Consider the following 113,426-nt stretch of genomic DNA (forward strand, 5'->3'; position numbering starts at 1 on the left):
GCATCGGCGGCGAGGCCTATGCGATCTCGGTGGCCGGCCCGCGCTACCGCATGGAAGCGCGCATCGACGACATCGCCGCGATGCTGCGCGCGGCCTGCCTCGCGATCGAACCCAAGACGGAGAACCCCCGATGACTGCAACCGCCACCGCAACCACTGCTGCGCGCTACTTCGTCCGCGAAGACGAGATCACCGGCTACCACCCGGCCAACCACACCGGCACGCTGAACAAGCGCCTCATCGGCCCCGAGACAGTGGGCGCCAAGCAGCTCGAGGTGCTGGTGGGTCACATCCAGAAGGGCAAGGGCGCGCTGCCGCATGCGCACCCGGGCATCGAACAGGTCTGCTACGTGCTTGAAGGCCGCGCGGTCGCCGAGGTGGGCGGTCAGCGGCAGGAGCTGCATCCTGGCGACAGCTGCTTTTTTCCGGCCGACGCGATGCACACCTTCACGGTGGTGAGCGACGAGCCGGTGCGCGTGCTGGTGATCTACAGCCCGCCGTACGAGGAATCGCCGGAGCGCGTGATCCGGCCCTGAACGACAACCCCCGGAGACACAACCATGCAGACGAAGAACGCGACAGAAACAGTCGCGGTGGAAAGCCGCCGCCGTTTCATTTCCATCGGCGCTGCCGCGGGCCTCGCGGGCACCGCGCCCTGGGCCTTTGCGCAGGACGGCGGCTACCCGAAGCAGCCGATCAAGCTGATCGTGCCCTTCGCCGCCGGCAGCGGCACCGACGCGGTGGCGCGCATCACCGCGCAGATGCTGGGCGAGGCGCTCAAGGGCTCGGTGATCGTCGACAACCGCGCCGGCGCCAGCGGCGTGATCGCCGCCGAGCTGGTGGCCAAGGCGCCGCCCGACGGCTACACGCTCTTCATGACGACCAACACCACGCACTCGGCCAACCCGAGCCTGATGAAGTCGCTGCCCTACGACCCGGTGAAAGACTTCGCGCCCGTGAGCCGCATGGGCAACCTGCCGTTCATGCTGGTGGTGAACAACGACCTGCCCGTGAAGAGCGTCGCCGAGCTGCTGGCCTGGGGCCGTGCGCATCCCGGCAAGCTGACCTATGCGAGCGGCAACAGCACCGGCATCGTGAGCGGCGCCACGCTGTCGCGCATGAGCGGCATCCCGATGCTGCACGTGCCCTACAAGAGCACACCGCCGGCCATCGCCGACCTCATCGGCGGTCAGGTGTCGATGATGGTGGTCGACCTCGCGGCGGGGCTCGCCACGGTCAAGGCCGGCAAGATGCGCGCGATTGCGGTCACCACGCAGGAGCGCACCAAGCTCTTTCCCGAACTGCCGCCGCTGGCCGACACGCCCGAGCTCAAGGGCTTCGACATCACCTCGTGGAACGGCGTGTTCGCGCCGGCCGGCACGCCGCGCGACGTCGTGCTGAAGCTCAACAAGGCGCTGTCGGAGATGGCGAACGGTGCGGTGTTTCGCGAGCGCGTGAGCAGGCTGGGCTTCGATGCGTTCGGCAGCACGCCGGAAGAGCTGGGTGCGTTCACCGTGTCGGAGCTGGCGAAGTGGAAGAAGCTGATTCAGGCTGCGGGCATTCAACCGGAATGACAGGCGTCCTGCATTTGCATTTCTCCCTCCCCTCTGGGGAGGGCAGGGTGGGGGCAAGCGGCGTACCCATCGCGCGCTCTGCCTGCCCCATCCCAACCTTCCCCAGAGGGGAAGGAGCAATGCGGGTGCATCAGCTGTCTTTCTCCCTCCCCCGCTGGGGGAGGGCAGGGGTGGGGGCAAGCGGCGTGTCCATCGGGCGCTCTGCCTGCCCCCATCCCAGCCTTCCCCCAGAGGGGGAAGGAGCCAACACCAAGTCATGAACACCACCGGACCACTTCAGGGCATCCGCATCCTCGACCTCACGGCCGTGGTGATGGGCCCGTACGCCACGCAGACGCTCGGCGACCTCGGCGCCGACATCATCAAGGTCGAGCCGCCCTCCGGCGACAACCTGCGCGCCGTCGGCCCGATGCGCCATGCCGGCATGGGCGCGATGGCGATGCACCTGAACCGCAACAAGCGCTCCATCGTGCTCGACCTCAAGCAGCCCGAAGGCCGCGAGGCCTGCCTGCGGCTCGCGGCGGGTTGCGATGCGCTCATCTACAACACGCGCCCGCAGGCGATGGCGCGGCTGGGGCTCGGCTACGAGGCCGTCGCCGCGGTCAATCCGAAGATCGTCTACCTCGGCGCGTTCGGCTACGGCGAAGAAGGTCCGTATGCCGGCAAGCCCGCCTACGACGACCTGATCCAGGGCGCGGCCGGTGTCGCCTCGCTCTTCGCGCAGCAAAGCGGCGGTGCGCCGCGCTACGCGCCCGTCACGCTCGCCGACCGCGCCGTGGGCCTGCAGGCGGCCATCGCGCTGCTGGCTGCGGTGCTCAGCGCGCAGCGCACCGGCCAGGGCCAGGCGGTGGAAGTGCCGATGTTCGAGGCGCTCTCGCAGTTCGTCATGGGCGACCACCTCGGTGGCCACAGCTTCGAGCCGCCGCTCGGGCCCACCGGCTATGCGCGCCTGCTCGCGGAGCACCGCAAGCCCTACGCCACGGCCGACGGTTATCTTGGCGTGCTCATCTACAACGACAAGCACTGGCAAGCCTTCTTCGACGTGATCGGCCGGCCCGAGCTGCGCGCCTCGCCGATGTTCGGCACGCACACGGCGCGCGCCGCGAACATCGGTGCGGTCTATGCGTTCGTGGCCGAGGTGATGGCCACGCGCGGCAGCGACGAATGGATGGCGCTGTTGGAGGCGGCCGACATTCCGGTCGCGCGCCTGCACACGACCGAGAGCCTGCTCGACGACCCGCACCTGCGCGCCGTCGACTTTTTTCCCGAGTTCGACCATCCGACCGAAGGCCGCATCCGCACGCTCGCGCCCGTCGGCCGCTACAGCGCCACACCAGCAGCCATCCGCCGGCCCGCGCCGCGCATCGGCGAGCAGAGCGTCGAGCTGCTGCGCGAAGCGGGCTACGCGGACGAAGCTATCGACCGCATGCTCGCGCTCGGTGTCACGCTGCAGGCGGACCCCATGAAAGACGACAGCCCATGAATTTCTCCCTGAACGAAGACCAGCGCTCGCTCGTCGCGGCCATCGAGCGCCTGTGCGAAGACTTCCCCATCGACTACTGGCGCGACCACGACGACCGCGCCGTGTTCCCGCATGAATTCCACCGCGCCGTCGCCGAGAGCGGCTGGCTCGGCATCGCGATGCCCGAAGCGCAGGGCGGCGCGGGGCTCGGCATCACCGAGGCGGCGCTGATGATGCGTGCCATCAGCGCGTCGGGCGCGGGCATGTCGGGCGCGTCGTCGGTGCACATGAACATCTTCGGCCTCAACCCGGTGGTGGTGTTCGGCACCGAGGCGCAGCGCCAGCGCTTTTTGCCGCCGCTCATCGCGGGCACCGAGAAAGCCTGCTTCGCCGTGACCGAGCCCGACGCGGGGCTCGACACCACGAGCCTCAAGACGCAGGCGGTGCGCCAGCCGAACGGCAGCTACCTGCTGCACGGCCGCAAGATCTGGATCTCGACCGCGCAGGTGGCCGACCGCATGCTGATCCTCACGCGCACCACGCCCATCGACCAGGTGAAGAAGCCCACGCAGGGCCTCACGCTGTTCTACACGGCGCTGGACCGCAGCAAGGTCGAGGTGCGAGAGATCCACAAGCTGGGCCGTGCGGCGGTCGACTCCAACATGCTCTTCATCGACGGCCTCGAGGTGCCCGAAGAAGACCGCATCGGCGAGGAGGGCCGCGGCTTCGAATACATCCTGCACGGGCTGAACCCCGAGCGCATATTGATTGCGGCCGAAGCCATCGGCATCGGCCGCGCCGCGTTGCGCATCGCGGCGCAGTACGCGCAGGAGCGCGTGGTGTTCGGCCGGCCCATCGGCCAGAACCAGGGCGTGGCGCATCCGCTCGCGCGCGCCTGGGCGAACCTGGAAGCGGCCGACCTGATGGTCTTCAAGGCCGCCACGCTGTACGACGCGAACGAGCCCTGCGGCATCGAGGCCAACGCCGCCAAGTACCTCGCGGCCGAGGCGGCGCACGACGCCTGCCAGAACGCCGTGCTCACGCTCGGCGGCATGGGTTATGCGAAGGAATACCATGTCGAACGCCTGCTGCGCGAGAGCTACATTCCGCGCATCGCGCCGGTCAGCCCGCAGATGATCCTGAACTTCATCGCCGAAAAAGCACTGGGGCTGCCGAAGTCGTACTGACCACTGCTCATGAACGCCAACACCATCGTCACCCGCCATCTCGTCGTCCACGGCCTCGTGCAGGGCGTGGGCTACCGCTGGTCGATGGTGCAGGCGGCGCAGCGGCTCGGCGTGCGCGGCTGGGTGCGCAACCGGCGCGATGGCAACGTGGAAGCGCTCGTGGCCGGCGCCGCCGATGGGGTCGAAGCGCTGGTGCACTGGGCGCGCCAGGGGCCTGCCGGTGCGCGCGTGGATGCGGTCGATGTGAACGAGGCCGACGCCGCGGACGATCTGCCCGACGGCTTCGCGCAACGCGAAACCGTCTAGATCCGGCGTTTTTTCGTGCAGCCACCCGGTTGGCACCATTTGCAACCCCACAGGCGCGCATTGCTACCTTCTGCGACTTGTGTACCAAGCAGCGCAAGCCCATGTGTCAGACAATCGAAGCCGGTTTTTCAGCATCCTCCCGCGACAGCGACACCAGAGACATCCCATGAAACTCCCCACCCAGGTCAAGCTCGTCGACGTCGGTCCGCGCGACGGCCTCCAGAACGAAAAGCAACCCGTGTCCGCCGAGGTCAAGATCGGCCTCGTGCACCGCCTGCAGGACGCGGGCCTGAAGGAGATCGAGGTCACCAGCTTCGTCTCGCCCAAGTGGGTGCCGCAGATGGCCGACAACGCCGAGGTGATGCACGGCATCACGCGCAAGCCGGGCGTTCTCTACTCGGTGCTCACGCCCAACATGAAGGGCTTCGAGGCCGCCATTGCTGCGCCGCGCGAAGAATGGCCCGACGAGATCGTGGTGTTCGGCGCCGCGAGCGAGGCCTTCAGCCAGAAGAACATCAACTGCTCGATCGCCGAGAGCATCGAGCGCTTCGCGCCCGTGGTGGCAGCGGCGCTCGACAAGGGCATCCGAGTGCGTGGCGCGATGTCGTGCACCGTGGGCTGCCCCTACGAAGGCGAGATCGATCCGTCCAAGGTCGGCTACCTCGCGCAACTGATGAAGGGCATCGGCGTGCAGCGCGTGGACGTGGCAGACACCATCGGCGTGGGCACGCCGCGCAAGGTGCAAGCGGCGATGGAGGCCACGCTGGCGCACTTCGATGTCGATGCCATCTCCGGCCACTTCCACGACACCTACGGGCAGGCGCTGGTCAACACGCTGGCGGCGCTCGAACTGGGTGTGTGGAACTTCCAGTCGTCGTCGGCGGGCCTGGGCGGTTGCCCCTATGCCAAGGGCGCGACGGGCAACGTCGCGACCGAAGACGTGGTCTACATGCTGCACGGCATGGGCATCGCCACCGGCATCGACCTGGACAAGCTCATCGACGCGGGCGTGTACATCAGCGAAGCGCTGGGCCGCGAACCGAACTCGCGCGCCTCGAAGGCGATCCGCACCAAGCGCGCGGGCTGAGAGTAAGTGACGACGGATTGAGCTGGATAGGCAAGCCGGCTGTGAAATCCGGCCGGATCGGATGTGTGCGACCGAGATGGTTTCGAGCGACCTAATCCTGAGGAGAGCCCAAGTCTGAAAAGATTGATCTTTTCCTCGCGCGCCCCGACGATCCGACATCTATGCCAGAGAAACCTCATCCAACACTGCTTGATCGAAGCGAGGCCCGAGCACAAATTGCGGCTAATTTTGGCTCACAGATGGAAACTCTACGTGATGTTGCCAACTACGGGTCGAACTTGATCGTTCGTGCTTTCGTATCCAGCCCACGAGATATGACTGCCATCGTGACCTGCTACGTTTTTCTCAAGCAGATAGTCGCGATGGTTGATGCTGTGCACGTTTTACTTTCAGAGGGGGCGGGCTATGCCAGTCATCTTCCTGCGCGCAGCGCATTTGAGGCGTCCCTGTACCTCCACTATGTGATTGAAAACGACAGCGAGCGGCGAGCGAGGCGCTACTACGTTGCGGACATTCGAGAGCAGCAGGGTTGGGCCCGCAAACTGATCGCTGGCACGCCAGAGGCTGAGGGACTGGAAGAGCTGCGTAAATCGATCAACCTGGAATCGTTTTTGGGTAACCCCGAAAACACTGCGGTGGCAAATGCGATGCTACAAGACGCGGCCCGTGTACTGGGCCAGCCGGAGTTCCTTGCAATAGACGCCGAATTCGATGCGATAAGACGGCGACGCAAGAGGGACGTCGCTTGGTACGCGCTCGATGGCATCTCGAACATCCGACAGTTGGCGAAACATCTAGGGAGCTTTGCGGAATATGAGACCTTCTATTCCAGAGGTTCGCAAGCGATGCATAGCGGGACATACAAGGACCACATTCGAATCATCGATAACCAACTCCATGCGATCCCTATCCGTCACATCATGGATTTCAATCACCTCATTCAGAGTGTGCTGATCGTGGCTGTTAGCTCTATGCGCCGTGTCGTGGAACGCTACCGCAGTGGTGAGATCAATGATCTGAATCGGCGATACCTCACTGAGTGGAGGGCGGCCATGATGCATACCCCGACCGTGAATTACGAATTCAATGCCACTGGCGTGATCTAGTTAGCGTCCGAAGGCGCGCAACCCCAGCAGCACGACCACCGCCGCGGCCAGCAGCACGGTGGTGCACTGCCAGAAGAGCACGGGGCGGCGCTCGATCAGCGGCGGCATCCGCGCGCTCAGAAACTCCGGGCCCGGCGTGCGCAGGTCGTGCACGAACTCCGACACCGCCTGCTGCCGCTTCGCAGCCTGCGGATGCAGCGCCTTATGCAGCACAGCGTCGACCCACGCGGGCAGCTCGGGCCGCAGGTGGCGCACCGGCACGTAGCGCAGCCGGCCCACGTCGGCCGGCGTGCGGACGCGCGACACCTGCAGGCCGTAAGGCAGCTGGCCGCACAGCATCTGGTAGACGATCGCGGCCAGCGAGAACAGGTCGGAGCGCGCGGTGCCGCCGTGGCCGGTGAAGTACTCGGGCGCGGTGTACTGCAGCGTGCCTTCGATGGCGAGCGCGCGGGCTTCGCCGCTGCCGTCGGCCAGGCCGGCCACGTGGGTCGAGGCCAGGTCGATGATCTTCACGGTGCCGGTGCGGTCGATCATCACGTTCTCGGGCCGCAGGTCCTGGTGCAGCATCTCCTTGCCGTGCAGCGCCTGCAGCCCGCGCGCGAGCTGCGCAACGATGCCGCGCACGCTGTCCAGGTCGGGGCGGGGGTGGTCGACCATCCATTGCGCGAGCGTGTGGCCGTCGACGTACTCCATGGCCACGTACAGGTGCGCGCGCGGGCGCTCGACGGCGCTGGCCTTGAGCACGTGCGGGCTGTCGATGCGCCGCGCCACCCACTCCTCGAGCACGAAGCGGTCGAGGTAGTCGGGGTCGTCGCGCAGGTCGACCGACGGCAGCTTCAGCACGGTGGGCTGGCCGGTGGCGTCGTCGGTGGCCAGGTAGACGTGGCTGCGCGAGCTCATGTGGATCTCACGCACGAGGCTGAAGCCCTCGAAACGGGCGCGCGGCGCCAGCGCCGGTGGCATTGCCAGGCCTTCGCGCTGCAGTTGCGCGGGTGGCGCGGCGGCATCGGGCAGTTCGTCGATGCGCAGCAGCTGCACGGTGATGTCGTCGGTGCTGCCTTTGGTGCGCGCAGCCTCCGCGAGCCAGCGCGCTGCGTCGTCGAAGTTGTCGGCGTGCAGCGCCAAGGCTTCGTGCACGGCGGCGGCGTCCAGGCGCGTGTAGGCGCCGTCGGTGGCCAGCAGGTAGACCTCGCCGACCTCGGCCTCCCAGCAGCGGTGGTCGATCTCGACATGGGCGCCCGCACCCAGCGCGCGCCCGAGGTACGACTCGACCGACGACACGCGCACGCGGTGGTCTTCGGTGAGCTGTTCGAGCGCGCCGGCGTGCAGCCGGTGGATGCGCGCGTCGCCCACGTGCAGCAGGTGCGCGTCGCGGCCCTTGAGGATCAGCGCGCTGAAGGTGCAGACGTAGCCGCTGTCCTTGTCGAAGCGCGCGTCGCTGCGCTGGGTCTGCGCATGCAGCCAGGCGTTGGTGGCGCCAAGCACGCGTTGCGCGGCGCGTTGCACCGACCAGGTGTCGGAGGTGGCGTAGTAGTCGTCGAGAAAGCCGCGCACGGCCGCCGCGCTCGCCACCTGGCTCACGCGGCTGGAGCCGATGCCGTCGGCCAGCGCCACGGCGATGCCCTTGGACGCGCGCAGCGTGCCCTCGGGCAGCATGGCGCCGTGGAAGTCCTGGTTGACCGGCGCGTGGCTCCCCGCCAGCGAGTGCTGGCCGAGCGTCACGCGCAGCTGCTTGCGCGGCGGCGCGGACATGCGAACGGTGATGTTGCTGATGCTGTTGCGGCGGTTCAGCCGATCACGCGCTTGGCGGCCGTCTTGTAGTGCGTGGCGTACAGCGTGAGGCCCACGAAGGTCAGGCCGCCGACGAGGTTGCCGACCACGGTGGGCAGTTCGTTCCAGATCAGGTAGTCCATGAAGGTGAACTTGCCGCCGAGCATCAGGCCGGCGGGGAACAGGAACATGTTGACGATGGAATGCTCGAAGCCCATGTAGAAGAAGATCATCACGGGCATCCACATGCCGATGGCCTTGCCCGACACGGTGGTCGACATCATGGCCGCGACCACGCCGGTCGAGACCATCCAGTTGCACATCACGCCGCGAATGAACAGCGTGAGCATGCCGGCGGCGCCGTGTGCGGAGTAGCCCAGCGTGCGGCCTTCGCCGATGTGGCCGAGCTTTTCGCCGATGGCGTTGGGCGCCTCGCTGAAGCCGAAGGTGAAGATGATCGCCATGAACACCGCCACCGTCAGCGCGCCGGCGAAGTTGCCCACGAACACCAGGCTCCAGTTGCGCATCACGCCGCCCCAGGTGGCGCCGGGGCGCTTGTCGAGCACGGCCAGCGGCGCCAGCGTGAACACGCCGGTGAGCAGGTCGAAGCCCAGCAGGTACAGCATGATGAAACCGACCGGAAACAGCATCGCGCCCACCAGCGCATTGCCGGTGTTCACGGTGATGCTCACGGCGAAGGCCGCGGCCAGCGCGAGGATGGCGCCGGCCATGTACGAGCGGATCAGCGTGTCGCGCGTGGACATCAGCAGCTTGGATTCACCGGCGTCGACCATCTTGGTCACGAATTCGGCAGGAGCGAGGTAGGCCATTCGGAGTCCTTGGAGAGAGGCTGAAAAAAGAGAAGAGGGGGAGGGGCGTCAGGCGAGCGCGACGAGCACGCGGCCGTTTTCGACGCGCACCGCATGTGCGCGCACCGAGTGCTCGGGCGCCTCGAGGCATTCGCCGCTGCGCAGGTCGAAGTGGTTCTTGTAGAGCGGCGAGGCCACGACGATGCGGTCGCCCAGGCTGCCGACCAGCCCGCGCGAGAGCACGCTGGCGCCGGCCTTCGGGTCGACGTTGTCGATGGCGAAGAGCGACGGCTCCTGGCCGACGCGGAAGATCGCCACGTGCACGCCATCGACCAGCGCGCACACGCCGGTGTCGGGGAGGATGTCGCCGGCGGCGCACACGGCGGTCCAGTTCAGGGTGTCTGTGGTCATGGTGGGTTGTCCTTTTTTGTTCGCTCAGGCGGCGCTGGTTTCGCGGCGCTCTTCGGGGCGCGCGGGGCGGTTCTGGCCGCGTTCCTGCACGAAGACGATGTGCTCGTCGGGCTTCTCGCTGTTGACGAAGGAGCGGAAGCGCTGGCGCGTGGCGGGGTCGGTCACGGCGGTCTTCCATTCGCACTGGTAGGTGTCGACCACGTGCTGCATCTGCGTCTCGAGCTCGGCGCCCAGGCCCAGCGTGTCCTGCAGCAGCACGCCCTTGAGGTAGTCGAGGCCGCCTTCGAGGTTCTCGCGCCAGGTGCTGGTGCGCTGCAGGCGGTCGGCCGTGCGCACGTAGAACATCAGGAAGCGGTCGATCATGCGGATGAGGTCGGCCTTGGTCAGGTCGCTCGCCAGCAGCTCGGCGTGGCGCGGCTTCATGCCGCCGTTGCCGCACACGTAGAGGTTCCAGCCCTTGTCGGTGGCGATGATGCCGACGTCCTTGCCCTGCGCCTCGGCGCATTCGCGGGTGCAGCCCGACACGCCGAACTTGATCTTGTGCGGCGCGCGCAGGCCCTTGTAGCGGTTCTCCAGTTCCACGGCCAGGCCCACGCTGTCGTCCACGCCGTAGCGGCACCACGTGGAGCCCACGCAGCTCTTCACCGTGCGCAGCGACTTGCCGTAGGCATGGCCCGACTCGAAGCCGGCGGCGATGAGTTCTTCCCAGATGGACGGCAGCTGCTCGACGCGCGCGCCGAACATGTCCACGCGCGCACCGCCGGTGATCTTGGTGTACAGGCCGTACTTCTTGGCCACATGGCCCACGGCGATCAACCCGTCGGGCGTGACCTCGCCGCCGGGCATGCGCGGCACGACGGAGTAGGTGCCGTCCTTCTGGATGTTGCCCAGGAAGTAGTCGTTGCTGTCCTGCAGGCCGGCCAGGTCTTTCTTGAGCACGAACTCGTTCCAGCACGAGGCGAAGATGCTCGCGGCGGTCGGCTTGCAGATGTCGCAGCCCAGGCCCTTGCCGTGCTTCGTGAGCAGGTCGGCGAAGCTGCGGATCTCGCCCACGCGGATGAGGTGGTACAGCTCCTGGCGCGAGTAGGGGAAGTGCTCGCACAGGTGGTTGTTCACGGCCATGCCGCGCTTGGCCATTTCCATCTTCATGACCTGCGTGACCAGCGGCACGCAGCCGCCGCAGGTGGCGCCGGCCTGGGTGCAGGCCTTCATCTCGGCGGGCGTGCACACGCCCTGGCCCACGGCCTCGCAGATCTGGCCCTTGGTGACGCTGTTGCACGAACAGATCTGCGCGCTGTCGGGCAGCGCATCGACGCCCAGGCCCGGCCTGGCCTTGCCGTCGCTGGACGGCAGGATCAAAAACTCGGGCTCGTCGGGCAGCGCGATGCCGTTGAGCGCCAGCTGCAGCAGCGTGCCGTACTCGGTGGCGTCGCCGACCAGCACCGCGCCCAGCAGCTGCTTGCCGTCTTCGCTCACCACGATCTTCTTGTAGACCTGCTTGCGCTCGTCGATGTACTGGTAGGCGCGCGACTTCGGCGTCTTGCCGTGCGCGTCGCCGATGCTGGCGACGTCCACGCCCATCAGCTTGAGCTTGGTGCTCAGGTCGGCGCCGGTGAAGGCCGCGTCGTCCTGGCCGGCGATGTGGCGGGCGGCCACGCGCGCCATGTCGTAGCCCGGCGCGACGAGGCCGAAGGTCTGTTCGTTCCACGACGCGCATTCGCCGATGGCGTAGACGTTGCGGTCGCTGGTGCGGCAGTGGCTGTCGATCGCCACGCCGCCGCGCGGACCCACGGCCAGCAGGCTCTGGCGTGCGAGCTCGTCGCGCGGGCGGATGCCGGCAGAGAACACGATCATGTCGGTCTCCAGGTGCGTGCCGTCGGCGAACACCATGCGGTGCCGCGCGCTCGCGCCGTCGGTGATTTCTACCGTGTTGCGGCCGGTGTGCACGTGCAGGCCCAGCGCCTCGATGCTGCCGCGCAATGCACGGCCGCCGCCTTCGTCGACCTGCACGGCCATGAGGCGCGGCGCGAACTCGACCACGTGCGTTTCCAGGCCCATGTCGCGCAGCGCCTTGGCGCATTCCAGGCCCAGCAGGCCGCCGCCCACCACCACGCCGCTGCGCGACTTGGCGCCGCAGGCCTTCATGGCGTCCAGGTCCTCGATGGTGCGGTAGACAAAGCAGTTCGGCCGGTCGCGGCCCGGCACGGCCGGCACGAAGGGGTTGGAGCCGGTGGCCAGCACCAGCTTGTCGTAGGCGATCACCTCGCCGTTGGCCGTGGTGACGGTGTTGTTGCGCCGCTCGATGGCCGCCGCGCGGGCCGCCAGGCGCAGCGTGAAGCCGCTGCGCTCGAAGAAGCCCGGCTCGACCAGCGACAGGTCGTCGGCCGTCTTGCCGGAGAAATATTCGGACAGGTGCACCCGGTCGTAGGCCGGGCGCGGTTCTTCGCACAGCACGGTGACCTGTGCGCCGGGAAGGCCGAGCGTGTGGAGTTGCTCGAGGAATTTGTGGCCGACCATGCCGTGGCCGATGACTGCGATCTTCATTGGGGGTCCTGCACGCAACCGGCCCTGGAAGGCGCCCCCGCGGCCGCTGTCGAACAGACAGCGTCGTTGGGGCCCCCGCGACGGAACGGATGCGAAATGGGTTGGAGCAGACGAACCGGCGGCGGGCGGCCACCGGTGCGCTTGAACCCCGCCGTCGTTAGCGGAGGCACTGCGAACCCGCCGCAGAGGCCGGTGGGTCGCCACCGTGTTCAGCAATAAGCGTGCCGCGCGCCAAAGCCCGTGCAGCGGGCCTCATCGGCCGGTGGCGCACCGAAATCGGACCGGGACGGCCGCGGCGCGCACGGGCGTCGTGCGCCGGCGCTCTCCGCATTGGTGCGCCGGGCTTGAAGGGTGAGCGGAGGCGGTGGCGTCGGTGCGCGGGGCTTTTCCGTATGCTCGGGGCCTTGCAACGCAGGGCGAACGCCCCCACGAACCTCGAAGAACTTGCCATGTGCGGCTCCGAACTCCATTCCCTCCCTGAAGGTGTCCAGCGCGTCTCCCGCGTGCTGCAGGACGCCGGCCACCCCCATGCGCCCCGCATGCTCGACGACGCCTGCCGCACCGCGCAGCAGGCTGCCGACGCGCTCGGCATCTCGGTCGGCCAGATCGCCAAGAGCATCATCTTCCGCCGCAAGAGCGACGAAGCGGCGGTGCTGGTCATCACCTCGGGCGACAAGCGCGTCGACGAGAAGAAGGTCGATGCCATCGTCGGCAAGACCGGCCGCGCCGACGCCGACTTCGTGAAGGCGCGCACCGGCTTCACCATCGGCGGCGTCTCGCCGGTGGGCCATGTGACGAAGCCCGTGGTGCTCATCGACCGCGAGCTGTTCCGCTTCGAGGAAATCTGGGCCGCCGCGGGCCACCCGCACGCCGTGTTCCAGTTGCACCCGAACGATTTAGAGAAGCTCACCGGCGCGCCGGTGGCCGACGTGGTGTGAACTTCGACGAAGCGCACGCGCTCGCCGACCGCGCCACTGCCGTGCAGCGCATGGCCGGCGACGTGCCGTCGCCGTGCTCGTCGGTGTGCCGCATGGACCGCCTGAGCGGCTTCTGCGAAGGCTGCCTGCGCACCATCCCCGAGATTGCCGGCTGGAGCAAGATGGAAGACGACACACGCCGCCAGGTGTGGCGCGCGATCGAACTGCGCGCCCAGGCGGGCATCTGGCGCGTGCCCGAAACCACCCCCGGAGACACCGACGCATGAAGCACATCGACTTTTATCTCGACTTCATTTCGCCTTACGCGCACCTCGCGTTCGAGCACCTGCCCGAGGCGCTCGAAGGCCTGAGCGTGAGCGTGGCCTACAAGCCCGTGCTGCTGGGTGCGCTGCTCAAGCACCACGGCCAGCTCGGCCCGGCCGAGATTCCTTCCAAGCGCAGCTGGACCTACCGCCACGTGCTGTGGCTGGGCCATGCGCACGGCATCCCGATCGAGATGCCGGCCTCGCACCCTTACAACCCGCTGCCGCACCTGCGCCTGGCCGTGGCCACGGGCGACGACGGCAGCATCAATCGCCTGGCGGCTGAAACCCTCTTTCGCCATGTGTGGCGCGGCGGCGAAGAAGCGGGCGACGCCACGCGGCTGGCCGCGCTCACGGCGCAGTTGCAACCGAAGCGCGATGTGAACGGCGACGAGAACAAGGCCCTGCTCAAGCGCAACACCGACGAGGCCGTGGCGCAGGGCGTGTTCGGCGTGCCGTGCTATGTGGTCGACGGGCGCCTGTTCTGGGGCTTCGACGGCCTCGCGATGCTGCGCGCCTACCTGCAGGGCGACGCCTGGTTCGACGGTCCGCAATGGACCGGCGCCGACCAGCGGCCCTCGTTGCTGCGCAGCAGCAAGGGCTGAAAAACCCGGATGAGGACAAACCCGCGCAGGGTCTTTGTTTCTTACAAGCTGAAACGTGCAGCGCGGGTTTCACCCTAAACCGTAAGCGCCCGTTCAGTTTCGCGAAAGCCTCGGGTCAGTCGCGCCTCCAAGAATGCCTCACGGTCCCGAATGCCGGGCACCGATGAACGCATACATACACACCAGGAGACGACGATGGCAGCCACGCTAGATTCAAGGGGAATGCCGCATCCGGCCCCCCGGCCCATGTCCGCGGAGGAGAAGAAGGTCATCTTCGCCTCCTCGCTCGGCACCGTGTTCGAGTGGTACGACTTCTATCTGTACGGTTCGCTCGCCGCGATCATCGCGAAGCAGTTCTTCAGCGGCCTGGATGCGGGCGCGGCCTTCATCTTCGCGCTGCTGGCGTTTGCCGCCGGCTTCCTGGTGCGTCCGTTCGGCGCCATCGTGTTCGGCCGCCTGGGCGACATGATCGGCCGCAAGTACACCTTCCTGGTGACGATCCTGATCATGGGCCTGTCGACGTTCATCGTCGGCCTCTTGCCCAGCTACGCGACCATCGGCGTCGCGGCGCCGGTGATCCTGATCGCGCTGCGCATGCTGCAGGGCCTGGCGCTCGGCGGCGAGTACGGCGGTGCTGCCACCTACGTGGCCGAGCACTCGCCGCACGGCAAGCGCGGTGCCTACACCTCGTGGATCCAGACCACGGCCACGCTCGGCCTGTTCCTGAGCCTGATCGTCATTCTGGGCGTGCGCACCTGGCTCGGTGAGCAGGCATTCGGCGACTGGGGTTGGCGCATTCCGTTCCTGGTGTCGATCCTGCTGCTGGGCGTCTCGGTGTGGATCCGCCTGTCGCTGAGCGAATCGCCGGCCTTCCAGAAAATGAAGGCCGAGGGCAAGACCTCGAAGGCGCCGCTGTCCGAATCGTTCGGCGAGTGGAAGAACCTGAAGATCGTGATCCTGGCGCTGGTGGGCCTCACCGCCGGCCAGGCCGTGGTCTGGTACTCGGGCCAGTTCTATGCGCTGTTCTTCCTGACGCAGCAGCTCAAGGTCGATGCGACCACGGCCAACCTGATGATCGCCGCCGCGCTGCTGCTGGGCACGCCCTTCTTCGTGGTGTTCGGCACGCTGTCCGACAAGATCGGCCGCAAGCCGATCATCATGGCCGGCTGCCTGCTGGCCGTGGTCACGTACTTCCCGGTCTTCAAGATGCTGACCGAAGCCGCCAACCCTGATCTGGCCCGTGCACAAGCCACGGCCGGCGTCACCGTGACGGCCGATCCGAAGACCTGCTCGTTCCAGGGCAACCCGGTGGCCCGCGAGATCGACTTCAAGAGCTCGTGCGACATCGCCAAGCGCTACCTCGTGCAGAACTCGGTGAGCTACGAGAACGTGGCCGGCGCGCCGGGCTCTGCGGCCGTCGTGAAGATCGGCAGCAAGACCATCGAGGCGCCCACCGGCGTGGTCGCGAACTCCAAGTTCGACGAGACCAGCGTCAAGGCCATCGCCGCCTTCAAGAAGGGCGTGGCCGAAGACCTGAAGGTCGCCGGCTACCCGTCCAAGGCCGACCCCGCCAAGATCAACAAGGTGCTGACCATCGTGTTGCTGTTCTGGCTGGTGCTGCTGGTGACCATGGTCTATGGCCCGATCGCCGCGATGCTGGTCGAGATGTTCCCCACGCGCATCCGCTACACCTCGATGAGCCTGCCGTACCACATCGGCAACGGCTGGTTCGGCGGCCTGCTGCCGACCACCGCCTTCGCCATCGTGGCCTCGACCGGCAACATGTACAACGGCCTGTGGTACCCGATCATCATCGCGGGCATCACGCTGGTGATCGGCACGCTGTTCATCCGCGAGACCAAGGACGTGGACATCTACGCCAACGACTGATCGTTGGCACCTGGAGGAAGCCGCGCGGCGGCTGCCCTCCGTTCAACAAAGAGGCTTCATGCCCACGGCATGAGGCCTTTTTCTTGAACGTTCTCTTCCCCTTTTTCTCACCTTCTCAGGAGACAGTCCCCATGTGGAAAATCGTTGTCGGCTTCGTCATCTTCGCTGCCATTGCCCTGTATGTGATTTCGATGGGCGGCGACAAGATCGACATGTCCGGCGAGAAGCACGGCGGCGACACAACGCACGCGCCGGCAGCCCCTGCTGCTGCAGGAGCTTCGGCACCGGCTGCCGCGGCTTCCGCCGCGAAGTAACGCTACGCGGTTCGCGTCAGCGCTTGAAGCGGCCTTCGCTGATGATGGCCAGGTCCGCGAAGTCGATGCCGCTGTGGTCCTGCGGCGAGTAGCTCACTTCGAGCCCGCCGCCCAGGTCGTAGCCCTTGAGGCTTTCGAGTGCCGCGAGCACCTTGGCGCGCGTGGGCTTGGGGCCGGCGCGGCGCAAGGCTTCCACCAGCACCTTGGCCGAGGCGAAGCCCTCGAGCGCGGCCGGTGACAGCTCGCCCTGGCCCTTGGCGCGGGCGAGCGTCAGCGCCTCCTTCACCATCGGCTGGCCCATCGAGCGTTCGTTGGGGAACACCTGCGTCACGATGACGCCGCGGCTGGCGTCGCCCAACTGCTTGATGAAGCCCGACGAGGCGTTGTTCGACAGCGTGACCACCTGCGCCGCCGAGCCCGCGGCGCGCAGCGCCTTGATGCCGTCGACCACCGCCACGCCCGAGCCGATCCACACCACCGCCTGCGCGTCGGCCTTCAGGATGGCGGGCACGATGGTCTGGTAGTCGGGCTTCTCGCGGTCAGCCGGCACGGTGGCGATCGGCTGGGCCTTGCCCTTGGTGAAGCCGTTCATCGCGCCCTGCAGCGCATCGGCGCCGAACGAGTCGGTCACGTGGACCACGGCGATGCGCGTGAGGCCGATGGTCAGCAGGTGCTGCACCGCCTTCTCGGCCTCGCGCTGGTAGGTGGCGCGCACGTTGAACACGTGCTTTTGCAGCGGCTTGTGCAGCACCATCGCGCCGGTCGAGGGGCCGATGAGCGCCACCTCGTTCTTGTCCAGGTACGGAATGATGGCCTGCGAGTGCGGCGTGCCGCGGCTCATGAAGAGCGCGAGCACCTTCTTGTCTTCGATGAGTGCGCGTGCGTTGTCGCCCGCGCGTTTCACGTCGAAGGCGTCGTCCATGCGGATCACCTCGATCTTCTCGCCGTGGATGCCGCCCTGGGCATTGGCCGCGTCGATCACCAGCTGCGCGCCGCCGATGGTCTCGTTCACGCTGGCGGCCACCGAGCCGGTCATGCCGGCGGTCTGGCCGATCACGATCTGGGCCGAGGCACCCATGGCGCACAGCGCCAGCAGGACGGCCACGCTGAGCGCGTGCCGTGAACCTGCCACTTTCTTCTTCGTCATGGAAACCTTTCGGAGTCGTCTGCAGACTCGCCGGACAATTGTGAAAACAAATGTCGCATTTGTTTCACAAAGTGTCTCAAGGCGAATCCGGACAAACCCCTGCGCGGGCGCCGCCCATGTGGCGGGGTGGGCGGAAGCGTCACGATGCGCTCCCTAGAATGTTTGCCCCACCCCTCAAGGCACTCATGACACAGGGCTCCATCCGGATTCGCGGCGCGCGCCAGCACAACCTCCAGAACCTCGACCTCGACATCCGCACCGGCGAGATGACCGTGGTCACCGGGCCGAGCGGCTCGGGCAAGTCGAGCCTGGTGTTCGACACCCTCTACGCCGAAGGCCAGCGCCGCTACGTGGAGACCTTTTCCGCCTACGCGCGCCAGTTCCTGGACCGCATGGACAAGCCCGCCGTCGACAAGGTGGAGGGCGTGCCGCCCGCCATCGCCATCGACCAGACCAACCCGGTGCGCTCCTCGCGCTCCACGGTCGGCACGATGACCGAGCTCAACGACCACCTGAAGCTGCTCTACGCGCGCGCAGCCCAGCTGTTCGACCGCGAGACCGCGCTGCCGGTGCGCCACGACTCGCCCGACAGCATCTATGCGCAGATCGCCGAGCGGGCGGCTGCCGCGGGCGATCCGCGCATCGTCATCACTTTTCCGGTCGAGCTGCCGGCCGGCACCTCGGCCGAAGAAGTGACGCAGTGGCTGTCGGCCAGCGGCTTCACGCGCGTGCAGGCCGAGCGCGAGGTGGCCACGCCCACCGGCCCGCGCAAGGTGCTCGACGTGGTGGCCGACCGCTTCCGCATCTCGAGCGCCGAGCGCGCGCGCGTGGTCGAGGCGATCGAGGTGGCGCTCAAGCGCGGCAGCGGCCGGGTCACCGTGCACGCCACGGGCGCCGATGAAAACGCACCCACCGACGTGTGGAAGTTCTCCACCGGCCTGCATTGCCCCGAAAGCGACATCCGCTACACCGACCCGATCCCGTCGATGTTCTCGTTCAACTCGGCCGTCGGCGCCTGCGACACCTGCCGCGGCTTCGGCCGCGTGATCGGCGTCGATCTGGGGCTCGTGATCCCGAACGACAAGCTCACGCTGCGCGCCGGCGCCATCAAGACCATCCAGACGCCCGCGTGGAAAGAGGCGCAGGACGACCTCATGCGCCACGCCGAGGCGGCCGGCATTCCGCGCGACACGCCGTGGAACAAGCTCACCGAGGAGCAGAAGCACTGGGTGATCGAGGGCACGCCCAACTACAAGGACGGCAACTGGAACAAGCAGTGGTACGGCGTGCGCCGCTTCTTCGGTTACCTGGAGAGCAAGGCCTACAAGATGCACATCCGCGTGCTCTTGTCGAAGTACCGCAGCTACACGCCGTGCCCCGTCTGCAGCGGCGCGCGCCTGAAGCTCGACAGCCTGATCTGGCGCATCGGCAGCAAGGAAGACGCGGATGCGGTGCTGCCGCCCGAGAAGCGGTTCATGCCGACGGGGGTGAAGTGGACGCGGGCGCAGCTGGAGGCGCTGCCGGGGTTGTGCCTGCATGACCTGATGCTGTTGCCGATCGAGCGGCTGCGGCGGTTCTTTGACCGCATGGGTCTGGCTCCCTCCCCGCTGGGGAGGGCAGGGTGGGGGCACGCGGCCTCTGCAAAGGCTGTGGCGGTGGTGGAGGCCGAGAGCCCCCATCCCAACCTTCCCCCAGCGGGGGAAGGCGCAAGACAGGGCGAAGCCCAGGCCCTCAAGCTCCTCCACGAAGAAATCACCACCCGCCTGCGCTACCTGCACGACGTCGGCATCGGCTACCTCACGCTCGACCGCCAGAGCCGCACGCTCAGCGGCGGCGAGGTGCAACGCATCAACCTCACGACCGCGCTCGGCACCTCGCTGGTGAACACGCTGTTCGTGCTCGACGAGCCCAGCATCGGCCTGCACCCGCGCGACATGAACCGCATCACCGAGGCCATGCTGCGCCTGCGCGATGCGGGCAACACGCTGGTGGTGGTCGAGCACGACCCGGCCGTGATGCTCGCCGCCGACCGCGTGATCGACATGGGCCCCGGCCCCGGCGTGCGCGGCGGGCAGATCGTGTTCGACGGCACCACCGACATGCTGCGCGATGCCGACACGCTCACCGGCCAGTACCTGGGCGGGCGCAAGAAGATCGGCATGGGCTTCAAGCGGCTCGTGAGCGAGAACACGCACCGGCTCATTCTCGAAGGCGTGCGCGAGCACAACCTGAAGAACATCACGGTCGACTTTCCGCTCGCGCGCCTCGTGTGCGTGACCGGCGTGAGCGGCTCGGGCAAGTCGACGCTGATCCAGGACGTGCTGGCGCCCGCGCTCATGCGCCACTTCGGCAAGGCCACCGAAACGCCGGGCGCGCACGACCGCATGCTCGGCGCCGATCATCTGGGCGACGTGGTGTTCGTCGACCAGTCGCCCATCGGCAAGACCGCGCGCTCCAACCCCGCGAGCTACGTGGGCGCGTGGGACGCCATCCGCGAGATCTTCGCCACCGCGGCGCTGTCGCGCCAGCGCGGCTACACCGCGAGCAAGTTCAGCTTCAACTCGGGCGACGGTCGCTGCCCGACCTGCGGCGGCTCGGGCTTCGAGCACGTCGAGATGCAGTTCCTGTCGGACGTGTACCTGCGCTGCCCCGACTGCGACGGCAAGCGCTACCGGCCCGAGATTCTCGAAGTGAAGATCGAGCGCAAGGGCCGTGGCTACAACGTGGCCGATATTTTGGAACTCACCGTGGCCGAGGCCGCGGCGCTGTTCGACACCGACCGCGACGTGCTGCGCGTGCTGCAACCCATCGTCGACGTGGGCCTGGACTACGTGAAGCTCGGCCAGCCCGTGCCCACGCTGTCGGGCGGCGAGGCGCAGCGCCTGAAGCTTGCGGGCTTCCTGGCCGAGGCCGCCAAGAGCGCGACCGCGAGCCGCCAGATGGTGGCGCGCAAGGGCACGCTGTTCCTGTTCGACGAGCCGACCACCGGCCTGCACTTCGACGACATCGCGCGGCTCATGCGCGCGCTGCGCAAGCTGCTCGACGCGGGCCATTCGCTCATCGTCATCGAGCACAACCTCGACGTGATCCGCGCCAGCGACTGGCTCATCGACCTCGGCCCCGAAGGCGGCGAGGGCGGCGGCGAGGTGGTGGCCGAGGGCACGCCCGAGCAGCTGCGCGAGAACCGCGCCTCGCTCACCGGCGCGGCGCTGGCCGACTACGAACTCGCCGTCGGCCCCGGCGCCTACAAGGTGGCCGAACGCGCCGCACGGCGCTACATCGCCAACGCGAAGACAGCGCCGGGCAGCAACGCCATCGAGATCGTCAACGCGCGCGAGCACAACCTGAAGAACCTCAGCGTCGACATTCCGCGCGGCAAGTTCAGCGTGGTGACGGGCGTGAGCGGCTCGGGCAAGTCGACGCTCGCGTTCGACATTCTTTTCAACGAAGGCCAGCGCCGGTATCTCGAATCGCTCAACGCCTATGCGCGCAGCATCGTGCAGCCCGCGGGCCGGCCCGAGGTCGATGCCGTGTACGGCATTCCGCCGACCGTGGCCATCGAGCAGCGCCTGTCGCGCGGCGGTCGCAAGAGCACGGTGGGCACCACCACCGAGGTGTGGCACTTTTTGCGCCTGCTGTACGTGAAGCTGGGCATCCAGCACTGCGTGCACGACGGCGCGGCCGTGCAGCCGCAGACGCCCGACAGCATCGCCGCGCAGCTCATGCGCAACTTCAAGGGCCAGCACATCGGCCTGCTCGCGCCGCTGGTGAGCAACCGCAAGGGCGTGTACACCGAGCTGGCCGACTGGGCGCGCCCGCGCGGCTTCACGCACCTGCGCGTGGACGGCGACTTTCTGCCGACCACGGGCTTTCCGCGCATCGACCGCTTCAAGGAACACAGCATCGAACTGCCCGTGGCCAGCCTCGACGTGCTGCCCTCGCAGGAGAACGAGCTGCGCGCGGCGCTCACCCGCGCGCTCGAGCATGGCAAGGGCGTCGTGCATGTGCTGAGCGAACTCGACGGCCTGCGCGCCGCGATGATGGCCGGCGTGTCCGCCGCGGGCATCGGCCGCGTGCACGTGTTCTCCACGCTGCGCGCCTGCCCGGTGTGCAGCACCAGCTATGCCGAACTCGATCCGCGCCTGTTCAGCTACAACAGCAAGCACGGCTGGTGCCCCGACTGCGTGGGCACGGGCGTGAAGCTCAGCAAGGACCAGCGCAAGGTCTTCGACGATTCGATCCGCGACGACGACAACAAGGGCCGCGAACAGACCTTCGCCGAGCCCGAGGTGGAAGACCTCGCCGACGTGGCGTGCCCGACCTGCGAAGGCACGCGCCTGAACGCCACCGCGCGCGCCGTGGGCTTCGGCACCGCGGCCGACGGCTCGGGCGGCATCGGCATCACGCAGCTGGCGCGCATGAGCGTGACCGAGGTGCGCCAGTGGTTCGAAGGGCTGGTGCTCAACGGCCGCGAAGCCGAGATCGCGCGCGACCTCGTGCCCGAGATCAAGAGCCGCCTCGAATTCCTCGAAGAGGTGGGCCTGGGTTACCTCACGCTCGACCGGGGCGCGCCCACGCTCTCGGGCGGCGAGGCGCAGCGCATCCGCCTCGCGGCGCAGCTGGGCAGCAACCTGCAAGGCGTGTGCTACGTGCTCGACGAGCCGACCATCGGCCTGCATGCGCGCGACAACCAGATCTTGCTGAACGCGCTGCACAAGCTCGGCGAAAAGGGCAACACGCTGGTGGTGGTGGAGCACGACGAAGACACCATCCGCCGCGCCGACCACATCATCGACATCGGCCCCAGCGCCGGCAAGCGCGGCGGCCGCCTCGTGGCCGAAGGCACGGTGGCCGACATCGAGAAGGCGGGCGATTCGCAGACCGGCCGCTACCTGCGCGATGCCATCAAGCACCCGCTGCAGGCGCGCCGCCTGATTCCCTCGCCCGATCCGAAGGCGGAAGACAGCGGCAACTGGCTCACCGTGCACGGCGCCGACCTGCACAACCTGCAGGACGTGACCGCCACGCTGCCGCTGCACCGCCTCGTGGTGGTCACCGGTGTCAGCGGCTCGGGCAAATCGACGCTCGCGCGCGACGTGCTGCTGGCCAGCGTGCAGGGCATCGTCGTGCAGCGCATGACCAAGGCCGGCCGCGACGCCGATGCCGCGGGCAAGCGCCCGGCGTGGGTCGGCTGCCGGGGCGTCGACGGCTACGCGGTCATCGACCGTGTGCTCGAGGTCGACCAGACGCCCATCGGCAAGACGCCGCGCAGCTGCCCCGCCACCTACATCGGCTTCTGGGACACCATCCGCAAGCTCTTTGCCGACACGCTCGAAGCCAGGGCGCGCGGCTACGGCCCGGCGCGCTTCAGCTTCAACACCGGCGAAGGCCGTTGCCCGGGCTGCGACGGCGCCGGCGTGCGCACCATCGAGATGAGCTTCCTGCCCGACGTGAAGGTGCCCTGCGAGGTCTGCCACGGCGCGCGCTTCAACCCCGAGACGCTGGCCGTGAGCTGGCGCGGCAAGAGCATCGGCGACGTGCTGAAGATGGAGGTCGACGAGGCGGTCGAGTTCTTCGCCAGCATGCCCAACATCGCGCATCCGCTGCAGTTGCTGAAGGACGTGGGCCTGGGCTACCTCACGCTGGGGCAGCCGTCGCCCACGCTGTCGGGCGGCGAGGCGCAGCGCATCAAGCTGGTGACCGAACTCAGCAAGGTGCGCGACGACATCACTCGCCGCGGCCAGAAACCGCCGCACACGCTGTACGTGCTCGACGAGCCGACCGTGGGCCTGCACATGGCCGACGTCGAGAAGCTGATCCACGTGCTGCACCGGCTGGTGAACGGCGGCCACAGCGTGGTGGTGATCGAGCACGACCTCGACGTGATCGCCGAAGCCGACTGGATCATCGACCTCGGTCCCGAGGGCGGAAACGCCGGCGGGCGCATCGTCGCGGCGGCGCCGCCGGAGGAGGTGGTGCGATTGGGTACGCACACTGGCGTAGCTCTTAAGGCTGTGTTGGCACGTTGACGTGCGCAGGCGCACAATGGCTTGAACCCTTGGCGCAGGCGCATCCTGAATCAGCCATGGTGGAGACCGTGTGAATGGATGAAGCGCCGTACTGGGGGCTACGCAAGGAGCCGCGCCATGACCCGCTTCATCGATGTTCACAGCCTGGTTCGCCTGGTGGATGAGACCGGCGTCCCGCAATTCCTCGTCACCCTGGCCGACGCGCTGCGCGACGATTTTCTGCGCTGGCGCGAGTTCGACAAGAAGGCGCGCGTGGCCAGCCATTCGCACCTGGGCGTGATCGAACTCATGCCCGTGGCCGACGACGGCGCCTACGCTTTCAAGTACGTCAACGGCCATCCGCACAACACGCAGGTCGGCCTGCCCACGGTCATGGCCTTCGGGGTGCTGGCCGAGGTCGACACGGGCTACCCCGTGCTGCTGTCCGAACTCACGCTCACCACCGCGCTGCGCACGGCCGCCACCTCGGCCATGGCCGCCAAGGCGCTGGCGCGGCCCGACGCGCGCAGCCTGGCCATCATCGGCAACGGCTCGCAGAGCGAGTTCCAGGCGCTGGCCTTCCATGCGCTGCTGGGCATCGGGCAGGTGCGCGTGTTCGACACCGACCCGCACGCCACCGACAAGCTGGTGCGCCACCTCGCGGCCTGCACGCCGATGGAGATCGTGCGCGCCGGCTCCACCGCCGAGGCGGTGCGCGGCGCCGACATCGTGACCACCATCACCGCCTACCAGGGCCACGCGACGGTGCTCACGCCCGAGATGATCGAGCCCGGCATGCACATCAACGCCGTGGGCGGCGATTCGCCCGGCAAGACCGAGCTGCACCCCGATGTGCTGCGCGGCGCGCGCGTGTTCGTCGAGTACGAGCCGCAGACCCGCATCGAGGGGGAGATCCAGCAGCTGCCGCCCGACTTCCCGGTGCACGAGCTGTGGCGCGTGCTGCTGGGCGAAGTGCCGGGGCGCGAGCGGCCCGAGCAGGTGACGGTGTTCGACTCGGTCGGCTTCGCGCTGGAGGACTACACGGCGCTGCGCTGCATCCAGCAGCTGGCGCTGGAGCGCGGCGTGGGCCGGCAGATCGCGCTGGTGCCCGAGCTCGACGACCCGAAGGACCTGTTCGGTCTCACCGCCTCGGGTCGGCGCCGGGCGGTGCTGCGGCGTGCGGCATGATGGCAGCCCCTGTCGTCACGCTTCTTGCTGCTTCATGCTCACCATCTACAACGACCAGCACGCGCTGCACCAAGGCAAAGTCGAAATGTTCCGGGGCGAGCTGGTGCCCTGCTTCGAGGTGCCCGCGCGCGTCGACCATGTGAGGCACGAACTGGAACGGCGCGGCCTCGGCCTGTTGCAGTCGCCCGACGCGCTCGACGATGCCCTGCTGGCGAAGGTGCATGCGCCGCGCTACCTGGACTTCATCGCCGGCGCGTGGGACGAATGGGTGGCGCTCGATCCGGCCAATGCCTCGCGCGATGCCTTGCCTTCTTACTGGCCCACGCGCGGCATGCGCACCGACGTGCTGCCGCAGAGTTTTCCGGCGCGCCTGGGCCTCTTCTCGTTCGATGCGGGGACACCGCTCACGGCCGGCAGCTGGGCCGCGGCGCGACAGGGCGCCGCCTGCGCGTGGACCGCGGCGCAGCGCGTCATCGGCGGCGAGCGCAGCGCCTTCGCGCTCACGCGCCCGCCGGGCCACCATGCGGGCGCCGATTTCTTCGGCGGCTACTGCTTCGTCAACAACGCCGCCGTCGCCGCGCAGGCACTGCGCGATGCGGGTGTCGAGCGCGTGGCGGTGCTCGACGTCGACTACCACCACGGCAACGGCACGCAGGCGATCTTCTACGAGCGCAGCGACGTGCACTTCGCCAGCCTGCATGGCGATCCGCTCACCGACTACCCGTATTACCTCGGCCACGCCGACGAGCGCGGCGCGGGGGCGGGCGAGGGCTTCAACCACAACCTTCCGCTGCCGCGCGGCACCGACTTTGCGGCCTGGCGCGCGGCGCTCAAGACGGCGATCGACGGCATCGCGAAGGTCAAGGCCGGCGCGCTCGTGGTGTCGCTGGGCGTCGACACCTTCGAGGGCGACCCGATCTCGGGCTTCAGGCTGAAGAGCGACGACTACCTGCGCATGGGCGAAGACCTCGCGCGCCTGGGGTTGCCGACGGTGTTCGTGTTCGAAGGCGGTTATGCGGTGGCCGAAGTGGGTGTGAACACGGTGAACGTGCTCGAAGGCTTCGCGCAGAAGTAAGTAACCGAAGCAGCGGGAGCCCCCTCGGGCGCCGCGGCTGACGCGCAGGCGACTGCGCGGCCTGAATAGGCCCTGGTTTCCCCGGGAAATCAGGGGAGCCCCGATTGCCTTCGACCACCGGGCCGGGCCCAATCGGCGCTTTCCCAAGTTTCAGGAACCCGTCAGCCATGCTCCGCCGATCTTCGCTCCTCTGTGCCGCCACGCTTGCCGCGTGCGGCCTCGTCTCCCCGCTGGCGGCCTTTGCGCAGCAGGCCTTTCCCGCCAAGCCCATCAAGCTGGTCATCGCCTTTCCTGCCGGCGGCCCGACCGACATCACCATGCGCCAGCTGGCCGACAACGCCAGCAAGATCCTGGGCCAGCCCGTGATCGTCGACAACAAGCCCGGCGCCGGCGGCACGCTGCCCGCGCAGGCGCTGCAGACCGCGCAGCCCGACGGCTACACCGTCGCGCAGATTCCGCTGGGCGTGTTCCGCCTGGGCTACACCACCAAGATCAACTGGGACCCGCTCAAGGACATCACGTACGTGCTGAACGTCACCGGCTATGCCTTCGGCATCGTCGTGCCGGCCGACAGCCCCTTCAAGACCTGGGCCGACTTCGTCGCCTATGCCAAGGCCAACCCCGGCAAGCTCACCTACGGCTCGACCGGCAACCTGACCAGCCCGCACCTCACGACCGAGATCATTGCGCAGAAGGCCGGCATCACGCTGCAGCACGTGCCCTACAAGGGCAGCGCCGACCTGATGCTGGCCGTGGTCAGCGGCCAGCTCATGGCCGCGGCCGACAGCACCGGCTTCGCGCCGCAGGTCGAGGCCGGCAAGCTGCGCGTGCTCAACACCTGGGGCGACAAGCGCCTGGCCAAGTTCCCCGACGCGCCCACGCTCAAAGAGCTGGGCTACGACGTGGTGCAGAACTCGCCCTTCGGCATCGGCGCGCCCAAGGGCACGCCGCCCGAGGTCGTGAAGAAGCTGCACGACGCCTTCAAGCAGGCGATGGAAGAACCGAGCTACGTCGCGTCGCTCGGCCGCTACGACATGCTGCCCAACTACATGAGCTCGGCCACGTACACCAAGTTCGCGCAGGACACGGTAGTGCGCGAGAAGGTGATCATCGACAAGCTGGGGTTGGCGAAGGAGAAGTGAGGCGGAGGGAACACGACAGCCGCGGCCACGGTCGCTGCTGAACATGGATTCCGCCGGTTTCTATGCACGTCGTCGACGACGTGTATAGAAATTCGATTTTTCTATGCACGTTTCGGCCTGCGCCATGCAGCGCCTACCCCGATCCCCGATCGGTGTCCCGAACTCACCCCCTAAAACCCTCTGCAATTTAGGCGTTAACCCTATGTAATCCCTTTGTCTTCCAGCGAAGGAAAACTCGGACCCAGTCTCGCGGCGGCATCGCCCGGACGTCCCACTGTCGCGCCCGATGTCGGTGCAGCGACTTTCCCATCCCTGGAGTGACACGAATGAAAAAATCCCTGCTTGTTCTGGCTGCCATCGCAGCCTGCGGCGCCGCGTCGGCGCAATCGACCGTGACCCTGTTCGGCGTGGTCGATGCCGCCTACCGCAACGTAGCGAACAAGAGCGTTTCGACCAACCCCTTCGGCCCCGCCTACAGCGTGAAGGCCAGCCGCACCGAGCTGGCAAATTCGGGCCTGAGCTCGAGCCGTCTCGGCTTCCGCGGCGTGGAAGACCTGGGCGGCGGCCTGTCGGCCAGCTTCTGGCTCGAAGCCCCGATCACCAACGACGACGGCGCCACCGGCGTGTCGAGCTTCACCCGCCGTTCGACGGTGAGCCTGGCAGGCAGCTTCGGCGAACTGCGCCTGGGCCGCGACAAGACCGCGACGGTGATGAACGAAGAACAGTTCGATCCGTTCGGCGACACCGGCATCGGCGGCTCGCTGATCATCGACGCCAACGAAGCCAGCCTGTCGGGCAGCGGCTACGGCAGCAACAGCACCTACAAGCGCGCCAGCAACATGGTGCAGTACTTCCTGCCGCGCCTGGGCGGCCTGTACGGCAACGTGGCCTACGGCCTGGCCGAGCAGACGCGCCTGTCGCCCGACACCGCCGCCAGCACCAACACCGGCCGCCACATCGGCGGGCGCCTGGGCTACACGACGGGTCCGTTCGACATCGCCGCCAGCTACGCGCAGAACGACACCAGTTTCACGACCGGCAGCGGCGCCGCCGCGGTGGCACGTCCGGGCAAGATCAAGACCTTCAACCTCGGCGCGACCTACGACTTCGGCGTGGCCAAGCTGTTCGGTGAAGTCTCGCGTTCGAAGGACGAGCGCAACGCGCTGAACATCTTCTCCACCGGCCAGGACGTGGACCTCACGGGCTACCTGCTGGGCGTGACCGTGCCGATCGGCCCGGGCGTGATCCGCGCGTCGTACTCGCACGTCAAGTACGACTTCAACCGCGTGCCCGTGTTCGGCGTGAACAACGCCGACCCGAAGGCCAGCAAGCTCGCGCTGGGCTACGTGCACAACCTGTCCAAGCGCACCGCGCTGTACGGCACGGTCGCGCGCGTCAGCAACAAGAACGGCGCCGGCCTCACGGTGGGTGCAGGCCCGTCGTACGCCACCACGTTCAACCGCACGGCGCTGCAGGCCAAGAGCTCGATGGGCTACGAGTTCGGCATCCGCCACACGTTCTGATGGTCTGTGCGGTCGCGCAGCGCGCGACCGCACCCCTGCAAGTTTCTCCAAGGGTCGTTCAACCGGTCCATTCGGCCCGCCTCGTGCGGGCCTTTTTTTCGTCTGCGACCTTGGAAAAAGGCGCGGCTCAGCGCGCCGACAGCACCGCGTGCGCAGCCTCGGCAAACCCCGCGCCGCGCTCGCCCTGCGTCACGTAGCGCGGCAGGTGCTCCAGCTGCGGCACGAAGCGCGCGACGTTCGCCACGCCGATGCTGTGCGCGAAGCTGCGGAACATCAGCTGGTCGTTGGTGGAGTCGCCCACGTAGGCCCAGCGGTCCCTCTCGTCGTCGAGCGTGCGGCCCCAGAGTTCGCGCACGATCCAGCGCGCGCCTTCGAGCTTGTCGTTGTCGCCGTACCAGCCGTTGATGTGGATGCTGCTCACGGTGGCGTGCATGCCTTCGCCGCGCATCAGCGCGACGACGCGCGCGATGGTGTCGTCGTCGAGCGTCACGAACTCGCTGTGGTCGATCGCGATGTCGGTCTCGCGCCCGGGCGAGTCGGTGGCGCGGCCGGCGCCGGGAATCTCGCGCTCGATGCGTGCCAGCACGGCCTGCATGCGCGCGAAGTTGGCGGCGCGCGTGGCGGCGTCCTGCTGGTAGCGCTTCTCGACACTGCCGCCCGTGGCGGGCCGCAGCGCCACCGCGCCGTTCTCGGCCACGATCGCATCGACCGGCCAGCTGTTCACGAACGGCAGGCTCCAGCCCACGGGCCGGCCGGTGATCGCAACCACCGCGAGGCCCGCGGCCTTGAGGTCGGCCAGCGCCTTCAATGCGTCGGGCGTGATCGCGCCGTCGGTGGTGAGCGTGTCGTCGATGTCGGTGAACACGCCGGTGAGCGCCGCGCGCGCGTCGGCGGGCCAGCGCGCGAGCGGCAACAGGTGGTGGGGCGAAGCGGGCAGGGGAGGCGAAGGCATCGAAGGCATGGGGCGGAATTCTCGGGAGGGCCCGTGATCGTACCGGCGCTTTCGTGTAGCATCCCGCCCCCGCCGCGCTTTCAGGGCCGGCGCGGCGCTCTCGCTCTGTTCCTCTCACCATGCCTCACATCCTCGTCGACCACCTCCGCAAGACCTACAAGGTGTCCGAGCGCGACCCCGGTCTGCGCGGGGCGCTGCGCGGCTTGCTGCAGCGCCGCCACCGCACGGTGGAGGCGCTGTCGGACGTGTCGTTCGCGCTCGAGCGCGGCGAGCTGCTGGGCTTCATCGGGCCGAACGGTGCGGGCAAGTCGACCACCATCAAGATCCTGTCGGGCATCCTGCGGCCCGATGGCGGGCGCGTGGAAGTCGACGGCCGCGACCCCTTTGCCGACCGCGAGCGGCATGTGGCGCGCATCGGCGTGGTCTTCGGCCAGCGCACGCAGCTGTGGTGGGACCTGCCCGTGGGCGACGGCTTCGATCTGCTGCGCGACATCTACCGCGTCGATCCGCAGCGCTACCGCCGAACGCGCGACGAGCTGGTCGCGCTGCTGCACCTGGAGCGCGTGCTCGACCAACCCGTGCGCCAGCTCTCGCTGGGCCAGCGCATGCGCGCCGAGATTGCGGCGGCGCTGCTGCACGAGCCCGACCTCCTGTTCCTCGACGAGCCGACCATCGGCCTCGACGCGCCCTCGAAGCTCGCCGTGCGCGACTTCGTGCGGCGCGCCAACCGCGAGCGCGGCACCACCGTGCTGCTGACCACGCACGACATGCACGACATCGAAGCGTTGGCCCAGCGCGTGATCGTCATCGGCCACGGCCGCGTGCTGGCCGACAGCCCGGTCGAGGCGCTGCGCGCGCAGGTGCTGGCCGAGCGCCGGCTGGTGGTCGACTTTGCGCAAGATGCCACGCTGCCCGCGCACGTCGATGGCGCCACGGTGCATTCGCGCGACGGCCAGACGCTGGTGCTCGACTTCGACCCCAAGCAGACCCCCGCCCCCGCGCTCATCGCCCGCATCGCCGGCGCGCACGCCGTGGAAGACATCCGCCTTGAAGGCCTCGCGATCGAAGCCGTGATCGCGCGCTTCTACGCCATGCACGGAGCGGGCGAGGCGTGAGGCCCGCCATGGGCCCGCGCGACCTCGCCCGGCCGTATGTCGCGGCGTTCGTCTCGCGCTTTCTGCAGATGCTGCAGTACCGCACGGCGGCGCTCGCAGGCTTTGCCACGCAGTGCTGGTGGGGCGGCATCAAGGTGATGGTGTTCGCCGCGTTCTACAGCGGCAGCGCCATCGCGGGCGCGGCCTCGTCGATGTCGCTGGCCCAGGCCATCACCTACACCTGGCTCGCGCAAGGTTTGCTGGTGCTGATGCCCTGGCTCGGCGACCCCGAAGTGGCGCAGGCCGCGCGCACCGGCGCGGTCGCCTACGACCGGCTCCGCCCGGTGGATGCGTACGCGCTGTGGTTCGCGCGCACGGCGGGTTGGATCGCAGCGCGCCTGTTGCCGCGCGTGGCGCTGATGGCGGCCTTCGCGGCGGTCGCGCTGCCGCTGGTGGGGCTGGGCGACTGGGCCTGGCAGCTGCCCGTGAATGCCGTGGCCGGCGCGGCATTCCTGCTGTCGGTGGTGCTCGGCCTCCTGCTCTCGACCGCGATGGTGATGCTGCTCAACGTGGCGACCACGGCCGCGCTCAACGAGCGCGGCATCCAGGCGGTGGCGACGCCCGTGGTCATCGTGTTCTCCGGCAACCTGCTGCCGCTGGCGCTGCTGCCCGACGCCTGGCAGACCGCGCTGCTGGTGCAGCCGCTGGCCGGGCTGATCGACATTCCGGCGCGACTGTACTTCGGGCAGTTGAGCGGCTGGCATGCGCTGGGTGGCCTGGGCCTGCAGTGCTTCTGGATCGTCGCGCTGGTGGCGTTCGGGAAGGTGACGATGGGGCGCACGATGCGCAGTCTGCAGGTGCAGGGTGGTTAAGGTGCAGCGCTGTTCAGGGCGCACTCACGCCGACGGGGAGCCTTGCTCCGCGAATGTCCTCCGCCCTTCGGGCTCCCCCTTAATTGCGCTGCGCAAGGCACCCCATCGACGTGAGCGGTGGACAGTGCGGTCGTTGATCGACCCGCACAACGACCGCGCTCAGCGGGCGCAGGACACTGGGTGCTTCCCGCAGCGAAATCAAGGAGGAGGGCGAAGCCCGGGGGACATTCGCGGAGGGAAGTACCCGGTGGCCTGTGCACGCGCCCTGAACAGCGGCAAACCAAGCCAAGAGAGCCACTGAAGATGGGCGCGCTTCCCCTTTTCTTCCGCCTCATGGCCGCGTCCATCAGCGGCCAGGCGCGATACCCCGCATCAGCTTTGCTGCTCACCATCGGCCAGTTCCTCGGCACAGGCATCGAGGTGGTCGCCGTCTGGGCCCTGTTCCATCGCTTCGGCGAGGTGCAGGGCTGGGGCATCGGCGAGGTCGCGCTGTTCTATGGGCTGGTGAACTGCATGTTCGCCCTTGCCGACGCGCTGGGTCGCGGCTTCGACGTGCTGGGCACCGAGTTCCTGCGCACCGGCACTTTTGATCGATTGCTGCTGCGCCCACGTCCGCTCGCGTTGCAGCTCATGGGCCACGACGTGCGCATCAGCCGATTGGGCCGCCTGCTGCAGGGCCTGCTGGTGCTGGCCTTCGCGACCGTGCAGGCCGACATCGCGTGGACGCCAAGCGCCGTGGCCGTCGCGCTGTTCGCCATGGCCGGCGGCATCGCGCTGTTCCTCGGCATCCTCGTGCTGCAGGGCACGCTGTCGTTCTGGACCGTCGAGAGCCTGGAGATTGCCAACGTGCTCACCTATGGCGGTGTGCAGGCGGCGCAGTACCCGCTGGCGCTCTATGCGCAGTGGTTCCGCCGTGTGCTGACGTTCATCGTGCCGCTGGCCTGCGTGGCGTACTACCCGGTGCTGGCGATTCTGGGCAAGCCCGACCCGCTGGGCGCGCCGGCCTGGGTGGGGTGGGTGTCGCCGCTCGCGGGCTTCGTGTTCCTCGCGGCGGCGTTCGGTGCGTGGCGCATCGGGCTGCGCCACTACACCTCGTCGGGCAGCTGATCAGCCTGCGCTTTGCAGCGCCAGCCCCGCGTGCTCGCGCAGCGGATGGAAGTGGATCTTCGGAAAACGCTCCTGCGCCAATCGCACGTCGTACGGCGAGGTGCACAAAAAGGCCAGCGTGTCGGCCGCGTCCTTGGCCATGCGCACCGGGTACGCATGGACGAACTCGCGCAGCTCGGCCGGGGTGTCGGCCGTGATCCAGCGCGCGCCCGTGTACTGGCAACCTTCGAGCCGCACGTCGGCGTCGTACTCGGCCTTCAGGCGGTGCTGCACCACTTCGAACTGCAGCTGGCCGACGGCGCCCAGCAGCATCGGGCCGCCGACCTCGGGGCGGAAGACCTGGATCGCGCCTTCCTCGCCGAGCTGGGCCAGCCCCTGCTGCAGCTGCTTGGTGCGCAGCGGGTTCTTCAGGATGACGGTCATGAACAGCTCGGGCGCGAAGAAGGGCAGTCCGGTGAACTGCAGGTTCGCGCCGTCGGTGATGGTGTCGCCCAGCTGCACGCCGCCGTGCGTGGTGAAGCCCACGATGTCGCCGGCGTAGGCCTCTTCGACCGCCTCGCGGCGCTGGCTCATGAAGGTCACGACGCTGGTGGGGCGCAGCTCCTTCGACGTGCGCTGCACCTTGAGCTTCATGCCCGGCGTGTACTTGCCCGAGGCCATGCGCACGAAGGCGATGCGGTCGCGGTGGTTGGCGTCCATGTTGGCCTGCACCTTGAAGACCACGCCCGCGAAGTCCTTGTCCTCGGGCTGGATCTCTTTCACCACCGGCTGGCGGTTGACCAGCGTGGTGCTGGTGCGCGACTGCGGTTGCGGCGCCAGGTCGACCAGCGCGTCGAGCACTTCCATCACGCCGAAGTTGTTCACGCCGGAGCCGAAGAACACGGGCGTCTGCTTGCCGGCCAGGAAGGCCTCGCGGTCCCAGGTGGGGGAGGCGCCGGTGGCGAGTTCCATGCTTTCCATGGCGTGCTCGAAGTCGGCGCCGAAGCGCTTCGTGAGCGTGTCGCGCTCGCTCAGCGGGATGGTCTCGAAGTCGTGCGGCAGCCGCTCGCTGCCCGACTCGAACACCGTCATCGCCTGCGTGCGCAGGTTCATGATGCCGCGGAAGCTCTTGCCCTGGCCCACGGGCCAGGTCATGGGCACGCAGGGCATGCCGAGTTCGCGCTCCACCTCGTCGAGGATGTCCAGCGGCTCGCGCACTTCGCGGTCCATCTTGTTGACGAAGGTGATGATGGGCGTGTCGCGCTGGCGGCAGACCTCGATCAGCCGGCGCGTCTGCGCTTCCACGCCGTTGGCCGCGTCGATCACCATCAGCGCCGAGTCGACGGCGGTGAGCACGCGGTAGGTGTCTTCCGAGAAGTCCTTGTGGCCGGGGGTGTCGAGCAGGTTGATCACGTGCTCGCGGTACACCATCTGCATCACCGACGAGGCCACCGAGATGCCGCGCTGCTTCTCGATTTCCATCCAGTCGGAGGTGGCGTGGCGCGAGGCCTTGCGAGCCTTCACCGAGCCGGCGATCTGGATCGCGCCCGAGAACAGCAGCAGTTTTTCGGTCAGCGTGGTCTTGCCGGCGTCAGGGTGGGAAATGATCGCGAAGGTGCGACGGCGGCGGGTTTCGGCGAGAAAAGACAAGGTGGGCAATCTGCAGGGGAATCCCCCGATTTTAGGAGGCCGCCCCGCAATCCTCCTCAATCCCCTGCCGATGGGCCTAAAACGCCTCCGTCACCCCGTACGCCCGCATCTGCGCCTCGACCTGCGCCGCGTCCTGGCTCAGCACCACGAGGTCGTGCGCCTTGCCCTCGCGGTCCTTCACGTGGCGGGTCAGCAGGGCCTCGGGCCGGAAGCCCAGGGCCTGGAAGACGGCGATGGCGCCGCGCTGGTCGACGGTCATCTGGGCGACGATCTTTTCGTGCCCGTGCGCGAAGGCCAGCGCGCAGCCTTCTTGCGCGAGCTGCTGGCCCAGGCCGCCGCCGCGCAGCGTGGGCGAGACCAGCACGCGCAGCTCGGCCACGTGGCCCGACCACGAGTGCGGGTCGCGGATGACGGCGGCGCAGCCCAGCACGGCGCCATTGCGCACGGCGAGCACGCTGTCGATGTCGCCGCGCTCGATGGCGCGGACCCAGGCGGCCATCACCTTGGGCTCGGTGATGTCGCGCGGCAGAAAGAGCAGGTCGTGCGCCGGCAGCGCCTGCGCGAAGGCGAGCACGGCGGGGGCGTCGGCGCCGGTCATGAGGCGCAGGGCGATGTCGCCGTCCGCGTGGGCGACGGTGCGCGGGTAGGTGCGGGAAGAAGAGGCGGTCATGGGCATGAGGTGAGGGTTGTGTTCGTCAGATGGAGCGCACGCCCAGCCATTCGTCGAGCTTGGGCCACAGCCGCCGCACGGCGTTGGTGCCGGCCGCCAGGCTGACGTGGCCGCCCTTGAGCACCACCTCTTCCTTGTCGGTGGAGCCGATGCCGGCGATCAGCGGCTGCCCCGCCTCGTAGGGCACGATGTGGTCGTGCTGCGCGAGCGCGTGCAGCACCGGCACGGTGATGTTCTTCAGCAGCACCTTGCGCCCGCCGAGCACCAGCGCGCCCTTGTGCAGCTTGTTGTCCCACATGAGCTCCTTCACGGTCTGGCGGAAGTACTCGCCGGCCAGCGGCAGCATCTCGGCGCCCCAGCGGTCGAACATGCGGTACGACTTGACGAACTCGTCGTTGGCCATGTTGTCCCACAGCTGCACCAGCCCGGCGCCGCGCCCGGCGGGGCGCAGCATGTCGAAGGAGGCGAACAACATCTCGGGCGGCACGTTGCCGACGGTGTCGATGAGGCGGTCGACGTCGAAATAGCGCCGATCGGACCACGCATGGAACAGCGTCATGCGGCTGAAGTCGATCGGCGTGGTGAAGAGCGCCAGGTTCTTCATCGGCCCGTCGGGGTGCAGTGCGGCGTACAGCGTGGAGAGCACGCCGCCCATGCAGTAGCCGGCGAGGGTCACGTCTTCTTCGCCCGAGTCTTCCTGCACGCGGCGGATCGAATCGGGAATGAAGTCGAGCACGTAATCTTCGATGCGCAGGCGCTTCTCGTCGGGGCGCGGCGCGTTCCAGTCCATCACGTAGACGTCGTAGCCCTTGAGCAGCAGGTACTCGACCATGCTCTGGCCCGGCGCGAGGTCGAAGATGTAGGCGCGGTTGGTGGTGGCCATCACCATGAGCACCGGCACGCGGTAGATCTCGTCGACCATCGGGCGGTAGTGGTACAGGCTCAGCGTGCCGCGCCGGTAGATCTCGTCCTTGGGCGTGAGGCCGACGGCGGGTGCGGTCGAGGTGAGGAAGTCGAGCCCCTTGATGTTGCGCTGGATGGTGCGCTCGATCTCGCCGCGGATGTCGGGCAGCGCGCTCATGGGCGGTGCTTTCCGGTGGGGCGTTTCTTTGGGGCGGCGGCTTTGACAGGTGGGATCGGCGCCGCCGCGGGCGGCTGCCTGGTGCGACGTGGCCGGGGCGACGCGGTGGCGGCATCGGCGGTCCGCGCTGTCCGCGCAGCAGGTCCGGCCCCGCCTTCCAGCGCGCGGCGAATGCCCGCCAGGTGGTCGTCGATGCGGTGCAGCTGTTCGCCCAGCGCCTGCAGGTCGCCGCGCGTCGGCAGGTTCAGCAGCGTGAGGTAGCGCGCCATCAGGTCGCCCAGCGCCTTCTGCGCGGTGAGCGAGGCGTTCATGCCGCCATGCATGCCTTGTCGGAACGGGTCCGACGCCATGGTTTCGTTGGCGAATTCGTTGGTGCTTTTTTCCCACTGGGCCGTGAGCTCGCGCCACATGGCCATGGGATCGAGGGACGGAAACTGGCTCATCGAAACACCTCCGTCTGGGTTGGTCGTTGTCTCTTTTTTTCTTCAGTGATCGTCGCGCCGCGCTGCTCGTGCGGTGTGCGCGGCAATGGCCTCGGTGATCTGCGGCCACATCGCGATCGGCAGTGCGTGACCCATGCGCGGAATGCGCAGCAGCTTCGCACCGGGAATGGCCTCGGCCACGTCGATGCCGCAGGCCACGGGCACCAGCGGATCGACGTCGCCGTGGATCACCAGCGTGGGCACCTGCACCGCACGCAGCGCCGGCTTGCGGTTGCCCGACGCGAACACCGCCGCCAGCTGCCGCGCCACGCCGCCCGGGTTGAGGCCGCGCAAGAAAGCGAGCTGCGCGCGCCCGGCATCGCGTGCCTCGTCGAGCGGAAAGGCGTCGGGCCCGCGCAGCACGCGCCACACCTTCGCGTGGTGCGGAAGATAGGCCTCGAAGCTCGTCGGCGGGGGCGCGAACAGCACCGCCAGCGCCTCGGGCGTGGGCGGCGGCAGGGCCGGGTCGCCGGTGCTCGACATGATGCTGGTGAGCGAGCGCATCCGCTCCGGGTGATGGATGGCCATCTCCTGCCCGATGGCGCCGCCCATCGACGCCCCGACGATGTGGGCGCGCGCGATGCCCAGCGCGTCGAGCAGGCCGACGCAATCGTCGGCCATGTCGCGCAGCGTGTAGGGCACCTGCAGCGGCCGGCCCGCCATGGCCTGCAGCATCAGGCCCTGGATGTCGGGCACGCCGGCGTGCGACAGGTGGGTGGAGTGGCCGATGTCGCGGTTGTCGAAGCGGATCACGTGGTGCCCGCCGGCCTGCGCCAGGCCGGCGCAGAACGCGTCGTCCCAGGCGACCATCTGGGCGCCGAGGCCCATGACCAGCAGCAGCGGCGGCGCCTCGGGGTCGCCGAAGCTGTCCCAGGCCAGGTCGATGCCGTTGGCGCGGGTGCGCCGTTCGGTGCGGGGTGGGACAGCGGTCATGCGGGCTGCTGTCTTACTTGCGCTGCAGCAGCTTCGTGACCTCGTCCACGTTGGACTGGATGCGCTGGCGCACCACGTCGAAGGCATCGGCCTGCGACTTGGCGGCCAGGGTGGCCAGCTCCTTGATGTCGTCGACGGCGCGCTGGAACGACTGGCGGCCCAGCTCGTCGAGCTTGGCCAGGTTTTCCTTCGGGTCCTTGCCGGGCATCGCCTTGGCGGCGGTCTGCCATTCGGCGATGGCGCTCTTGATCATCTCGGTCTGTCGCTGCACCACGGACTGCAGGCCCTGGTAGGACTTCTCGTTGGCTTGCATCAGCGCCTGCAGGTCCTTGCGGCCGCTGTCGAGCAGCTTGCCGGCGCTGCCGGTCAGGTCCAGGTTCTGCAGGCGCTCGGCCATGCCCTTGAGGTTCTTCATCGGGTCGAGCATGTCCGCGGCGGACGGCGCCGCCTGCTTCGCGCCGGCGCTGCTGGCGGTGGTTTTTTTCGCGGCGGCTTTCTTGGCAGTGGCCATGGTGCGGAATCTCCTGTGTCGGGTGATGAAAACAATCGAACGGGTGGATGCAGGCAGCGGCCGGGCGGCCGGGGCCCGCCGCCACGATACGCCGCGTCGGCGCGGCCGAGGGCGGTCGAAGCGCGGATTTGCCTGCGGAGTTTCCCGAGGTGGCCCGTGCGACGCCGCGGCGCCCGCGCTTTCCGTGATGTGGGATGCCCCGGTCGATTGGCGGGTGCGGCGGCCGCGACTACAATCCGGCGCTCCGAGGAGCGTTGCAGCGCCGTCAGGCGTGAGGCTCGGACCACATCGCAACCACGCTCACCCGCTGTTCTCGCGGTGAGTTTTTCTTCCCCGTACGCAGTGGCATCTTTCAAACCAGTTTTGGAGTTCTCATGAGCGCTGTACTCAAGCCCACCCCCGTCTCGACCGCCGACCAGGCGATTGCCGATCTGTCCCTTGCCGCCTGGGGCCGCAAGGAAATCCGCATCGCCGAAACCGAGATGCCCGGCCTCATGGCCATCCGTGAAGAGTTCGCCAAGGGCCAGGCCCTCAAGGGCGCGCGCATCACGGGCTCGCTGCACATGACCATCCAGACGGCCGTGCTCATCGAGACGCTGCAAGCCCTGGGCGCCGAAGTGCGCTGGGCCTCGTGCAACATCTTCTCGACGCAGGACCACGCCGCCGCCGCCATCGCCGCCGCCGGCACGCCGGTGTTCGCCATCAAGGGCGAGTCGCTGAAGGACTACTGGGACTACACCCACGCCATCTTCGACTTCGGCCCCAAGGGCTCGAAGGGCGAAGGCCCGAACATGATCCTGGACGACGGCGGCGACGCCACGCTGCTCATGCACCTGGGCCAGCGCGCCGAGAAAGACCTGGGCGTGCTCGCCAACCCGACCAGCGAAGAAGAACGCATTCTTTACGCCGCCATCAAGGCCAAGCTGGCCGTCGACGACACCTGGTACACCCGCAAGTCCGCTGAAATCATCGGCGTGACCGAAGAGACCACCACGGGCGTGCACCGCCTGAACGAGATGAGCGCCAAGGGCACGCTGCTGTTCCGCGCCATCAACGTGAACGACTCGGTCACCAAGAGCAAGTTCGACAACCTGTACGGCTGCCGCGAATCGCTGGTCGACGGCATCAAGCGCGCGACCGACGTCATGATCGCCGGCAAGGTGGCTTGCGTGGCCGGCTACGGCGACGTGGGCAAGGGCTCGGCCCAGGCCCTGCGTGCGCTGTCGGCGCAGGTGTGGGTGACTGAAATCGACCCGATCAACGCCCTGCAGGCCGCGATGGAAGGCTACAAGGTCGTGACGATGGAGTACGCCGCCGACAAGGCCGACATCTTCGTGACCACCACGGGCAACAAGGACGTCATCACGCACGACACCATGGTCAAGATGAAGGACCAGGCCATCGTCTGCAACATCGGCCACTTCGACAACGAGATCGACGTCGCGTCGATCGAGAAGTACGAGTGGGAAGAAATCAAGCCGCAGGTGGACCACATCACCTTCCCGGACGGCAAGAAGATCATCCTGCTGGCCAAGGGCCGCCTCGTGAACCTGGGCTGCGGCACGGGCCACCCGAGCTTCGTGATGTCGTCGTCGTTCGCCAACCAGACCATCGCCCAGATCGAGCTCTTCACCAAGCCCGACGCCTACCAGGTGGGCAAGGTCTACGTGCTGCCCAAGCACCTGGACGAGAAGGTTGCGCGCCTGCACCTGAAGAAGGTCGGCGCCATGCTCACCGAGCTGACCGACGCCCAGGCCGCCTACATCGGCGTGAGCAAGAACGGCCCGTACAAGCCGGACACGTACCGCTACTAAGCGTCCATGCGCGCTGATCAACTGTTGGTAGAACGCGGCATGGCCGCGTCGCGTTCGCAAGCCGTCCGGCTCATCGCCGGCGGCATGCGCTGGCGTGACGCGGGCACGAGCGACGCGTGGCGCACTGTCGTCAAGAACAAGGACGAAGTGCCCGAGTCGGCCGAGCTCGAGCTCGCCGACGCCGCCGAGGCACGCTACGTGTCGCGCGGCGGCCTCAAGCTCGAAGGCGCGCTGAAGGCCAGCGGCGTGGACCCGACGGGCAGGCTCTGCCTGGACGTCGGCCAGTCGACTGGCGGCTTCACCGACTGCCTGCTGCAGCACGGCGCCGCCAAGGTGGTGGGCATCGATGTGGGCCACGGGCAGCTCCATCCGCGCATGCGCGAGGACGAACGCGTGGTCGCCATCGAAGGCGTCAATGCGCGGGCGTTGTCGCCGGCCGATCTGCAGGTGGACGAGGGCGATGACGAAGACGCTGAAGTGGGCGAGGTCGCCGAAGTGGTCGAAGCCCCGCCCGAGCCGCGCTTCGACCTCATCGTCGGCGACCTGTCGTTCATCTCGCTCACGCTGGTGCTGCCGGCCGTGGTGCAGTTCCTGGCCGACGACGGCCAGTTGCTGATGCTGGTCAAGCCGCAGTTCGAACTGCAGCCCGGCCAGGTCGGCAAGGGTGGCATCGTGCGCGACGAGGCGATGTACGCGGTGGTCGAGAAGCGCCTGCACGACGCTTGCGCGGCGCTCGAGCTGAAGGTGCTGCGCTGGTTCGAGAGCCCGATCGCCGGGGGCGACGGCAATCGCGAGTTTTTCATTCACGCCGTTCGTGCTGCCAAGGCCGGCGACGGTTCCTAAGGAGACGCAGGTGCGCCTTCCGCTGAGTTTTGAATTCTTCCCGACCAAGACGCCCGAAGGCGCGGTCAAGCTGCGCGCCGTGCGCCAGCAGCTGTATGTGCGCAAGCCGCAGTTCTGCTCGGTCACCTACGGCGCGGGCGGCTCCACGCACCAGGGCACTTTCGGTGCGGTGCAGGAGATCCTGGCCGAGGGCGTGGACGCTGCCAGCCACTTCTCGTGCATCGGCGCCACGCGCGCCACTGTGCGCGAGCAGCTGGCCGAACTGAAGGCCATGGGCGTGAAGCGCCTCGTCGCATTGCGCGGCGACCTGCCCAGTGGCTACGGCATCGGCGGCGAGTTCCAGTACGCGAGCGACCTGGTCGCCTTCATTCGCGAAGAGACCGGCCGCGACTTCCACATCGAGGTGGCGTGCTACCCCGAAATCCATCCGCAGGCGCGCTCGCCCGAGGCCGACCTGCAGGCCTTCGCGGCCAAGGTGAAGGCCGGCGCCGACTCGGCCATCACGCAGTATTTCTTCAGCCCCGAGGCCTACTTCCGCTTCGTCGACGACGCGCGCAAGCTGGGCCTCGACACGCCGATCGTGCCGGGCATCATGCCCATCACGAGCTCGACGCAGCTCATGCGTTTTTCGGACGCCTGCGGCGCCGAGATTCCGCGCTGGATCCGCCTGCGGCTGCAGGGCTTCGGCGACGACACGGCGTCCATCAAGGCCTTCGGCCTGGACGTGGTGACCGACCTGTGCGCGTGCCTGCAAGAGGGCGGTGCACCCGCGATCCACTTCTACACGATGAACCAGTCGGCGGCCACGCTGGCCATCCTGGAGCGCCTGGATTGAGAGGGCTGCGCGCGGTCGCCGTCGCGGTCTCCTGTGTGCTCGCAGGTTGCACCATGCCGCCTGCCACGCAGGACAACAAGGATGCGGACACCGCCGCCACGCCGGCGGCGTCCGACAAGCGGCTGCTGCCGCTGGGACGCGGCCTGGCCGTGCCGCCCGGTGCGGCGCCGCGCTCGGCCGTGCCGTCGGTGCGCTACGACCTCGCGGTGTCGGGCACCGGCGAGGCGCTGGACGACGGCGTGCCCGGCGATGAGCCGCGCGAGATCTTCGAGCGCGGCGGGGCCTCGTGGTACGGCATCCAGTTCCACCAGCGCAAGACCGCCAACGGCGAGCGCTTCGACATGGGCGCCATGACGGCGGCCCACAAGACGCTGCCCTTCAACACGCGCTTGTGCGTGCGCAGCCTGGTCAATGGCAGCGAGGTGCTGGTGCGCGTCAACGACCGCGGGCCCTTCACGCCGGGCCGCATCATCGACCTGAGCCGCGCCGCGGCCGACCGCATCGGCCTCACGAGCATGGGCATCAAGCAGGTGGCGCTGTCGGTCATCGACCGCGAGGGCATGCGCTGCGGCGGCGAAGCCGTGGCGGCAGGCGATCTGCAGCCCGCGCTGTTGCCCGAGGCGCCGACGTCGCGCGTGCGTGCGCCGGCACCTGCGCGCAAGCGGGCGGCCGTGCCGCCGCGCAAGCGCCGCTGAGCGGCCGGCCTCAGCCGCCGCTCTCGAGCGAGTAGGCGGCGTTGCGGTCTTGTGCCAGGCGTTCGGCCAGCTGGGGCAGCGCCTCGGCCAGTTGCGCCTTCAGCGTGTAGGGCGGGTTGATCAGGAACATCCCGCTCGCCGGCAGGCCCGGGCGCTGCGTTTCGCCCGATGCGGCGTCCTTCGTGATCTTGCTCGACTTGACGGTCAGCGTGGCGTGCAGCCACGACTTGCCGGCCTTGGTCGCCATCGTCTTCAGGCGGCGCGGCAGGTCGTGCGCCTCGGGGCGCGGAATGATCGGGTACCAGACGGCGTAGGTGCCGGTGGCGAAGCGCTTGAGCGCCTCGGCCGCGAAGTCGAGCACGCGGCCGTAGTCGGTCTTCATTTCGTAGCTCGGGTCCATCAGCACCAGCGCGCGGCGCGAGGGCGGCGGCAGGAACTTGGTGGCGCTGCCGAAGCCGTCTTCGGTCAGCACGGCGATCTGCCGGCCGGCTTCGAGCTGCGCGATGTTGGCGCCGAGCGTGCGCGAATCGGTCGGGTGCAATTCGAACAGCTTGAGCTTGTCGTGGTCGCGCAGCAGGTGCTGCACGATGAACGGCGAGCCGGGGTAGACGCGGGCGCCGCCCTTGGGGTTGAAGTCGTGGATCACGCTCAGGTAGCGGGCGATGGCTTCGGCGACCGGCTTGTCTTCGGCGGGCACCGCCGCTTTCTTGCCCGCCGATTTCGCGGCCGGGGCGCCGGGCGCAGGCGTTTCAGCCGCTTTTGACGACTCCGCGAAGAAGCGCAGCACGCCGTCGGCCGCTTCGCCGCTGGTGCCGGCGTAGTCGCCATCGAGCCGATACAGGCCGGCGCCGGCGTGGGTGTCGACGACGGTCAGCGCGGCTTCTTTTTCAAGCAGGTGGTCGAGCGTGGCAATCAGGACCGTGTGCTTGAGCACGTCGGCGTGGTTGCCGGCATGGAACGCGTGGCGGTAACTGAACATGGAATGAGGCCTGAAAAAGTGAAAAGGGGAGCGCTAGACTCGCGCGGCGCTACATTGATTTACAAAACACAACGAGGGGCAGCAATGCGAGGAGCCGGATGGCGATTTTGGGGCCTGTGCGTCGGCGCGGGTGTTTTGTCTATTTTGACGGGCTGCGCTTCCGTGACCCACGGGACCACGCAGAACGTGAAGATCGAGACTCTGTCGCCCGCCGGCAAGGTCGTCGACGGGGCCCGCTGCCGGGTCTCCAACGACCGCAATGATGCCGTGGTGCGCTCCGGCCTGACCTTGCCGGTGCGGCGATCGGGCGAGAACCTGAGCATCGAATGCACCCAGGCCGGCCTGCCGCCGGCCCGCGGCCAGGCGATTTCGCGCGTCAACGCGGGCCTGGTCGGCAACGTGATGATCGGCGGCCTGGTCGGCGTGGCGATCGACACCGGCACCGGGGCGGGCTTCAACTACCCGAGCTGGATCCAGCTGATCTTCGGCGAGGTGCGCAGCTTTGACCGCAGCGCGCAAACCGGCGACGAGGCGACGACCGGCATGAAGATCGGCACGACCGAGATGGCGGCCCCGCCGGCGCCGAAGACGGCCGCAGCGCCTGTGCCCGCGCCAGCGCCCGTCGTGCTGCTGCCTGCGCTTCCTCCTTCTCCTCCCGTGGCCGTCGCTCCAGTGCGCCCCGCACCCGCCGCGGCGCCCGATGCCCGCGTCTCGATGGACGACCTGCGCGGCCTGCTGCCTCCCAAGCCGTGAAGCCGACCTGGATGAACCCCGCACGGTGGCTGTGCACTGGCGCCTTGCTGGCCACCGGCCACGCTGCCGCGCTGGAGCCGGACGCCCTGTTCGCCAAGCTGACGGGCAGCGTCTGGGCCGTGCGCACCTTCGACGCGCAGGAGCGCCCGCTGCGCGCCGGCAGCGCTGTGGTGATCGCGCCCGGCCGCCTCGTCACCACCTGCCACGTGCTCGCCAAGGCCAGCAATTTCGTGGTCAAGCGCGACAACGTCACCTACGGCGCGACGCTCGAGTACCCGGACCCGGGGCGCGACCTGTGCCAGATCAAGGTCGCCAACTTCACGGCCACCCCGGTGGCGCTGGCGCCCGCCGGCGGTGCGCGGGTGGGGCAGCGCGTGTACGCCATCGGCAATCCGCGCGGGCTGGAAAACACGCTGAGCGAAGGCCTGCTGTCGGGCCTGCGCGGCGGCGACGGCGAGGCGCGGCTGCTGCAGACCACGGCCGCCATCGCCCCGGGATCGAGCGGCGGCGGGCTGTTCGACAGCGACGGCCGCCTGCTGGGCATCACCACTTTTGCCGCCCGCGACGGCGGCAACCTGAATTTCGCGATGCCGGCCGAGTTCCTGGCGGAATTGCCGGCCCGCGCCCAGGCGCAGCTGGCGGCACGGGCCAACGAACCCGAAGGCGCCGCCCGCCGTCGCGTCGGCGTGGCGCTGGCGGAGCCGCTGCGCGCCGGTGACGCGCTCGAATACGTGCGCACCGACCGGTTGACGGGCAACCGCACGCCGGTGATCTACCGAGTGGACCGGGTCAACGGCGACGAGCTGTCGTTCAACGCCGGCAGCCGGGTCGAGAAGGCCAATGGGCAGGTGGTGACTCTCACCTCATCCGCCGGCGGCCTGTTCGACAGCGCATCGCCGCCGGGCGGCTGGGCGCCGAAGGACGACCTCCAGCCGGGCATGCGCTGGCACCTCGACTACGTGGCGACCACCGGCGACCGGCTGCGGCACGAACTCACCGCCTCGGTGGGCAGCGAGCACACGATGCGCGTGGACGGCATGGAGTTGAACGTGATGCGCATCGGTTATGAGGGTTGGATCTTTGCCTCCAGCACCACCAGCCTGCCGCTGACCGGTGCCAGTACGCGCTTTCGGGGCGCCGCCTGGTACAGCCCCGAACTGGGTCGGATCGTCCGTTTCGAGGGCGAATACCAGCGTGGAGTCTCCTCGGGGGCCAACGAGAGCCTGGAACTCGTCCGCATCCAGCGCTGAGGCCCCCTCAAGCCCGGAAATTGGCCGTTTGGCCATTTCTTCATATAATCGCGGGCTTCGCAGCGTTTTTGTAGCCCCGCGGCGAAGGCATGTTCACCTGCTCATCACTGGGCGAGCAGGCATGAAAACCCACCTAAGAGATTCCCAGCAGAGGAACGCCGACCGTGGAAAAGGGCTCGCCAAACCCTCTTTCAAGAGAAAAACTCATGACCAAAACGTTCAGCGCCAAGCCCGCTGACGTGACGCACGAGTGGTTTGTGATTGACGCGACCGACAAGGTCCTCGGACGAGTAGCCAGCGAAGTTGCTCTCCGTTTGCGCGGCAAACACAAGGCCATTTACACGCCTCACGTCGATACCGGTGACTACATCGTCATCATCAACGCCGCGCAACTGCGCGTCACCGGCGCCAAGTCGATCGACAAGGTGTACTACCGTCACTCGGGCTACCCGGGCGGTATCACGGCGACGAACTTCCGCGACATGCAGAACAAGTTCCCGGGCCGTGCCCTGGAAAAGGCTGTCAAGGGCATGCTGCCCAAGGGCCCGCTTGGTTACGCGATGATCAAGAAACTCAAGGTGTACGGTGGCGCTGAGCACCCGCATACCGCCCAACAGCCCAAAGTGCTGGAACTGTAAGGAGCCTTGAGAATGATTGGTGAATGGAACAATGGCACCGGCCGTCGCAAATCCAGCGTCGCCCGTGTGTTTCTGAAAAAAGGCACCGGCAAGATCACGGTCAACGGCAAGGACATCCAAGCGTTCTTCGGCCGTGAAACCTCGATCATGATCGCCAAGCAGCCCCTGGCGCTGACCAACAACCTCGAAGCTTTCGACGTGATGGTCAACGTGAACGGCGGCGGCGAATCGGGTCAAGCCGGCGCTACGCGCCACGGCATCACCCGTGCCCTGATCGACTACGACGCAACGCTCAAGCCCGTCCTGAGCCAAGCCGGCTTCGTGACGCGTGACGCGCGTGAAGTCGAACGTAAGAAGGTCGGTCTGCACTCCGCCCGTCGCCGCAAGCAGTTCAGCAAGCGCTGATCCCCTGCTCGTTGCGAGACAAGAAGCCGCCCTCGGGCGGCTTTTTCGTGGCCGCGTTCCCCAGGTGCCCTTGGCGGATGCGGCGTTCGACCCCACTTGCGATGGGTGCTCGCGCAAGCTGCCTGCCGAAAATGCGGCATTGCAGTAGCATTCGTCCCATTGGCCGCCCAAGCGGCCCCCCAAGGAGTTTCACCCCATGAGCGCTGTTGCCGAAAACATCCAGACCCAGATGCCCGAGCCGATCGTCTTCACGGACAGCGCGGCCGCCAAGGTCGCCGACCTGATCGCCGAAGAGGGCAATCCCGACCTGAAGCTGCGCGTGTTCGTGCAGGGCGGCGGGTGCTCGGGCTTCCAGTACGGTTTCACCTTCGACGAGATCACCAACGAAGACGACACCACCATGACCAAGAACGGTGTGTCGCTGCTGATCGACGCCATGAGCTACCAGTACCTGCTCGGCGCCGAGATCGACTACAAGGAAGATCTGCAGGGCGCCCAGTTCGTGATCAAGAACCCGAACGCCACCAGCACCTGCGGCTGCGGCTCCAGCTTCTCGGCCTGATGCCTGGATGCAGCTGACCAGCCCCCTCGAAAAAGCCGCCTCCGGGCGGCTTTTTGCTGCCTGTCGGTTTTTCGTCTGAATCCGCGCCTTCCCGATGAGCCCCGAAACCGCCGTCCCCGTCGATCCGTCCCGCAAGAGCCTGCTGTGGCTCGTGGCCGTCGGCTTCTTCATGCAGACGCTCGACGCGACCATCATCAACACGGCGCTGCCCGCGATGGCCGCCAGCCTGGGTGAGAGCCCGCTGCGCATGCAGTCGGTGGTGGTGGCCTACGCGCTCACGATGGCGATGCTGATCCCGGCCTCGGGCTGGATCGCCGACCGCTTCGGCACGCGGCGCATCTTTTTCTGCGCCATCGTGCTGTTCGCCGCCGGCTCGGTGCTGTGCGCGCTCTCGCAGGGGCTGGGGCAGCTCGTGGCGGCGCGGGTGGTGCAGGGCCTGGGCGGGGCGTTGCTGCTCCCTGTGGGGCGTCTGGCGCTGCTGCGCACGGTGCCGCGCGGCGAGTTCCTGCAGGCGATGAGCTTCGTGGCCATTCCGGGACTCATCGGGCCGCTGCTGGGGCCCACGCTGGGCGGCTGGCTGGTGCAGTACGCCTCCTGGCACTGGATCTTCCTGATCAACGTGCCGGTGGGCTTGGCGGGCTGCATCGCCACGCTGCGCTACATGCCGGACCTGCGCGGCGCCATCCAGAAGCGCTTCGACAGCGTCGGCTACGCGCTGCTGGCCTTCGGCATGGTGGCGATCTCGCTGGCGGTCGACGGCGTGTCGGGGCTCGGGCTGCGCCAGGGCGGGGTGATGGCGGTGCTGCTCTTTGGTTTCGCCGCCGTGGTCGCCTACTGGCTGCGCGCGGCGCGCACGCCCGAGCCGCTGTTCTCGCCCGCGCTGTTCGGCATTCCGACGCTGAGCATCGGCCTGCTCGGCAACCTGTTCTCGCGCCTGGGCAGCAGCTGCATGCCCTTCCTGGTGCCGCTGCTGCTGCAGGTGTCGATGGGCTATTCGCCGGTGCGCGCCGGGCTGATGATGCTGCCGGTCGCGCTGGCCGGCATGGCGATGAAGCGGTTTGCCACGCCGCTGATCACGCGCCACGGCTACCGCCGCGTGCTGGTGGCCAACACGGTGCTGGTCGGCTGCACCATGGCCAGCTTCGCCCTCACAGCGCCGGGGCAGCCGCTGGCGCTGCACCTGCTGCAGCTGCTGGTGTTCGGCGCGGTCAACTCGCTGCAGTTCACGGCCATGAACACCATCACCCTGAAGGACCTCGACGGCGGCATGGCCAGCAGCGGCAACAGCCTGCTGTCGATGGTGCAGATGCTGGCGATGAGCCTCGGCGTGGCTGCGGCCGGCGCGGTGCTGGCGGGCTACAACGGCGTGTTCGGCACGGCAACGCCGGTGCAGACGCTCGATGCGTTCCAGGCCACGTTCGCGACCATGGGGCTCATCACGGTGGCTTCGGCGCTGATCTTCTGGCATTTGCCCGCAGAAGTGCGAGCGGCGCAGCCTGCGCAGCCGGAAGTTTCCGGCCAGGGCTGACGGGTTTCAGGCGGGGTAGATCGCGCCGAGCACCCGCGCCCCGCGTGCGCCGGTCACGCTCGCGAGGTTGCCGGGTTCGCCCCGCACGGTGCGCCGGGCCAGCCACGCGAAGGCGGCCGCTTCGACCTGCTGGGGCGGCAGGCCGTGTTCCGACGACGCCTGCACCCGCACGCCGGGCAGCAGGGCACGCAGGCGAGCCATGAGGTGGTCGTTGAGCGCGCCGCCGCCACAGACGATCAGCAATTCGCTCTCTTTTTGATAGCTATTCAGGGCCGCCGCACAGGTGCTCGCGGTCAGTTCGGCCAGCGTGGCCTGCACGTCGGCCGGCGCCCACGTGGCCGTGCCCAAGTGGCCAGCCAGCCAGTCCGGATGGAATAAATCGCGCCCCGTGCTCTTCGGCGGCGCCTTGGCGAAATACGGTTCGGCCTGCAGCCGCGCGAGCAACTCGGGCAGGACGTGCCCGCTGGCCGCCCATTGGCCGCCCCGGTCGAAGGGCTGGCCGAGGTGGCGCTGGCACCAGTGGTCCATCAGCGCATTGGCGGGGCCGCAATCGAAGCCCAACAGGGGCGCAGTGTCCGCCGGTGCGTTCGTGGCGGGCAGCAAGCTCAGGTTGGAGATGCCGCCGAGGTTCAGCACGGCGACGGGCGCGTCGGGCCAGGCGAACAGCGCCTGGTGAAAGGCCGGCACCAGCGGGGCGCCCTGGCCGCCGGCTGCGAGGTCGCGGCTGCGGAAGTCGGCCACCACGTCGATGCCGCTCAGCTCGGCCAGCAGCGAGGGGTTGTTGATCTGCAGCGTGTAGCCCGTGCCGTCGAACTCGAGGGGCCGGTGGCGCACGGTCTGGCCGTGGGCGCCGATGGCGGTGACGGCGCTTGGTGCCGTGCCGGTGCGGGCCAGCAGCTGCGCGACCACGTCGGCATACACGCGTGCCAGGCCGTTGCCGGCCAGGGCCGCGCGGTGCAGTTCGTTGTCGCCGGGGGTGTTGAGCGCCATCAGCTCGGCGCGCAGCAGGGCGGGAAAATCGGCGCTGGCGTGGCCGATGACCGCCAGGCGGCCGTCGGAAAAGTCGGCGATCACGCCGTCGACCCCGTCGAGCGAGGTGCCCGACATCAGGCCGATGAAGCGTTGCGGCTGCAGCGCGGCGGCCATGCCGGGACGAGCGCCGAGGCTCAGTCGGCGCTGGCCTGGATCACCGAGAAGGCGGCAGCCAGCTCGGTGCGGGCGCCCACGGCGATGCGTTCGAAGGCCGGACGCAGGGCGGCGGTGATCGGTGCGCCGCCTTCTTGCGCGATCGTGGTCGGGTCCTGGTAGGCCCCGCCGACGCGGTATTCGAAGTGCAGGTGCGGGCCCGTGGCCCAGCCGGTCGAGCCGACGGCGCCGATGGTCTGGCCCTGGCTCACGCTGTCGCCGGCCTTTACGTTGATGCGGCTCAGGTGCGCGTAGGCCGTTTGCTGGTTGTTGCGGTGGTTGATGATGACGATGTTGCCGTAGCCGCTTTGCGTGCCGGCGAAGTCGACCGTGCCGTCACCGACCGTGCGCACCGCGGTGCCCGTGGGCGCCGCGTAGTCGACGCCGTTGTGCTGGCGCCAGCTGTTCAGGATCGGGTGCATGCGCATCGCGAAACCGCTGGACACGCGCGAGAACTCGACCGGCGTGGCCAGGTAGGCCTTGCGCAGGCTGTCGCCGTTCGGGCGGTAGTAGCTGCCCTTCTGGCCCGCGCCCGGAGGCTGGAACCAGACGGCCTGGTGGACCTTGCCGTTGTTCTCGAACTCGGCCGAGAGCACGCGGCCGCTGCGCAGCGCCTGGCCATCGGCTTCGAAGGTCTCGTAGACCACGGCGAAGCGGTCGCCCTTGCGCAGCGAGCGCACGTCGACGTCGCCCGCGAAGATGTCGGCCAGCTGGCTCGCCACGGCATCGGGAATGCGCGAATCGTCGGTGGCGGCGAACAGCGAGCTGCGGATCGTACCGCTGGCCAGGCGCGTGCCCGGCGTCAGCATGTCGCGCTCGGTGCGGGCCACGAAGCCCGTGGGCGTGCGCTCGATGACGAAGCGCTTGAAGCCGCCGTCGGCGTCGGGAATCCAGCGGGCGCTGAGCTTTTCGAGCTGGTTTTCCTGCGTGGCTTCGGCCGTCACGGTGCGGCCCACGCGCGCGAACAGCGCCATGCGCGCCTCGGCGTTGCCGCGCACGAAGGCGGTGGCGGCGGGGTCGGAAATGCCCAGGCGCTTCATCAGCCCCTCGGCCGTGTCGCTCGAACGCGAGACGTCGGTGCGGAACAGCGTGAAGCTGAAGTTCTCGAGCGACGTCGACTGGTCGGCGAAAGACACCGGCGCGGTGGCTTCGAGCACTTGCTGCACGGGGAGGTCGGACGCGTCGGGACCGAGCGAGGCGACCGCGAGGGTGCCGGCGCTGAGCAGCATCGCAGCGATCGCCGCGGTGATCTGCTTGGGGTACGTCCGGAATGTATAGGCCACGCGAGAAGCGAGAAGCTCCTCGGCGGCAAGAATGCCGTTGATCAAACTGTGGATTCCAACTCAGGTTCTGCCGGTCCGTGCTGCAAGGCCCAGTGCGTTCAGGGCGGCAGGAGACGGTGCGGAAAAAAGCGCCGCTTAGAATCCGGCGCTTGAAAGTCGGGCTGAGTATAGCTTCGGCCACCGGAAAAACCGCCAAAAAAGCCCATGAACGCCGAATCTGTTACATCCACCAGCCTCTCGGATGGTGTAAGACAAGCCCTCGAAATATCCCTCCGCGGCGCTGACGAGCTGCTGCCGCAGGACGAGTGGGTGAAGAAGCTACAGAAGGCCGAAGCCTCCGGCAAGCCGCTGCGAATCAAGCTGGGCCTGGACCCGACCGCACCGGATATTCATATCGGACACACGGTGGTGCTCAACAAGATGCGCCAGCTCCAGGACCTGGGGCACCGCGTGATCTTCCTGATCGGCGACTTCACCTCCTTGATCGGCGACCCCTCGGGCCGCAACAGCACCCGCCCGCCGCTCACGGCCGAACAGATCCGCGCCAACGCCGAAACCTACTTCGCCCAGGCCAAGCTGGTGCTGGACGAGTCGAAGACCGAGATCCGCTACAACTCCGAATGGAGCGACCCCCTGGGTGCACGCGGCATGATCCAGCTGGCGGCCAAGTACACGGTGGCGCGCATGATGGAGCGCGACGACTTCAACAAGCGCTTCAAGGCCGGCCAGTCGATCTCGGTGCACGAGTTCCTGTACCCGCTGATGCAGGGCTACGACTCGGTGGCGCTCGAAAGCGACCTCGAGCTGGGCGGCACCGACCAGAAGTTCAACCTGCTCGTCGGTCGTCATCTTCAGCAGGAATACGGCCAGGAGCCGCAGTGCATACTCACTATGCCGCTGCTCGAAGGGCTCGATGGCGTCGAGAAGATGTCCAAGAGCAAGGGCAACTACATCGGCATCAGCGAAGACGCCAATAGCATGTTCGCCAAGGTGCTGTCGATCTCCGACACGCTGATGTGGCGCTGGTACACGCTGCTGAGCTTCCAGTCGGTGGCGCAGATCGAGGCGCTCAAAGCCGAGATCGCGGCCGGCCGCAACCCGAAGGACGCCAAGGTCGCGCTGGCCAAGGAAATCACCGCACGTTTCCACAGCGCGGCCGCGGCCGATGCGGCGGAGCAGGACTTCATCAACCGCAGCAAGGGCGGCGTGCCCGACGAAATTCCCGAAGTGGCGCTGAGCGGCGCCCCGCTGGGCATCGGCCAGTTGCTCAAGCAGGCCAACCTGGCGTCTTCGTCCGGGGAAGGCAACCGCCTGATCGACGGCGGCGGCGTGCGGGTCGATTCGGTCGTGGTGTCCGACAAGGGCCTGAAACTGCCCGCGGGCAGCTACGTGGTGCAGGTCGGCAAGCGCAAGTTCGCGCGGGTGACCCTGAGCTGATCGACAAAAAAGGCCCTTCCGGGCCTTTTTCAATGGCGGGGTCAGTCAGCGCGGAATCAGCGGACCTCGATGGTCACGCGCCGGTTGCGCGGCTCGTCCACCTCGTCGGCGGTCGGCACGGCCAGGTCGCGTTCGCCGCGGCCCACGGCCTCGATGCGAGCCGCCGGGAACTGGCGCTCCACGAACAGCTGGGCCACTTCCTGGGCGCGGCGGCGCGACAGCTGGTCGTTCTGCTCGCCGGCACCCTTGGTGTCGGTGTGGCCGGTCACCACGATGTCGCCGCCGCTGCGGGCCAGCGCGGCGGTCAGGGCCTCCGTCATGATCTGCTGCGATGCCGCCGTGAGCGTGGCCGTGCCCACCTCGAAGAACACCGTGTAGCGCTGCGGAGGCGGCGGGCGCATGTCGAACAGGGGCTTGTTCTCGGCCTGGACCTTGGCCGCGTCGGCCTGGTCGACCACCGGTGCACCGCTCTTGCCCACTGCGGCCGTGGCGCGCTGGTAGGGCTTGGAAAGCACTTCTTCGCCGTCCTTGGCGCGCACCACCACGGCGGAGGGCGTGCCGTCGGCCTGGGGCAGCAACACCACGCGCGTGCCCGGCGTGGAACAGGCGGCTAAAAAGAGGGCGACCGTGGTCGCAAGAAGAAGGGAGGAGCGGCGTAACAGGGTCTGCATCTGGTCAGGGTTGGCCGTCGGTCTGCACGATGAAGTCCGTGCCCCGAATGCCGATGGTGGCGGTCTGGGTTTCGACGCGCACGGCGTCGGGGTTGGTCTTGCCGATGAGGCCCGTGATCATGCGCATCGAGCCGCGCAGCAGCGACACCAGCATGCCGCCGTCGCGGGTGGTGCCGTCGAAGTGGAATTCCTTGAGGTCCATGCGCGAGGACGGGCCGACCATCAGCGTGGTGTTGTCGCGCAGCACGACGGCCGCCGACGAATCCGGGCCGGTCACGATGCGATCGACCGCGCCCAGTGCGTCGCCGGGGGCTGCGTTGCGCGTGGCACCGGCGCCGTCGAGCAGCTGGACGCTGCCGCGCACCGACTTCACGAACCCGGCCTGCTGGGGTGCTGCGGCCGCGGGCGCCGCAGCGGCGGGTGCCTGGGCCTGGGCCAGGGTGGCTGCGCCGACGATGGCGAGCCCGAGGGCTGCGGTCAAAAAGTTCTTCATCATTTGCCTCTCTGTGACTGATTGCTTCGCAATGAGCGCAAATATTAAGGCGGAGGCGTTACATATGGTCACGCGGCTGATAATTCAGCCGATTCCTGCGACGTAATGCCCGCCCGCACAGGCCCTTTTTACCTGATCTTGTTCTTTCTGCATGACGTTGACCCCTAAAACGCTGCTTCGCGTCTCCGTCGCCGTGGCCCTGCTCACCATCCTCCTGAAGGGCTGGGCGGGCTACCTGACGAACTCGATGGGCCTCATCTCGGACGCCATGGAGTCGTGCGTCAACCTCGCGAGCGCCATGTTCGCGCTGGCCATGGTGACCATCGCCGAGCGCCCGGCCGACGAGGACCATCCCTACGGCCACCACAAGGCCGAGTACTTCTCGTCCGGCTTCGAGGGCCTGCTGATCGTGGCCGCCGCGGGCGCCATCCTCTGGGTGTCGGTGCTGCGGCTGATGGCGCCGCAGCCGCTCGAGCAGCTGGGCTGGGGCCTGGCGCTGTCGGTAATCAGCTCCGGGTTCAACGCGGCCCTGGCGTTCATGCTGTTCCGCGCGGCGCGCGCGCACCGCTCCATTGCCCTGGAGGCCGACGGGCGCCACCTGATGACCGACGTCTGGACCTCGGTCGGCGTGCTGGTCGGCATCGTGGCCGTGCACTTCAGCGGCTGGCTCTGGCTCGACCCGCTGATCGCCATCGGCGTGGCGCTCAACATCGTGCGCGAGGGCTTCAAGCTCGTGTGGCGCTCCTCTCAGGGCCTGATGGACGAAGCGCTCGACGCCGAGACCATCGCCACCGTGCGCGCCACGCTCGACGCCTTCGCCGCAAACCATGCCGAAGGCGACCGGCTGCGCTTCGACGACATGGTGACGCGCGGCGCCGGCCAGCGCCGCTTTGCCGACCTGCACATGCACGTGCCCGGCGACTGGACCCTGCAGCGCGCCGCCAACCTGCGCGACGAACTGGAGCAGGCCCTCATGGACGCCGTGCCCGGCCTGCGCGTGACCATTCAACTGCTGCCGCTCACCATGGAAGCGCGCGCCACCCGACTCGAGGACCACCATTCATGAAAGCCGTGCTCCAGCGCGTGGCGCACGCACGCGTCGACATCGCAGGCCAGACTGTCGGCGCCATCGAGACCGGCCTGCTGGTGCTGCTGTGCGCCGAACGCGGCGACACCGACAGCGTGGCCGACCGCCTGCTCGCCAAGATCCTCAAGCTGCGCATCTTCTCGGACGAGGCCGGCAAGATGAACCGCAGCGTGCAGGACATCGGCGGCGGCCTGCTGGTCGTGAGCCAGTTCACGCTGGCCGCCGACGTGAGCGGCGGCAACCGCCCCAGCTTCACGCTCGCGGCACCGCCCGACGAAGGCCGGCGGCTCTACGACTACTTCGTGGCGCAGGCGCGCGGCGCACATCCCGTGGTGGCGACCGGCGAGTTCGGCGCCGACATGCAGGTGCACCTGCTGAACGACGGGCCGGTCACGATCCCGCTGCAGATGACGGCGTAGGCCGGAGCACGGCCTCCCACGCCACCTTGGGTTCGTCGTAGCGCAGCACCCGCACCTCTTCGAGGTGCTGCAGCTGCCAGCCCTCGGCAAACAGCCGCTTGACCGCGGCGCGGTCGAAGAAGCGCTTGTGGATGCCGTCCACCTCGTAGAAGACATCCTCATCGTGGCCGCTCGCCGACGGGCCGCGTGCGCCGTGGTGCAGGTCGTTGACCGAGTTGAGGCGGCACAGCAGCATGCCACTTGGCCGCAGCACGCGATGGATGCGCCGCACCAGCGCCAGTGTCTCGTCCCACGCGAAGTAGTGCAGCGACAGGCTCGCGAGCACGGCGCCGACCGTGGTGCCCTCCGCCAGCGGCCACGCCTCGCGGAAATCGCCGCAGTGGAATTCCGCGCCCGTCGGCACGCGTTGCCGCGCCTGCGCCAAGGCCTCGGACGACAGCTCGACCGCCACCACCCGCAACCCGGCTTCGACCAGCGTGGCGGTATCGCGACCGGCTGCGCACCCCAGTTCGAGCACCGGCCCCTCGCCGGCGCATTCACGCAGCAGCGGCAGCCAGCGCGGCAACCAGGGATCGGTGTCGGACACTGCTGCGGCCTCCGGTCAGCGCCCGTACGGGCTGCGAATGCCCAGGCCCGCGAGGATCTCGATTTCGTACGCTTCCATCTCGTCCGCGTCGGCGTCGCTCGTCTCGTGGTCCCACCCTTGCGCGTGCAGCGTGCCATGCACCAGCAGGTGCGCGTAGTGCGCGGCGAGCGTCTTGCGGTTTTCTTTGGCCTCGCGTGCCACCACGGGCGCGCACAGCACCAGGTCGGCCATCACGACCGGGCCCTGCGCGTAGTCGAAGGTGAGCACGTTGGTGGCGTAGTCCTTGCCGCGGAACTCGCGGTTCAGGCGCTGGCCTTCTTCGGCATCGACGATGCGCACGGTGATCTCGCCGTCGATGTCCAGCGCGTGGCGAATCCAGCGGTTCACGCTGTGGCGCGGCAGCGCGGCGCGGTGGCGCTCCACGCCCTTGAAACGCCCGAACTGCAGCGACAGCGACAGCGCAGGAAGCAGCGAAGCCGCCATCTCAGTGGCCTCCCGCGCGCTTGCGCTGGCCGTCGTAGGCATCAACGATCTTCGCCACCAGCGGGTGACGCACCACGTCGGCACTCGTGAAGTGCGTGGTCGCGATGCCGGCCACGCGCTTGAGCACGCGCTCGGCGTCGATCAGGCCGCTGAGCTGGTGCTTGGGCAGGTCGATCTGGCTCACGTCGCCCGTCACCACCGCCTTGGCGCCGAAGCCGATGCGCGTGAGGAACATCTTCATCTGTTCCACCGAGGTGTTCTGCGCCTCGTCGAGGATCACGAAGGCGTTGTTCAGCGTGCGCCCGCGCATGAAGGCCAGCGGCGCAATCTCGAGCGCGTTGCGCTCGAAGGCCTTCTGCACCTTCTCGTAGCCCATGAGGTCGTACAGCGCGTCGTACAGCGGGCGCAGGTAGGGGTCGACCTTCTGCGTCAGGTCGCCCGGCAGAAAGCCCAGGCGCTCGCCCGCTTCCACGGCCGGGCGCGTGAGCACGATGCGCTGCACCGCCGCCCGCTCCAGCGCATCGACCGCGCAGGCCACCGCCAGGTAGGTCTTGCCGGTGCCGGCCGGGCCGATGCCGAAGGTGATGTCGTGCTTGGCGATGTTGTCCAGGTACAGCGCCTGCGTGGGCGTGCGGGCGCGCAGGTCGGCGCGGCGCGTGACCAGCATGGCCGCGTCCTCGTCGCTCATCGAGCCGTCGCCGGCCAGCGTGAGCTGCACCACGGCCGGGTCGATGGCGCGCTGGGCGATCTCGTACAACGCCTGCAGCACCTCCATGGCGCGCTGCGCGGTGGCCTTGGGGCCGTCGACCTTGAACTGCTCGTGGCGGTGCGCGATCTTCACGCCCAGGGCCTCCTCGATGCGGCGCAGGTGCGCATCCAGTGGGCCGCACAGGTGGCCGAGGCGCGAATTGTTCAGGGGGGTAAAGGTGTGTCGCAGAATCACGCCGGACATTTCAAGGAAAAAGGGCACCCATGATAGGCAAACTGACCGGCACGCTGGCAGAGCGGAATCCCCCGCAGGTGGTGGTGGACTGCAACGGCGTCGGCTACGAGGTCGACGTGCCGATGAGCACGTTCTACAACCTGCCGAACGTCGGCGCGAAGGTGTCGCTGCTCACGCACTTCGTCGTGCGCGAGGACGCGCAGATTCTCTACGGCTTCGGCACCGCCGAGGAGCGGGCGGCCTTCCGCCAGCTCATCAAGATCACCGGCGTGGGCCCGCGCACCGCGCTGGGCCTGCTCTCGGGCATGAGCGTGGGCGAACTGGCGCAGGCCATCACCACGCAGGAGCTGGGCCGGCTCGTGAAGATCCCGGGCATCGGCAAGAAGACCGCCGAGCGGCTGCTGCTCGAGCTCAAGGGCAAGCTGGGCGCCGACATCGGCCTGCCGGCGCATGCTGCGTCCGATGCGCAGGCCGACATCCTGCAGGCGCTGGTGGCGCTGGGCTACAGCGACAAGGAAGCCGCGCTCGCGCTGAAGGCGCTGCCGAAAGATGCGAGCGTGAGCGATGGCATCAAGATGGCGCTGAAGGCCCTGGCGAAGTGAGTTGGCGCGAGGCGTGGTCGCGCGCGCAGGCGCTGCGCCACGAGTCGACCGAGACCGACGCGGTGCTGATGCACACGGCGATGGTCCTCTCGGTGCCGATCATCTGGCTCTACGGTTTCGCGGGCGTGGCCTACGGCCAGTTGCCGATGCTGACGCCGGCCGGCTTCGTCGACATGCCGGGCGTCTGCGCATGGCTCACGGCGGTCATGGCTTTCGCGGTCGGCATCGTGTTCATCGACTGGCTGGTGCGCGGCGACGTGGCGCCGCCGCCGGTGCCGGCGTCGATCGTCGTGCGGCACTGGCAGTCGGGCTGGCCCCGGTCACCGGCGTTGCCGCCGCAGCCGTCGCCCGGCTTCCTGCAGGGCAGCGCGTCTGCGTTTCGCAACGTGTGCCTGAGCGTCGCGGCCATCGCCTGCCTGTCGGCGCTGGTGTTCAGCGGCCTCGACACGCTGGGCTGGTCGGTCGTCGCACGGCCGGGCGGCCTCGCACCGCGCGCCGAGTGGCCGCTGTACCCGCTGCCGTGGATCTGGCCCTGGCTGCTGCCGCTCGCGCGACAGCCCTTCATGCTCGGCACCGTCGTGATCGGTGCCGTGCTGTTCGTTGCGGCGATCCTGATGCGCTGGCGCCGGGTGCGCGGCGCGTGGTTTCCGTTTTTCGCGGCGCTGCCGATCCTCGTGGCGCCGAACTTCCTGGGCACTGCCGGCTTCGACTACGCCGCCGCGCGCGGGCTCGGCGGCCTGAACGAACCCGCACTGGCGAGTGCGCTCGCGCAGCATCCGGGGCGCTACAACGTCTACACTTTCCTGAGCCTGTGGTGCGGCATCGGTACCGGCACGGTCGGCCTCGTGCTCGGCTTCTGGTTCGGCCGCTCGCGGGTCATGGACGAGGACTGAGCGCTGGCCCGGCGCCCTGCAAGGAGACACCCTCTGTGAGCGCTTCTTTCTTCGACTCGCCCGCGCGCATGACCGGCGGCCCCCTCACGCCGCTGATGCGCGCCGAGATGCCGTTCGAGCTCGTCGCCCCGCGCCTGCAGGCCGTGTGCGGCAACTTCACCCCCGTGCCCATGCCGCGCCAGCAGACCGTGTCGGGCGGCATCGAGGTGCGGCGCGCCGGCGGGGTCGACGTGGCGCTCATCGGCCAGAACCTGCAGCGCGTGCACCGCGATGCGCAGGCCATCCGGCGCGACGACCGCGAACATTTCTTCCTCGTGTTCCAGGACCACGGCGGCGCGCTCATGTGCCATGGTGCGCAGCAGATCGCGGTGCAGGCCGGCGACATCGTGCTGATCGATTCGGCGCGGCCCTCGGAGTTCGTCTACGACGGCGCCAGCTCGCAGCAGGTGTCGGTGCACCTGCCGCGCGCCGACATGCTGGCGCGCTTCGGCCCCACGTTGCAGGGCGGCGTGTGCGTGCGGCGCGGCGATGCGCTGGGCTTTGCGATGCGCGCCATCCTCGCGCGCATGCTCGACAGCGGGCAGTCCGACGACGACCACCTCGTGGAGGCCTTTCTCGGCGTGTTCGGCTCGGTGCTGGTCGAGCGCGCGCGACAGTCGCCCGCGCTGCGGTCGCGCAACGCCGGCGAAGGTGTGCTGCGCCGCGCGATGGACCATGTGGCGCTGCAGTTCCACGACCCGGCCTTCCATGCGGGCGAACTGGCGCGGCACCTGGGCGTGTCGCCGCGGCTGCTGCAGCGGGCCTTCGAGGCAGTGGGCGTGTCGCCGAGCCGCCACATCCTCGACACGCGGCTGGCGGCGGCGCGCGACGCACTCGATGCGGCCGTCCGCCGCGGCGGCCCCGCGCCGGCCATCGCACAGGTCGCCTACGACTGCGGCTTCAACGACCTGTCGTTCTTCTACCGCGAGTTCCGCAAGCGCTACGGCGTGCCGCCGGGACGCCTGGCGCTTGGACCCCTGACGCACTGACGCCTGAGTCCATTCGCTGACGCTTGGCTCCAAGACGCCGGCCCCTGCTTTTCCTACATTGATCGGGCGCGCCCGCCCTGCGGCGGCGCGTTCCAGCGTCAACCTACAAGGACAAAGCAATGCAAGAGACAAGAATGACGATCGGTGGTCGCGCGGTGCCAGGCACGGCTTCCTTCGAAGTGCGCAACCCCGCCAACGGCCAGGTGATCGGCACGGCGCCGAACGGTTCGCGCGACGACCTCGCCGCCGCCGTGGCCGCCGCGCAGAAGGCCTTCACGAGCTGGTCGCGCAAGTCCGACGACGAACTGGCTGCCGCCTGCCGCGCCGTGACCGAGAAGATCGGCGCGCACGCCGAAGAGCTGGCGCGCCTGCTCACGCTGGAGCAGGGCAAGCCGCTCAACGGCCTCGGCTCGCGCTGGGAGCTGGGCGGCGCCGCGGCGTGGGCCGGCGCCACCGCGGCGCTGTCGCTGCCGCCGCGCGTGCTGCAGGACAACGCGCAGGGCCACGTCGAGATCTTCCGCAAGCCCGTGGGCGTGGTCGGCTCGATCACGCCGTGGAACTTTCCCGTGCTGATCGCCGTGTGGCACGTGCTGCCGGCGCTGCGCACGGGCAACACGGTCGTCATCAAGCCCTCGCCGTACACGCCGCTGGCCACGCTGCGCTTCGTGGAGCTGCTCAACGAGGTGCTGCCCGAAGGCGTGGTCAACAGCGTGAGCTGCGACGACCGCACGTCGAACCTCGGCGCCGACATGGCGAGCGACCCCGTCATCCGCAAGATCGTGTTCACCGGCTCCTGCGCCACCGGCAAGAAGGTGATGCAGTCGGCCGCCAGCACCATGAAGCGGCTCACGCTCGAGCTCGGCGGCAACGACGCCGGCATCGTGCTGCCCGACGCCGACCCCAAGGCCATCGCCGAAGGTCTGTTCTGGGGCGCGTTCCTCAACAACGGCCAGACCTGCGCGGCCATGAAGCGCCTGTACGTGCACGCGAGCATTCACGACGACGTGTGCGAGCACCTCGCGGCCTTTGCCAAGCAGGTGCCGATGGGCGACGGCATGGACGAGAAGAACGTGCTCGGCCCGGTGCAGAACCGCATGCAGTTCGACAAGGTCGCGCGGCTCGTGGCCGATGCGAAGACCAAGGGCCAGCTGCTCACCGGCGGTGCGCCGGGCGAGGGCCTGTTCTTCCCCGCGACGATCATTGCGGGCCTGAAGAACGGCGATGCGCTGGTCGACGAAGAACAGTTCGGTCCCGCGTTGCCCATCATCCGCTACACCGATGTCGAAGAGGCCATCCGCGCCGCCAACGACAGCGAGAACGGCCTCGGCGGTTCCGTGTGGTCAAAGGACATCGAGCATGCCAAGCGCATCGCGTCGCGCCTGGAGTGCGGCTCGGTGTGGATCAACAAGCACGGCGCCATCCAGCCCAACGCGCCCTTCGGCGGCGTGAAGGCCTCGGGGCTCGGCGTGGAGTTCGCGGAAGAAGGGCTGAAGGAGTACACCGACGCGCAGGTGATCTTCTCCTGAGTGAAGCTCAGAGCGTGGCGGGTGCCGCGCTCTGCCTACGTCCGCAGCGCGGCAGTCAGTGCGCCGAGCAGCGCAAGGGTTTCGACCAAACTCGGCGTGTGCAGCGGTGCCGGCCACGTGCTGTGGATCGCGACCACGAGCCGTTCTTTCGGATGGATGTAGATCTGCTGGCCGAAGATGCCGAGCGCGGCGAACAGGCCGCCGTCGAGCTCGGGCAGTGCCTTCGCGCCGGTCGGGAAGGTCCACCACTGGTAGCCATACCCCATCGGTTCGAAGCCCGCGAGCGTGCCGGGCGCGAGGTGGCTGGCTGCATCGACGCGCGTGGCATCGGCCACCCAGCCGTCGGGCAGCACCTGCTGGCCGCCGGCCACGCCGCCGCCGAGCACGAACAGGCCGAAGCGCCCGAAGTCGCGCAGCGTGGCGTTCACGCCGCTGCCGGTGAACTCCTGGCCATCGACCGCATCGAGCTGCCAGTAGGCATCGGCCTCCATGCCGAAGGGCGCCCAGATCTTTTGTGAGAGGTAGTCGCTGATCGGCCGGCGGATCGCGCTGGCCAGGATCTCACCGACGAGGCAGGTCTCGCCGGTGCTGTAGTTGAAGCGCGTGCCCGCCGGCGCCACGCGCGGGCGCTTCGCCATGAACTTCAGCACCGCGCCTTTTTCCTGCGTGAGCTGCACGCGCAGCAGCTGGCGCCGGTCGGAGTCGGCGTCGAGGTAGTCCTCGTTCCAGGCCACGCCCGAGCTCATCTGCAGCACCTGCTTCACTGTCACGTCGTCGTAGGCCGAGCCGCGCAGCGCGGGCAGGTAATGCACCACCGGGTCGTCGAGGCTGTCGATGTGGCCGTCTTTCACAGCCGCACCGACCAGCGTGGAGGTCAGCGATTTCGCGACCGAGAACGACAGCCACTTCGTCGCCGCGTCGTTGCCCATGGCGTAGCGCTCAAGCACGACGTGGCCGTCCTTGAGCACCAGCAGCCCGGCCGTGTGGTTGCGCGCCATGAAGGCGTCGATGCCGAAACGCTGTGCATCGATGGGTGCGCCCTCGGGCAGCGGATGCACGTGCGTGCCGCGCCGGATCGCGCGCGTCGCGTAGAGCCGGTCCATGTGGCGGTAGGTCGGCGCCTGCAGCGCGGGCGGCAGCGTCATCAGGTCTTCGTAGCGGCCGATGGCCGCGTCGGGCGCGCTCATTTCGCGGGAGGCCGGTTCAGCCCCAGCGTCGGCGTCTCGTCGAAGAAGTTCCACGGCTTGAGCAGCGCATGCACCCACTCGGTCGGCATGATCGGCCACTCCTCGGCGCGCGCGACGTGCGTGGTGCCGGTCGTGAGCCACACCACGTTGTCGGTGTTCACGATCTCCTGGTTGTCGGCCGTGAACTGGCCCAGCCCCGTGTCCTTGTTGGAGCGGTTCGGGTACTTGCCTTCGGGGAACAGCTCCTCGGGGTCGTAGCGCGTCACCCAGAGCTGGCGGTCCATGAAGCTCAGGCGGTGGTTGATCCACTCGTCCTTCGCGAAGTTGGCGCCCTTGGCAATCGGGTGCGTGCCGCCCGCGTACGGCACCAGCTGGTACGACACCGGGTTGCCGACCTTGTTGTTGCGCGACGGATTGCTCAGCAGGCGGATGGTCGAGGGGTCGAACTTCTGCGCTGCCTGCTGCTCGGTGCGCACCGTGCGCTGCACCGTCTGCATGGTGCTGGTGCGCGGGCCGCCGCGCGTGTTGGGCAGCACCACGGGGTCGACCTCGGTGAGCGTGTTCTGCTCGCCGTCCACATCGAGGTCGAGGCGGAAGTTGTAGATGTGCTGGTGCGTGGTGCCGACGATGTGGTGGTCCAGCAGCGTGCCGTAGCGCGTGTCTTCGGCGGCCGTCGGGTCCTGCATGGTGCGCGCCTTCACGCCCTTCACGGCCTCGATGCCAGTGGCGCCCGCATGGATGCCGATGGTGCCGTTCTCGGCGAACACCCAGTCGAACAGGTAGTCGTAGTTGCCCACCGTGCTGATCCAGCGCACCACCAGTTCGCGCCGCTCGGTGCTGATGTTGGGCTTGCCCATTTCCTGGTGCTTGAACTCGGGGTCGGCATAGCGCTCGAAGACCGCGATGGCGCGCGGCACCTTGGTGGGCGCGCCGGTGTAGTCGGCCAGCGTGGCATCGAGCAGCACGGCGTTCTGCGGCGCGTCCTTGTTCGGTTCGATGGGCGAGGTGAGCGTGCCCATGCCGTACTCGCCCGAGTCGAGGTAGGCCTTGAAGTACCAGCCGGTGTCGGGGTCGCCGTAGGGCACGATCATCCCGCCCAGCGAGCCCTCGTACATCACCTTGCGTTTCGTGCCCTTGTCGTTGTACGTGACGGTGGAGAGCACCAGGCCCACGCGCGCGTCGAGCCGCACGTGGAAGTCCCAGTTGCGCCAGTGCATCGTGTGGCCGGTGATCGTGTAGTTCTTGCCCTCGGGCTCGGTGATCTCCAGCGGCTTGGGCGCGGGCGTGGCCGCGCGGTCGCGCCCGTCGTAGGGCGTGGGCTTGAGCGGCACGGGCACGAGGCCGCCGTCCTCGATCTTGATGACCTTCTTCTGCTCCAGGTCGACCACTGCCACCAGCCCCTCGATGGGGTGCGCCCAGTAGTTGCCGTCGCCCACGTCCAGGTAGCTCACCACCTTCAGCAGGCGGTCTTCCTGGCGCAGCGAATCCTTGCCGTCGAAGTAGCCCACGGTGAGCGGCGTGGCGACCACCTTCTTCACGTCATTTATGCCGCGCGTGGCGAGCGCCCTGGCGTAGTCGGCGCTGGCCTCGATGGCGGTCTGCACGGTGGCGAAGTCGTCCAGCAGCACCATGCCGTGCGCGCCCTCGATGGGCTTCCATGCGGTGAGCGTGCGCGCCGCCAGATCGACCGTGCCTTCGATGACCTTCTTGCCGTCGAGCGCCACGAAGGCCGCCTGGCGCGGCGCGCGCACGGGCTGGCCGGTGAGCGCGAAGTTCCAGACCTCGTCCTTGGGCGGGCGCTTCACGCTGATCTCGGTGAAGCGCAGGCCGGCCTTGTAGCGCCCCGAGGCCTTCAGCACCTCGAGTGCGGTCTTGATCTCGGCCTCGGTGAGCGGGTTCAGCGGGTTGGGCACGCGCTCGACCACGAAGGTGGTGTCCAGGCTCGACTGGAACACCTGGTTCACGAAATCGTGCGGCACGTAGGCCGCGCCCTTGCGCATCGTCACGGGCACGTCGAGCTGCATCGGCTGGCCGTTGACCAGCGCCGTCTTCGAGCCGGGCTTCAGGCGCACCAGCGTGCCGTTGCGCGCCACGGTGAACACGTTGGCAAAGCTGTCCCAGCGCAGCGTGCCGCCGAAGTCTTCCACCGTTTTCTTGAGCGGCACCATGTGCGCCGCGCCGCCGTGGGCCCGGGCCGGCTCAGGGCTCAGTGTGCCGAGGGCGAACGCCAAAGCGGTGGCCAGGGCGGTGCCCAGGAGACGCCGCGCGGCCCCGCGGACCGGCGTTCGGTGGAAACTGCTGCGCATGGCTGCATCCTTCTTCGCATGTTGTGTGGGACAACCGCGAAGTTAAGAGCGCCGCCGGCGCAGGCGTTATCAAGATTTGGCAAACCACCGCGCGCGCGTGGCGGACGGCAGTTCGCCGAACAGGCGTGTGTAGTCGATGGCAAAGCGCGACAGGTGCCAGAAGCCCCAGCGCGCGGCGATGTCGCCGATGGTGTCGTCGCGGCAGGCCTGCATCTCGCAGCGCACGCGGTTCAGGCGCATCACGCGCAGGTAGGTGACGGGGCTCAGGTGCAGCACGTCCTCGAAGGCGTACTGCAGCGAGCGCCGCGACACGCCCGTGGCCGCGCACAGGTCGGGCACGCTGATGGGCTCGTCGGCGTGCGCCTGCATGTACTCGCGCGCCTTCGCCACGATGTGGCGGCGCGCCGCCGAGCTGGCGGGCAGCCGGGCCTCGAAGGCGTCGGAGCCCATGCACTGCAGCACCGCGTCGGCCAGCGACAGCGACAGCATGTGGCGCGCGGCCGGCTGCTCCAGCTGCGCGAGGTTGTCGCGCGCCAGCGACAGGGCGGCGCCGAGCAGGCGGGTGAACGCGGTCTCGTCAAAGCCCGAACGTTCGACTGGCGCGGGCACCGGCATGCGCAGCGCGAAGTCGGGCCCGAACAGCGTGGCGGCCAAGTCGGCCAGCGGTTCGGTGTCGACGCACACGGCCATGAGGTCCATGCCGGCGCCGGCCAGCAGCTCGAACTCGCGCTGCGGCGACAGCGCGATGAGCCGCCGCCCGTCGAGGTCATGGCCGCAGTACCAGCTGCCCGGGGCCGTGACGTCGATCACGGCCAGGCACAGCGCGCCCGGACGGCCGAGGCCGTGCTGCAGCACCGTCTGGTTGGCGTGTTCGTGGAACACCTGCACGAAGTCGAGGTGCAGGTCTTCGGACAGCCCCTCGAAGCGGCCGTTCGAGAGCTGCTCGTAGTGCTGTTTCCAGGTGCCCACGCCCGAGGCCTGGGCCTGGGCTTCGGTGGTGAGTTGTCGGCTGAAATGAAGGAGCTCGGTCATGGTGCGCGCCGGCGCAGTTGCCATCGCTCCACCGATGAGCAGAAACCGTGCCTGTCAGCGCGCAGTGTGTGGGAAGCGCCGCCGGCCGACCACGTTGCTTACCCTTGGTCAGGCCGGCCCGGGGCGCCTACTCAAGCGTCAGGCCGATGTCCTTCACCAGCGCGCCCCAGTCCCGCAGGTCGTTTCGGATCGTGGTGGCGAACTGCTCGGGCGTGTTCTGCGGCAGGTCGTTGAAGTTCAGCTCGTACATGCGGCGCACCACCGCGGGGTCGCGCAGCACCTGGTTCACGGCCTCGTTGAGCTTCTTCACGATCGCCGGCGGCGTCTTGGCCGGCGCCATCAGGCCGTACCAGGCGTAGGTGGTGAAGGGGTAGCCGCTCTCGGTCATGGTCGGCACGTCGGGCAGCATCGGGATGCGCGAGGGGCCGCTGTTGGCCAGCGCCCGGATGCGGCCGGCGCGCACGATCTCCACGGTCGACGAGATGTCGGCGAAGGCCGCATCGACCTGGCCGCCCACGAGGTCCTGCACGCAGGGGCCGCTGCCCTTGTAGGGCACGTGCGTCATCACGAGGCCGGCCTGCTTCTTGAGGCTTTCCATCGCCAGGTGGCCGCCCGAGCCGGCGCCCCACGAGCAGTAGCTGAGCTTGTCGGGCCGCGCCTTGGCGTAGGCGACGAACTCCTGGATCGTCTTCACCGGCAGGTCCTTGCGCACCAGCAGCAGGTTGCCGCCGCGCCCGACCTGCGCGATCGGCACGAAGTCTTTCTGCGGGTCGTAGGGCAGCTTCTTGTAGAGGCTGGGGTTCACCACCATCGTCGCGGCGTAGGTGAACAGCAGCCGGTAGCCGTCGGGCGTGGCGCGCGCCACCGCCTCGCTGCCGAGGATGCCGTTGGCGCCCGGGCGGTTGTCGACCACGAAGGGCTGCTTCAGGATCTTGCCGAGGCCGTCGCCGATGAGCCGCGCCATGGTGTCGGTGCCGCCGGCCGGCGCGGTGGGCACCACCAGCGTCACGGGCTTGTCGGGGTAGTTGTCGGCCTGTTGTGCGTGGCTGGCCGTTGCCAGTGCGGCCAGGGAGCAGGCGGCCAGCAGCGTGCGCAGGCCGAAGCGGAAGTGTTGTTCTGTGTTTGTCATGGTGCGTGTCTCCGATGGAAAGGCCTCAGCGGATGCCGAAGCGCGCCTGCGTGCCTTGTTCGATCATGTCCGCGCCGACGCGGTACAGGTTGCGCGAGACGTAACTGGGCACTTCGCGCGCCCGCTCGCGCAGCCATTCGGCCTTGAGCGAGCGCGCCTCGGCGATCTCGGGCGCGTCGCCCCCGGCGGTGGCCAGCAGGTCGATCACATGCAGCGCGAGCTGCCACTGCTTGCCGGCAGCCAGCGTGCGTGCCTGGTCGATCACGCCGCGCTTGTCGGTGATGGCGTCGGCCACCGCGCGGCCGATGGCCTCGGGCGCGGCCGGATGCAGCGAGGTCGGGTTGCGGTCCCACCAGCCGTTCTCGGAGCGGTAGATGTCGCGCACGATGTAGCCGGGGTCGCCGTAGGTCGGCTTCATCCAGTCGACCGCGAACAGCTCGTCGGGAAAGCGGATGCGCGCCAGGATGTCGCGCTCGTTGAGCCCCTCGTTCATGAGCCGCACCACCTCGGCGCGCAGCCAGCGCAGCGCGCGCGCCGTGTGCAGGAGCACGTGCTGCACCTGGTCTTCGCCTTCGAGCGTGGCGCCGAATTCGCGCACCGCCTTGCGTGGGTTCAATGCCGCGAGCGCCTCCAGCGTGTCGGCCCAGCGCACCGTGTCGCGCATCGTGCGAAAGGGCGTGCCGATGTTGGGAATCGAATCGATCAGCGCCGCGCCGCCGTACAGCACGCGCTGCGCCGGGCTCCACAGCGCGATCGCGTCGTCGGTTTCCGAGGGCGCCCAGCGCAACTCGATGCGGCGCTCGCCGCTGCCGATCTGCAGCACGTCGTCGAAGGTCTCGGTGGGCGGGTGCGTCACCAGCCGGTGGTCGAAGAAGCCCGCGGGGCGGTTGAATTGGATCTCGGCCATGCGGTGCTGCAGGGCCATCGTCTCGCCGTAGCGCGCCAGGCGGCGCGGCACGTTGCGGTGCGCAATGATCCGCGGCGGTGCATCGCCGCGCGCGGCGGCATGGGCCAGCCACATCGGCACGCCGGCGTTGTAGCCGATGTGGCCGTGGCTGAAGCACAGCGCATGCACCGGCGCGTCGCTGAGCTGGCGCAGCGCATCGATCATGCCCTGCGTCACCGAGCCGCCCGGGCCGGCGTCGATCACGACCAGGCCCGCGTCGGTCTCGGCCACGAACGACTGGCCCTGTCCGCGCAGGATGTGCAGGCCCGGCGCGACGGTCTCGGTGCCGGAGCCGACGATGAGGAAGGGCTTTTCTTTTTCTTCTGCTGCTGCTTGGGGTTTTTCAACGGTGGCGCTCATGCGGAATCCTTGGTGACGGTGAGGGGCGGCAGCACATAGCGGCCGTCGAGCAGTTCGGCGCGCGGCACGTAGGCGCGCAGGCAGAGATAGAAGCTGCCTTCAGGCGCCGGCAGCCAGTTGGCGAGTGCGGCATCGCCAGCACCCTGGACCTCAGGTCGCGCATGCTGGATGTGCAGCGTGAGCCCGCCGTCCGCATCGCGCCGCAGCCCCGGCGTGCGGTCGCCGATGGCGTAGCGGTCGATCGGGTTGTCGACCAGCATGTAGTCGCGCGTGTCGTACATCGTGAGCGACCAGAAGGCGTCGACCGGCGGCAGCGCGTCGGGGGCGAAGCGCAGCGTGTAGCGGCGCTGGCCGGTGAGCGGCTCGCCTGCGGCGTCGTGCCAGGCCATCGGGTAGGTGGCCTCGCGGCTTTCGAGCATGCCGATGTACTTGAGCGCGACCAGCGCGCGCGCGAGGTGATCGTCGCCAAAGGAGCCTTCGACCAGCGGCATCTGCACCCAGCCCGAGGCCGTGGTGCGGCCCGACTGCGCCTCGCGCAGCCGCGGCAGCACGGTGTCGAGCGCGGCCTGCAGCGCGGCGCGCTGGCCGTCGTCGAGCGCGCCTGCGCCAGCGCCGATTCCGAGCGCCGCATAGCGCGCAAGCCGCGCCGCATCGCCCGCCGGCGGTGCGTTGTCGCGCAGCGCCGCGTTCACCTGCGCGGCGAAGTGCTCGGCCGTGAGCGGCGCCTTCGGATCGCAGGCCGGGTCGAATGCGCGCGGCACCGAAGCGCGGCCGGCCTGCCAGTCGGCCAGCGGGCGCACGAGAAAACCGTCTTGCAGCGCGTTGACGGCCGGCACGTCCTGCGGGCCGTCGACCAGCAGGCGCCCGATGATCCACAGCCAGCGCGTGGGCGCCTCGATGCGCGCGGCCGGTGCGTCGAAGGCGGCGGGCAGCGTGCCGCGCCATCCCGGCGGCGTGACCACGAAGGAACGCGCTGCTGTGCCCGTGAGGCGCTGCCCGAGGTGGGCAAAGGGGTTGGTGAAGAAGTCGAGCAGGCCCAGCACGTAGTAGCGGCCGGCGGTGTCGGGCACGTCGATCACCAGCGGGCCGTCGCCCAGGTCGAGCCAGGCGTTGGTGTAGAGCGTGTCGTTGTTCGGCGTGACGACGCGGCTCTTGCCCGCGCGCAGCAGCTGGCGCGCGTGCGTGAACACGTTGCACCAGCGCTGCGGGCGCGGCGCCTCGCCGGCGGCGTCGGTGCGCTGTGGCGAGGTGGCCGCGCGCATGCGGCACATCTCGTAGAGCGGGTAGGCGTAGACCACGGCCTCTTCGGCCACGGCGTGCAGGGTGTCGGTGTGCGGCTGCATCGTGCTCAGTCCTGCTGGGCCTGCAGCGCGGGGATGCGCCAGCTCTGCACGCCCTCGCGCGGGTAGTACATGCGCAGGATCAGGTAGAAGCGCCCGGCCGGCGCGGGCAGCCAGTTGGCGGCATCGGCGGGGCGCGCGTGGCTCACCACGAGTTCGAGGCTGCCGTCGGTGTTGCGCTTCAGGCCCGGTGTGCGGTCGCCGATGGCGTGGCGGCGGATCTCGTTGGGGTAGAGAAAGCGGTCGGTGTCGTACAGCGTGACCGACCAGAACGCGTCCGCGGGCGGCAGGTCGCCGGCCTCGAAGCGCATTGCATAGCGGTGCTGGCCGTCCAGCGGCTCCTGCTTCGCATCGTAGTGCGCGGCGGCGTACACCGCCTCGCTGGTGGCCAGCGCGCCCAGGCCCAGGTAGGCGGTGCGCGCGCGGCCGAGGAACTCGTTGCCGTAGCGGCCGGTGGCCGGCGTCATCGACCAGGGCTTGGGCCGGCGGTTGCGGCCCACCGCGCCGACCAGCTGCACGCCCTCGGCGAAGCCTTCGATGAGGCCTTCGCGCAGCGGTGCTTCGAGCGCGTCCCACGAGAACGCGGCGTTCGCCAGCAGCCCGCCCTGGCCGAACCACGCCACGAGGCCGCGGTCTTCCACGCGGCCCGGCGCTTCGGCCAGCGCGTGGCACACGTTGGTGAAGAAGCGCGGCGCCACTTCGGCGGCCGGCTCGCCATGCTCGAAGGCAGCGGCCATGGCGTCTTCGTGCGGGCCGGCCCACTGTTCGATGGCAGCCGGGCGGCCCTGCAGCACGGTGCCGGGTGCGGGCGCGAGCAGGATCTCCGACTGCAGCGCGCGCGCGGCCGGCCAGTCGCTTTCATCACCCACGAGGATGCGGCCGATGAGCCAGACCAGATTGGTCGGGCAGCGCACCACGCGGTGGGCGGCGAGCGATTCCGGCACCGTGCCGCCGGGGCCCACGAGCACCACGGTCTCGCCGTCGGGGTTGCAGTTGCGCGGGCCGAGGTTCTCGAAGTTCTCGGTGTAGGCGTCGTACAGCGGCAGCACGAAGTAGCGCCCCGGATGGCGCGACGACGCGGGCACCGTGAGCAGCATCGGCCCGTCGGCCAGGTGCAGCCAGGCCATGGTGTAGAGCAGGTCGTTGGCGGGCGTGACCACGTCGCGGTCCTGGTCGGTGGAGGGGCGCGGCGCGTGGTGCAGCGTGTTCATCGGCGCGCGCACATCGGAGCCGGGCGAGGCGCCGCTGCGGCGTTCGGCGCGCGGCGCCGTCTGCATCGCGCAGGTGCGGTAGGTCTCGGTGAGCGGATAGCCGTAGACGAAGGCGGCCAGGCCGATGGAGCGGGCGAGCGCCTTGCGGGCGACGGCGATGTCGGGAGCGGAGACGGGAGCGTTCATGAGAAAGACCTCGGAGCTGGGGTTCGGAAAGAGAGTGCGGAGAGACGGTTCAATCGAGCTTCACGCCCGTGGCCTGCGTGAGCTTCAGCGTCACGGGCAGGAGGGCCTTGTAGGCCGCGGTGGCTTCGGGCGGCAGGTTGCCCACGGGCTCGGCGCCGAGTTCCTCGATGCGCCGGCTCACCTCGGGCTGGCGCACCACCGCGCTGACCTCGCGGCCCAGGCGCTCGATGACGGCATCGGGCGTCTTCGCGGGCGCCATCAGCGAGGTCGGTCCGGTCATCGCATAGACCTCGTCGGGGTAGCCCTGCTCGGCGAAGGTCGGCACGTCGGGCAGCGCGCGGGCGCGCCGCGTGCCGGCCACGGCCAGCGGGCGCAGCTTGCCGGCCTTGATGTACGGCTGCAGCGTGGTGATCGAGCCCACGGTCATCTGGATCACGCCGCCGATCAGGTCGATCGCCATCGGGCTTTCGCCCTTGTAGGGCACGTGCATCGTCTGCAGGCCGTAGGCCTTGTCCATGTACACCTGCACCTGGTGCGGCTGCGTGCCCGGGCCCCACGAGCCCATCGAATACTTGCCGGGCGTGGCCTTCACGGTGGCGATCAGGCTCTTGAAGTCTGTGGCCTGAACCGAAGGGTGCACCGCCAGCACGGTGCGCGTGGTGGCGATGTCCGACACCATGCGCAGGTCGGTGCGCGGGTCGTAGGGCAGCTTGCTGTAGAGCACCAGGTTCGCCGTGACGGGGCCCGGCACCGTGAGCAGCAGCGTGTAGCCGTCGGGCGGGCTCTTGGCGACGTAGTCGGTGCCGATGATCCCGCCCGCGCCGCTGCGGTTCTCGACCACCACCGGCTGGTCCAGCCGCTTGGACAGCCCCTCCGCCACGAGCCGCGCGAGGATGTCGGTCGAGCCGCCCGCCTGGTACTGCACGATGATGCGCACGGGCTTGGAGGGGAAGGGCGCCTCCGTCGCTGCCGCTGCCATGCCTGCCGCGAGGGCCAGCGCCACTCCCATGCCGAGTGCGCGCGAAAGGCCGTTCTTCGATGTCGTCGTCATGCGATGTCTCCGGTGGTTGTTGTGATCGTTCGTCAGGGTGCGCGGCCGACGACCAGCGCGTCGACCGCCACGCAGCCGCCCTCGGCCTGCGGGCGTGCGATCAGCGGGTTGATCTCGGCGCTGTCGAGCGAGTCGCCCGCGCGCTGTGCAAAGTCGGCGAGCGCGCACAGCGCATCGGCGATCGAATCGAGGTCCGCCGGCGGCCGGCCGCGTGCGCCGTTCAGGATCGCGAAGGCGCGCAGCTCGCGCACCATCGCCAGTGCGTCGTCGCGCGTGATGGGCAGCGCGCGCAACGACACGTCGCGCAGCGTCTCGACGTGGATGCCGCCCAAGCCGAACATCAGCACCGGCCCGAACACCGGGTCGCGGTGCACGCCCGCGATGCACTCGACGCCGCCGGTCAGCATGCGCGCCACCAGCGCGCCGTCGAGCCGTGCGTCGGGCCGCGCCGTGAGCGCGTGGTCGCGTGTGCGTTCGAAGGCAGCGCGCGCCTGCGCCGCGCCGCGCAGGCCGAGCGCCACGCCGCCGACGTCCGACTTGTGCGGGATGTCGGCGCTGACGATCTTCACCACCACCGCATCGCCGAGCACGTCGGCGGCGGCAGCCGCTTCGTCGGCGCTGCGCACCACGCGGTGCGCGACCACGGGCACGCCGGCGTCGGCGAGCAGTGCGAGCGCGTCGGGTTCGGACATCGTGCCGGGGGCGAGCGTCAACGACGCCTTGATGGATGCGGGCGCCGCAGCCACTTCCGCCGCAGGCTTCAGCCCCGCCAGCGCAGCGATCGTGCGGATGCCGTCCGACGGATCGGCAAACACCAGGCAGCGCATCGCCTCGAGCTCGGCGCGACGTTCGGGCGACAGCAGCGTGCTCACCGCCAGCAGCGTGTCGGGATAAGCCTCGCGCAGCGAAGTCACGAGCGAGCGCAGCACCGGCCAGAACGCGTCCGACGCACCGGCGGCGGCGAGAAAGCCCATCCACGAGGCGAAGCCGCGGTCGTCGAGCATCACGCGCGCCGTGCGCTCGATGAGCGTCATGTCGTTGGTCACCTGCCCCGTGATGTCGACCGGGTTGCGCGGCGCCGCGAAGGGCACCCAGCTGCGCAGCGTGTCCTGCGCGGCATCGCCCAGCGGCTGGACGTCGAGGCCCTGCGCCGAGGCCTCGTCGGCCATCAGCGCGCCGACGCCGCCCGAGAGCGTGAACAGGCCGATCGAGCGGTCGCGCGGGCGGCCCGCCACGGCCGCGCTGTGGGCCAGGTCGAAGAACTCCGTGAGGTTGCGCGCGCGCAGCACGCCGTACTGGCGGAACACGGCGTCGTACACCGCGTCGTCGCCCGCCAGCGCGGCGGTGTGCGAGGCGGCGGCCTCGGCACCCAGCGCGGTGCGCCCGACCTTGACCATCACCACCGGCTTGCCGTTGGCCTGCGCCAGGGCCAGCGCCGCACGCAGGCGGGGGCCGTCGCGGCAGCCTTCCATGTAGGCCATGATCACGTCGGTGTCGGGGTCCTGTGCGAGCCAGGCCAGGCAGTCGGCGACCTGCACGTCGGCCTCGTTGCCGGTGGTGGCCCACAGCGACAGGCCGACGCCGCGCGCCCGCGCCATCGCGTACGCATAGGCGCCGAACGCGCCCGACTGGCTCACCAGCCCAATGCGCCCCGGCATCACGCGGCCCACGCCGGGCGCGGGCGAGAAGGTCGCGTACACATGGCGCGCCACGTTCATGAAGCCCAGGCAATTGGGGCCGACCAGCCGCACGCCGGCGGCACGCGCCTTGTCGCCGAGCCGCGCCTGCGCCGCCGCGCCCTCGGCGCCGACTTCGGCGAAGCCCGAGGAGAACAGCACCACGCCCTTCACGCCCGCCGCGATGGCGTCGTCGAGCGCACCGTCGACCAGCGCCGACGGCACCGCGAGGATCGCCAGGTCCACCGGCTGGCCGATGGCGCGCAGGCTCGGGAAGGCCGGCAGGTCCTGGATGCGGTCGGCGTTCGGGTTGACCGGGTAGAGCGCGCCCTCGAAGCCGAAGCGGCGCTGGTAGTCAACGGGAATGCCGCCGATCTTCAGCGCGTTGGACGAGGCGCCGACCACCGCGATGGAACGCGGCGCGAACAGCGCCGACAGGGATGCGGCTTGCGAGGAGAAGAAGTCGATGGGCATGTCGGAGGTGTCGGAAGTCAGAAGTTGTGGCGGATGCCGGTGGCGAGCACGCGCACGTCGTTGCCGCTGTGGGCGATCACCGGAATGGTCCCGAGCGAGGCCGAGGCGCCGTGCCGGTTCAGCAGGCGCAGCCAGCGCGCATAGACCACGGTGCGCTTGCTCAGGTAGTAGTCGTAGCCCAGCGTCCACGCCAGCTGCGAGCGTTCGCTCTCGGCGACCTTGCGCTGCGTGGCACCGAAGATCAGGTTCGAGGTGGGAGTCACGTTGTAGGTGGCGCCCAGGTTCACGAGCTTCGCGGTCGGCACATTCGGCAGGCTCGACGCATTGCGCACGTAGCTCGCATACAGCTGCAGGCCGATCGACGGCAGCTCGTACGAGCCGGTCAGCGCCTGGTAGGTCGTGGTGGCGGGCGAGGCCACGGGCGCCGCCGCCGAGCCCGAGCGTGCGCGCTGGAAGGCGTAGGCGATGTAGTAGGGCTTGCGGGCCCAGCCGACGTTGCCGCCGTAGACGTTGCCGCTCTGGTGGCTCAGCGCGCTCGATTCGCCGGGTGCGTAGGCGAGGTCGGCAAAGAACTCCATGCTGGCCGGCGTGCGGTAGCGCACCATGTTGCTGGCGCGCGCCGCAAAGGGCGTGATGCCTGTCTGCGCATCGGTGGCGGCCACGAGGTTGATCGGCGAGAACACCGAGTTCAGGCCATAGGGGTCGGCCTTGAAAAGCGCATAGAACATCGGCGTGTACATGCGGCCCGCGTCGATCTGGCCCCACGGCGCCGAGAAGCCGACGAACGACTGTCGGCTGAACGACATCGCGGGGCCGGGCAGCGTGCCGTTGCCGGTGTCGGGCGCAAAGCCGCTCTCCAGCGTGAAGTGCGCGCCCAGGCCGCCGCCGAGGTCTTCGGTGCCGCGAAAGCCGATGCGCGAGGCGGTCTGGCCGCCGTCTTCGAGGCGCGTCGACGATGCGGCGCCCGACTTGGCGTGCGCCACGTAGAGGTCGACCGTGCCGTAGACGGTGACGGTGCTCTGCGCGAGTGCAAGGGTGGAGGCCGCGAGCGCGAGGCCGGCGGTGGCTGTCTTCTTCATGGGGTGTTGTCTCCGGGTGTGGCGTGCCGCCTGCGGGTGCAGGTCGGTGCCGCTTGTGTGCTTGTCGATGTCCGGGGCTTACGATAGAAATGAAGACCCGCCAAATCTGTCAACGCTTTGACAGATTCGTGAACATCAAGGCAGGGAGAACCCGCTGGCCCGATCGACTGTTTCCACCCCCAAAGACGCGCTGAACGCCGAAGAGAGCGCCGATCTGCTCGAGCGCGCGCTGCGCTGGAACGAGCTCTTCTCGCACTGGCCCGACACGCTGCGCGCCGAACTCATGAAGTCGGCGCGCCTGGTGCGCTACCGCCGCCGCACGCAGGTGCTGGCGAGCGACCGCCGCAAGCGCGAGCTGCTGGCGGTGGTGTCAGGCTGCCTCGAAATCAGCAACATGAACCCGCAGGGGCGCAAGTACGTCAACGCGCTGCTCGGCCCCGGTCAGGTGGCGCCGCTGGTGCGCCTGCTGGCCGACGTGCCGCTGCCCTACGACTACCACGCGCACGAAGACTCGGTGATCGTCCACCTGCCGAGCGATGCCGTGATCGCGTTGCTCGACGCCGAGCCCGTGCTGTGGCGCGACGTGGCCAAGCTGGCCCTGCAGCGCCAGCGGCTGAGCGTGATGCTGCTGCAGGGCCAGATGCTGAACTCCGTGCGTGCGCGGGTGGCCGCCACGCTGACGAGCGTGATCCATTTCTACGGCATGCAGGTGAAGGCGGCGGCGAGCCTGCCCGTGCGCCTGTCGCAGAACGACCTCGCGGCGATGCTCGGGCTGTCGCGCCAGACCATCAACAAGGAGCTGGGGCGGCTGGTCGCCGAAGGCGTGATCGACATGAGCTACAAGCGCATCCGCATCGTGGACCCGGAGCGGCTCATGCTGATCGCGGCCGGCGCCGAGCCGCAATGAGCGGCGTTGCGTCAGCTCAGGGGTGGATCTTCTCGCCCTTGGCGAGCATCTCGACGAACTGCGCGATGCGACGGGCGCGTGTCTCGGGCTTCTTTGCGCCCTGCGTGCGGAACAGCACCGCATAGCGGTTGCGCGCATCCAGCGTGGCGAAGAAGGCCTTCGCGGTGCGGTTGGCGTCGAGCGCGGCCTGCAGGTCGGGCGGCACGGTCGCCACGCTGGCGGCGTCGTAGGCCGCGTCCCAGCGGCCGTCGGCGCGGGCACGTTCCACCTCGGCCAGGCCACCCGGCTGCATGCGGCCGTCGTCGATGAGCTTCAGCACCTTGTCGCGGTTGATCTTCGACCAGATGCTGCGCGCGGTGCGCGGCGTGAAGCGCTGCAAAAAGAACTGCGCGTCCTGGCTCTTGCGCTGGCCGTCGATCCAGCCGAAGCACAGCGCAATCTCCAGTGCCTCGGGGTGGTCGACGGAGGCGATGCCGCTGGCTTTCTTCGCGATGCGCAGCCAGACGCCGGCGTGCGTGGCGTGGTGCTTCTGGTACCAACGCAGCAGCGCTGCGGCGTCGGTGCATTCCAGCGGCGTGTCGTCGACGATGCGGTCCGTCTTGACCGCTGTCTTCTTCGCCGCCGGGCTCACGGCACCCACCAGTAGCGCAGTGCGTGGAAGTAGATCGGGGCCGCGAAGATCACCGAGTCGAGCCGGTCGAGCATGCCGCCGTGGCCTTCGATCATGGAGCCCCAGTCCTTCACGCCGCGGTCGCGCTTGATGGCCGACATCACGAGCCCGCCGAAGAAGCCGAGCAGGCAGATCATGAAGGCCATCAGCGCGGCTTGCCACGGGTTGAAGGGCGTGGCCCAGTACAGCGCCGCGCCCATCGCGGTGGCGCTGGCGACGCCGCCGATCAGGCCTTCCCAGGTCTTCGAAGGCGACAGCTCGGGCGCCACCTTGCGCTTGCCGAAGAGCTTGCCCCACACGTACTGCAGCACGTCGCTGCCCTGCACCACGATGACGAGGAAGGCGATCAGCAGCAGGTTGCGGCCCTCGAAGCCCGGAATCTGCAGCGTGAGCAGCGCCGGCACGTGGCTGATGCAGAACACGCACACCATCAGGCCCCACTGGATCTTCGAGGTGCGCTCCAGGAAGCGCTGCGTGTCGCCGCCCACGGCCGCCAAAATCGGCAGCAGCAGGAAGGCGTAGACGGGGATGTAGATCGAGTACAGCCCGTACCAGTCGATCCAGATCAGGAAGTACTGGCCCGGCAGCGCGACGAAGAAGGCCAGCGCAATCGCGCCGTGGTCGCCGCGCCGCGTGTAGGCCAGGCTGATGAACTCGCGCAGCGCATAGAACGAGATCAGGTAGAACAGCACGATCACGCCGCCCTTGCCGAAGGCAAAGGCCAGGCCGATCACCGCCACCATCACCCACCACGCGTTGACGCGCGAGTTGAGGTTGTCGATCACCGAGTGCGGCTGGCCGTGCGCCACGCGCCACTTGAGCAGCGCACCGATCGAAGAGGCGAGCACCAGCACACCGAAGACGCCGCCGAAGAGCTTGAAGGTGGTCCAGGCGAAGGGAGAGAGTTCGATCACGAGGCGGTCCCTCCGTTGGTCTCGATGCGGTCGTACTCGGGGCGCAGGTCGAGCATGGCGGTGCGCGCGCGGGCAAGGAAGGCGACCTTGTCTTCGCCTTCTTCGAGCTGGATCGGCGCGCCGAAGCGCACCGTGCAGGCCAGCGGAATCGGCACCAGCGTGCCCTTGGGCAGCACGCGTTTGAGGTTCTCGATCCACACCGGCACCAGCCGCACGGTGGGGCAGGCGCGCGCCAGGTGGAAGAGGCCGCTCTTGAGCGGCAGCAGGATGTCGTCGCCCGTGTTGCGCGTGCCCTCGGGGAACATGATGAGCGAGTCGCCGCCTTCCAGCGCCTCCTTCATCTGGTCGACCGGGTTGCCGCCCTGGCCCGAGCCGTCGCGGCGGATCATGAGCGCGTTGAACACGTCCTTGCCGATGAAGTTGCGCAGCTTCGAGGCCTCCCAGTAGTCCTGTCCGGCCACGGGCCGCGTGAGCGCGCGCAGGTCGGACGGCAGCGTGGCCCACAGCAGCACGAAGTCGCCGTGGCTCGTGTGGTTGGCGAAGTACAGCGTTTGCTCGGCCTTGGGCGTGGTGCCCGACCAGATCGCGCGCACGCCGGTCAGCAGGCCGGCCGCGCCGATGATGAGCTGGCCCGCCACCACCGCGAGCCCGCGGCGCACGATGGCACCGGGCCGGGCGCTGTCGTCGCTGCTGTCGTTCTTGTTGGTGCCGTTGTCGTTGTTGTTCAAGCGATTTCCTGTGTCATGAGGGCAAGCAGGAACAGCGCGTTCTGGCAGGCGATCACGATGGCGTGGCGCTGCATGAGTTGGCGGGTTCCCTGGACGCGGTCGGCGAGCGCGCGGGCACTGGGGTGCGGCGGCGGGTCACGCAGCCCGAGCACGGAGAGCGCGTTGTCCAGCGCGCCCAGCGTGGCGATCTGGCCGTTGGCCAGGCCTTCGAACAGCGCCTGGTCCAGACGCAGCCGGAAGGCGAAGTAGCGTTCGATCACGCCCAGCACCATCACCCCCGCAAAAGCCAGGATGGCGGTGTTCGACAGCCCGCGCAGCGTGAGCGCCAGCACCAGCGCCGCGATGCAGGTGAGCGCAAGGCCCAGGAAGGCGAGCACGGCCGCCGCGCGCAACAGGCCGGCCAGGGTGGTGCAGGTGGCGCGTTCGTTGTCAGTCATGGCGCGAGGGTCCTCCAAGGGGGTCGAGTGCGGTGCGCCAGGCGGCGTGCAGCACGATCTGGGGGCGTGCGCGGCGCACGGTGTCTTCGGCGTGGGCCAGACCGTGGTCGCGGCCCAGCCAGGCGATCACGGCGCCGGCGCTGCGCGAGAAGCCCAGCGCGCAGCAGACCCACACGGCCGTGCCGTCGGCCACTGCCGCGCGGCGCTGGCCTTCGATGACGGCCGCCGCGCGGCGCAGGCGCACGGGCGGCGGCACCACGAGGTCGAGCAGCGGCACGCAGCGCGCATGCGTGGGCGGCACACCGGCCGGCAGTTGCAGCTCGGCGCACAGGCTCACGAGCCTCGGCTGGCCGGCGGCAAGCCATTCGGCCTGCGTGGGGCGCCGGCCGAGCCAAAGGCCCGGCACCACCTCGACCGAGGCCGGCAGCTTGCGCGTCCAGAGCCACACGTTGAAGGCCGCGCCCAGGCGATAGGGCGCCAACAGCCAGCGCGCCGCCCAGCCCATGCGGCCGTGGCCGTCCATCTGGAAACCGCGCGCGCCGAAGCCGAGGTAATTGAGCGACACCAGCGCAAGTGCTGCCGCCGGCCACGCCAGCCACAGCGCCACGCCGCCCGTCGCCAGCGCCGCGAACAGGCACAGCACCGCGCCCACGGCGTAGAAGCCCGCGAGCTTCAGCCGCTGCGGATCGCGCGCCAGGCGCCATGCGCGCAGCATCGACACGCGGCGCGCCATCGGCCACAGCCACACGCAGAAGATGCCGAGCAGCGCGCCGGTCGGGATGTCGATGAAGTGGTGCTGCCAGGTCGTGAGCACCGAAGCGCAGATCGCGAAGGCCCACACATGCAGCACCAGCCGCGCCCACAGCGGCCGGATGAAACGCCGGTACCAGTCCCACAGGATCACGGCCAGCGCGATGTGCAGCGAGGGCGCCTGGTTGTAGGGCTGGTCGAAGCCGCGCAGCGCGTTGAACAGGAAGGCCGGCGCGCCCTCCACCGGCGGCTGGCCGAAGCTGAAGTGCAGCGGCCAGAAGATGAAGCAGGTGCAGGCGATGAGCGTGGCGCTCACGAGCCGCAGCGCATGCCGGTCGAGCGTGTGGCGGTCGCGCGCCAGGAACAGCGATAGCGCGTAGAAGACGTTGATGGTCCAGTACGGAAAGATCGTCCAGGCCCAGAAGGGCAGCTGCCGCTCCCAGTCGAAGGCCATCGACGGCACGCTGGCGCGCGTGGTGGCCCACCAGTTGGCGAAGCCGTAGGTCGCATAGAACAGCGGCCCCAGAAACACCAGCCACGCGGCGGCGCGTTTCCACGGCCGGGGCGCCAGCCGGGCGGTCATTGCGCGACGCGCACCGCCAGAGACACCGTGAAGATCCCCCACTCGTCCACGCGCTGGTCGATCTTGCGGAAGCCCGCCTCTTCGACCAGCTGGTCCATCTCGGCCTGCGTGCGCCGGCGCATCACCCAGGCTTCGCCCTGGCGGTGGCTGGTGAGCGCGCGGGCGATCATTTCGAGCTGCGGGTGCCACGGCTGGCCGGTGTAGACCAGGTAGCCGCGGTCTTCCACCGCGTCGCCCACGCCCGCGAGCGAGCGGCGCACCATCTCGTTGTCGGGGAACAGCTCGTACAGGCCCGACACCACGGCCAGCGTGGGCCGCGGCGTCACGCTCGCAAGGCTCATGCGGTCGAAGGCGTCGGCCTGCACGAACTGGGCGACGTCTTCCAGGCCCTTCTCGGCGATCAGGGCCGTGCCGTCGCGCACGTTGATGTCGCTGTAGTCGCGCAGCAGCACCGAGCTGGCTTTCACCGGGCTGGCCAGCACCGCGTCGAGCACGTAGCGGCCATGGCCGGCCGCGATGTCCATGAGCCGCACCTCGCGGTGCATCTCGACCAGCCGCTCCATCGCGATGCGCAGCAGCTCTTCGACGTGGACCTTGCGCTGCCGGATGCCGCGCCAGCCGATGGAGTCGAGGTAGGTGCGGTCGACCGAGCGGCCCAGCGCGCCCTTGCCCTGCGGCTGGTTGCGGTAGACGTAGTCGAGCGTGCTGCCCGAGTCGAAGCCGGTGGCGTGACCCAGCGCCACGCCGCTGGACAGCGCGCCGCCCACGCGCAGCCCGCCGCGCGTGATCGCCCAGTAGGCGCCGCGCGGCGACAGCGGCGAGAGCGGTTCGGCCAGCGCGCGCGATTCGTCGGCCGTGTGGCCGCTCAGGTGCGCCTCGCGCAGGTCGACCGGCACGGCCGGCTCGTCGAAGCGCTGCAGGATGAATTCGCGGATCGACGCCACCGCGGGCTCCCGGTCTTTCTCGCCCAGCGTGTCGTGGAAGAAGCCCGGCAGCACCGTCTTCGTCTTCACGGCGCTGCCCAGCCGGTCGAAGAACTGGTGCTGCGGCTTGTGGTGCACCACCCAGTCGGCGCCCGAGATGAGCAGCTGCACCGGCAGCGTGATCGCGTTGGCGTCGGCCACCACGCGGTCGGCCGCCTCGTACAGGCCCAGCAGGATGTTGACGGCGATGGGGCGCGAGATCAGCGGGTCGTTCGTGTAGCTCTCGATGCGCGCGGGGTCGTGCGTGAGGAACTTCGGCTTCACGTAGCTGTTCACGAAGAACAGCCCGCGCAGCTTGTGCATGAGCGCCAGCCCCGGCCGCGCGAACGGCACGTAGAGCTTGACCTTGAAGGCCGGCGAAGCCAGCGTGAGGCCGCGCACCTTGGGCGCGTAGTCGTGCGCCCAGGTGGCGATCAGCACCGCGCCCACGCTCTGCGCGACCACGTGGATGTCGTGCTCGGGCACGCCGTGTGCGGCGGCGATGTGCTGCACGAAGGTCTGCACGTCGCGTACCGAGGTGCCGAAGCTGGGGCTGTAGCCGCGCGGGCCTGGCGAGCGGCCGTGGCCGCGCGCGTCCCAGGCGAAGAAGTCGAAATCGGGCAGGTTGAGCTCGTCGACCAGGTGCGCCATGCGCGCGCCGTGTTCGTGGCCGCGGTGGAACAGCAGCACGGCACCGCGCCGTGCGCCGCTGGTGGCCGGCCAGTGGCGGTAGAACAGCGATTCGCCGTCGTGCGTGCGGAAGTGGTGCTCGGCGGCGACGCGGGGTGCGGAAAGGGTCATGAGTGGGTTCTTTTCTATTTATTTGTGTGGGGTGTTTCAGGCGGCGGGCGCCTCAGCCTCGGCCAGTGCGCGGCGGATGCGGTTGACGACCGTCCAGGCCACCAGCGCAGCCAGCAGCGGCATCAACAGCGCCGTCCAGCCCGGCAGCGGCCCGCCAAGGGCCACATACAACCCGAGCGCGCCGAACACGAAGGCCCGGTCGCTCTTGCCCATCGGCCCGTCGTAGCGGCGCGAGGCGCCCACGGTCGGGCCCAGCGCGCCGGCGAATTCGCTCAGCCCGGCCAGCACGATGACCGTGCCGACCCAGAACGGCGCGAACGGCACCACCAGCGCAAAGGGCAGGTAGAGCGCGGCGTCGGAGACCACGTCGGTGAGTTCGTTGAGGAAGGCGCCCAGCTTGCTCTGCTGGTGGTGTTCGCGGGCCAGCATGCCGTCGATGGCGTTGAAGGCCATGCGCAGGAACATCCAGGCGGGAATCAGGCCGAAGGCCGCCAGCGAGGGCGCGGCGAAGAACAGCCAGAGCCCGAGCCCGACCGACACCGCGCAGGCCGCCAGCGTCACCTGGTTGGCCGTCACGCCCATCGCATGCAGCCGGACCACGAGCGGTCGCAGCAGTGCCTGGAAACGCGGTTTCAGTTCGTAGATGGACACGCCTGACCTTCCCCTCGTTTTGTTGTAGTGGCCGATCATTCTGCCAGTGTGAAAAGTGGGCCGGACGCCCGGCACTTCGCGCTCTCGCCGCCCCCCGAGGGGGCACTCGCCCGCCGGGGGCGGCCCGGCGCGGCACCCGGACTAAACTTGCTCCCGAAGCCCTACCCCAATGACCATCCAGACCGACGATTTCGCCCCCGCCCCGCAACGCGTGGTGTCCGCCGCCCCGCCTCGCCCAACGAGGAGGCGATCGAGCGGGCCTTGCGGCCCAAGCTGCTCGACGAATACGTCGGCCAGGCCAAGGTGCGCGAGCAGCTCGAGATCTTCATCGGCGCGGCGCGCAAGCGCAAAGAGGCGCTCGACCACGTGCTGCTGTTCGGCCCGCCGGGCCTGGGCAAGACCACGCTGTCGCACATCATTGCGGCCGAACTGGGCGTCAACCTGCGCCAGACCTCGGGCCCGGTGCTCGAGAAGCCCAAGGACCTGGCGGCGCTGCTGACCAACCTCGAGCCGAACGACGTGCTCTTCATCGACGAAATTCACCGCCTGAGCCCGGTCGTCGAAGAAATTCTGTACCCCGCGCTGGAGGACTACCAGATCGACATCATGATCGGCGAGGGCCCCGCGGCGCGCAGCATCAAGCTCGACCTGCAGCCCTTCACGCTGGTGGGCGCCACCACGCGCGCCGGCATGCTGACCAACCCGCTGCGCGACCGCTTCGGCATCGTCGCGCGGCTGGAGTTCTACACGCCCGAAGAACTCGCGCTCATCGTGACCCGCAGCGCCCGCCTGCTCAAGGTCGAGACCGACGCGGCCGGCGGCTTCGAGATCGCGCGCCGTTCGCGCGGCACGCCCCGCATCGCCAACCGCCTGCTGCGCCGCGTGCGCGACTATGCCGAGGTGAAGGGCGACGGCCGCATCACCGAAGACATCGCCCACAAGGCACTCGCCATGCTCGACGTCGACCCGCAGGGCTTCGACCTCATGGACCGCAAGCTGCTCGAGGCCGTGATCCACCGCTTCGACGGCGGCCCGGTCGGCCTGGACAACGTGGCGGCCAGCATCGGCGAAGAGCGCGACACCATCGAAGACGTGATCGAGCCGTACCTGATCCAGCAGGGTTATCTGCAACGCACGCCGCGCGGGCGCATCGCCACGCTCGCGGCCTATCGCCACCTGGGCGTGACGCCGCCGTCGAGCCGCTCGGACGGACAAGACCTTTTCGGAGCCTGAGAATTCCATGCACACCCACGACCTGAGCGCCTGGCAGCACGACCATCATTTCGGCGCCGGCAACGCCGCCGCCGAACGCAGCACCCGCCTCGTGATGTGGATCACCGCCGCCATGATGGTGGTCGAGATCGGCGCCGGCTGGTGGTTCAACTCCATGGCGCTGCTGGCCGACGGCTGGCACATGAGTTCGCACACGCTGGCCATCGGCCTGAGCGCCTTTGCCTACGCCGCCGCACGGCGCTACGCCCGCGACCCGCGCTTTGCCTTCGGCACCTGGAAGATCGAAGTGCTCGGCGGCTTCGCGAGCGCGCTGCTGCTGCTCGGCGTCGCCGCGCTCATGGTGGTCGGTTCGCTGGAGCGGCTGTGGTCGCCCGTGGCCATTCACTACCCCGAGGCCATCTCGATCGCGGTGCTGGGCCTGGTGGTGAACCTGGTCTGCGCACGGCTCTTGGGGCATTCGCACGATCACCATGGCCATGGGCACGACCACCACGGCCATGATCACCATGACCACGATCACGGCCACGACCTCAACCTGCGCTCCGCCTACCTGCACGTGGTGGCCGACGCCGCCACCTCGGTGCTCGCCATCGCGGCGCTGCTGGGCGGCTGGTTCTACGGCTGGTCCTGGCTCGACCCGGCCATGGGCATCGTCGGCGCCGTGCTCGTCGCCGTCTGGGCCAAGGGCCTGCTGAAGGAAACCGGCAAGGTCCTCCTCGACCGCGAGATGGACCACCCCGTCACCGAAGAAATCCGCGAAGGCGTCGAGACGATGCTGGCCGATTCCGAAACCCGCGTGGCCGACCTGCACGTCTGGCGCGTCGGCCGCGATGCGTACGCCTGCGCGCTGACGGTGGTGACGCACTCGGCCACGCTGACGGCCGACCAGGTGCGGGCGTGCTTCTCTATGCACGAGGAGATCCGGCACTCGACGGTGGAGATTCAGCGCTGCGCTGAGTAGGTCGGGGTCTTGCTCCTTCCCCCTCTGGGGGAAGGCTGGGATGGGGGCAGGCAGAGCGCCCGATGGATGCGCCGCGTGCCCCCACCCCAACCCTCCCCGGAAGGGGGGAGAAAGACAGAAGTCAGGCCCCCGGCCGGCGGATGTGCCGCACGATCAACATCTGCGCCGTGTAGTACGTCGCCAGCACCCACAGCGACGCCAGCAGCAGCGGCGACACGAACCGGTTGATCGCCAGCAGCGCATCACTCAGCATGAAGAAGCAGGCGCCCACCGCCACCCACAGCGCGGCTGGGTCGCCTGAACGCAGCACCGCCGCACGCCCGATCGCCTGGGCCGCCATGCAGGCGATCACCACCACATAGAACCCGACCGGGATGCGCAGCGCCACCGGCAGGCCGCCCTGCCACAAGAAGGCGTACATGCCCGCGCCGATCAGCAGCGTGGCCGCCAGTGCGCGGGGGCGCGGGAACAGACCGACGCCGATGCGGAACAGCGCGATGTACGCCAGGTGCGCGAGCAGGAAGCACACGAGCCCGGGCACGAACAGGTTCGCCGGCCCCATCAGCAGCACGTCACCCGCGAGCGAGGCGACGAGGCCGGCGAGCAGCAGCGCATCGAAGCGCGTCATGCCGCCGGGCTGCTGTTGCGCGCGGCGGGCCGCGAAGACGATCGCGATCGCCAAGGCCAGCGGCTTGCAGACGAGGTGCAACCAGCCGATGCCCAATGCCGCGCTCGCCGTCGCCAGTGCGGCCGCCTCGACCAGCAGCACCTCGGTGACCGAGAGCCGCCCCTGCAGCACCGCGCCGACCGCCCACAGCCCGGCCGTGAGCGCGGCCAGCCAGACGGCAGCCTGTGGCAACGGAAGGGCGTCGGCAGACCAGAGGAACACGCTCACCGCGGCCAGCAGCCCAAGGAACTGCAGGCCCGCGAACCACTGCACGCCGCGGCCCACCACGGGCTCGTAGCGCGTCACCTGCGCGATGTCGAAAGCCGGCTTCGGGTAGCGCGCCGCCACGTCGTCGGGGCGCCAGCCAGGCGGCTTGAACCACACGCGCAGCTTGTCGGACCAGCGGCGCGCGTGCCACGAATCGCGCGCCAGCGCCCAGTACACCTCGGCGTTGGCCCACAGCGGGTCCCAGCTTTTCAGCTCGCCGCGCGTGCCGTAGACGCAGCGTTCGTCTTCTTCGCGGAAGGTGCCGAAGAGGCGGTCCCACACGATCAGCACGCCGCCGTAGTTGCGGTCGAGGTACGTGTCGTTCACCGCGTGGTGCACGCGGTGGTTCGAGGGCGAGCAGAACCAGCGGTCGAACCAGCCCAGCTTGCCGACCTGCTCGGTGTGCACCCAGAACTGATAGAGCAGGTCGATGAGCGCGACCACGCCGAACACCAGCGGCGGCACGCCGGCCACGGCCATGGGCAGGTAGAAGACCCAGCCCAGCAGCGCGCCGCTCGACGTCTGCCGCAGCGCGGTCGACAGGTTGTAGTGCTGGCTCTGGTGATGCACCACATGCGCCGCCCACAGCACGGCCGACTCGTGGCCCATGCGGTGCAGCCAGTAGTAGCAGAAGTCGTAGAACACCAGCGCCAGCAGCCAGCCGTACCAGGTGGTCCAGAACTCGCGCGCCGCGTCTTGTGGAAAGAGCGCCACTGCCGAATACACGGCCGTGTAGATGCCGATGCGCAGCAGCCCCGTGAGCACCGCACTGATCTGGCTCAGCATGCCCAGCCCGATGCTGTTCACGGCGTCGGCCAGGCGGTAGGTGTCCTGCCCGGTGCCGCGCCGGGCGCGCGCGCGACCGACCGCGAACTCGATCGCGATGAGCAAAAAGAACACGGGGGACGCGAGAACGATGATCTGGCCAGGGCGCATCGTGCGATTGTGGCGTTGCCCTGCGGCCACGCGTCACCGGGATGTCACGGAGTCGCCATCGTGCGGTCACGCGCGGCTGCGAACCTACCGGACCATGCAACGCGACGACGCTTTCCTTCGCGCCTGGCGCGACACCGCGATCCAGCCTCCCGAGCCGGAGGACGACGATGCGGCGCGTCCGGCGCTGCGCTATCGCACCCTCTGGATCTCCGACCTGCACCTGGGCACGCCCGGCTGCCAGGCCCGGGCGCTGCTCGACTTCCTGAAGTACACCGAGTGCGAGACCCTGTTCCTGGTCGGCGACATCATCGACGGCTGGCAGCTCAAGCGCCACTGGTACTGGCCGCAGGCGCACAACGACGTGATCCAGAAGCTGTTGCGCAAGGCGCGCAAGGGCACGCGCGTGATCTTCATTCCGGGTAACCACGACGAGTTCGCCCGCAAGTACCTCAACCACAACTTCGGCGGCATCGACGTGGCCGACGAATGGATCCACGAAACCGCCGACGGCCGCAAGCTGTGGATCATTCACGGCGACCTGTTCGACGGCGTGATCCAGTGTGCCAAGTGGCTCGCCTACGTGGGCGACTCGCTCTACGAGTTCACGCTCAAGCTCAACCGCCACCTCAACTCGTTGCGCGCGCGCATGGGGCTGCCGTACTGGTCGCTCTCGAAATACCTGAAGGGCAAGGTCAAGCGCGCCGTGAGCTACGTGGGCGACTTCGAGAACGCCGTCGCCCGCGAGGCCCGCAACCGCGGCGCGCAGGGCGTGGTCTGCGGCCACATCCACCACGCCGAGATGCGCGACATCGACGGCATCCTGTACTGCAACGACGGCGACTGGGTGGAAAGCCTCACCGCGCTGGCCGAGCACGCCGATGGGACGCTGGAGATCATCGATTGGGCGCAGCACATGCCGGTCGGGACGCAAGCGGTGCCGGTGCGCGAAGCGGTCGTCGCCTGAACGTTTGGCCCCACGCGGGCCTTGACTGAAGAAAAAAGCGCTCATCGCCGTGATGGGGCGCGCACGTTCGTCCGATCCGACGATGCCGCGCCGGCGCGCGCGCCGCACACTTGCCGGGTGTGAACCCTGTGAGACAACACCATGGCCTGGACACTCAGCGCGGCAGAGACCGCGTTTCGCGACGAGGTTCGCGACTTTCTCGCGCGCGAGCTGACGCCTGAGCTGCGCGCCGCAGGGCGTCGCTGCTCCGGCATCTTCACCGACTACGCCGACGGCAACCGCTGGCACCGCGTGCTGGCCCAGCGCGGCTGGAGCGTGCCGCACTGGCCGGTGGAACACGGCGGCACCGGCTGGACGCCGATGCAGCATTACCTCTTCGCGAGCGAGCTGGCCGCTGCCGATGCGCCACCGCGTGCGCCCATGGGCCCCGGCATGGTCGCGCCGGTGATCATCGCCTTCGGCACCGAGGCGCAGAAGCAGGCCTGGCTGCCCGGCATCCGTTCGGGCGAAGACTACTGGTGCCAGGGCTACTCCGAGCCGCAGTCGGGCTCCGACCTGGCCTCGCTGCAATGCAAGGCAGTGCGTGATGGCGACGATTACGTCATCAACGGCACCAAGATCTGGACCACCCACGCGCAGTACGCCAACCGCATGTTCTGCCTCGTGCGCACGGCCTCGGGCGGCAAGGCGCAGCAGGGCATCAGCTTCCTGTGCTTCGACATCCCCCGGGCCGGCCTGACCATCCGCCCGATCATCAGCATCTCGGGCGACCACGAGCTCAACCAGGTGTTCTTCGACGACGTGCGCGTGCCCGCCAGCGGCCTCATCGGCGAGGAGAACCAGGGCTGGACGGTGGCCAAGTACCTGCTGCAGCACGAGCGCGGCGGGGCCTGGGCGCCGATGCTGCGCGCGCGTCTGCGCCGGCTGCGCACCGCCGCCGACAGCGCCTTCGCGGCCGCGGGCGAGTCCGCCGCCGACGAGGCGCGCGAGATGGCGCTGCGCCTGGCCGAGATGGACTGCGCCATCGATGCGGTCGAAGCCACCGAGCTGCAGTCGCTGCGCGCCCAGGCGCGTGGCGAGCCGCACGGCATCCGGCCCTCGTTGGGCAAGGTGATGGGCTCCGAACTGCGCCAGCGCCTGACCGAACTCGGCGTGGAAATCGCGGCCCACTATGCGGCGGCCGACCTGCCGCTGGACGACAGCCTGCAGGGCGCGCTCGCCATGCCCGAGGAGGCGGTGTTCTCGATGTCCGCGTACCTGAACGACCGCGCCGCATCGATCTACGCGGGCTCCAACGAAGTGCAGCGCAACATCATCGCGGCGCAGCTCCTGCAATCACGCTGAGGCCCGTTTGCCATGACCACCCTCACCGAACAAGACGACACCCTCGCGATGCTGCGCGACAGCCTCGCGCGCTACCTCGACGACCAGCACGGCTTCGAGCAGCGCCTGCAGGCGCTGGCCGCTGCCGACGACGCACCGCCGCCGTTCTGGCAAGGCCTGGCGCGTGACCTCGGCCTGCTCGGCGCGGCCTTGCCCGAATCGCAGGGCGGACTGGGCCTCGGCCTGGCCGCGCACCTTGCGCTGCTGCCCACACTGGGCGGCGCGCTCGCGGCCGAGCCGTATCTTTCGACGCTGGTGATCGGCGCCGGCCTGCTGCAGCGCCATCCGGGCGCGATGGCCGATGCGCTGCTCGCGCGCGTCGTCGCCGGGCAGGCCGTGCTGGCCTTTGCGCACGACGAGCCGCACAGCCGCCATGCGCGTGACGACGTGCGCACGCAACTCGTGCGCGAGGCCGACGGCCGGTTGAAGCTCGACGGTCGCAAGGCCGTGGTGCAGGCCGCGCCATGGGCCAGCCACTTCATCGTGACGGCGCGCAGCGACAAGGGCTTATCGTTGCTCGTCGTGCCCAAGGACGCGCCCGGCGTGCAACTGCGCGCCTACCGCACGCGCGACGGTGGCCGCGCCGCCGACATCGCCTTCGACGCGGTGCGCCTGAGTGCCGACGCGCTGCTCGGCATCGAAGGCGGCGCGCTGCCGCAGATCGAGCAGGCGCTCGACGAGGCCACGCTCGCGGTCTGCGCCGAGTCCATCGGCATCCTGCGCCGGCTGATGCGCGACACGCTCGACTACGTGCGCCAGCGCAAGCAGTTCGGCGTGCCGATCTCCAGCTTTCAGGTGCTGCAGCACCGGCTCGCCGACATGCACATGGCGCTCGAACAGGCCGACGCGCTCACCGCCAGCGTGGGCGAGGCACTGGCTGCGGGCGCCGATGCCGCGTCGCGCGCCCGCGCCGTGTCGTCCGCCAAGGTCGCGGTCGCCAAGGCCTGCCGCGCCGTGGGGCAGGGCGCGGTGCAGCTGCACGGCGGCATGGGCATGACCGAAGAACTCGCCGTCGGCCATTACGTGCGCCGCGCCACGCTGATCGAAGGCCAGTTCGGCCCGCCTGCGTGGCACCTGCGCCGCGTGGCGCAGCTTCAGCAACAACAGCAGCCACTCTCAGAGCAGCAGTAAACCGATCTTCGAGCGCGTGGCCGCGAGCGAAGACTTCAGGGAAGGACCGCGCGCCTTCATCGAAAAGCGCGCGCCCCGCTGGAGCGGTCGCTGAACCCGAAGAAAGAAGAGCCCGCCATGTCCGATCGTGAAGCAGACAACGACGTTCTCGTCGACTGCATCCGCGCGGGGCGCTGAACCGTCTTTCCGCGCTTTCGTCGCTTCGGACGATGCGACGGCGGCGCCCGCGCGCCAAGATGCCTCTACACAACAGGCCGCCGGGTGCGCGCCAGAGGAGACACACATGGCAGGACCCCTGAAAGGACTTCGGGTCGTCGAGATGGCCGGCATCGGCCCCGGCCCCTTTTGCGCGATGCTGTTCGCCGACATGGGCGCGGAGGTGCTTCGCATCACGCGCCCCGGCACGCGGCGCGACCCCCACGACATCCTGGCGCGCGGGCGCAGCACCTGGGAGGTCGACCTGCGCGCCCCCGGCGCGGCTGCCCCGGTGCTCGACGCCATCGCGCGCGCCGACGTCCTCATCGAGGGCTTCCGCCCCGGCGTGATGGAACGCCTGGGCCTGGGCCCGGCCGAATGCCATGCGCGCAACCCGCGCCTGGTCTACGGCCGCATGACCGGCTGGGGCCAGCACGGCCCGCTCGCGCACGCGGCCGGCCACGACATCAACTACATCGCCATCAGCGGCGCGCTGCACGCCATCGGCCGCTCGGGCGAGGCGCCCGTGCCGCCGCTGAACTACGTGGGCGACTTCGGCGGCGGCGCCATGCTGCTGGCCTTCGGCCTGCTGGCCGCACTGCACGAGGTCAAGGCCTCGGGCCAGGGCCAGGTGGTCGATGCGGCCATGACCGACGGTGCCGCCCTGCTGTCGGCCATGATGTACGGCTTCAAGTCGGCCGGCCAGTGGAGCAACCAGCGCGGCGAGAACATGCTCGACGGCGGCGCCCACTTCTACGACACCTACGCCTGCGCCGACGGCAAGTACGTGGCGATCGGTTCCATCGAACCGCAGTTCTACGCCCTGCTGCGCGAGCGTTGCGGCCTGGTCGACGACCCCGCCTTCGACGCCCAGATGGACGCCGACCGCTGGCCGCTGCTCAAGCTGCGCCTGGCCGACGTGTTCCGCACCCGCACGCGCGACGAATGGTGCGTGCTGCTCGAAGGCAGCGACGCCTGCTTCGCCCCCGTGCTCGACTGGGACGAAGCGCCGCAGCACCCGCACAACGTGGCGCGCGGCACCTTCGCCACCGTGGGCGGCGTGGTGCAGCCCGCGCCCGCGCCGCGCTTCAGCCGCACCGCGCCGGTCGTGCCGCCGGCCGTGTCGCCTGACGACGGGCAGGCGCTGCTGCAGCGCTGGGGCGCGGCTGCGCCCGTGGCCGAAGTGCGCTGACGTCTTCTTTCTTCCCTGGGCATGCGCGTTGGCGCATGCATGGCATTTCCGCACCGACAGGAGCCCGTGCCCATGCAAACCATGCAACCGCAGTTGCACCTCACGCAGGCCCTGCATCGCGCCGTGCAGTGCAGCCCGCGCGCCGTCGCCACCGTGTTCCAGGGGCGCACGCGCACCTACAGCGAACTCGGCGATCGCGTCGCGCGCCTCGCGGGCGCGCTGCGCCGGCAGGGCGTGCGGCCCGGCGACCGCGTGGGCGTGCTCGCGCTCAATGCCGACCGCACGCTGGAGTACTACCTGGCCGTGTGGTGGGCGGGCGGCGTGGTCAACCCGGTCAACACGCGCTGGAGCGTGGCCGAGATGGCGCACTCGCTCGACGACTGCGCCACGGGCATCCTGTTCGTCGACGACCAGTTCCTGCCCGTGGCCGCCGAGCTGCGCGCCGCCGCGCGCGCCGTCAGCACCTGGGTCTACATGGGCGAGCGCCAGGCGCCCACGGGCCCAATCGACATGGTCGACTGCGAAGCGCTGATCCGCGAGAGCGAACCCGTGCCCGACGCGCTGCGCGGCGGCGACGACCTGGCCGGCGTGTTCTACACCGGCGGCACCACCGGCCGGCCCAAGGGCGTGATGCTCAGCCACGCGGCGCTGGTGATCAACGCGCAGGTCTCGATGCTCGGTGCGTTCTTCGACGACAGCGCGCGGCTGTTGCAGGTGGCGCCGCTCTTTCACCTGGCGGGGCTGTCGTTTTTGCTGCGCGGCGTGCTCATGGGCTGCGCGCAGATCATCCTTCCGGGCTTCTCGGTGGACGGCATGCTCGCCGCCATCGAGCGCGACCGCGCCACCAACCTCATGGCCGTGCCCGCGATGCTGCAGATGCTGGTCGACGACCCGCGCACCGCGCAGGCCGACCTGTCGAGCGTGCGCTTCGTCGGCTACGGCGCCTCGCCGATCACCGAGGCGCTGCTGGAGCGCGCCTTCGCGACCTTTCCTCAGGCCGAGTTCGCGCAGGGCTACGGCATGACCGAGCTGTCGGCCGGCGTGAGCTACCTCACGCGCCACTACCACTCGCCCGAAGGCCGCAAGCTCGGCAAGCTGGCCTCGGCCGGGCAGGCGCTCTCGGGCATCGACCTGCGTGTGTGCGACAGCGACGGCCGCGAGGTGCCGCGCGGCACCGTCGGCGAACTCACCGTGCGCAGCCCGTGCGTGATGCAGGGCTACTGGAACCTGCCCGAGCAGACGGCCGCCGCGCTGCGCGATGGCTGGATGCACACCGGCGACGCTGCGCGCATGGACGACGACGGCTTCGTCTTCATCGTCGACCGCTACAAGGACATGATCGTGAGCGGCGGCGAGAACATCTACTGCGCCGAGGTCGAGGGCGCGCTCGCACGCCACCCCGCCGTGGCCGCCGCCGCCGTCATCGGCGTGCCCGACGACCGCTGGGGCGAGGCCGTGCATGCGGTGGTGGTGCGCAAGCCCGGCACCGATGTGGATGCCGACGCGCTCATCGCCCACTGCCGCGAACTGATCGCCGGCTACAAGTGCCCGCGCAGCGTGGAGTTCACCGAGGCACTGCCGATCTCGGGCGCCGGCAAGGTCATGAAGTACCGCCTGCGCGAGCCGCACTGGGCCGGCCGCGCGCGCAAGGTTGCCTGAAGCCAGAACGCACAACCACCAAGGAGACGACACCCATGTTTCTCACCCAGCCCCTGCACAAAGGCCGCCGCGAGAAGGCCCGCGAGACCGCCGTGGTCTGCGGCGCCCATCGCCTCGACTTCGCGACGCTCACCGACCGCGTGGCGCGCCTGGGCGCCGTGCTGCAGCAGCTCGGCATGGCGCGCGGCGACCGCGTCGGCATGATGAGCCTCAACTCGCACCGCTTCGTCGAGTTCTTCTTCGGCACCTGGTGGGGCGGCGGCGTCATCAACCCGGTGAACATCCGCTGGAACCCGAAGGAGGTCGCCTACTCGCTGGACGACTGCGACACGCGCATCCTGCTGGTCGACGACCTGTTCGCGCCCATGGCCGGCGAGCTGCGCAAGCTCTCGACCTCGCTGCGCACCGTCGTGTATTGCGGCGACGGCCCCGTGCCCGAAGGCATGGTCGGCTACGAGGCGCTGCTGGCCGATGCACAGCCCATCGACGACGCACCGCACAGCGCCGACGAGCTGGCCGCCATCATGTACACCGGTGGCACCACCGGCCGGCCCAAGGGCGTGATGCTCACGCACGGCAGCCTCTACATCAACGCACTGAGCTCGGTGGCGGCGGTGCCGCGCGAGACGCGCAACGCGGCCGTGGTCATCGCCGTGCCCATGTTCCATGTGGCCGGCTGCGGGCTGTCGCTGCAGAGCATCCTGCGGCTGGTGCCGCAGCACGTGGTGCCGATGTTCGACGAGGTGGCGATCCTGCAGGCCATCCAGGCCGCGCGCGCCACCGAGATGTTCCTGGTGCCCACCATGATCAAGCGCGTGATCGAGCACCCGCGCTTTGCGGAGTTCGACCTGTCGAGCCTGCAGATGCTGCTGTACGGCGCCGCGCCCATCGACGTGGCGCTGCTCGAGCAGGCCATGGCTGCGCTGCCGCGCACCAGCTTCTCGCAGGCCTACGGCATGACCGAGCTGTCGCCCACCGTGGCCGTGCTGATGCCGCACTTTCACCTGCCCGGCCCCGACCGCAACCGCCTGCTGCGCGCGGCCGGCACGCCGGTGCCCGTGGCCGAGATCCGCATCGTCGACGGCGAAGACAACGAAGTGCCTCCCGGCCAGGTCGGCGAGATCGTCGCGCGCGGCCCGATGGTCATGAAGGGCTACTGGAACAAGCCCGCCGAAACCGAGGCCGCATTGCGCGGCGGCTGGATGCACACAGGCGACGGCGGCTACATGGACGAACACGGCCTGCTGTTCGTGGTCGACCGCATGAAGGACATGATCGTGAGCGGCGGCGAGAACGTGTACTCGGCCGAGGTCGAGAACGCCATTGCCCAGATGCCGCAGGTGCTGATGTCTGCCGTCATCGGCGTGCCCGACGACAAGTGGGGCGAGCGCGTGCATGCGGTGATCGTGTTGCGCGAAGGCATGTCGCTCACGGCCGACGACGTCATCGCCCATTGCCGCGACCAGATCGCCAACTACAAGTGCCCGCGCAGCGTGGAGTTCCGCGAGGCGCTGCCGCTGTCGGCCGCCGGTAAGCTGCAGAAGTTCCAGCTGCGCGAGCCCTTCTGGGCTGGTAAAGAGCGCCGCGTCGGCTGACCCCATTCCCCTCATTTCAAGACACTGAAGGACCACCCCATGCCCATCGATTTCCGCCGCTCGTGGAGTGACGAAGAACTGGAGCTGTACCGCGACAACGTGGTGCGATTCGTCGAGACCGAGATCGTTCCGCACGACGAAGAGGCGCGCAAGCGCGGCCACGTCGGCCACGAGGTGTGGCGCAAGGCCGGCGCCCTCGGCCTGCTGTGTTCCGACATTCCCGAGGCCTACGGCGGCGCCGGCGGCGACTTCCGCCACGAGGCCGTGTTCTACGAAGAGAAGGCGCGCCGCGCGCTCAGCGGCATGGCCAGTTCGGTGCACACCATCGTCGCGCACTACTTCCTCAACCACGGCACCGAGGCGCAGAAGCTGAACTACCTGCCGCGCATGGCGCGCGGCGAGCTGGTCGGTGCCATCGCCATGACCGAGCCCGGCGCCGGCTCCGACCTGCAGGGCGTGCGCACGCGCGCCGAGAAGCAGCCCGACGGCAGCTACCGCATCCGCGGCTCCAAGACCTTCATCACCAATGGCTTCCTCGCGGGCGTGGTGCTCGTCGTGGCCAAGACCGATCCGACGCAGGGCGCCAAGGGCACCTCGATCCTCATCGTCGAGACCGAAGGCTGCGAGGGCTACCGCGTGGGCCGCGTGCTCGACAAGATCGGCATGAAGGCGCAGGACACCTCCGAGCTGTTCTTCGACGACGTGCATGTGTCGGCCGACGCGTTGCTCGGCGGCCAGGAAGGGCAGGGCTTCTTCCAGCTCATGAGCGACCTGCCGTACGAGCGCACCATCATCGGCGTGAGCGCGCTGGCCACCATGGAAGGCGCCTACCAGGCCACGCTCGACTACGTGCGCGACCGCAAGGCCTTCGGCAAGCCCATCGCCGAGTTCCAGAACACCAAGTTCAAGCTGGCCGAGATCGCCACGCAGATCAAGGTCGGCCGCGCCTTCATCGACCGCTGCGTGGAAGACCTCGTGGCCGGCCGGCTCGACACCGCCACCGCCTCCATGGCCAAGCTCTGGGCCTCCGAGACGCAGGGTCGCGTGGTCGACGAATGCCTGCAGCTCTTCGGCGGCTACGGCTTCATGACCGAGTACATGGTCGCGCGCATGTACGCCGACGGGCGCGTGCAGCGCATCTACGGCGGCACCAACGAGATCATGAAAGAAGTGATCTCGCGCGCGCTTTGAATGCGATCCGCGTCATGAGCGACGTCTTGCAGATCGAGCAGCGCGATGGCGTCGCCTGGCTCACGCTGAACCGCCCCGAGCGCCTCAACGCGCTCGACCCCGTGCTGGTGCGCGCGCTGCGCGAGTACTTCGAAGGCCTGAACGCGCGCAGCCCCGAGCGCGTGGTCGTGCTGCAGGGCGCGGGCCGCGCCTTCTGTGCCGGGCTCGACCTGAAAGAGCAGGCGGGCGGTGAAGACCTCGGCGTGGCCGACATGCTCGAACAGCAGAAGGGCATCCGCGACATCATGCTGGCCATGCGGCGCTGCCCGCAGCCCATCGTGTGCGTGGTGCAGGGCGCGGCCAGCGGCGGCGGTTTTGCGCTCGCGCTGGCCTCGGACGTGCGCTTGGCCACGCCCGACGCGCGCATGAACGCCGCCTTCATCCGCATCGGCCTGTCGGCCTGCGACGTGGGCGTGAGCTACTTTTTGCCGCGCATGGTCGGCAGCTCGGTGGCGGCCGAGTACATGCTCACCGGCCGTTTCATGGACGCGCAGCGCGCGTACGCGCTGGGCCTCGTGAGCCGCGTCGACACGCTGCCCGCGCTGCAGGCCGAGGCGCAAGCGCTGGCCGACGACATGCTCCATGCCACGCCCGTGGCGCTGCGCCTGACCAAGGAGGCGCTGGGCATCGCAGTGGATGCCGGCAGCATGGAAGCGGTCGTCGCCATGGAAGACCGCAACCAGGTGCTGTGCACCCAGACCCGCGATTTCCGCGAAGGCATGACCGCCTTCCTCGAGAAGCGCGCGCCCGTCTACACGGGACGCTGAGCTTCATTCCGAATTTCAACGGACCGCACACAAGGATTTCCATGACCCTCGACGACCTGATGTTCAAGCCCGGCCTGCTGGCCGGCCGCCGCTACCTCGTGACCGGTGGCGGCAGCGGCCTGGGCCGCGTGATGAGCGAGGCGCTGCTGCTGCTCGGCGCCCACGTGTACATCTGCGGGCGCCGCGCGCCCGTGCTCGAAGAAACGGCGGCCGAGCTGATGCACCTGCACGGCGGGCGCGTGACGCCCAAGACCTGCGACATCCGCCACGACGCGCAGATCACCGAGATGCTCGATGAAATCTGGGCCGACGGCGGCGCGCTCGACGGCCTCGTCAACAACGCCGCGGGCAACTTCGTGAGCCGCACCGAAGACTTGTCGCCGCGCGCCTTCGACGCCATCTCGAGCATCGTCTTTCGCGGCAGCTTCTGCATGACGCTCGAATGCGGCAAGCGCTGGTTGGCGGAAGGCAAGGCGGCGTCGGTGCTGTCGATCCTCACCACCTGGGTGTGGAACGGCTCGCCCTTCACCGTGCCCTCGGCCATGTCGAAAGCCGGGCTGCATGCGATGACGCAGTCGCTCGCCGTCGAGTGGGCCGGCCGCGGCATCCGCTTCAACGCCATCGCGCCGGGCCTGTTCCCCACCGAGGGCATGAGCGCGCGCCTGAACCCCGGCGGCGGCGAGCACAAGGCCGAGCGCAACCCGATGGAGCGCAACGGCCGCATGCCCGAACTGGCCAACCTCGCGGCCTACCTGCTCGGCCCGGGCTCGGAGTACGTCAACGGCCAGACTATCGCCATCGACGGCGCGCAGTTCCAGGCCACGGGCGGGAACTTCTCGCGGATGTCGGCGTGGAAGGACGACGACTGGCAGCGTGCCCGCGAGAGCATCGCGGGGCGCGATGCGCAGGACAAGCGGCAGCGGCTGGCCGCTTGACTGGCTGGCTGGTCAGCGAATCACGCCGAGCTTGCGCGCAATCGCCACCGCCTCGGTACGGCGCTTCGCACCCAGCTTCATGTTGATGTTGCGCAGGTGCGTGCGCACCGTGCTCTCCGACACGAACAGCTTCTCGCCCATCGCGTTGTTCGAGTAGCCCTCGGCCAGCAGCTGCAGCACGCGGATCTCCTTGCGCGTGAGCGGCTCCTTGGTCGCATCGCCCGACGGCGCTTCGGCGTCGATCGGTGACGGTGGCGGGCCGAGCACCTGCAGCAGCCGCTGCAGGTAGTCGGCCAATATCGGGTCGCTGCGCAGCACGGGCGCCACGGCACCGGCCTCTTGCTGCATCGCTGCCGCATAGCGGTGCACCAGCGTGCCCACGGACGGTCCCTCGTCGAGGATCAACCGCACGAAGCCTTCCTGGCTCGCGGTCTGCAGCACGGCGCCGATTTCTTCGATGGCGGTGGCGAGGTCGCCTGCGCGCTGCAGCGCCAGCGCGCGCAGCACGCGCAGCTTGAGTGCGCGGCGGTTGCGGTTGGCGGCGACGGCGGCGTGCAGTTCGGCGTCGAGCACGGTGAGCGCAGCGCGCGCGTCGCCGAAGGCGATGTCCCAGCGCGCCTTGGCGAGGGCGAGGTAGTCGAGGTCGTGTGCGGGCAGGCGCTGGCGGCGCTCGCGCGCCCACAGCTCGGGGTCGTCGGCGCGCTGCAGCTCGTCGCGCGACGCGGGGCCGTTGCCCTGCAGCAGCAGCATGTGGGCGCGCTCCAGCTTGGCGCCCGCGACCACGCGCGGCAGTTGACGGTGGTGGCCCAGGTATTCGAGTTCGGTGAGCGCCTGGAACGCGGCGTCGATGTCGCCCGCGTGGAAGGCGATGCGCGAGCGCATGACGTGGCTCAGGATCATGTGGTCGGGCAGGCCCACGTCGCGCGCCAGCGGCAGGTACACGTTCAGCAGGTGCTCGGCCTGCACCAGCTGGTTGGTCTCGTACACGGCGCCGGCGTACAGCACTCCGGCCCAGGCGTTGCCGTGGCTGTGGTTGTACGACACGGCATGCGTCGAATCGACCGCCATGCGCAGCCGCGCAGTGGCCTGGCGCAGCCGGCCTTCGGTGAGGTCGAACAGGCCCGCCAGCGACTCGGTGTACATGCGGTTGAAGGTGCTGTTGCCCTGCTCGCGCCGCGCGGCCTCGAGCAGGCGCTGCGCCTCGCGCTGGTCGCCGCGCACCGCGAGGATGTGCGCCATCGCGTTAAGCAGCACGCCCTCGGCAAAGGCGAGCCCGGTGGGCATGCGCGCGAGGCTTTCGCGGCCGGCTTCGTAGGCGGCGTCGTGCTGGTCTTCCATGGCCAGCAGCAGCGGAATGAGCGTGTGGGCGTTGGCGCGCACCTCGGGAATGGGGCTGTCGAGGCAGCCCGATTGTTCGAGCAGCCGCATCGCGTCCCACGGGCCGTGCGTGAAGCAGGTGGCCCACAGCGCGATGAGTTGCAGGAACGGATGCTCGCGCAGCTGGTGTTCGGGAATGGCCGAGAACCAGCGCGCCAGCATGCGCATGCGGCCCTGTTCGAGGAACTGCTCGGCGTAGCTGTCGAGCAGCGTGAGCGCGTGCGGATGGTCGCCGCCTTCGATCGCATGGTCGATGGCGGGCACGGGCCGGCCGTGCGATTCGTACCAGCCCGAGGCCGCGAGGTGCAGCCGCGCGAGTTCGTCGGGCCGCTCGTGCGCCAGCTGTGCGCGCAGGAAGTCGGCGAACAGGCTGTGATAGCGCCACGCGCGCACCTCGCCGCCCGCGTCGCCGCTCACGGGCGTGAGGAACAGGTTGGCGGCGGCGAGCTGTTCGAGGATGACGGCGCTGTCGCCGCGCGGGCTGAGCGCCTGGCACACCGACGCGTCGAGCTGGCGCAGGATGCTGGTGCGCAGCAGAAAGTCGCGGATCTCGGGTGGCTGGTGCGCGAGCACGTCTTCGGCCAGGTAGTCGGCCACGGCGCGGTCGGAGCCCGAGAAGCGCTCGATGAAGCCGGTCTCGATGCCGTGCCGCTCCAGCGCCATCGACGCCAGCCAGATGGCCGCGACCCAGCCTTCGGTCTTGCGGTGCAGCTGCGAGAGCATGTCGGCCGGCAGTGCCTGCGGCGGCTGCGCGGCGGCGTGCGGCGCATGCGCCTGGCGCAGGCCGATGAAGGCGCTGGTTTCTTCCAGCGTGAAGCGCAGGCGGTCGGTGTCGATCTCGATGAGCTGGCCGCGCGCGCGCAAACGGCCCAGGCCGAGGTCGGGCAGGCTGCGCGAGCCGATCACGATCTGCCCGCGCCGCGGCAGGTGCTCGACCAGCTCGCGCACGAGGCCGAGCACGGCGGGTTCCTGCACCACCTCGAAGTCGTCGAGAAAGAGCGTGAAGGGCGAGTCGTGCGCGGCCAGCGCGGCCACGGCGTCGAAGGGCGCGTGGCTTGCGGGCTCGTCCACGCCGATGCGTTGCACGGCCTCGGCCAGGCAGTTGAGAAAGCGCGACACGTCGTTGTCGGCGCGGTCGAGCGTGAGCCACGCGGTGGCGATGCCCTGCGCGTCCATGCGCTCACGGATCTGCGCCATGGCGGTGGTCTTGCCGAAGCCGGCGGGTGCGCGCACCAGCACGAGCTTGACGGTCGCGGCCGCGATTTCTTCGCTGATGGCGGTGCGCGGCACCTGCGTGGCCACGAAGGCCGGCGGGTTGAGCTTGGTCTCGAGAATCCGGAGCGAGGAAGGGGGAACGGGGGCTGGTGCAGGCATCGCGAAGGGGGAGTGAATGCCTGGAAATTCCGTCGCTTCCGACGATTCCGGCAACCGATTCTGCTTCCTAAACTGGCCGCAGACAAACTGAATTCCCCTGCATCCGGTGGCCCTGCGCACCCGGGCAGCGCCCTGCCCATGACCCACGACGTTTTCATCTACGACCACGTGCGAACCCCGCGCGGCAAGGGCCGCGCCGACGGTGCGCTGCACCCCATCACGCCCGTGCAACTGGCCACGCAGGTGCTGCAGGCGCTGCGCGAACGCCATGCGCTGGACCCCACGCAGATCGAGGACGTGGGCCTGGGCGTGGTGATGCCCGTGGGCGAGCAGGGCGCCGACATCGCGCGCGTGGCGCTGCTGTCGGCGGGCTACGGCGACAGCGTGGTGGGCTTTCAGCTCAACCGCTTCTGCACCTCGGCGCTCGACACGCTCAAGATGGGCTTCGGCCTCGTGGCCTCGGGCCAGGCCGACGCGGTGATCGGCGGCGGCGTGGAGTCGATGTCGCGCGTGGCCATCGGCAGCGACGGCGGCGCGGTCTACACCGACCCCGCCGTGGGCCAGCGCTACCCCTACATTCCCAACGGCGTGGCGGCCGACCTCATGGCCATGCTCGACGGCGTGGACCGCGAGGCGGTCGATGCCTACGCCATGGAAAGCCAGCGCCGCGCCGCCGTGGCGCAAGCCGAGGGCCGCTTCGACCGCTCGCTCGTGCCCGTGCGCGACCGGCTCGGGTGCACCGTGCTCGCGAAAGACGAGGCCAACCGCCCCGGCACCACCATGGCCGACCTCGCCAAGCTCAAGCCCGCCTTCGCCGGCGTGGCCGCGCAGGGCTACGAAGCGATCCTGCTGCAGCGCTACCCGCAGCTCTCGCACATCGCGCCGATTCACACGGGCGGCAATTCGAGCGGCATCGTCGACGGCGCCTGCGCGGTGCTGCTGGGCAACCGCGACTACGGCACGCGCAACGGCCTCGTGCCGCGCGCGCGCATCGTCGGCAGTGCCTCGTGCGCCGACGAGCCGCTGCTGAGCCTGGGCGGCCCGATGCCGGCCACCGAACGCCTGCTGGCGCGCTGCGGCCTGCGCATCGGCGACATCGAACTGTTCGAGGTCAACGAGGCCTTCTCGGTGGTGCCGATGCGCTATGCGCGGCACTTCGACATCGACCCCGTGCGCATCAACGTGAACGGCGGCGCCATTGCGCTGGGCCATCCGTTGGGCGCGACCGGCGCGATCCTCACGGGCACGCTGCTCGACGAGCTGGAGCGGCGCGACGCGGGCCTGGGCCTGGTCACGCTGTGCGCCGCGGCGGGGCAGTCGACCGCGCTGGTGATCGAGCGCGTTTGAGCGCGCGAAAACGCCTTTCCTCAGATCTTCTTCTATGCACTCCAACATCCGATTCGAGGTCGATGCCGACGGCGTCGCGCTCCTCACCCTCGACGTGCCCGACCGGCCGATGAACGTGTTCACGCCCGGCTTCACGGCCGACCTGCGCGCGGCCGTGGCGCAGATCGCGCAGCGCGCCGACGTGCGCGGCGCGGTCATCACCTCGGGCAAGGCCAGCGGCTTCATGGCCGGCGCCGACCTCAAGGACCTCGTGGGCTTTCATGCGACAGGTGGCAGCGCGGCCGATGCCGCCGAGGCCATCGCGCCCGGCGGCCGCGTGCTGCGCGAACTGGAGCGCTGCGGCAAGCCCGTGGCGGTGGCGATCAACGGCGTGGCACTGGGCGGTGGTTTCGAGCTCGCGCTGGCCTGCCATTACCGCGTGCTGCTCGACGAGCCGCGTGCGGTGGTCGGGCTGCCCGAAGTCACGGTCGGTCTGCTGCCGGTGGGCGGCGGCACGCAGCGGCTGCCGCGCCTGATCGGCATTGCGCGCGCACTGCCGCTGCTGCTGTCGGGTCGGCACGTGGCGCCGGCCGAGGCGCTGGCGCTGGGCATGGTCGATGCGCTCGCGCCGGCCGAACAGCTCGTGCAGGTCGCGCGCCGCTGGGTGCTCGAGCACCCCGACGCCGGCCAGCAGCCGTGGGACGTGAAGGGCTTCAAGGTGCCGGGCGGCGCGGGCGCATTGGCACCGCACGCGGGCGCGAGCTTCGGCGCCACGCTGGCGCAGGTGCGGCGCGACACGCACGACAACCTGCCGGCACCGCTGGCCATCCTGTCGGCGGTGTACGAAGGCACGCAGCTGCCGATGGACGCGGGCCTGGCGGTCGAGGCGCAGTGCTTCGGTCCCTTGCTGGCCGGTCCGGTGGCGCGCAACCTGATGCGCACGTTGTTCGTGAATCGGGGCGCGGCGCTGCGGCGCAAGGGCGACTTGAGTGCGGTCAACGCTGCGTATGTCGAACGGCTGCGGCAGCTGTACCGCAGTGAAGGCCAGGTGCTGTTGAGCGAAGGCGTGTCGCCTGCGCTCATCGCGAATGCCGCGCGGCAGGCCGGGCTGGTCGAGAGTCCGCTGACTGCTGATGCCACCGTGACACAGGCCGCCACATCGCAGCCCGATGCACGCGCCGTCGGCGAGCGTTTGCTGTCACTGCTCGCGCTCGAAGCCGCGCGTTGCCTTGAAGAAGGTGTGGTGAAGCAGCCGGTCGAAGCCGACCTCGGCGCCGTGCTCGCATTGGGCTACCCCGACTGGACCGGCGGCACGCTCTCATACATCGAAACCGTCGGCCTCGCCGCGTTCGTCGCACGCTGTGATGCACTCGCAGAGCGCCACGGCGAGCGCTTCAAGCCCACGGCTGCGTTGCGTGAGCGCGCGCGGTCGAACACGTTGTTCCTGTAATCGTCGCTTCGGACGATGCCTGCGCGCAGGGCGCGTCCCTAAACTTTTTCCCACAGGCTGGCGTGTCGCCGGCCGCGAGGAGACCCCCTTTGTTCCAAGGCGAAAGTATCGAAGTCCTGCCGTTGCAGGACGGGCTGGTGGAGCTGCGCTTCGACCGGCGCGGCGAGGCCATCAACAAGCTCGACGCGCGCACCGTCGACGAGTTCCGCCAGGCCACCGAACGCATCGCGGCCTCGCCGGATGTGCGCGGCGTGCTGGTGACGAGCGCGAAAGACGTGTTCATCGTCGGCGCCGACATCACCGAGTTCGGCGCCACCTTCCAGCAGGCCGAGGCCGACATCGCACGCGGCGTGCGCGCCAGCAACGAGCTGTTCAACGCCTTCGAAGACCTGGCCGTCCCCAGCGTGGTCGCCATCAACGGTTTCGCGCTCGGCGGCGGACTGGAGCTGGCGATGCTCGCGCCGCTGCGCGTGATGGCCGACACGGCGCAGGTCGGCGTGCCCGAGGTGAAGCTCGGCCTGTTCCCGGGCTTCGGCGGCACGGTGCGGCTGTCGCGCCTGGCGGGCCTGGCCACGGCCATCGACTGGGTGGCGAGCGGCAAGCCGGCCAAGGCGCCGGCTGCGCTGGCCGCGGGCGTGACCGACGAGGTCGCGGCGCCCGAGGCCCTGCGCGACCGTGCGCTCGCACTGCTGCAGCGTGCGGTGCGCGGCGAGGTCGACTGGCAGGCCGCGCAGCAACGCAAGCGCGCGCCGCTGGCGCTGTCGGCCCAAGAGGCGGGCGCGCTGGTCGAGACCGCGCGCACGCAGGTGGTGGCGCGCAGCGGCAAGCACCAGCCCGCAGCCCTCATCGCGCTCGAGATGATGGCCGAGGCCGCCGGCCGCGACCGCGCGGGCGCGCTCGACCTGGAGTCGGCCGCCTTCGGCCGCGTCGCGAAGACGCAGGCCGCCGCCTCGCTGGTGCAGGCCTTTCTCAACGACCAGGCGCTCAAGAAACTCTACAAGCGCCATGCGCGCGAAGGCCGTCCGGTGAAGCAGGCGGCCGTGCTCGGCGCCGGCATCATGGGCGGCGGCATCGCCTACACCAGCGCGCTGCGCGGCACGCCGGTGCGCATGAAGGACATCGCGCAGCCGCAGCTCGACCTGGGCAGGGCCGAGGCCGGCAAGCAGCTCGCCAAGCAGGTCAAGAACGGCCGGCTCGCGCAGGCCAAGGCCGATGCCATTCAAGCGTCGATCGTGCCGCAGCTCGACGAGGCCGGCTTCGACGCGGTGGACTGCGTGGTCGAGGCCGTGGTCGAGAACCTCGAGGTCAAGCGCAAGGTGCTGGCCGCGCTGGAAGGCAGCGTCAAGCCCGGCACCGTGATCGCCTCGAACACCTCGAGCCTGCGCATCGACGACATTGCCCAACCGCTCGCGCGGCCCGAAGACTTTGTCGGCATGCACTTCTTCAACCCCGTGCCGGTGATGCAACTGGTGGAAGTGGTCCAGGGCGCGAAGACGAGCAACGCCGCCGTGTCCACCGCCGTGGGCTATGCCGTGGCCATGGGCAAGACGCCCATCGTGGTGAAGGACTGTCCGGGCTTTCTGGTCAACCGCATCCTCACGCCGTACATCAACGCCTTCGTGCAGCTGGTGGCCGATGGTGCCGACTTCGAGGCGGTCGATCGCGCGATGGAAGCCTTCGGCTGGCCCATGGGCCCGGCCTACCTGCAGGACGTGGTGGGCATGGACGTGGGCGCGCACGTGGGCGACGTGATCGCCGCGGGCTACCCGCAACGCATGCCGGCCCTCGAACGCAACGCCGTGAAGCTGATGGTGGCGAACAAGCGCTACGGCCAGAAGAACGGCACGGGCTTCTACCGCTACGAGAACGACCCCACGGGCCGCCCGCGCAAGTCCACCGCGCCCGAGGCGCATGCATTGGTCGCCACGTTGCAGCCGCAGGGCCGGCGCGACTTCGCCGATGCGGAGATCGTCGAACGCATGATGCTGCCGATGGTCGTCGAGGCTGCGCACGCGCTCGAAGACGGCGTGGTCGCCACGCCGGCCGAGCTCGACATGGCGCTGCTGCTCGGCGTGGGCTTTCCGGCCTACGCGGGCGGTGCGCTCAAGTACGCCGACTGGCTGGGGCTGGACCGCGTGGTCGCGCTGTGCGACAAGCATGCGGCGCTCGGCGCGCCGTATGTGCCGACGGCGCGCATGCGCGAGATGGCGGCGCGCAAGCTGCGCTACTACCCGGTCTGAACGGCAGGCGTTTTCGGTTTTCTTTCTTCCTTTCTCTCTCTATCCAAGGACAACAAGAGATGCAACTCGATTCCAGCATTGCCGCCGTCGTCACGGGCGGCGCTTCGGGCCTCGGGGCCGCCACCGCGCGCCGCCTGGCCAGCCACGGCGTGAAGGTCGCGCTGTTCGACCTCAACGTGGAGCAGGGCGAGGCCCTGGCCAAGGAACTGGGCGGCGTGTTCTGCAAGGTCGACGTGACCTCCGAGGAGCAGGTCGATGCAGCCTTTGCCAAAGCCCGCGCCGCGCACGGCCAGGAGCGCGTTCTGGTCAACTGCGCCGGCACCGGCAACGCGGTGAAGACCGCGAGCCGCGACAAGGCCTCGGGCGAGATCAAGCACTTTCCGCTCGCCAACTTCGACCGCATCATCCAGATCAACCTCGTGGGCACCTTCCGCTGCATCGCCAAGTCGGCAGCCGGCATGCTCACGCTCGATGCGCTGGTAGACGGCGAGCGCGGCGCCATCGTCAACACCGCCTCGGTCGCGGCCCAAGACGGCCAGATGGGCCAGGCCGCCTACACCGCCTCGAAGGCCGGCATCGTCGGCATGACGCTGCCCATTGCGCGCGACCTCATGGGCGAGGGCATCCGCGTGAACACCATCCTGCCGGGCATCTTCAACACGCCGCTGCTGCAGGGCGCGCCCGACAACGTGAAGGCCGCATTGGCTGCCTCGGTGCCGTTCCCCAAGCGCCTGGGCAACCCGGCCGAGTACGCGACGCTGGCCGAGCTGATGATCACCAACGGCTACTTCAATGGCGAGAGCGTGCGGCTGGACGGCGCGATCCGGATGGCGCCGCGCTGAGCACCGTCGGCGTTGAACAGATTCTGTTGAGGCAGATGCCGGAAATGGGATGACCTTGAATGCGTGACGCGCGGTGTGTGTTCCTCACATGGGAAGGTGTGGGAGCTCACCTCACCGCGCGCCAACGCGAATAGCGGCGGGCCTGAGGAAAAGCGTCCCCTGAACGTGGGATGTTCTGCTTTTCGGCCGTCACTAGCATCGCGTTGCGATCGGGGGATCGCAGCTTCAAGGAAAACCATGAGAACAAGATTCGACGGGAGTTTCGCGTGGGTACGCCGTGTGCTGCCCCTCTGCGCGGTCGTGGCGCTGGGGGGGTGTTCGTCGTTGAAGGCGACCATGCCAGAGCCGACCTTCGCGCAGGTGTCACTGCTGGACAGCAAGACGGTTCTCGCGCACGCCGTGGAGGACTTCTACACGCGGTACAAGACCAGCGCCGAGCTCGACGGCACTTCCGAGGAGGCCCTGGCCCTGCTTGACGCGGGACGCATTCTGATCGAGCTTCGCTGCGAGGAGTACCTGGACGGCATCGGTCAGAGCAACCAGGCCGCAGGCCACGTGCGGCAGCAGACCAATCTTCTCGGCGGGGTGTCATCGGCATTGATGGGTATCACCGGGAATTCCGCCAAGCAAATTGCCGGCGTGGCTTCCGCCTTCAGTTTCGCGGGTGCGAGCATGGATGCGTACTCGACAGCGTATCTCTTCGCTGACGCGGGAACCTCGATCGTCAAGCTCGTTCATGCGTCGCAAGAACTTTTCATGAGAGAGGTCAACAATGGCTTGCAGGGCACGGTGCTCGACCATATGAACGCCATGCACATCCTGCTGGGCTATCAGTCGATCTGCCGGCCGGCAAAAATCCGTGCGCTTGTCAACGATGCACTCAGCAAGGCCCAGGTCGTCGCGGAGATCGCACCTGACCACGGGGCCGATCTTGAAGTTCTCGGTGTTCTGGCCCAACTGGAACGCGAGCTTGGCAAACCCGTCTCCGAGAGCGACGCGATCAGGATCTACGGGCGCTTTCTGAAGCCGGAGGATGGAAACCTGACGCTCGCAAGCGGCGTTGCATTGGACACGGCCAGGATCGCCGGTCTTTCCACCCTCTTTCTTCCGCTGGGATTGAAGAATTCCAAGGTGGCAAGCCGGTGGAAGTCGGCGCTGGCCAGCACAGCACCGCCCGCGAGCTCGACGCCATTGCAGCAAGCGACGGCGCCTGCCAAGGCTAGTGCCGACGCCAAGCTCAGGGATGCGGAGAACAAGAGTGCCGCCGCGAATCGAGCCGGTGCCTTCGACGCTGCGCGCAAGACATCGACGATCATCGAAACGATGAGAAGGGCACTTGCGGAAGTGCGCGGCGGTGGCGATCTGGAGAAGGCCAAGAGTTTGGTTGCGCAAGCGAAGAGCGCCGCGGTCACGGCCAAGGCATTGCCGGACCTGAACAGCCCAGACCCGAGCGTTGCAAAGAGCGCGAAAGAAGCCGTCAACGCAATCGAAACGACCGCCGCCGCAACAGCGACCGTGGTCGACAAGGCCATTTCCACCAGGGACGGAAACCGGGAACCTAGGCCTCGGATGAACCAGTTCTCCCTGCCGATCATCGGTATCTCCCGCTGATACATTGATTCGCCGACGCACCTTGTGCCCGGGCAGCGCGATCCGGATGGCATCGCGCTGACGCCAGGGCAGAGGGGCCGTCGTCAGCCCTTCTGCGCAGGCCCTCGCGCCTGCACCGCCTCGCGCCGCGCACGCAGCACCTCGGGCGTGAGCGACGCGGCCCACGCGCGCGTGGCGGCCAGCTCCAGCGCCATGCCTTCGGCAAAGCTGCGCGCATGGCCGTCGTCAATCAGGCGCTTGTAGACCGGCAGCATCTCGGGCAGCGCGCTCGCGATGTCGGCGGCCAGGGCCAGCGCCTCGGGCATCAGCTGCCCGGGCGTCGTCACGCGGTTGACCAGCCCCCAGCGCTCGGCCTGCTCGGCGCCGACGAAGTTGCCGCTGAAGGCCATTCCCCAGTGTTGGAGCCCGGCCGGGCCGCGGCATCGTCGGAACGGACGAATCCGGCGGCCTTGTCCCGCTCACGACTCGAAACCCGCGCCCGCATCGGCACCATGCGCCGCATTGTCTTCAATCCGTCCTTGAATCCACTGAGAGAAAGAAGGAGCGTCCCCCATGGACTTCAGCCTCACCCCGGCCCAGCTCGACCTGCAGGAACGAACGCGCCGCTTCATCGCCGAGGAGGTGATGCCGCTCGAATCCGACCCCCGGCAGGATTCGCACGGCCCCGCCGAAGCGCTGCGCGACGAGCTGGTGGCGCGCGCACGCCGCGCCGGCCTGCTCACGCCGCATGCGTCGAAGGAACACGGCGGGCTCGGCCTGTCGCACGTCGACAAGGCCATCGTGTTCGAGGAGGCGGGCTACTCGCCGCTCGGCCCGGTGGCGCTCAACATCCACGCCCCCGACGAAGGCAACGTGCACCTGATGGAGGTGGTGGCCACGCCGGCGCAGAAGGCGCGCTGGCTGCAGCCGCTCATCGATGGCCATGTGCGCTCGTGCTTCTGCATGACCGAGCCGCCGCCCGGCGCCGGCTCCGACCCGTCGATGATGCAGACCGTGGCCGTGCGCGACGGTGACCATTACGTGATCACCGGGCGCAAGTGGTTCATCACCGGCGCCACCGGCGCGGGCTTCGCGATCATCATGGCGCGCATGGAAGACGGCTCGTCGACCATGTTCCTGGCCGACATGAACCAGCCCGGGATCGTGATCGAGCGTCAGATCGACGCGCTCGACAGCTGCTTCACCGGCGGCCACGGCGTGGTGCGCTTCGACGGCCTGCGCGTGCCCGCCGCCGACGTGCTGGGCGCCATCGGCGAGGGCTTTCGCTACGCGCAGGTGCGGCTCGCGCCCGCGCGCCTCACGCACTGCATGCGCTGGCTCGGCGCTGCGCGCCGCGTGCACGAACTCGCCACCGACTACGCCCGCCGCCGCCAGGCCTTCGGCCATGCGCTGGTGGAGCACGAGGGCGTGGGCTTCATGCTGGCCGACAACGACATGGACCTGCACGTCTCGCGCCTGACCATCTGGCATTGCGCGTGGGTGCTCGATCAGGGCGGCAAGGGCCGGCACGAGTCGAGCGTGGCCAAGGTGCTGTGCTCGGAGGCCGAGTGGCGCGTGGTCGACCGCTCGGTGCAGATCCTCGGCGCCAGCGGCGTGTCGGACGAGACCGTGGCCGCGCGCATCTTCCGCGACATGCGGGCCTTTCGGATCTATGACGGCCCATCGGAAGTGCACCGCTGGAGCATGGCCAAGCGGTTGGCCAAGGCCTGATGCTGTAAAGGCCGCCGCCCAAAATCGTCGGTTCCGACGACGCTGTGCGGCGGCGCGGCGCCAACAATGCGCTGGACTGTCGAACCGAACCCATCACCGGAGATTTCACATGCCCGAAGCCTATATCGTCGCCGCCGCGCGCACCGCCGGAGGCCGCCGCAACGGCCGCCTCGCCGGATGGCACCCGGCCGACCTGGCCGCACAGGTGCTCAACGCGCTCGTGGAGCGCACCGACGCCGACCCCGCGCTGATCGAAGACGTCATCATGGGCTGCGTCGGCCAAGCCGGCGAGCAGGCCTCGAACATCGCGCGCAACGCGGTGCTGGCCTCGCGCCTGCCCGAGTCGGTGCCCGCCACCTCGGTCGACCGCCAGTGCGGCTCGTCGCAGCAGGCGCTGCACTTCGCGGCGCAGGCCGTGATGTCGGGCACGATGGACATCGTGATCGCCGCCGGCGTCGAGAGCATGAGCCGCGTGCCGATGGGCCTGCCCACCACGCTGCCGCTGAAGAACAACCTGGGCTTCTACGTGAGCCCCGGCATGGAAAAGCGCTACCCCGGCATCCAGTTCAGCCAGTTCACGGGTGCCGAAATGATCGCCCGCAACTACGGCATCGAGAAAGACGCGCTCGACCGCTACGCGCTCGAAAGCCACCACCGCGCCATTGCTGCCACGAAGGCCGGCCGCTTCGAACGCGAGATCGTGCCCGTGGCGGTGCGCATGGCCGACGGCACCGAGACGGGCGAGCTGCACACCACCGACGAAGGCATCCGCTACGACGCCACGCTGGAGAGCATCGCCGGCGTGAAGCTCATCGCCGAAGGCGGGCGCTGCACGGCGGCCACCGCGAGCCAGATCTGCGACGGCGCCAGCGGTCTCATGGTCGTGAACGAGCGCGGCCTGAAGTCGCTGGGCGTGAAGCCGCTGGCGCGCATCCACCACATGAGCGTGCTGGGCCACGACCCGGTCATCATGCTCGAGGCCCCGCTGCCCGCCACGCAGCGCGCGCTGCAAAAGGCCGGCATGAAGATCGAGGACATCGACCTGTACGAAGTCAACGAAGCCTTCGCGCCCGTGCCCATCGCCTGGCTGAAGGCGCTGGGCGCCGACCCGGCCCGCCTCAACGTGAACGGCGGCGCCATTGCGCTGGGCCACCCGCTGGGCGCCTCGGGCACCAAGCTGATGACCACGCTCGTGAACGCCCTGGGCCAGCGCGGCAAGCGCTACGGCCTGCAGACGATGTGCGAAGGCGGCGGCATGGCCAACGTCACGATCATCGAGCGGCTCTGACGAAGCCGGGCGGCCTTTTTTGCGCCGCCGCCTGGCAGCGCCCGCGGGGGCGGCGCTGACCTTTTCCGTTCCCTCAAAAAAAAGAGATCGACGCATGATTCATGACAACGATCGCGGAGACAAGACGAACACCCCCCTGTTGCGCATCGACGCGGTGTCGGTGCGCTTCGGCGGCATCGTGGCGCTCGACGGCGTCTCGTTCGACGTGCGGCGGGGCCAGATCTGCGGCCTCATCGGACCGAACGGGGCGGGCAAGAGCACGCTGTTCAACTGTCTCTCGCGCCTGTACGAGTGCAGCGCCGGCCGCATCGAGTTCGACGGCCATCCGCTCACACGCCTGCCGCGCCACCGCATGGCGGGCCTGGGCATCGGGCGCACCTTCCAGAACCTGGCGCTGTTTCGCACGATGACCGTGCGCGACAACGTGCTGGTGGGCTGCCACAGCAAGCACCACGCGGGCTTTCTGCGCAACGCCTTCCGGCTGCCCGGCGTAGCGGCCATCGAGTCGCAGGCGCGGGCGCGGGCCGACCAGCTGATCCACTTTCTCGACCTCGAGGCCGTGGCCGAGCGAGAAGTGGCCGACCTGCCTTTCGGCACGCAGAAGCGCGTCGAGCTGGCGCGTGCACTGGCGGCCGAGCCGCAACTGCTGCTGCTCGACGAGCCGGCCTGCGGCCTGAACCACGAAGAACTCGAAAGCCTGGGCACGCTGATCCGCGACATCCGCGATCGCCTGAACGTGACGGTGCTGCTGGTCGAACACCACATGAGCCTCGTGATGGGCGTGTCGGACCAGGTGGTGGCGCTCAACTTCGGCAAGAAGATCGCCGAGGGCACGCCGGCCGAGGTGCGCGCGCACCCCGAGGTGATCCGCGCCTACCTGGGTGAGGAAGAAGAAGCGGAGGCCATGGCATGACGATGAACATTCTCGAAGTGCGCGGGCTGCATGCGTCGTATGGACCGACGCGCGTGCTGCAAGGCATCGACCTCGACATCCCCACGGGCCAGGTCGTCGCGCTGCTGGGTGCCAACGGCGCCGGCAAGACCACCACGCTGCGCGCGCTGTGCCAGATGATGGTGAGCACCGAGGGCCGCATCATGCTGGCCGGTCAGCGCATCGACGGCCGCTCCACCGAGCAGATCGCCAAGGCCGGCGTGGGCCACGTGCCCGACGGGCGCGGCACCTTCCTGGGGCTCACGACCGAGGAGAACCTGCGGCTGGGCGCGTACGCGCGTGCGAGCCGCGACGGCATCGACGCCGACATGGAGCGCGTGTTCGGCTACTTCCCGCGCCTGCGCGAACGCCGCGCGCAGCAGGCCGGCACGCTGTCGGGCGGCGAGCAGCAGATGCTCGCCATCGGCCGCGCGCTCATGGGCAAGCCGCGCCTGCTGCTGCTCGACGAGCCGTCCTTCGGGCTCGCGCCGCTCATCGTGAAGGACATCTTCTCGATCATGCGGCGCATCAACAAGGAAGAGCGCGTGTCGATTCTTCTGGTGGAGCAGAACGCCAAGCTCGCGCTCGACCTGGCCGACTCGGCCTACCTCCTGGAAACCGGCCGCATCGTGCTCTCGGGCACCGCCGCCGAGATCCGCCGCAACGACGCCGTGCGCAAAGCGTATCTCGGCGAATAAGGGCCTCACACCGATGAACGCATTCCTGCACCAACTGCTGGCGGGCCTGGCCACCGGCGGCATCTACGCCAGCGTTGCGCTGGCGCTGGTGATGATCTACCAGGCCACGCACCACATCAACTTCGCGCAGGGCGAGATGGCGATGTTCTCGACCTTCATCGCCTGGAGCCTCATGCAGGCCGGCCTGCCGTACTGGGCCGCCTTCGTCGCGACCGTGGCCTTGTCCTTCGTGCTCGCGGCCGTGGTGGAGTTCACCGTCATCCGGCCCATGCACGACAAGCCGGCGCTGTCGGTGGTGGTGGTGTTCATCGGCCTCCTGGTGATCTTCCACAGCCTGGCGGGCTGGCTCTTCGGCTACACCATCAAGCAGTTCCCGAGCCCGTTCCCGTCGGACGCGTGGTTCGGCAGCGCCATGATGTCGGCGCACGAGATGGGTGCCATCGGCGTCACGCTGCTGGTGGTGCTGCTGCTGTTCGCGTTCTTCCGCTTCACGCCGTTGGGCCTGGCGATGCGCGCCGCGGCGCAGAACGCGGCCTCGTCGCGGCTCGTGGGCATCAACGTCGGGCGCATGCTGATGCTGGGCTGGGGCCTGGCCGGCGCCATCGGCGCGGTGGCCGGAATGATGGTCGCGCCCGTGGTCTTTCTCGACCCGCACATGATGACCGGCGTGCTGCTCTACGCCTTTGCCGGTGCGCTCATCGGCGGCATCGACAGCCCCGTGGGCGCGGTGCTCGGCGGCTTCATCGTCGGCGTGCTCGAGAACCTCATCGGCACCTACGTGGTGGGCACCGAACTCAAGCTGTCGGTGGCACTGGTGCTGATCGTCGGCGTGCTCATCGTCAAGCCCTCCGGCCTCATGGGCCGCAAACTGGTCACGAGAGTCTGATCGCATGAACTCCCCTCAAGCCTCCTCCTTGCCGACCGCCATGGCACCGCTCGCTACATCGGCCAGCGCACGCGCCGGCGCCGCCAAGCCCTCGCGCTCGCCGCTCATGTGGGTCGGCCTGCTGATCGTGCTGGCCATCGGCATCACCTTCGTGGCGCGCGGCTACCAGCTGTTCCAGGCGACGATGGTGATCTCGTATGCGATCGCGCTGCTGGGCCTGAACATCCTCACGGGCTACAACGGGCAGATCTCGCTGGGCCACGGCGCCTTCTATGCCATTGGCGCCTACACCACCGGCATCCTCATGGAGCACGCGGGCGTGCCGTACTGGCTCACGGTGCCGGCGGCGGCCGTGGTGTGCCTGATCGTCGGTTACCTGTTCGGGCGGCCCGCGCTCAAGCTCGAAGGGCTGTACCTGGCGCTCGCCACCTTCGCGCTCGGCGTGGCGATGCCGCAGCTGCTCAAGTACAAGCACCTCGAGGCCTGGACCGGCGGCGTGCAGGGCATCGTGCTCATGAAGCCCGCCGCGCCCTTCGGCCTGC

The 113,426-nt window shown here is 69.0% G+C and carries 99 protein-coding genes, 2 pseudogenes and 1 riboswitch (2 of these 102 cut by a window edge); of the genes and pseudogenes, 61 read left to right on the forward strand and 40 right to left on the reverse strand.

Annotated elements, in window-relative coordinates:
• From GFK26_RS10505 to GFK26_RS10540, 8 genes are all read left to right on the forward strand, one after another.
• A protein-coding gene (locus GFK26_RS10505) for an IclR family transcriptional regulator (protein WP_153281916.1) crosses the window boundary here: on the forward strand, positions 1–134 show its 3' portion. 616 nt of this gene lie to the left of the window's left edge; the window shows 134 of its 750 coding nt (coding positions 617–750); the start codon falls outside the window, past its left edge; its stop codon occupies positions 132–134.
• A complete protein-coding gene (locus GFK26_RS10510) occupies positions 131–535 on the forward strand; it encodes a cupin domain-containing protein (RefSeq protein ID WP_153281917.1) in 405 nt (134 codons plus the stop codon). Before GFK26_RS10505 ends, GFK26_RS10510 begins: the two co-directional genes overlap by 4 nt.
• A 24-nt stretch (positions 536–559) precedes the next feature.
• Positions 560–1,573, forward strand: a complete 1,014-nt coding sequence (locus GFK26_RS10515; RefSeq protein ID WP_153281918.1) for a Bug family tripartite tricarboxylate transporter substrate binding protein — start codon at positions 560–562, stop codon at positions 1,571–1,573.
• 256 nt (positions 1,574–1,829) lie between these two features.
• Positions 1,830–3,056, forward strand: a complete 1,227-nt coding sequence (locus tag GFK26_RS10520) for a CaiB/BaiF CoA transferase family protein (protein WP_153281919.1) — start codon at positions 1,830–1,832, stop codon at positions 3,054–3,056.
• Positions 3,053–4,222 carry an acyl-CoA dehydrogenase family protein gene (locus GFK26_RS10525; protein ID WP_153281920.1) on the forward strand — a complete coding sequence of 390 codons (1,170 nt, stop codon included), beginning with the start codon at positions 3,053–3,055 and terminating at the stop codon, positions 4,220–4,222. The genes GFK26_RS10520 and GFK26_RS10525 overlap by 4 nt, the downstream gene beginning before the upstream one ends.
• A 9-nt stretch (positions 4,223–4,231) precedes the next feature.
• Positions 4,232–4,528 carry an acylphosphatase gene (locus GFK26_RS10530; protein WP_153281921.1) on the forward strand — a complete coding sequence of 99 codons (297 nt, stop codon included), beginning with the start codon at positions 4,232–4,234 and terminating at the stop codon, positions 4,526–4,528.
• Between the two features lie 166 nt (positions 4,529–4,694).
• Complete coding sequence (locus GFK26_RS10535) at positions 4,695–5,615, forward strand: hydroxymethylglutaryl-CoA lyase (RefSeq protein WP_153281922.1); 921 nt, start codon at positions 4,695–4,697, stop codon at positions 5,613–5,615.
• A gap of 161 nt (positions 5,616–5,776) precedes the next feature.
• On the forward strand, positions 5,777–6,721 hold the full coding sequence (locus GFK26_RS10540; protein ID WP_153281923.1) for a DUF5677 domain-containing protein: 945 nt from the start codon (positions 5,777–5,779) through the stop codon (positions 6,719–6,721).
• Here the strand turns inward: GFK26_RS10540 and GFK26_RS10545 are convergent, their stop codons facing one another.
• Genes GFK26_RS10545 through nirB form a run of 4 tightly spaced genes read right to left on the reverse strand, consistent with a single transcriptional unit; the run spans position 6,722 to position 12,255 of the window.
• Complete coding sequence (locus tag GFK26_RS10545) at positions 6,722–8,473, reverse strand: bifunctional protein-serine/threonine kinase/phosphatase (protein ID WP_153281924.1); 1,752 nt, start codon at positions 8,471–8,473, stop codon at positions 6,722–6,724.
• 35 nt (positions 8,474–8,508) lie between these two features.
• Positions 8,509–9,321, reverse strand: a complete 813-nt coding sequence (locus tag GFK26_RS10550) for a formate/nitrite transporter family protein (protein WP_153281925.1) — start codon at positions 9,319–9,321, stop codon at positions 8,509–8,511.
• A gap of 48 nt (positions 9,322–9,369) precedes the next feature.
• Entirely contained in the window at positions 9,370–9,711 is a 342-nt protein-coding gene (gene nirD, locus GFK26_RS10555; RefSeq protein ID WP_153281926.1) for a nitrite reductase small subunit NirD, read from the reverse strand.
• 24 nt (positions 9,712–9,735) lie between these two features.
• Positions 9,736–12,255, reverse strand: coding sequence for a nitrite reductase large subunit NirB (gene nirB / locus GFK26_RS10560; protein WP_153281927.1), 2,520 nt, complete (start codon positions 12,253–12,255; stop codon positions 9,736–9,738).
• A gap of 449 nt (positions 12,256–12,704) precedes the next feature.
• On the opposite strand from nirB, the gene GFK26_RS10565 reads away from it, so the two are divergent.
• From GFK26_RS10565 to GFK26_RS10585, 5 genes are all read left to right on the forward strand, one after another.
• Positions 12,705–13,193: a YbaK/EbsC family protein gene (locus GFK26_RS10565; protein ID WP_056577405.1), complete on the forward strand. Its 489-nt coding sequence runs from the start codon at positions 12,705–12,707 to the stop codon at positions 13,191–13,193.
• A complete protein-coding gene (locus GFK26_RS10570; protein WP_153281928.1) occupies positions 13,190–13,459 on the forward strand; it encodes a DUF1289 domain-containing protein in 270 nt (89 codons plus the stop codon). The genes GFK26_RS10565 and GFK26_RS10570 overlap by 4 nt, the downstream gene beginning before the upstream one ends.
• Positions 13,456–14,100, forward strand: a complete 645-nt coding sequence (locus GFK26_RS10575) for a 2-hydroxychromene-2-carboxylate isomerase (RefSeq protein WP_153281929.1) — start codon at positions 13,456–13,458, stop codon at positions 14,098–14,100. The genes GFK26_RS10570 and GFK26_RS10575 overlap by 4 nt, the downstream gene beginning before the upstream one ends.
• A 195-nt stretch (positions 14,101–14,295) precedes the next feature.
• Positions 14,296–15,990, forward strand: coding sequence for an MFS transporter (locus GFK26_RS10580; protein WP_153281930.1), 1,695 nt, complete (start codon positions 14,296–14,298; stop codon positions 15,988–15,990).
• 131 nt (positions 15,991–16,121) lie between these two features.
• The gene (locus GFK26_RS10585; RefSeq protein ID WP_153285922.1) at positions 16,122–16,304 is read left to right on the forward strand and encodes a hypothetical protein; all 183 of its coding nucleotides are present in this window, start codon (positions 16,122–16,124) and stop codon (positions 16,302–16,304) included.
• 16 nt (positions 16,305–16,320) lie between these two features.
• Here GFK26_RS10585 and GFK26_RS10590 read toward each other — a convergent pair whose 3' ends face one another.
• Positions 16,321–17,451 carry an ABC transporter substrate-binding protein gene (locus tag GFK26_RS10590; protein WP_416222549.1) on the reverse strand — a complete coding sequence of 377 codons (1,131 nt, stop codon included), beginning with the start codon at positions 17,449–17,451 and terminating at the stop codon, positions 16,321–16,323.
• A gap of 185 nt (positions 17,452–17,636) precedes the next feature.
• On the opposite strand from GFK26_RS10590, the gene uvrA reads away from it, so the two are divergent.
• The 5 genes from uvrA (at position 17,637) to GFK26_RS10615 (ending at position 28,387) form a co-directional block, all read left to right on the forward strand.
• Complete coding sequence (gene uvrA / locus GFK26_RS10595; RefSeq protein ID WP_153285924.1) at positions 17,637–23,480, forward strand: excinuclease ABC subunit UvrA; 5,844 nt, start codon at positions 17,637–17,639, stop codon at positions 23,478–23,480.
• 117 nt (positions 23,481–23,597) lie between these two features.
• Positions 23,598–24,647 carry an ornithine cyclodeaminase gene (locus GFK26_RS10600; RefSeq protein WP_153281931.1) on the forward strand — a complete coding sequence of 350 codons (1,050 nt, stop codon included), beginning with the start codon at positions 23,598–23,600 and terminating at the stop codon, positions 24,645–24,647.
• A gap of 34 nt (positions 24,648–24,681) precedes the next feature.
• On the forward strand, positions 24,682–25,722 hold the full coding sequence (locus GFK26_RS10605; protein ID WP_153281932.1) for a histone deacetylase family protein: 1,041 nt from the start codon (positions 24,682–24,684) through the stop codon (positions 25,720–25,722).
• A gap of 167 nt (positions 25,723–25,889) precedes the next feature.
• The gene (locus GFK26_RS10610) at positions 25,890–26,864 is read left to right on the forward strand and encodes a tripartite tricarboxylate transporter substrate binding protein (RefSeq protein WP_153281933.1); all 975 of its coding nucleotides are present in this window, start codon (positions 25,890–25,892) and stop codon (positions 26,862–26,864) included.
• A 326-nt stretch (positions 26,865–27,190) separates the two neighbouring features.
• Positions 27,191–28,387, forward strand: a complete 1,197-nt coding sequence (locus tag GFK26_RS10615; RefSeq protein ID WP_153281934.1) for a porin — start codon at positions 27,191–27,193, stop codon at positions 28,385–28,387.
• A gap of 127 nt (positions 28,388–28,514) precedes the next feature.
• Here GFK26_RS10615 and GFK26_RS10620 read toward each other — a convergent pair whose 3' ends face one another.
• Complete coding sequence (locus tag GFK26_RS10620) at positions 28,515–29,339, reverse strand: HAD-IIB family hydrolase (RefSeq protein ID WP_153285925.1); 825 nt, start codon at positions 29,337–29,339, stop codon at positions 28,515–28,517.
• Positions 29,340–29,605: 266 nt separating this feature from the next.
• On the opposite strand from GFK26_RS10620, the pseudogene GFK26_RS10625 reads away from it, so the two are divergent.
• From GFK26_RS10625 to GFK26_RS10635, 3 genes and pseudogenes are all read left to right on the forward strand, one after another.
• Positions 29,606–30,454: pseudogene (locus GFK26_RS10625) on the forward strand (ABC transporter ATP-binding protein); the annotation flags it as partial.
• 8 nt (positions 30,455–30,462) lie between these two features.
• Positions 30,463–31,305: an ABC transporter permease gene (locus GFK26_RS10630; protein ID WP_153281936.1), complete on the forward strand. Its 843-nt coding sequence runs from the start codon at positions 30,463–30,465 to the stop codon at positions 31,303–31,305.
• Positions 31,306–31,608: 303 nt separating this feature from the next.
• Entirely contained in the window at positions 31,609–32,412 is an 804-nt protein-coding gene (locus GFK26_RS10635; RefSeq protein ID WP_153281937.1) for an ABC transporter permease, read from the forward strand.
• Here the strand turns inward: GFK26_RS10635 and GFK26_RS10640 are convergent, their stop codons facing one another.
• The 6 genes from GFK26_RS10640 to phaP form a co-directional block, all read right to left on the reverse strand.
• Positions 32,413–34,041 carry a peptide chain release factor 3 gene (locus GFK26_RS10640; protein ID WP_153281938.1) on the reverse strand — a complete coding sequence of 543 codons (1,629 nt, stop codon included), beginning with the start codon at positions 34,039–34,041 and terminating at the stop codon, positions 32,413–32,415.
• Positions 34,042–34,117: 76 nt separating this feature from the next.
• The gene (locus GFK26_RS10645; protein WP_153281939.1) at positions 34,118–34,717 is read right to left on the reverse strand and encodes a GNAT family N-acetyltransferase; all 600 of its coding nucleotides are present in this window, start codon (positions 34,715–34,717) and stop codon (positions 34,118–34,120) included.
• Between the two features lie 19 nt (positions 34,718–34,736).
• The gene (locus GFK26_RS10650) at positions 34,737–35,792 is read right to left on the reverse strand and encodes an alpha/beta fold hydrolase (protein ID WP_153281940.1); all 1,056 of its coding nucleotides are present in this window, start codon (positions 35,790–35,792) and stop codon (positions 34,737–34,739) included.
• Entirely contained in the window at positions 35,789–36,235 is a 447-nt protein-coding gene (locus tag GFK26_RS10655) for a hypothetical protein (RefSeq protein ID WP_153281941.1), read from the reverse strand. Before GFK26_RS10655 ends, GFK26_RS10650 begins: the two co-directional genes overlap by 4 nt.
• A 42-nt stretch (positions 36,236–36,277) precedes the next feature.
• Positions 36,278–37,207 (reverse strand): alpha/beta fold hydrolase, encoded by a 930-nt coding sequence (locus GFK26_RS10660; protein ID WP_153281942.1) that lies wholly within the window; start codon positions 37,205–37,207, stop codon positions 36,278–36,280.
• Between the two features lie 13 nt (positions 37,208–37,220).
• Positions 37,221–37,718: a TIGR01841 family phasin gene (gene phaP / locus GFK26_RS10665; RefSeq protein ID WP_153281943.1), complete on the reverse strand. Its 498-nt coding sequence runs from the start codon at positions 37,716–37,718 to the stop codon at positions 37,221–37,223.
• Positions 37,719–37,958: 240 nt separating this feature from the next.
• Positions 37,959–38,027, forward strand: a riboswitch (S-adenosyl-L-homocysteine riboswitch).
• Positions 38,028–38,092: 65 nt separating this feature from the next.
• Between phaP and ahcY the strand changes: the two genes are divergently transcribed.
• From ahcY to GFK26_RS10685, 4 genes are read left to right on the forward strand one after another with little or no spacing between them, the layout of a single operon-like run.
• Entirely contained in the window at positions 38,093–39,532 is a 1,440-nt protein-coding gene (ahcY, locus tag GFK26_RS10670) for an adenosylhomocysteinase (RefSeq protein WP_153281944.1), read from the forward strand.
• A 6-nt stretch (positions 39,533–39,538) separates the two neighbouring features.
• Complete coding sequence (locus GFK26_RS10675) at positions 39,539–40,375, forward strand: TlyA family RNA methyltransferase (RefSeq protein WP_153281945.1); 837 nt, start codon at positions 39,539–39,541, stop codon at positions 40,373–40,375.
• Between the two features lie 10 nt (positions 40,376–40,385).
• On the forward strand, positions 40,386–41,210 hold the full coding sequence (metF, locus tag GFK26_RS10680; RefSeq protein ID WP_153281946.1) for a methylenetetrahydrofolate reductase [NAD(P)H]: 825 nt from the start codon (positions 40,386–40,388) through the stop codon (positions 41,208–41,210).
• Positions 41,211–41,263: 53 nt separating this feature from the next.
• A complete protein-coding gene (locus tag GFK26_RS10685) occupies positions 41,264–41,905 on the forward strand; it encodes a septal ring lytic transglycosylase RlpA family protein (protein WP_153281947.1) in 642 nt (213 codons plus the stop codon).
• A 10-nt stretch (positions 41,906–41,915) separates the two neighbouring features.
• Here the strand turns inward: GFK26_RS10685 and GFK26_RS10690 are convergent, their stop codons facing one another.
• Complete coding sequence (locus tag GFK26_RS10690) at positions 41,916–42,884, reverse strand: 23S rRNA (adenine(2030)-N(6))-methyltransferase RlmJ (RefSeq protein ID WP_153281948.1); 969 nt, start codon at positions 42,882–42,884, stop codon at positions 41,916–41,918.
• Between the two features lie 162 nt (positions 42,885–43,046).
• Between GFK26_RS10690 and GFK26_RS34015 the strand changes: the two genes are divergently transcribed.
• The 6 genes from GFK26_RS34015 to mdtD all read left to right on the forward strand — a co-directional run bounded on the left by GFK26_RS34015 (position 43,047) and on the right by mdtD (position 48,020).
• Complete coding sequence (locus GFK26_RS34015; protein ID WP_194274064.1) at positions 43,047–43,637, forward strand: hypothetical protein; 591 nt, start codon at positions 43,047–43,049, stop codon at positions 43,635–43,637.
• Positions 43,634–44,887 (forward strand): S1C family serine protease, encoded by a 1,254-nt coding sequence (locus GFK26_RS10700; RefSeq protein ID WP_153281949.1) that lies wholly within the window; start codon positions 43,634–43,636, stop codon positions 44,885–44,887. Before GFK26_RS34015 ends, GFK26_RS10700 begins: the two co-directional genes overlap by 4 nt.
• 206 nt (positions 44,888–45,093) lie before the next feature.
• Entirely contained in the window at positions 45,094–45,525 is a 432-nt protein-coding gene (gene rplM, locus GFK26_RS10705; protein WP_056577471.1) for a 50S ribosomal protein L13, read from the forward strand.
• Between the two features lie 12 nt (positions 45,526–45,537).
• Positions 45,538–45,930: a 30S ribosomal protein S9 gene (gene rpsI / locus GFK26_RS10710; RefSeq protein WP_056577474.1), complete on the forward strand. Its 393-nt coding sequence runs from the start codon at positions 45,538–45,540 to the stop codon at positions 45,928–45,930.
• 196 nt (positions 45,931–46,126) lie between these two features.
• Positions 46,127–46,492 (forward strand): iron-sulfur cluster insertion protein ErpA, encoded by a 366-nt coding sequence (erpA, locus tag GFK26_RS10715; protein WP_056577477.1) that lies wholly within the window; start codon positions 46,127–46,129, stop codon positions 46,490–46,492.
• A 94-nt stretch (positions 46,493–46,586) separates the two neighbouring features.
• Positions 46,587–48,020: a multidrug transporter subunit MdtD gene (gene mdtD, locus GFK26_RS10720; RefSeq protein WP_153281950.1), complete on the forward strand. Its 1,434-nt coding sequence runs from the start codon at positions 46,587–46,589 to the stop codon at positions 48,018–48,020.
• A 6-nt stretch (positions 48,021–48,026) separates the two neighbouring features.
• On the opposite strand, the gene GFK26_RS10725 is transcribed toward mdtD, so the two are convergent.
• On the reverse strand, positions 48,027–49,166 hold the full coding sequence (locus tag GFK26_RS10725) for an anhydro-N-acetylmuramic acid kinase (RefSeq protein ID WP_153281951.1): 1,140 nt from the start codon (positions 49,164–49,166) through the stop codon (positions 48,027–48,029).
• A 20-nt stretch (positions 49,167–49,186) separates the two neighbouring features.
• Positions 49,187–50,533: a M23 family metallopeptidase gene (locus GFK26_RS10730; protein ID WP_153281952.1), complete on the reverse strand. Its 1,347-nt coding sequence runs from the start codon at positions 50,531–50,533 to the stop codon at positions 49,187–49,189.
• 159 nt (positions 50,534–50,692) lie between these two features.
• Between GFK26_RS10730 and tyrS the strand changes: the two genes are divergently transcribed.
• The gene (gene tyrS, locus GFK26_RS10735; protein ID WP_153281953.1) at positions 50,693–51,925 is read left to right on the forward strand and encodes a tyrosine--tRNA ligase; all 1,233 of its coding nucleotides are present in this window, start codon (positions 50,693–50,695) and stop codon (positions 51,923–51,925) included.
• A 56-nt stretch (positions 51,926–51,981) separates the two neighbouring features.
• Here the strand turns inward: tyrS and GFK26_RS10740 are convergent, their stop codons facing one another.
• On the reverse strand, positions 51,982–52,596 hold the full coding sequence (locus GFK26_RS10740) for an OmpA family protein (RefSeq protein WP_153281954.1): 615 nt from the start codon (positions 52,594–52,596) through the stop codon (positions 51,982–51,984).
• Between the two features lie 4 nt (positions 52,597–52,600).
• On the reverse strand, positions 52,601–53,092 hold the full coding sequence (locus GFK26_RS10745; RefSeq protein ID WP_153281955.1) for a FecR family protein: 492 nt from the start codon (positions 53,090–53,092) through the stop codon (positions 52,601–52,603).
• A gap of 148 nt (positions 53,093–53,240) precedes the next feature.
• Here GFK26_RS10745 and GFK26_RS10750 point away from each other — a divergent pair, with 148 nt between their 5' ends.
• Both GFK26_RS10750 and dtd read left to right on the forward strand, forming a co-directional pair.
• Positions 53,241–54,155: a cation diffusion facilitator family transporter gene (locus GFK26_RS10750; protein ID WP_153281956.1), complete on the forward strand. Its 915-nt coding sequence runs from the start codon at positions 53,241–53,243 to the stop codon at positions 54,153–54,155.
• A complete protein-coding gene (gene dtd, locus GFK26_RS10755; protein WP_153281957.1) occupies positions 54,152–54,595 on the forward strand; it encodes a D-aminoacyl-tRNA deacylase in 444 nt (147 codons plus the stop codon). Before GFK26_RS10750 ends, dtd begins: the two co-directional genes overlap by 4 nt.
• Here the strand turns inward: dtd and GFK26_RS10760 are convergent.
• The 3 genes from GFK26_RS10760 to GFK26_RS10770 are packed head-to-tail and all read right to left on the reverse strand — an operon-like array spanning position 54,567 to position 56,616.
• A complete protein-coding gene (locus tag GFK26_RS10760; RefSeq protein ID WP_153281958.1) occupies positions 54,567–55,181 on the reverse strand; it encodes a class I SAM-dependent methyltransferase in 615 nt (204 codons plus the stop codon). The genes dtd and GFK26_RS10760 overlap by 29 nt on opposite strands.
• Before the next feature lie 15 nt (positions 55,182–55,196).
• On the reverse strand, positions 55,197–55,664 hold the full coding sequence (gene ybeY, locus GFK26_RS10765; RefSeq protein WP_095947949.1) for an rRNA maturation RNase YbeY: 468 nt from the start codon (positions 55,662–55,664) through the stop codon (positions 55,197–55,199).
• A gap of 1 nt (position 55,665) precedes the next feature.
• Positions 55,666–56,616, reverse strand: a complete 951-nt coding sequence (locus GFK26_RS10770) for a PhoH family protein (RefSeq protein WP_194274065.1) — start codon at positions 56,614–56,616, stop codon at positions 55,666–55,668.
• Between the two features lie 20 nt (positions 56,617–56,636).
• Here GFK26_RS10770 and ruvA point away from each other — a divergent pair, with 20 nt between their 5' ends.
• From ruvA to GFK26_RS10790, 4 genes are all read left to right on the forward strand, one after another.
• Positions 56,637–57,209, forward strand: coding sequence for a Holliday junction branch migration protein RuvA (gene ruvA, locus GFK26_RS10775; RefSeq protein WP_056577514.1), 573 nt, complete (start codon positions 56,637–56,639; stop codon positions 57,207–57,209).
• Entirely contained in the window at positions 57,206–58,102 is an 897-nt protein-coding gene (locus GFK26_RS10780; RefSeq protein ID WP_153281960.1) for a hypothetical protein, read from the forward strand. Before ruvA ends, GFK26_RS10780 begins: the two co-directional genes overlap by 4 nt.
• Before the next feature lie 35 nt (positions 58,103–58,137).
• Entirely contained in the window at positions 58,138–59,130 is a 993-nt protein-coding gene (locus tag GFK26_RS10785) for a helix-turn-helix domain-containing protein (protein ID WP_153281961.1), read from the forward strand.
• Positions 59,131–59,249: 119 nt separating this feature from the next.
• Complete coding sequence (locus GFK26_RS10790) at positions 59,250–60,656, forward strand: aldehyde dehydrogenase family protein (protein WP_228121965.1); 1,407 nt, start codon at positions 59,250–59,252, stop codon at positions 60,654–60,656.
• Between the two features lie 35 nt (positions 60,657–60,691).
• Here GFK26_RS10790 and GFK26_RS10795 read toward each other — a convergent pair whose 3' ends face one another.
• From GFK26_RS10795 to GFK26_RS10840, 10 genes are all read right to left on the reverse strand, one after another.
• Positions 60,692–61,843, reverse strand: a complete 1,152-nt coding sequence (locus tag GFK26_RS10795; RefSeq protein ID WP_153281962.1) for a serine hydrolase domain-containing protein — start codon at positions 61,841–61,843, stop codon at positions 60,692–60,694.
• Positions 61,840–64,149 (reverse strand): primary-amine oxidase, encoded by a 2,310-nt coding sequence (tynA, locus tag GFK26_RS10800; protein ID WP_153281963.1) that lies wholly within the window; start codon positions 64,147–64,149, stop codon positions 61,840–61,842. The genes GFK26_RS10795 and tynA overlap by 4 nt, the downstream gene beginning before the upstream one ends.
• A gap of 69 nt (positions 64,150–64,218) precedes the next feature.
• Positions 64,219–65,181, reverse strand: a complete 963-nt coding sequence (locus GFK26_RS10805) for a helix-turn-helix domain-containing protein (RefSeq protein ID WP_153281964.1) — start codon at positions 65,179–65,181, stop codon at positions 64,219–64,221.
• A 127-nt stretch (positions 65,182–65,308) separates the two neighbouring features.
• Positions 65,309–66,310: a Bug family tripartite tricarboxylate transporter substrate binding protein gene (locus GFK26_RS10810; RefSeq protein WP_153281965.1), complete on the reverse strand. Its 1,002-nt coding sequence runs from the start codon at positions 66,308–66,310 to the stop codon at positions 65,309–65,311.
• Between the two features lie 25 nt (positions 66,311–66,335).
• On the reverse strand, positions 66,336–67,616 hold the full coding sequence (locus GFK26_RS10815; RefSeq protein ID WP_153281966.1) for an alkyl sulfatase dimerization domain-containing protein: 1,281 nt from the start codon (positions 67,614–67,616) through the stop codon (positions 66,336–66,338).
• A complete protein-coding gene (locus tag GFK26_RS10820; RefSeq protein ID WP_153281967.1) occupies positions 67,613–68,959 on the reverse strand; it encodes a DUF1254 domain-containing protein in 1,347 nt (448 codons plus the stop codon). The genes GFK26_RS10815 and GFK26_RS10820 overlap by 4 nt, the downstream gene beginning before the upstream one ends.
• 5 nt (positions 68,960–68,964) lie before the next feature.
• Positions 68,965–70,353 (reverse strand): DUF1254 domain-containing protein, encoded by a 1,389-nt coding sequence (locus GFK26_RS10825; RefSeq protein ID WP_153281968.1) that lies wholly within the window; start codon positions 70,351–70,353, stop codon positions 68,965–68,967.
• 49 nt (positions 70,354–70,402) lie between these two features.
• Positions 70,403–71,362: a Bug family tripartite tricarboxylate transporter substrate binding protein gene (locus GFK26_RS10830; RefSeq protein WP_416222566.1), complete on the reverse strand. Its 960-nt coding sequence runs from the start codon at positions 71,360–71,362 to the stop codon at positions 70,403–70,405.
• Positions 71,363–71,436: 74 nt separating this feature from the next.
• A complete protein-coding gene (locus GFK26_RS10835) occupies positions 71,437–73,554 on the reverse strand; it encodes an acetate--CoA ligase family protein (RefSeq protein WP_153281970.1) in 2,118 nt (705 codons plus the stop codon).
• A gap of 17 nt (positions 73,555–73,571) precedes the next feature.
• Positions 73,572–74,633 carry a porin gene (locus GFK26_RS10840; RefSeq protein WP_153281971.1) on the reverse strand — a complete coding sequence of 354 codons (1,062 nt, stop codon included), beginning with the start codon at positions 74,631–74,633 and terminating at the stop codon, positions 73,572–73,574.
• A 283-nt stretch (positions 74,634–74,916) separates the two neighbouring features.
• Here GFK26_RS10840 and GFK26_RS10845 point away from each other — a divergent pair, with 283 nt between their 5' ends.
• On the forward strand, positions 74,917–75,540 hold the full coding sequence (locus tag GFK26_RS10845; protein WP_228121966.1) for a Crp/Fnr family transcriptional regulator: 624 nt from the start codon (positions 74,917–74,919) through the stop codon (positions 75,538–75,540).
• 16 nt (positions 75,541–75,556) lie between these two features.
• Here GFK26_RS10845 and GFK26_RS10850 read toward each other — a convergent pair whose 3' ends face one another.
• From GFK26_RS10850 to GFK26_RS10880, 7 genes are all read right to left on the reverse strand, one after another.
• Positions 75,557–76,180: a YdeI/OmpD-associated family protein gene (locus GFK26_RS10850; RefSeq protein WP_153281973.1), complete on the reverse strand. Its 624-nt coding sequence runs from the start codon at positions 76,178–76,180 to the stop codon at positions 75,557–75,559.
• Positions 76,168–77,124 (reverse strand): phosphatidate cytidylyltransferase, encoded by a 957-nt coding sequence (locus tag GFK26_RS10855; protein ID WP_099793091.1) that lies wholly within the window; start codon positions 77,122–77,124, stop codon positions 76,168–76,170. The genes GFK26_RS10850 and GFK26_RS10855 overlap by 13 nt, the downstream gene beginning before the upstream one ends.
• A complete protein-coding gene (locus GFK26_RS10860) occupies positions 77,121–77,786 on the reverse strand; it encodes a lysophospholipid acyltransferase family protein (protein ID WP_153285927.1) in 666 nt (221 codons plus the stop codon). Before GFK26_RS10860 ends, GFK26_RS10855 begins: the two co-directional genes overlap by 4 nt.
• Before the next feature lie 62 nt (positions 77,787–77,848).
• Entirely contained in the window at positions 77,849–78,289 is a 441-nt protein-coding gene (locus GFK26_RS10865; RefSeq protein WP_153281974.1) for a hypothetical protein, read from the reverse strand.
• Positions 78,282–79,622, reverse strand: coding sequence for a phosphatase PAP2/dual specificity phosphatase family protein (locus tag GFK26_RS10870; RefSeq protein ID WP_153281975.1), 1,341 nt, complete (start codon positions 79,620–79,622; stop codon positions 78,282–78,284). Before GFK26_RS10870 ends, GFK26_RS10865 begins: the two co-directional genes overlap by 8 nt.
• A complete protein-coding gene (locus GFK26_RS10875) occupies positions 79,619–81,385 on the reverse strand; it encodes a bifunctional alpha/beta hydrolase/class I SAM-dependent methyltransferase (RefSeq protein WP_153281976.1) in 1,767 nt (588 codons plus the stop codon). Before GFK26_RS10875 ends, GFK26_RS10870 begins: the two co-directional genes overlap by 4 nt.
• A 36-nt stretch (positions 81,386–81,421) precedes the next feature.
• Entirely contained in the window at positions 81,422–82,036 is a 615-nt protein-coding gene (locus GFK26_RS10880; protein WP_153281977.1) for a CDP-alcohol phosphatidyltransferase family protein, read from the reverse strand.
• 169 nt (positions 82,037–82,205) lie between these two features.
• On the opposite strand from GFK26_RS10880, the pseudogene ruvB reads away from it, so the two are divergent.
• Together ruvB and dmeF are read left to right on the forward strand one after the other, a co-directional pair.
• A pseudogene (ruvB, locus tag GFK26_RS10885) lies at positions 82,206–83,269 on the forward strand (Holliday junction branch migration DNA helicase RuvB).
• A gap of 7 nt (positions 83,270–83,276) precedes the next feature.
• Entirely contained in the window at positions 83,277–84,230 is a 954-nt protein-coding gene (dmeF, locus tag GFK26_RS10890) for a CDF family Co(II)/Ni(II) efflux transporter DmeF (RefSeq protein WP_153281978.1), read from the forward strand.
• A gap of 121 nt (positions 84,231–84,351) precedes the next feature.
• Here the strand turns inward: dmeF and GFK26_RS10895 are convergent, their stop codons facing one another.
• Positions 84,352–86,100 (reverse strand): lysoplasmalogenase family protein, encoded by a 1,749-nt coding sequence (locus tag GFK26_RS10895; protein ID WP_153281979.1) that lies wholly within the window; start codon positions 86,098–86,100, stop codon positions 84,352–84,354.
• Positions 86,101–86,194: 94 nt separating this feature from the next.
• Here GFK26_RS10895 and GFK26_RS10900 point away from each other — a divergent pair, with 94 nt between their 5' ends.
• The 9 genes from GFK26_RS10900 (at position 86,195) to GFK26_RS10945 (ending at position 97,151) form a co-directional block, all read left to right on the forward strand.
• Entirely contained in the window at positions 86,195–87,064 is an 870-nt protein-coding gene (locus tag GFK26_RS10900) for a UDP-2,3-diacylglucosamine diphosphatase (RefSeq protein ID WP_153281980.1), read from the forward strand.
• A 141-nt stretch (positions 87,065–87,205) separates the two neighbouring features.
• Entirely contained in the window at positions 87,206–88,408 is a 1,203-nt protein-coding gene (locus GFK26_RS10905) for an acyl-CoA dehydrogenase family protein (RefSeq protein ID WP_153281981.1), read from the forward strand.
• A 12-nt stretch (positions 88,409–88,420) separates the two neighbouring features.
• On the forward strand, positions 88,421–89,578 hold the full coding sequence (locus tag GFK26_RS10910) for an acyl-CoA dehydrogenase family protein (RefSeq protein ID WP_153281982.1): 1,158 nt from the start codon (positions 88,421–88,423) through the stop codon (positions 89,576–89,578).
• A 283-nt stretch (positions 89,579–89,861) separates the two neighbouring features.
• A complete protein-coding gene (locus GFK26_RS10920; RefSeq protein ID WP_153281983.1) occupies positions 89,862–90,965 on the forward strand; it encodes a CaiB/BaiF CoA transferase family protein in 1,104 nt (367 codons plus the stop codon).
• A gap of 72 nt (positions 90,966–91,037) precedes the next feature.
• Entirely contained in the window at positions 91,038–92,624 is a 1,587-nt protein-coding gene (locus tag GFK26_RS10925) for an acyl-CoA synthetase (protein WP_228121967.1), read from the forward strand.
• Positions 92,625–92,659: 35 nt separating this feature from the next.
• Positions 92,660–94,219: a long-chain-fatty-acid--CoA ligase gene (locus GFK26_RS10930; protein WP_153281984.1), complete on the forward strand. Its 1,560-nt coding sequence runs from the start codon at positions 92,660–92,662 to the stop codon at positions 94,217–94,219.
• A gap of 39 nt (positions 94,220–94,258) precedes the next feature.
• Entirely contained in the window at positions 94,259–95,410 is a 1,152-nt protein-coding gene (locus GFK26_RS10935; protein ID WP_153281985.1) for an acyl-CoA dehydrogenase family protein, read from the forward strand.
• A 14-nt stretch (positions 95,411–95,424) separates the two neighbouring features.
• The gene (locus GFK26_RS10940) at positions 95,425–96,216 is read left to right on the forward strand and encodes an enoyl-CoA hydratase/isomerase family protein (protein WP_153281986.1); all 792 of its coding nucleotides are present in this window, start codon (positions 95,425–95,427) and stop codon (positions 96,214–96,216) included.
• A gap of 41 nt (positions 96,217–96,257) precedes the next feature.
• Complete coding sequence (locus GFK26_RS10945) at positions 96,258–97,151, forward strand: SDR family oxidoreductase (protein ID WP_153281987.1); 894 nt, start codon at positions 96,258–96,260, stop codon at positions 97,149–97,151.
• A 12-nt stretch (positions 97,152–97,163) separates the two neighbouring features.
• Here the strand turns inward: GFK26_RS10945 and GFK26_RS10950 are convergent, their stop codons facing one another.
• Positions 97,164–99,902, reverse strand: a complete 2,739-nt coding sequence (locus GFK26_RS10950; RefSeq protein ID WP_153281988.1) for a LuxR C-terminal-related transcriptional regulator — start codon at positions 99,900–99,902, stop codon at positions 97,164–97,166.
• 138 nt (positions 99,903–100,040) lie between these two features.
• Here GFK26_RS10950 and GFK26_RS10955 point away from each other — a divergent pair, with 138 nt between their 5' ends.
• The 5 genes from GFK26_RS10955 to GFK26_RS10975 all read left to right on the forward strand — a co-directional run bounded on the left by GFK26_RS10955 (position 100,041) and on the right by GFK26_RS10975 (position 107,371).
• The gene (locus tag GFK26_RS10955) at positions 100,041–101,249 is read left to right on the forward strand and encodes an acetyl-CoA C-acetyltransferase (protein ID WP_153281989.1); all 1,209 of its coding nucleotides are present in this window, start codon (positions 100,041–100,043) and stop codon (positions 101,247–101,249) included.
• Between the two features lie 34 nt (positions 101,250–101,283).
• A complete protein-coding gene (locus GFK26_RS10960) occupies positions 101,284–102,678 on the forward strand; it encodes an enoyl-CoA hydratase-related protein (protein ID WP_153281990.1) in 1,395 nt (464 codons plus the stop codon).
• Positions 102,679–102,767: 89 nt separating this feature from the next.
• Positions 102,768–104,918 carry a fatty acid oxidation complex subunit alpha FadB gene (gene fadB, locus GFK26_RS10965; RefSeq protein WP_153281991.1) on the forward strand — a complete coding sequence of 717 codons (2,151 nt, stop codon included), beginning with the start codon at positions 102,768–102,770 and terminating at the stop codon, positions 104,916–104,918.
• A gap of 59 nt (positions 104,919–104,977) precedes the next feature.
• Positions 104,978–105,760, forward strand: coding sequence for an SDR family NAD(P)-dependent oxidoreductase (locus GFK26_RS10970; protein WP_153281992.1), 783 nt, complete (start codon positions 104,978–104,980; stop codon positions 105,758–105,760).
• Positions 105,761–106,096: 336 nt separating this feature from the next.
• Positions 106,097–107,371: a hypothetical protein gene (locus GFK26_RS10975; RefSeq protein WP_153281993.1), complete on the forward strand. Its 1,275-nt coding sequence runs from the start codon at positions 106,097–106,099 to the stop codon at positions 107,369–107,371.
• An 83-nt stretch (positions 107,372–107,454) separates the two neighbouring features.
• Here the strand turns inward: GFK26_RS10975 and GFK26_RS10980 are convergent, their stop codons facing one another.
• Positions 107,455–107,760 carry a hypothetical protein gene (locus tag GFK26_RS10980; protein WP_153281994.1) on the reverse strand — a complete coding sequence of 102 codons (306 nt, stop codon included), beginning with the start codon at positions 107,758–107,760 and terminating at the stop codon, positions 107,455–107,457.
• Positions 107,761–107,923: 163 nt separating this feature from the next.
• On the opposite strand from GFK26_RS10980, the gene GFK26_RS10985 reads away from it, so the two are divergent.
• The 6 genes from GFK26_RS10985 to GFK26_RS11010 all read left to right on the forward strand — a co-directional run.
• A complete protein-coding gene (locus GFK26_RS10985; protein WP_153281995.1) occupies positions 107,924–109,081 on the forward strand; it encodes an acyl-CoA dehydrogenase family protein in 1,158 nt (385 codons plus the stop codon).
• A 109-nt stretch (positions 109,082–109,190) separates the two neighbouring features.
• A complete protein-coding gene (locus GFK26_RS10990) occupies positions 109,191–110,369 on the forward strand; it encodes an acetyl-CoA C-acetyltransferase (protein ID WP_153281996.1) in 1,179 nt (392 codons plus the stop codon).
• A 94-nt stretch (positions 110,370–110,463) separates the two neighbouring features.
• Positions 110,464–111,282: an ABC transporter ATP-binding protein gene (locus tag GFK26_RS10995; RefSeq protein ID WP_153281997.1), complete on the forward strand. Its 819-nt coding sequence runs from the start codon at positions 110,464–110,466 to the stop codon at positions 111,280–111,282.
• Complete coding sequence (locus GFK26_RS11000; protein ID WP_153281998.1) at positions 111,279–111,998, forward strand: ABC transporter ATP-binding protein; 720 nt, start codon at positions 111,279–111,281, stop codon at positions 111,996–111,998. Before GFK26_RS10995 ends, GFK26_RS11000 begins: the two co-directional genes overlap by 4 nt.
• Before the next feature lie 13 nt (positions 111,999–112,011).
• Entirely contained in the window at positions 112,012–112,884 is an 873-nt protein-coding gene (locus GFK26_RS11005; RefSeq protein WP_056577629.1) for a branched-chain amino acid ABC transporter permease, read from the forward strand.
• A gap of 106 nt (positions 112,885–112,990) precedes the next feature.
• Positions 112,991–113,426, forward strand: partial view of a branched-chain amino acid ABC transporter permease gene (locus tag GFK26_RS11010; RefSeq protein WP_228122060.1) — the start only. Its footprint extends 497 nt past the window's final position; the window shows 436 of its 933 coding nt (coding positions 1–436); it begins with the start codon at positions 112,991–112,993; its stop codon lies off the right edge, out of view.

Source organism: Variovorax paradoxus (genome assembly GCF_009498455.1).
Lineage (GTDB): Bacteria > Pseudomonadota > Gammaproteobacteria > Burkholderiales > Burkholderiaceae_C > Variovorax > Variovorax paradoxus_H.

Bases quoted from the DNA above. Each gene is read 5' to 3' on its own strand.
- GFK26_RS10510 (WP_153281917.1), top strand. From the start codon at position 131: ATGACTGCAACCGCCACCGCAACCACTGCTGCGCGCTACTTCGTCCGC.
- GFK26_RS10515 (WP_153281918.1), top strand. From the start codon at position 560: ATGCAGACGAAGAACGCGACAGAAACAGTCGCGGTGGAAAGCCGCCGC.
- GFK26_RS10520 (WP_153281919.1), top strand. From the start codon at position 1,830: ATGAACACCACCGGACCACTTCAGGGCATCCGCATCCTCGACCTCACG.
- GFK26_RS10525 (WP_153281920.1), top strand. From the start codon at position 3,053: ATGAATTTCTCCCTGAACGAAGACCAGCGCTCGCTCGTCGCGGCCATC.
- GFK26_RS10530 (WP_153281921.1), top strand. From the start codon at position 4,232: ATGAACGCCAACACCATCGTCACCCGCCATCTCGTCGTCCACGGCCTC.
- GFK26_RS10535 (WP_153281922.1), top strand. From the start codon at position 4,695: ATGAAACTCCCCACCCAGGTCAAGCTCGTCGACGTCGGTCCGCGCGAC.
- GFK26_RS10540 (WP_153281923.1), top strand. From the start codon at position 5,777: ATGCCAGAGAAACCTCATCCAACACTGCTTGATCGAAGCGAGGCCCGA.
- GFK26_RS10545 (WP_153281924.1), bottom strand. From the start codon at position 8,473: ATGTCCGCGCCGCCGCGCAAGCAGCTGCGCGTGACGCTCGGCCAGCAC.
- GFK26_RS10550 (WP_153281925.1), bottom strand. From the start codon at position 9,321: ATGGCCTACCTCGCTCCTGCCGAATTCGTGACCAAGATGGTCGACGCC.
- nirD (WP_153281926.1), bottom strand. From the start codon at position 9,711: ATGACCACAGACACCCTGAACTGGACCGCCGTGTGCGCCGCCGGCGAC.
- nirB (WP_153281927.1), bottom strand. From the start codon at position 12,255: ATGAAGATCGCAGTCATCGGCCACGGCATGGTCGGCCACAAATTCCTC.
- GFK26_RS10565 (WP_056577405.1), top strand. From the start codon at position 12,705: ATGTGCGGCTCCGAACTCCATTCCCTCCCTGAAGGTGTCCAGCGCGTC.
- GFK26_RS10575 (WP_153281929.1), top strand. From the start codon at position 13,456: ATGAAGCACATCGACTTTTATCTCGACTTCATTTCGCCTTACGCGCAC.
- GFK26_RS10580 (WP_153281930.1), top strand. From the start codon at position 14,296: ATGGCAGCCACGCTAGATTCAAGGGGAATGCCGCATCCGGCCCCCCGG.
- GFK26_RS10585 (WP_153285922.1), top strand. From the start codon at position 16,122: ATGTGGAAAATCGTTGTCGGCTTCGTCATCTTCGCTGCCATTGCCCTG.
- GFK26_RS10590 (WP_416222549.1), bottom strand. From the start codon at position 17,451: ATGACGAAGAAGAAAGTGGCAGGTTCACGGCACGCGCTCAGCGTGGCC.
- uvrA (WP_153285924.1), top strand. From the start codon at position 17,637: ATGACACAGGGCTCCATCCGGATTCGCGGCGCGCGCCAGCACAACCTC.
- GFK26_RS10600 (WP_153281931.1), top strand. From the start codon at position 23,598: ATGACCCGCTTCATCGATGTTCACAGCCTGGTTCGCCTGGTGGATGAG.
- GFK26_RS10605 (WP_153281932.1), top strand. From the start codon at position 24,682: ATGCTCACCATCTACAACGACCAGCACGCGCTGCACCAAGGCAAAGTC.
- GFK26_RS10610 (WP_153281933.1), top strand. From the start codon at position 25,890: ATGCTCCGCCGATCTTCGCTCCTCTGTGCCGCCACGCTTGCCGCGTGC.
- GFK26_RS10615 (WP_153281934.1), top strand. From the start codon at position 27,191: ATGAAAAAATCCCTGCTTGTTCTGGCTGCCATCGCAGCCTGCGGCGCC.
- GFK26_RS10620 (WP_153285925.1), bottom strand. From the start codon at position 29,339: ATGCCTTCGCCTCCCCTGCCCGCTTCGCCCCACCACCTGTTGCCGCTC.
- GFK26_RS10630 (WP_153281936.1), top strand. From the start codon at position 30,463: ATGGGCCCGCGCGACCTCGCCCGGCCGTATGTCGCGGCGTTCGTCTCG.
- GFK26_RS10635 (WP_153281937.1), top strand. From the start codon at position 31,609: ATGGGCGCGCTTCCCCTTTTCTTCCGCCTCATGGCCGCGTCCATCAGC.
- GFK26_RS10645 (WP_153281939.1), bottom strand. From the start codon at position 34,717: ATGCCCATGACCGCCTCTTCTTCCCGCACCTACCCGCGCACCGTCGCC.
- GFK26_RS10650 (WP_153281940.1), bottom strand. From the start codon at position 35,792: ATGAGCGCGCTGCCCGACATCCGCGGCGAGATCGAGCGCACCATCCAG.
- GFK26_RS10655 (WP_153281941.1), bottom strand. From the start codon at position 36,235: ATGAGCCAGTTTCCGTCCCTCGATCCCATGGCCATGTGGCGCGAGCTC.
- GFK26_RS10660 (WP_153281942.1), bottom strand. From the start codon at position 37,207: ATGACCGCTGTCCCACCCCGCACCGAACGGCGCACCCGCGCCAACGGC.
- phaP (WP_153281943.1), bottom strand. From the start codon at position 37,718: ATGGCCACTGCCAAGAAAGCCGCCGCGAAAAAAACCACCGCCAGCAGC.
- ahcY (WP_153281944.1), top strand. From the start codon at position 38,093: ATGAGCGCTGTACTCAAGCCCACCCCCGTCTCGACCGCCGACCAGGCG.
- GFK26_RS10675 (WP_153281945.1), top strand. From the start codon at position 39,539: ATGCGCGCTGATCAACTGTTGGTAGAACGCGGCATGGCCGCGTCGCGT.
- GFK26_RS10685 (WP_153281947.1), top strand. From the start codon at position 41,264: ATGCCGCCTGCCACGCAGGACAACAAGGATGCGGACACCGCCGCCACG.
- GFK26_RS10690 (WP_153281948.1), bottom strand. From the start codon at position 42,884: ATGTTCAGTTACCGCCACGCGTTCCATGCCGGCAACCACGCCGACGTG.
- rplM (WP_056577471.1), top strand. From the start codon at position 45,094: ATGACCAAAACGTTCAGCGCCAAGCCCGCTGACGTGACGCACGAGTGG.
- rpsI (WP_056577474.1), top strand. From the start codon at position 45,538: ATGATTGGTGAATGGAACAATGGCACCGGCCGTCGCAAATCCAGCGTC.
- erpA (WP_056577477.1), top strand. From the start codon at position 46,127: ATGAGCGCTGTTGCCGAAAACATCCAGACCCAGATGCCCGAGCCGATC.
- mdtD (WP_153281950.1), top strand. From the start codon at position 46,587: ATGAGCCCCGAAACCGCCGTCCCCGTCGATCCGTCCCGCAAGAGCCTG.
- GFK26_RS10725 (WP_153281951.1), bottom strand. From the start codon at position 49,166: ATGGCCGCCGCGCTGCAGCCGCAACGCTTCATCGGCCTGATGTCGGGC.
- tyrS (WP_153281953.1), top strand. From the start codon at position 50,693: ATGAACGCCGAATCTGTTACATCCACCAGCCTCTCGGATGGTGTAAGA.
- GFK26_RS10740 (WP_153281954.1), bottom strand. From the start codon at position 52,596: ATGCAGACCCTGTTACGCCGCTCCTCCCTTCTTCTTGCGACCACGGTC.
- GFK26_RS10745 (WP_153281955.1), bottom strand. From the start codon at position 53,092: ATGATGAAGAACTTTTTGACCGCAGCCCTCGGGCTCGCCATCGTCGGC.
- GFK26_RS10750 (WP_153281956.1), top strand. From the start codon at position 53,241: ATGACGTTGACCCCTAAAACGCTGCTTCGCGTCTCCGTCGCCGTGGCC.
- dtd (WP_153281957.1), top strand. From the start codon at position 54,152: ATGAAAGCCGTGCTCCAGCGCGTGGCGCACGCACGCGTCGACATCGCA.
- ybeY (WP_095947949.1), bottom strand. From the start codon at position 55,664: ATGGCGGCTTCGCTGCTTCCTGCGCTGTCGCTGTCGCTGCAGTTCGGG.
- GFK26_RS10770 (WP_194274065.1), bottom strand. From the start codon at position 56,616: ATGTCCGGCGTGATTCTGCGACACACCTTTACCCCCCTGAACAATTCG.
- ruvA (WP_056577514.1), top strand. From the start codon at position 56,637: ATGATAGGCAAACTGACCGGCACGCTGGCAGAGCGGAATCCCCCGCAG.
- GFK26_RS10790 (WP_228121965.1), top strand. From the start codon at position 59,250: ATGCAAGAGACAAGAATGACGATCGGTGGTCGCGCGGTGCCAGGCACG.
- GFK26_RS10795 (WP_153281962.1), bottom strand. From the start codon at position 61,843: ATGAGCGCGCCCGACGCGGCCATCGGCCGCTACGAAGACCTGATGACG.
- tynA (WP_153281963.1), bottom strand. From the start codon at position 64,149: ATGCGCAGCAGTTTCCACCGAACGCCGGTCCGCGGGGCCGCGCGGCGT.
- GFK26_RS10805 (WP_153281964.1), bottom strand. From the start codon at position 65,181: ATGACCGAGCTCCTTCATTTCAGCCGACAACTCACCACCGAAGCCCAG.
- GFK26_RS10810 (WP_153281965.1), bottom strand. From the start codon at position 66,310: ATGACAAACACAGAACAACACTTCCGCTTCGGCCTGCGCACGCTGCTG.
- GFK26_RS10815 (WP_153281966.1), bottom strand. From the start codon at position 67,616: ATGAGCGCCACCGTTGAAAAACCCCAAGCAGCAGCAGAAGAAAAAGAA.
- GFK26_RS10820 (WP_153281967.1), bottom strand. From the start codon at position 68,959: ATGCAGCCGCACACCGACACCCTGCACGCCGTGGCCGAAGAGGCCGTG.
- GFK26_RS10825 (WP_153281968.1), bottom strand. From the start codon at position 70,353: ATGAACGCTCCCGTCTCCGCTCCCGACATCGCCGTCGCCCGCAAGGCG.
- GFK26_RS10830 (WP_416222566.1), bottom strand. From the start codon at position 71,362: ATGGGAGTGGCGCTGGCCCTCGCGGCAGGCATGGCAGCGGCAGCGACG.
- GFK26_RS10835 (WP_153281970.1), bottom strand. From the start codon at position 73,554: ATGCCCATCGACTTCTTCTCCTCGCAAGCCGCATCCCTGTCGGCGCTG.
- GFK26_RS10840 (WP_153281971.1), bottom strand. From the start codon at position 74,633: ATGAAGAAGACAGCCACCGCCGGCCTCGCGCTCGCGGCCTCCACCCTT.
- GFK26_RS10845 (WP_228121966.1), top strand. From the start codon at position 74,917: ATGAAGTCGGCGCGCCTGGTGCGCTACCGCCGCCGCACGCAGGTGCTG.
- GFK26_RS10865 (WP_153281974.1), bottom strand. From the start codon at position 78,289: ATGACTGACAACGAACGCGCCACCTGCACCACCCTGGCCGGCCTGTTG.
- GFK26_RS10870 (WP_153281975.1), bottom strand. From the start codon at position 79,622: ATGACCGCCCGGCTGGCGCCCCGGCCGTGGAAACGCGCCGCCGCGTGG.
- GFK26_RS10875 (WP_153281976.1), bottom strand. From the start codon at position 81,385: ATGACCCTTTCCGCACCCCGCGTCGCCGCCGAGCACCACTTCCGCACG.
- dmeF (WP_153281978.1), top strand. From the start codon at position 83,277: ATGCACACCCACGACCTGAGCGCCTGGCAGCACGACCATCATTTCGGC.
- GFK26_RS10895 (WP_153281979.1), bottom strand. From the start codon at position 86,100: ATGCGCCCTGGCCAGATCATCGTTCTCGCGTCCCCCGTGTTCTTTTTG.
- GFK26_RS10900 (WP_153281980.1), top strand. From the start codon at position 86,195: ATGCAACGCGACGACGCTTTCCTTCGCGCCTGGCGCGACACCGCGATC.
- GFK26_RS10905 (WP_153281981.1), top strand. From the start codon at position 87,206: ATGGCCTGGACACTCAGCGCGGCAGAGACCGCGTTTCGCGACGAGGTT.
- GFK26_RS10910 (WP_153281982.1), top strand. From the start codon at position 88,421: ATGACCACCCTCACCGAACAAGACGACACCCTCGCGATGCTGCGCGAC.
- GFK26_RS10920 (WP_153281983.1), top strand. From the start codon at position 89,862: ATGGCAGGACCCCTGAAAGGACTTCGGGTCGTCGAGATGGCCGGCATC.
- GFK26_RS10925 (WP_228121967.1), top strand. From the start codon at position 91,038: ATGCAAACCATGCAACCGCAGTTGCACCTCACGCAGGCCCTGCATCGC.
- GFK26_RS10930 (WP_153281984.1), top strand. From the start codon at position 92,660: ATGTTTCTCACCCAGCCCCTGCACAAAGGCCGCCGCGAGAAGGCCCGC.
- GFK26_RS10935 (WP_153281985.1), top strand. From the start codon at position 94,259: ATGCCCATCGATTTCCGCCGCTCGTGGAGTGACGAAGAACTGGAGCTG.
- GFK26_RS10940 (WP_153281986.1), top strand. From the start codon at position 95,425: ATGAGCGACGTCTTGCAGATCGAGCAGCGCGATGGCGTCGCCTGGCTC.
- GFK26_RS10945 (WP_153281987.1), top strand. From the start codon at position 96,258: ATGACCCTCGACGACCTGATGTTCAAGCCCGGCCTGCTGGCCGGCCGC.
- GFK26_RS10950 (WP_153281988.1), bottom strand. From the start codon at position 99,902: ATGCCTGCACCAGCCCCCGTTCCCCCTTCCTCGCTCCGGATTCTCGAG.
- GFK26_RS10955 (WP_153281989.1), top strand. From the start codon at position 100,041: ATGACCCACGACGTTTTCATCTACGACCACGTGCGAACCCCGCGCGGC.
- GFK26_RS10960 (WP_153281990.1), top strand. From the start codon at position 101,284: ATGCACTCCAACATCCGATTCGAGGTCGATGCCGACGGCGTCGCGCTC.
- GFK26_RS10970 (WP_153281992.1), top strand. From the start codon at position 104,978: ATGCAACTCGATTCCAGCATTGCCGCCGTCGTCACGGGCGGCGCTTCG.
- GFK26_RS10975 (WP_153281993.1), top strand. From the start codon at position 106,097: ATGCCAGAGCCGACCTTCGCGCAGGTGTCACTGCTGGACAGCAAGACG.
- GFK26_RS10980 (WP_153281994.1), bottom strand. From the start codon at position 107,760: ATGGCCTTCAGCGGCAACTTCGTCGGCGCCGAGCAGGCCGAGCGCTGG.
- GFK26_RS10985 (WP_153281995.1), top strand. From the start codon at position 107,924: ATGGACTTCAGCCTCACCCCGGCCCAGCTCGACCTGCAGGAACGAACG.
- GFK26_RS10990 (WP_153281996.1), top strand. From the start codon at position 109,191: ATGCCCGAAGCCTATATCGTCGCCGCCGCGCGCACCGCCGGAGGCCGC.
- GFK26_RS10995 (WP_153281997.1), top strand. From the start codon at position 110,464: ATGATTCATGACAACGATCGCGGAGACAAGACGAACACCCCCCTGTTG.
- GFK26_RS11000 (WP_153281998.1), top strand. From the start codon at position 111,279: ATGACGATGAACATTCTCGAAGTGCGCGGGCTGCATGCGTCGTATGGA.
- GFK26_RS11005 (WP_056577629.1), top strand. From the start codon at position 112,012: ATGAACGCATTCCTGCACCAACTGCTGGCGGGCCTGGCCACCGGCGGC.